This is a genomic window from Streptomyces dryopteridis (genome assembly GCF_049606955.1).
In the GTDB taxonomy this organism is placed as follows: Bacteria; Actinomycetota; Actinomycetes; order Streptomycetales; family Streptomycetaceae; genus Streptomyces.
Map to the genome: position 1 here is coordinate 1,325,172 of NZ_CP187114.1, position 115,343 is coordinate 1,440,514.

Genomic DNA, 115,343 nt, shown 5'->3' on the forward strand with positions numbered 1-115,343 from the left:
CGGTCCTGCCCTCCCGCAACGAGGCGTTCCCCCTGGTCCTGCTGGAGGTCTTCGCCGCCGGCGTGCCCGTCATCGCCTACGACATCGTCACCGGCCCCGCCGAGATCGTCCGCCACGGCGTCGACGGCCTGCTCGTGCCCGCCGCCGACCGCGAGTCCCTCGCCGCCGCCATGGCCAAGCTCATGGAGGACGACGACGCCCGGCACGCCTACGGCGAGGCCGCCCGCACCGGCGTCCGCGAGCGCTTCGGCGCCGCCGGCGTCACCGCGCGCTGGGAGGAGCTGTTCACGCGGCTGCTGGCCCGCCGCGACGACCCCGCCCGCCTCGCCGAGCGCGCCGACCGCGCCGCCCGCCGGATCGCCGCCGGCGGCACCCGCAGCTTCAACGTCAGCGCCCCCGTCACCACCCTCGCCGACTCCGTCGACGAGCAGAAGGCGCGCGAGGTCATCATCCAGGCCCAGGACCACACCCTGGTCCGCACCGCCGGCCGGCTCGCCGAGGAACGCGACGACGTGCTCGGCTCCCGCATGGGCGACTGGAACCTGGAGATCACCACCGAGGCCCTCGACGCCCGGGGCGTCCCCTACCTCCTGCTGCGCGACGACCACTTCGCCCACCGGATCGCCGTCGAGGTCGAACGCCGCGCCGACGCGCTGGCCGCCCTCGCCGAACACCTGCACGGCAAGCCCGTCTACGCCGAACTCATCTCCCCCAAGGGCGCCGCGCCCGGCGCCTGGCTCGCCGAGCGACTGCGCGAGGCCGGGGACGTGGCGGGAGTCCGCGTGTTCAAGCCCGTCACCAGCGTCAGCCGCACCCTGCGCTACGGCCCCGGCTACGGCTGCTCCGTCGAGTTCTGGGACGTGGCCGACGAGGAGGCCGAGTACCCCGGCTGGCGCACCGCCCCGCGCGGCAGCACCCTGATCGGCCCCCGCCTGCCCGACCTCGCCCCCACCGCCACGCTGCGCGTCGGCGACCGCGAACACCCCACCAAGCAGGAGTTCGTCGACCCGCTGATGTCGCGGATCGACTTCCCCGTGGACGTGGTCTACACCTGGGTCAACGACGACGACGAGGCATGGCGCGCCCGCCGCGACGCCGCCCGAGCCGAGGCCGGCATCGACACCGGCGAGGGCGCCGACAGCGGTGACGTGCGCTTCCGCAACCGCGACGAACTGCGCTACTCGCTGCGCTCCCTGGCCATGTTCGCGCCCTGGGTCCGCAACGTGTACATCGTGACCGACGGCCAGACCCCGGCCTGGCTCGACACCGCCCACCCCGGCGTCAAGATCGTCGACCACCGCGAGATCTTCACCGACCCGAGCGTGCTGCCCACGTTCAACTCGCACGCCATCGAGAGCCAGCTGCACCGCATCGAGGGACTCTCCGAGCAGTTCCTCTACTTCAACGACGACGTCTTCCTCGGCCGGCCGATCGCCGCCAACGCGTTCTTCCAGACCAACGGCGTCGCCCACCACTTCCGCTCGCCCACGGCCGTCCCGCCCGGCGAACGCACCCCCGACGACGAGGGTTACTTCGCCGCCGCCAAGAACAATCGCGAGCTGCTGCGCCGCGAGTTCGGCAAGGTCGTCACCCACGGCTTCCTGCACGCCCCGCACCCGCTGCGGCGCGACGTGCTCGCCGAGATCGCCGAACGCTTCCCCGAGGAGATCGCGGGCACGGCGGCGGCCCGGTTCCGCTCCCCCGAGGACTACTCCGTCACCTCCTCCCTGCACCACAACTACGCCTACCTGACGGGCCGTTCCGCCCCGGCGAGCATCTCCTGCACCTACGTCAACGTGGGCAATCCCGCCCACCACCAGACCCTCAGCAGCCTCCTGGCCACCCGCTCGCGCAGCGTGTTCTGCATCGGGGAGTCCGCCGAGTCGGTCATCGGCGTCGCGGAGCAGGACCGCACCCTGCGGGCCTTCCTCCAGGCGTACTTCCCGGTCCCCTCCCCCTACGAGAAGCCGGCCGGGAAGCCCTCCGCCTGATCCCGCCGCACCCCCCGAAGGGCCCGACCGCCGACGCGGTCGGGCCCTTCGGCGTGTCGGCCGGCGGGTGAGGGGTCGGAAACGGGACGTTCACGTGCGAGGCCGGCCGCGGGAAACACCGCGTTCCCACACTGGCCACGGCACGACGACACACCGCACCCCGCCCCCGGAGGACCGCCCATGAGCCGCAGCACCACGGACCCCCGACCACCGCTGCGCGAACCCGGACCCGAGCCCGAACCGGGAGCCGGGACCGCCGCCGCACCGGTCGAACAGGCCGTCCGGGAGACGCTGGAGGACTACACCCTCCGCTTCGCCCCCCGCTCCTACCGCCGCTGGAGCCCGATGGTGGTCGCGGGCACCGCGCTGGGCGGCATCGCGTACATGGCCGACTTCTCCATCGGCGCCGGCATCGGCCTCGCCCACGGCACCGGCAACGCCCTGGCCGCGATCGCCCTCGCCGCCGTCGTCATCTTCGTCACCGGCTTCCCCCTCGCCTACTACGCGGCCCGCTACAACATCGACCTCGACCTGATCACCCGCGGCTCCGGCTTCGGCTACCTCGGCTCCGTCCTGACCAGCGTCATCTTCGCCTCGTTCACCGTGATCTTCTTCGCCCTCGAAGGCTCGATCATGGCCCAGGGCCTGAGATTCGGCCTCGGACTGCCGCTCTGGCTGGGCTACCTGGTCTCCACCCTCCTCGTCATCCCGCTCGTGGTGTACGGGATGAAGGCCCTCAGCCGGCTCCAGGTGTGGACCACCCCGATCTGGCTGCTGCTCATGGTGGCCCCCCTCGTGCACCTGATCGCCGTGGACCCCGACAGCGTGGACCGCTTCCTCGCCCACCCGGGCTCCACCGGCGACGGCTCCGTCAACGCCGCCTCCGTGCTGCTCGGCGCCGGCGTCTGCCTCTCGCTCATCGCGCAGATCGGCGAACAGATCGACTACCTGCGCTTCATGCCGCCCAAGACCGAGGTCAATCGACGGAGTTGGTGGACGGCCGTGATCGCGGCCGGCCCCGGCTGGGTGGTGCTCGGCGCGCTCAAGCAGGCCATCGGCGTGTTCCTCGCCGTGCACGTGCTCTCCGCCGTCGGCCCGACCACGGCGGTGGAGCCGATCGAGCAGTTCCGGGCCGCGTTCGCCGAGATGATGCCCTCCTGGCTGGTGGTGCCGCTGGCGGTGGCCCTGGTCGTGATCAGCCAGATCAAGATCAACGTGACGAACGCGTACTCCGGCTCCCTCGCCTGGACCAACTCCTGGACCCGCGTCACCCGCCGCTACCCCGGCCGGATGGTCTTCGTCCTGGTCAACCTCGGTTTCGCGCTGGCCCTGATGGAGGCCGACATGTTCGCCTTCCTCAACGCGATCCTCGGCTTCTACTCCAACTGCGCCATCGCCTGGGTCGTGACCGTCGCCACCGACATCATGATCAACAAGTACGTGCTGAAACTCTCCCCGCACGCCCCCGAGTTCCGCCGGGGCATGCTGTACGCCGTCAACCCCGTGGGCGTGGTCGCGTTCACGGCCGCCTCCGGCCTGTCCATCGCCCTCTACTTCGGGGCCTTCGGCAACGACCTCCAGCCCTACTCCCCGGTGGCCGCCGCCCTCCTCGCCTTCGTCCTCACCCCGCTCACGGCCGTGGCCACCGGCGGCCGCTGGTACCTGCGGCGCACCGACGACGGCCTCGCCGAACCCCTCCTCGACGCCGAGGGCAACCCCAGCGGCGCCGTCTTCCCCTGCCACGTGTGCGGCCAGTCCTACGAACGCCCCGACCTCGCCGCCTGCCCCGCCCACGAGGCCCCCGTCTGCTCCCTGTGCCTGGCCACCGACCGCACCGCCGCCCACGTCCTGCCCGCCGCCCCCGCCGGCTGAGGCCCGGGACGACGCCCGGGCAGCGAGGGGAGGAGGGCCCGGGACAACCGGGCCCTTCTCCCCTGACCCACGCCACGGCTCCCAACGGATTCTTTACACGGACGGCCGGCCGCCCCCACGACCCCCGCCGCCTCCCCCCACCGCCCAGACCGTGACGAAGGAGTCACCGTGACCAAGGCGAAGGCCGCCCTCTGGGAATTCCTCCAGGGCCTCGGCAAGACCTTCATGCTGCCCGTCGCCCTGCTGGCCTTCTGCGGCATCATGCTCGGCGTCGGATCCTCGCTCTCCAGCGACGCCGTCACCGGCAACCTGCCCTTCCTCAAGGGCGAGGGCTTCCACCTGGTCTTCACGTGGATGGCCAACACCGGACTGGTCGCCTTCAAGTTCCTCCCCGTCCTCTTCGCCATGGCCATCCCCCTCGGCCTGGCCCGCGAGGACAAGGGCGTCGCCGCCTTCTCCGGGTTCGTCGGCTTCGCCTCCATGAACCTCGCCGTCAACTTCTTCCTCACCGCGCGCGGCGTCGACCTCGCGGACAAGGACGCCATCGCGCACTACGGCATCGCCGACGTGCTCGGCGTGAAGTCCATCGACACCGGCCTGCTCGGGGCCGTCGCCGTCGGCGTCGTCGTGGCCCTGCTGCACCGCCGCTACCGCACCAAGCGGATGCCCGACGCCCTCGCCTTCTTCGGCGGCCTGCGGTTCGTGCCCATCGTCTCCGCCCTCGTCATGAGCGCCTTCGGCCTCCTCGTCCCGCTGATCTGGCCCACCCTCGGCGCCGGCATCGCCTCCCTCGGCTCCGGCATCGCCCACGCCGGGGTCCTCGGCCCGTTCTTCTTCGGCGCCGGCGAGGTCCTGCTCCGCCCGATCGGCCTGCACCACATCCTGGTGGCCCTGTTCCGCTTCACCGACGCCGGCGGCTCCGGCCTCGTCTGCGGCGAACACGTCAGCGGAGCCCTCAACCTCTTCTACGCCCAGCTCTCCTGCCCCACCCCCTCCGGCGCCGCCCACACCGCCACCCAGTTCCTCTCCCAGGGCAAGATGGCCGCCTACCTCGGCGGACTGCCCGGCGCGGCCCTGGCCATGTACCACTGCGCCAAGCGCGCCATGCGCCCCGAGATCAAGGCCCTGCTGATCTCCGGCGTCGTCGCCTGCGTCATCGGCGGGGTCACCGAACCGCTGGAATTCCTCTTCCTCTTCATCGCCCCCTGGCTGTACCTGATCCACGCCGTCCTCGTCGGCCTCGGCTTCCTCACCGCCGCCGTCCTCGGCGTGTACATCGGCAACACCGACGGCAACCTCATCGACCTGCTGGTCTTCGGCGTCCTCCAGGGCACCACCACCAAGTGGTACCTGGTCCCCGTCATCGCCGCCGTCTGGTTCGCCGTCTACTACTTCCTCTTCCGCTGGGCCATCACCCGCTTCGACCTCAAGACCCCCGGCCGCGAGGACACCCCGCCCGCCGCCCCCGCCGCCGAGCCGGCGCGCGAGGCCGCCGGAACGGGCGAGCCCGTGCGCCTGGTCGCCGGCAAGTACGACCCCGTCGCCATCCTCGAAGCCCTCGGCGGCCCCGCCAACATCACCAGCCTCGACAACTGCATCACCCGGCTGCGCCTCACCGTGGAGGACGCAGACCGGCTCGACGAACCCCGGCTCAAGGCCCTGGGCGCCCTCGCCGTCGTCCGCCTCGACGGCCACAACGTGCAGGTGATCATCGGCCCCCAGGTCCAGTCCGTGAAGGACGCCCTGGCCGCACTCACCCCGGCGGGCTGAACCATGACCCACGAGAACGACGGGTACGACTTCGACACCGTGATCGACCGGCGCGGCACCTGGTGCACCCAGTGGGACTACGTCGAGGACCGCTTCGGCACCCCCGACCTCCTCCCCTTCACCATCTCCGACAGCGACCTCGCCGTCGCCCCCGAGGTGATGACCGCCCTGCGCGCCCGCCTCGACCACGCCGTCCTCGGCTACTCCCGCTGGCGGCACGCCGACTTCCTCGACGCCGTCGCCCACTGGTACGCGACCCGGCACGACACCCCCGTGGACACCCGGCGGATCGCCTACGCCCCGGCCGTCCTCTACCAGGTGGCCCGGATCCTGGAACTCTGGTCCGAGCCCGGCGACGGGGTCCTCGTCCACACCCCCGCCTACGACGCCTTCCCGCGCCTGCTGGCCGCCAACGGCCGCGAGTTCCGGGGCGCGCCGCTGTTCGACCGCGAGGCCACCGAACGCGAACTGGCCCGCCCCGACACCACCGTGCTGCTGCTCTGCTCCCCGCACAACCCGACCGGACACGTCTGGACGGCGGAGGAACTGGACTGGCTCGCCGACCGGTGCGCGGCCCACGGCGTGGCCGTCGTCAGCGACGAGATCCACGCCGACCTCGCCCACGACCCGCACCGGCACCGCCCGTGGCCCCGGCACGCCCGTCCCGGCACCCGCTGGGCCGTGGTCACCTCCGCGTCGAAATCCTTCAACATCCCCGCGCTGACCGGCAGCTACGGGATCTTCGGGGACGAGGAGTCCTGCGAGGCGTACCTCACCCGGCTCAAGGACGCCGACGGCCTGTCCTCCCCGGCCGTGCTCTCCCTCGTCGGCCACATCGCGGCCTACCGTGAGGGCGGGCCCTGGCTCGACGCGCTCACCGCGTACGTCGGCGAGAACCTGCGGATGGTCGCCGACCGCCTGAACACCGCCTTCCCGGCCCTGGCCTGGACCCCGCCGGGGGCCGGCTACCTGGCCTGGATCGACCTGCGCCCGCTGGGCGTGGACGACGCGGCCCTGCAACGGGAGCTGATCGGGAACCAGGGGGTCGCGATCATGCCGGGCACGGTCTACGGGCCCGAGGGCGCCGGCTTCGTGCGCCTGAACGTGGGCTGCGCCCGCGCGAAGGCGGAGGCCGGGGCGGACGCGCTGGTCCGGGCCCTGCGGGCGCTCACCGGGGCCGGCTGACCGGGCCCGGGACGCGCGCGTGCCCCGGCCCCCGGTGAGGGGGTCGGGGCACGCGCGTGATGTGCTGGCTAGCGGGCCGAGTAGCCGAAGGCCACGCCGTTGGCCGGCAGGCCGCCGGCGCCGGGCTTGTACACGGTCACCGGGGCGGCGGTGCCGCCCTGGGTGACGTTGGACATCGGCAGCGCGTACAGCGCGCCGGCGGCGTTCGGGCCGAAGGGCATGCCCACGTACAGCTTCGTGGCGGTGAAGTGGATGTTCTTGCCGAGCTGCTGGTTGGCGCCGGGCGGGCCCGGGATGCCGCCGCCGTAGCCGGCCTCGATCCACTTGTCGTTGGGGCCGGCCGCCCCGGCCAGCGAGAAGGTCTGGATCGCGCCGGCCTTGACCGTGGTGCCCAGGGCCTCGCCGGGGACGCCGACCGCGAGCCGCATGGAGGCGACGGTGCTCACGGAGCCGGGGGCGGTGTTGACGGCGGTCAGGGTCTCGCCGAAGCGGTCGCCGGGCTCGGAGGTGCCGGAGACGTCGTCCTCGGCGGTGCCCTGCATGAGTTCGCGCAGGTAGCTCCAGGTGCCGTCGGCCTTGACGCGGAGCTGGACCACGCGGCCCGCGCCGGCCTGGTTCGCGCCGGCCACGCTCACGCCCTCGCCGGGGGAGCCGATGGCGATGATGGATTCGGTGGGGGCGGCGGCGCCGGTGGCGCGGAAGGGGGCGATGGCCAGGGAGTAGCCGAACTGGTCGCCGGGTTCGGCGTCGCCGGAGATCACGGTGCTGTCCTGGTCGATCCAGGAGAGCGGGGCGGGGCGGCCGTCGGCGTCGAAGCGGTTGGCGTCGAAGAGGACGACCCCGCCGGCCTGCGCGTCCGTGCCGATGGCCTCGTTGGGGGCGCCGACGGCGGCGTAGTTGGCGTCGGCGGTGACGGCCCGGCCGAAGTTGTCGCCCTTCTCGGGGTCGCCGGACACGCCGGGCGTGGCCTGGCTGATGGTGAGGCTCGTGTTCCCGGTGGCGTAGAAGACGCTGCCCGCGCCGACGACGCTGCCGACGGTGTCGCCGGGGGCGCCGATCAGCAGGTAGGGCCGGCCGGCGTCGTTGACGGCCGCCGCGAGGGAGTGGCCCATGCGGTCCCCGGCCTGGTGGACGGAGGAGGCTAGGGAGCCGGGGCCCATGCCCTGTTCGAAGTGGGTGACCTTCTGGGTGCCCGCGCCGAGGCCGCCGGCGGAGCCGTACAGGATGTCGACCATGCCCGCGTCGGCGGCGGTGCCGAGGTCCTCGGCGGGGGTGCCGGCGATCAGGTCGGTGAAGCCGTCCTTGTTCCAGTCGATGGTGGCGAGGGTCTCGCCGAAGTAGTCGTTGGCCTCGGAGCCGCCGGGGATCCAGTCCAGGTCCTGGCTCAGTTCGGCGGTGCCCTTGCCCCCGCCGTACAGGACGCGGATCAGTCCGGCGTTGGTCGCGGTGCCGACGGTGGCCTGGGTGTCGGAGATCGCGAGGTCCTCGACGCCGTCCCCGTTGAAGTCGGTCATGCCGGAGGGCCGGGGGGTGTTGCCGCCGCCGCCGAGGGCCGTGCCGAGGTCGACGCGGGGGGTGGTGGCGCCGGTGTAGACGATGCCGCGGCCGCTGTTCTTCAGCAGGGCGGTCAGCTCGGTGACGCTCTTGGTCGGGTATGCCTGCTTCAGTACGGCGAGGGCGCCCGTGACGTGCGGGGTGGCCATCGAGGTGCCGTTCTTGGAGGCGTACTGGCCGCCGGGCACGGAGGAGACGATGCCGGTGCCGGGGGCGAAGAGGTCGAGCAGCGGGCCCCGGTTGGTGAAGGCGGACAGTTCGTCGTCGTCGGTGGTGGAGCCGACCGTGACGGCGGTGGAGACGCAGCCGGGCACGCTGACCGCGTCGGTGTAGCCGTTGTTGCCGGCGGCGACGACGGTGGCCACGCCGGCGGCGAGGAGCTTGTCGACGGCGGCCTTGCGGACGTCGCCGTCACAGGCGGCGGTGTAGTGCCCGCCGCCGAGGCTGAGGTTGGCCGCGATGATCGGGGTGCCGGCCTGCTTGAGCTTGGCCACGTGCTCCAGCGCCGCGAGTTGGGCGCTGGGGAAGCTGGCCACGCACGGGGCCTCCCCGCCGCAGGCGTCGGTGGTGTCGAAGCGGGAGAAGACCTGGACGGCGACGATGTCGGCGCCGGGGGCCACGCCGTTCTTCGGGGAGCCGCCCGAGCCGGTGCCCTTGCCGGCGGCGATGCCGGCCACGTGGGTGCCGTGGTCGCAGGCGGGGAGTTGGGCGCAGGGGCCGGTGTCGGTGTCGGCGGAGCCGGGGCCCTGTTGGGCGGGGGTGCCGTCCGGGCAGAGGCTGCTCGCGCCGAGGTCGGCGTCGATCGGGGAGAAGCACGCCTCGGCCTTGACGCGGCCCTTGAGGAAGGGGTGTTGGGAGGCGACGCCGGTGTCGAGGACGGCGACGGCGGTGCCCGCGCCGGTCTTGCCCGCCGCGAACGCGGTGTCGCCGCCGATCAGGGGCACGCTCTCGTCGAGGGTGGCGCGTTCGGGCCGGTCCTCGGTGACGGAGACCACGCCGGGCTGGGCGGCGAGCCGGTCCAGGCCCGCCTTGTCCACGGAGAGGGTCACCACGGGCAGCGACGCGAAGTCCTGGCGGGTCTCGCCCGCGGCGGCGGCCTCGGGGAGGTCCTCGCGGCTCTTGGTGAGCACGTTGACGCGGACCTCGCCCGCGGCGGCGGCCCGTTCGTACAGCGGCGGGTCGACGGTCGCGGCCGGGGCCGCGGCGGCGGTGGTGTTCGGCAGCGCGAGGGCCTGGGCCGGTATCGCGCCGAGGGACGTGCTCATCGCGAGGGCGACGAGCGTGGCCCGGATCTTCTTCTTCATGGTGCCTCGGGGAGCAGGGGGCACGGCGTGGCCCGGGGAGGGGGTGGGGGTTGGGTTTGCGGGGCCGGGCGGCGTCGGTGGGCGCCGCCCGGCCCGGTGCGCGGGTGCTGCGGGACCGCCCGGGTCAGTGGGTGGCGTTCGCGCCGTTCTTGGCCCGCCCGAACACCGTGACCGCGCCGTAGTAGGTGTTGGCGAGGGAGCGGCAGGTGCTCTTCCAGAAGTAGGCGGGGCAGGTCTTGCTGTAGAGGGTGCTGTAGAAGACGGCGTCCACGGCCAGGCCCTTGTTGCGCGACAGGTAGTAGCGGTAGCCCTTGTAGGAGTTGCCGATCAGGCCGTAGCCGTAGTCGTGCATGTCGCAGGAGGGGATGAAGTTGTAGCCGAGCGGCTTGTCGGGCGCGGTGGTGCAGTGGTCGTGGTTGATGCCGCGGACCTTGTAGCCGGTCGGGGTGGTCTTCCAGCCGGGGGTGCGCCAGCCGTAGTGGGCCACCTTCGAGGTGCAGCCGGTCTTCCAGTAGTACATCCAGTCGCGGGCGCGGCTGCACTTGGACGGGTAGGAGGTCGGGTCGGTGATCTCACCGCCGGGGAAGTCGGAGGCCGGCGGGGCGGTGGTGGTGCCGTCGCCGCCCTCCGGGGTGTCGCCCTCGACCGGGGTGCCCGGGGTGGGGACGGCCTCGCCGTCGACGGTGGCGGTCGGGGCGGCGGAGGAGGCCGCGAAGCTCAGGTCCCAGCTGCCGTTGGTGGGGGAGGTGATGTCGGAGAGGCGCTTGGTCGCGTCGTAGGCGTAGGTGGCCTGCGGCTCGGCGGCCTCGCTGGGGTTGGTGACGGTGCGCAGCAGGCCGGTGGAGTCGTAGGCGTAGCGGGCGAGGGTCTGGGTGGTGGCGCCCTCGGTGACGCTGATCTGCTTGACCCGGCCGGTGTAGTCGCCGAGGGCGCCGCCGGCGGCGGTGGTCGAGGCGGCGTACGTGACCGAGGTGGACGTGGCGAGGCGGTCGCCGGCGGCGGGGTTGGAGATCTTGGAGACGCGGCCCTGGGCGTCGTACTGGACGGCGGTGGCGTAGACGTTGTTGCCGACGCTGGTGACCCGCCACTTGTCGGTGCCGGTCGCGGCCTGCTGCCACTTGTAGGTGGGCTTGAGGTCGGCGGCCGGGATCGGCTTGCCGGCGGCGTCGGTGAACGCGTCGTCGCCGGAGGCGATCGCGGACAGGTCGACGCCGAGCACCTCGACGACGGTGGTCACGAGGGTGCCGGTGGCGTCGTTCCACTTGGCGGTCGCGGTGACCTGGGAGCCGTCGGCGGTGGCGTACTTCTTGAGGCTGCCGCCGTCGGGGTAGTCGATGCTCGACTTCAGCGCGTAGGTGATCTTCTCGTTGACGCCGAGGTCGGTGACGACGATGCTGTCGCCCTTCTGCTCCAGCTTCCGGTTGAGCTGGCCGCCGACGAACTCGGCTTCCCAGTTGGGGCCGAAGACGCCCATCTCGGTGCGGCCGGCGGGCGCGGACTCGGGCTTGGCGAGGCTGCCGTCGGCCTGCGCGGCGACGGTGTGGCGGCGGCCGACGAGGGCGGCGTCCACGTCGTTCTCGGAGACCTGGAAGGTCTTGTCCGCGGTCGAGTACAGGCCGGGGCCGATCGTGGACAGGGTGCCCTGGGCGAGCGGCTGGTCGGGCGTCTCGGCGGCCGCGGCCCGCGGCTGCGGGGCGGGAGTGACCGCGCCGGACTGCTGCGGCAGGAGCAGCGTCAGTGACAGGGCGGCAATGGCAGGAAGCGCGATTTTTCGCACGAGTCCCCCCTCGTGTTCGTTCTCGGCCGGGTGAATGCAGCGGAGATTAGGCGGCCGTTGATCAGCTCCACAAGGAGCCTCCGGGGGCCGCCGGAGGGGGGTGTCCCGCTTGCGCGCGTGAAGGGGAGGCGCCGGCGGGAGGGGCCTGTGTACGTATGAGTACCCGTACTCATGTGGGGCCCCACGACCCCGTCACAGACTGTGCCCATGACAAGCGAGAGGGCCTTCGAAGGCCGGTCCGACCGGCCCTCCCTGAGTACCGGAGCGCAGTTCCCGAGAGCAAAGCAGCGGTGGTTGTATCGGGCCTGATGTGATCGAGGTCACTTATTCGAGCCTCACATCAGAGCTTCTCTTGAGGATGCCCGGGCTCGACCAAAACGGGCTCTACCAAGGAAAACCCGCTCTCGGGCGGAGAGTTCGGGAAGGTGCGCCCATCGCGGTCCTTTGTGTGAGCCTGCGTGCCCGCGCAGAGTTGCGTTCGCAACTCACGGTTCGATGAGGCCCACCCGGATCGCATAGCGCGTGAGCTCCAGCCGGTCCCGCAGCCCGAGCTTCTGGAGAATGTTCGCCCGGTGCCGCTCCACCGTCTTGGGGCTGATCGTCAACAGGTCGCCGATCTCCCGCGACGTGTACCCCTCCGCGACCAGCTTGAGGATCTCCTCCTCCCGCTCCGTCACCGCCCGCCGGGGCGGCGGGTCGCCCTGCCGGGCCCGCTCCAGCCAACTGCGGATCAGGGCCCGCTCGGCCCCCGGACAGATGAACGGCTCGTCGCGCAGGGCCGCCCGGCACGCCTCCACCAGGTCCCGGTCCGCCACCGACTTCAGCACGTACCCGCCCGCGCCCGCCCGCAGCGCCTCGAAGAAGTACTGCTCGTTGTCGTACATCGTCAGCAGCAGGATCCGCAGCCCCGGCCGCAACCGGGCCAGCTCACGGGCGGCCTGAAGACCCGTCGCGCGGGGCATCGCGATGTCGAGGATCGCCAGGTCCAGCGTCGGGTCCGCCCGGGCCGCCGCCACCGCCTCGGCCCCGTCCGCGGCCTCCGCCACCACCGTCAGGTCCTCCTCCGCGTCGAGGATCAACCGCACCCCCCGCCGCACCAGCGCGTGGTCGTCCGCCAGCAGCACCCGCGCCGGCCGCCCCGGACCGAAGACCCCCGGGCCCCCGCCCGCGCCCGTCACGAGGTCCGCCCCGCGTGCGCCGCCGCGCCGGCCGTGCCCAGCCGCACTTGCGTGCCCACCCCGCCCGGCCCCGCGCCCACGCTCAACTCCGCCCCGATCAACAGGGCCCGCTCGCGCATCCCGCTGATGCCCGCCCCCTCCGGCGCGTCCCCGACCCCCCGCCCGTCGTCGCGCACCACCAACACCACCCCGCGCTCCCCGTGCTCCCCGTGCGCCCGCAGGTGCACCTCCACCCGCCCGGCCCCCGCGTGCCGCGCCGCGTTCGTCAACGCCTCCTGCGCCACCCGGTACAACACCAGCTCCCGCGTCGGGTCCAACGCGGGCAGCCCCGGCGTCACGTGCGCCGACACCCGCAGCCGGGGCCCGGAGAACTCGGCCACCAACGACCGCAGCGCACTGTGCAGCCCCAACTCCTCCAAGACCCCCGGCCGCAACCGGCGCGCGATGTGCCGGATCTCGTCCAACCCGGCCCGCGTCGTCTCCTGCGCCTGCCGCAGGTCCTCCCGCACCGGCTCCGGCACCCGGTCCGCCACGTGCTTGAGCTGGAGCAGCACGGCGGTCAGGGTCTGCCCCACCTCGTCGTGCAACTCCCGCGCGATCCGCCCCCGTTCCGCCTCCAACGCCGTCAACACCCGGCCCGCGCCCGCCGCCCGCTCCGCCTCCAAGCGGTCCAACATCTCGTTGAAGGTCCCGGTCAGCTCCGCGATCTCCCCGTGGCCCACGACCGCCGGCCGCGCCCCCGGCCGCCGCAGGTCCGCCGCCGCCATCGCCCGCGACAGGCGCCCCAACGGCGCCAGACCCACCCGCAACAGCGCCGCGTTCACCACCAGCACCGCCACCAGACCGCCCACCACCACCAGCGCCTCGCCCGAGCGCACCGGCGTCGACACCGTCACCGGCCCCAACAGCAGACACACCGCGATCACCAGGACCGCCGCGTTGAGGAGGAAGATCCTCCGGTACAGCGTCATGAGTTCGCGCCCCTGTCCGTCCCGTGCCCACGCGAGCCCCCGACCATCGTCCCCGGCCCGGCGCGCGGCTGTCCATCCGTGTCGACACCCATGTTCCGCCGTCACGGAACGTGGCACCATGCGGCGGTGGCGCCCCCGGTGACCTGCCAAGACCCGGGCCGCCACCACGGAACGTGACCGCACGGGGGCCATCGCACCCCGACCACACTCACCCAAGGGGGGACCGGCCGTGTCCGTCGCGCGCATGAGCACGACACCGCTGCCCGGCATCGGGGTCCAGTACGACCTCACCACCCGCGAACACCGACACCTGTCGGTGATCGCGCACCGGGACGGCACCCGCACCATCAACCTCTACCGGGACGACGACCCCGACGCCTGCGCCCGCTCCCTGCGCCTGAGCGCCGGCGAGGCCCTCGCCATCGGCGACGCCCTCGCCCCCGCCCACCACAGCCCCAACCTGCTGCACACCACCGACCTCGGCCTCGTAGCCGAACGCGTGGAACTCTCCGCGCACGCCCACTTCAACGGCCGCCTCCTCGGCGACACCCGACTGCGCACCGAGACCGGCGTCTCCGTCGTGGCCGTGCTCCGCCGCTCGGCCGCCATCCCCTCCCCGACCCCCGACTTCCGGCTCGCCGGCGGGGACACCCTCATCCTCATCGGCACCCGCGAGGGCGTCGACGCCGCCGCCGCGATCCTCGGACGGGAGTGAGCGCGTGCACTCAGCCCTCTTCCTCGTCGAATTCGGCGCCATCATCCTCGGCCTCGGCCTCCTCGGCCGGCTCGCCGGCCGGCTGGGCTTCTCGCCGATACCCCTCTACCTGCTCGCCGGCCTGGCCTTCGGCGAGGGCGGCCTGCTGCCGCTGCCGGCCAGTGCCGAGTTCGTGGCCATCGGCGCCGAGATCGGCGTGATCCTGCTCCTGTTGATGCTCGGCCTGGAGTACACGGCCTCCGACCTGGTCTCCAACCTCAAGACCCAGTACCCGGCCGGACTCGTGGACTTCGCGCTCAACGCCCTGCCCGGGGCCGCCGCCGCCCTGCTCATGGGCTGGGGCTGGGTCGCGGCGATCGTGCTGGCCGGCGTCACCTGGGTGTCCTCCTCCGGGGTCATCGCCAAGGTCCTCGGCGACCTCGGCCGGGTCGGCAACCGGGAGACCCCGGTGGTCCTGAGCATCCTGGTCCTGGAGGACCTGGCGATGGCGGTCTACCTGCCGATCCTCACCGCCGTCCTCGCCGGCGTGAGCCTCGCCGCCGGCGCCCTCACCCTGGGCATCGCCCTCGGCGTGGCCGGCGCCGTGCTCTTCCTCGCCGTCCGCTACGGCCGGGTCATCTCCCGGTTCGTCTCCAGCGACGACCCGGAGAAACTGCTGCTCGTGGTCCTCGGCCTGACCCTGCTGGTCGCGGGCCTGGCACAGCAGTTGCAGGTCTCGGCGGCGGTCGGCGCGTTCCTCGTCGGCATCGCCCTGTCCGGGGAGGTCGCCGAGGGCACGCACACCCTGCTCAGCCCGCTGCGCGACCTGTTCGCCGCCGTGTTCTTCGTCTTCTTCGGCCTGCACACCGACCCCGCCGACATCCCCCCGGTCCTGCTCCCGGCCCTCGCCCTGGCCGTGGTCACCGCCGGCACGAAGATCGCGACCGGGTACTGGGCCGCCAAACGCGCCGGCATCGGCCCGCGCGGACGCCGCCGGGCCGGCGGCACCCTCGTGGCCCGGGGCGAGTTCTCCATCGTCATCGCCGGACTGGCCGTCACCGCCGGCGTCGCCCCCGAACTCGGCCCGCTCGCCACCGCGTACGTGCTGATCCTCGTGATCGTCGGCCCCCTGACGGCGCGTTACACCGAACCCGTCGCCGCCCGGATCGCCGCCCGCCGCGCCCCGCGCGACCCGGGCCCCGCCGGCCCGACCCCGACCGCCGTCGAGCCCCCCGCCGACCGGCCCGAACTCCCCGAGGCCCCCGAACTCCCCGAGAGCGCCCGCGAACGCACCTGAGCCACGGGCGAACCGCACGCGAGGCGCACGCGAGATCCGCACCCGAGACGCACGCCGAGGGGCCGACACCCGTACCGAACATGGGTGTCGGCCCCGATGCGCCCGCCGGCCCCGCCCCGTCATGCTGGGCCCGGGGAGGGACGGCGGCCCCGACCCGGTCGCCCCACGCCACGGACGATCGGAATCCGCGTCGATGCCGGCCTCCCCCCCCACCGGGCCCCGCCCGCCCCCGCACCGTCCCGCGCCCGGGGCCGGCCGTGACCACCGTCCACCGGCCGGGCGGCGCCGTGTTCGTCACCGCCCACGCGCCCATCGCGACCCAACGTGTCCCCGCGCCCCGGCCGCCCCCGGCGGCGCCGTCCCCGTGCCGCTGCCCTTCGGCTCCGCCGCGCCCTCGGACCTCGGACCTCGGCCCCCGTGGACGAGATCCCCTTCGCGGCCTCCGCCGACCGGGGGCGGCCCTGCCGCTTCGCCCCGGCCCGACCCGCCCGCCGCCGTTCCCGCCCGCACGTCCCAGGAGCGAACGTGACCGTGACCCACGCGCCCGCACCCGCGATCCCCGCCGCCGCGCCCGCCACCACCCCCGAGGCCGGCGTCCGGCTGCGCCGCGCCGGCACCGCCCTCGGCCTCGGCGCCTGCCTGTTCGGCGGCGCCCTGCCCCGCCCCCTCCTCCTCGCCGCCGGCCTGATCCTCCTCGGCCTGACCACGGGCGACCGCCCCGAGCAGCACGGCCCCCCGTGACCCCGTGACCCCGCACGTCCCGGTACGTGCCGCGCGCGGGACCGAACGGCGGAAATCCCGGCCCGCGCCCCGCGCGAGCGGCCCCGAGCACGCCCTCGACCGCGACAGTGGGGCGATGTGCTGGAGCATGACGGCCGACCTCGTGGCGGGCGGCGCGATCGGGACGGCGGGGCTGGTCTGCCTCGCCCGGGTCCGCGACGCCCGCGACCTCCCCCTCGCCGCCCTCCCACTGCTCCTGGGCGTCCACCAGCTCGTGGAGGCCGCGATCTGGCACGCCGGGGGCGGCGCCGGGCCCGTCGTCACCCTCTGGGCCGTGATCGCCCTGCCGCTGCTGCCCGCCTGGGTCCCGCTCGGCGTGCTCCTGGCCGCCGCCCCGCCCCGACCCCGGCGGCTGTACCCGCCGGTGCTGCTCGGCCTCCTCACCTCCGCCCTCCTGGCCGCCCACCTCGCCGGGGGCACCGTCACCGCCGAGATCCGGGGCCGCCGGATCGGCTACGGCGTGGACCTCCCGCACGGGCTCCCGCTGCTCGCCGGCTACCTCCTGGCCACCATCGGGGCCCTGCTGCTCGCCGAGGACCGGGCGCTGCGCCGGCTGGGCCTCGTGACCGGGGTGGGGGCGGCCGGGTGCGCGGCGCTGTGGCGGCTGGAGTTCGTCTCCACGTGGTGCGCCCTGGCGGCGGTGGCCTCCCTGCTGCTGCTCCCGTGGCCGCGCCGGAGGGAGCGGCGGGCGGCGGATCCGGCGGGGACGGCCGGAGGCGACGAACGGGCCGCTGCCGGCCCGGCCGGCCTCCCGGGCTGAGCCCGGGGCCGCGTCCGGGCCGGGTGGGCGGGTCGGGCGGGCGGGTCGGGCGGGCGGGCGGGTCAGGCGCCGAGCGCGCGGCCCGCCACGGCCAGGGCGAGGCGGCGGGGGGCCGCGGCGGAGGCGAGGACGGACAGGCGGGTGGCCCAGCCGACGACGACGCTGGGCGGGGTGCGGCGCCCCTCCAGGGCGCGGCGGGCGGTGGCGACCACCTGTTCGGCGGTGGCCATGCGGCCCACGGCGGCCTTGCGGGTGCCGACCACGTCGAAGAACTCGGTGCCGACGGGACCGGGGGAGACGGCCAGGACGCGCAGGTCGGCGTGGCGGTTCTCGTGGGCGAGGGCCTCGGTGAAGTGCAGGACGAAGGCTTTGGAGGCGCCGTAGACGGCCATGGCGGGGGTGGGCTGGTAGCCGGCCGCGGAGGCGACGTTGACGAGGGCCCCGCGCCCGTCGGCGAGGAGGTCGGGCAGGAAGGCGCGGCTGAGTTCGGCGACGGCGGTGACGTTGAGGCGGATCATCTCGCCGACCCGGTCGGCGTCCGAGCTCGCGAAGGGGCCGTGGGCGCCGAAGCCGGCGTTGTTGATCAGGGTCTGGACGGCGAGCCCGCGCTTGTCGAGTTCGGTGCGCAGGTCGGCGGCGGCGCCGGGCAGGCTCAGGTCGGCGGTCACGACGTGGGCGCGGACGCCGTGGGCGGCCGCGAGTTCGGCGGCGAGCTCCTCCAGGCGGTCGGCGCGGCGGGCGACGAGCACGAGGTCGGCGCCGCGGGCGGCCCACTGGCGGGCGAATTCGACGCCGAGTCCGGCGCTGGCCCCGGTGATGAGGGCCGTGGTTCCCCGGTAGGTCATGGGCATGAGGGAGACTTCCGTCCGGTGGGGGATGGTCGCTGCTCCTCCGAATGTAGGCGCTGACATCATTGTGGTCAACGACAACATCGGGGAGGGGTCGAGGCCGGTACTCCACTCCACTCCACCGCACCGCCGCCGTACCGACCAGCCAGAACAGGAGGGGACGCCGTGACCGAGGGGTCCTACCACCACGGCAACCTCAGGACCGCCCTGCTGGCCCGCGCCGAGGCCGTCCTCGCCGACACCGGCGTCGACGGGCTCTCCCTGCGCGGCCTGGCCCGGGACCTCGGCGTCAGCCACGCCGCCCCGTCCCGCCACTTCCGCGACCGGCAGGCCCTTCTCGACGCCCTCGCCGTCTCCGGGTTCACCCGCCTCAACGCCCGGCTGACCACCGCCGCCGAAGGCCCCGGCCCGGTCCCCGCCCGCCTGGCGGCCCTGGGCCGGGCCTACGTCGAGTTCGCCGTCGGCCACGCCCCGCTGCTGGCCCTCATGTTCACGGCCAAACGGGCCGAGGGCTCCCCGGAGGAGCTGCGCGCGCTCGGGCACCACTGCCTGGAGGTCGCCGCCGGCCTGATCGCCCGGGCCCAGGCCGAGGGAGGGGTCCGGGCCGGGGACCCCGAACGGCTCGCGCAGGTGGCCTTCTCCACCGTGCACGGCCTGGCCGCCCTCGCCGTCGGCTCCCTCCTCGACGACACCCCGCTGGACGAGGCCGTGGACCTGGCCCTGGACGTCCTCCTGGCCGGGCTGCGCCCGACCCCCTGACGGGAGCGGTCGCGTCGTGGCGGGGCGCGGCGGGTGGGGCGGGCGCGGGTTCACCGGTTCGGGTGAGGCGGGACGCGGGACGCCGTTGGCCGGGCCCGGTTGTGGTGGTCTGCCCCCGTGTCGTGCGACCGCGCGACCGGCCCGCGAACGAGAGAGACCCCCATGACCCCCCACCCCGTGACCGGCCCCGCCGCCGTCCTCGGACTCGCCCTGGCCGCGCTGTTCGCGGCCTCGCCCGTCGCGAGCGCCGGCGCTTCCGCCGACGCGAGGCTCTCGCCCGCCGGCGCACCGGTCGGGGCCGCGCCCGTCGCGGTCGCGCCGCGCGCGCTCGACCCGTTCGCCGCCCTGCTCGTGGGCTCCTGGCGCGAACCCGCGCCGCGCACGCGCACGCCGGCGGCCGTGGAGACCTACACCCTGCGGGCCGACGGGACCTTCTCGTTCGACCTCGCGAGCTCCTGCGCGGACGCCCCCGCCGACACCTGCCCGCAGGTGATGGACGCGGCCCAGTACGGCACGTGGAGTGTGCTGCCGCCGGCGGCCGGGGCGGCCGGGCCGGTGGTGCGGTTCGCGGCGCGCGGCGCGTTCGGGCCGTTCACCTACGAGCGGACGCTGACCCTCGTGGACGGATGCGCGATCCGGCTCGACACGACGAAACTGGTGCGTACCGACGTACCCGGGTGCGTGGACGCGGGCTGAGGCGGCCCGAGGCGGGTGGAGCCGGCCCGTCGCGGCGGTGTGTCGCGCGGCGGGCCGGCGGGGCGCTGGGGCGCTGGGGCGGGTCAGCCCGAGACGGGCATGTCGTACGTGATCCACATGGTGCGTCGGGCCACCTGGTCGTACTTCGAGCGGGCCCGGTGGTTGTCGTCGGCGGTGATCCAGCGGACCACCGTCCACCCGCGCTCCTCGGCGATCCCGCGCAGCGCCTCCAGCAGCAGGTCGGCGACGCCCGAGCCGCGGCTCTCGGGGTCGACGAACAGGTCGTCGAGGTACCCGCCGACGGACGCGGCCAGCGGGCGCGCGAACGGCCGGTAGTGCGCCAGCCCGAGGAGGCGGCCGTCGCCGGCGTCCGCGACCAGCGCGTTCACCTCGTGCGCCGGATCGTGGATCCACCCCCAGACCCGCTCCGCGGCCTCCTCGCTCTGCTCGGTCTCGTAGAACTCGGCGTAACCCCGGTACAGGGCGCGCCACTGCGCGAAGTCCTCCGCGCGCGGCGCGCGGATCTCGACATGGCCGGACGACATGGCTGGTGCACACTCCCGTGCTGCTCGCCCGGCGCCCGAGGGCCCCGGGACAGGACGCTGACCGGATCCACTGACCGGATCCCCACACGATCATCGGTCAGGGCGGCCGGCCGGTTCCCGGCGGGTCCCCCGGTCCGGCGGGTCCGCGCCGCTCAGGGGCCCAGACGGCGGTGCGCGGCCCGCGCGTTCAGGACCCGGCCGACGACCGTGCCGGTGGCCGCCGCCGCGAGCAGGCAGCCGATGCGGGCCGGATCGTAGGGTGCGGCCCAGGTCAGTTCGCCCATCGGCGGGGTGCCGAAGGCGTTGAGGATCAGCCAGCACAACAGGGCCGTGCCGGGGGCGGCGGCGAACCGGGCGCCGCTGCCCGCGAGGGCGGCGATGACGGCGAGCACGCCGAGGTCGAGGGCCGGGTCGCCCTGGGAGTCGACGAGGTTGAACGCGAACACGGACAGGAGCGCGGCGCCCGTCACCACGGCCCACACCGACGGCGTGGCGGCCGGATCCGGAACCGGGCGCATCCCGGTGTTGATCCGCTTCCATTCGAGCACGGCGAACGCCTCCCTCACAGCGCCGGTCCCCCCAGTGGAACCCCCCGATATGGTGCACCACCCCGGCGGCGGCCCCGCCCCCTTCCCGGAAGCCCGGGGAGGCCGGCCAGGGGGTGGGTGCGTGGCCGGTACACGGGGTTCCGTAGGATCGGCGCACCCTGCCGGGCACCGACCGCGACAGCGCCGTCCGACGTCGGCCCGGCCCCTGCCCGCGCCGCACCCCGAGCGGTCGCACCCGCCCCGAAACCGACACCGTGAACCTCGAACACCCCGCCCTGCCCGAAACGCCGACCGCGACCGCCGCACCCGCGGCCACCCCGACGCCCGCCGCGTCCGGCGTTCCCGTCGCGGCCTCCCCGAGCGCCGTGCCCTCGCGCCGGGCCGGCCGGCCGCGCGTCGGCGTCGGCGGCCGTCTCGCCGGCCGCGCCCCCGCCCCGCCGACCGTGCCCGCCGTGCTGCACAACGCGAGCGCCGTGACCGTCGCCCTCCTCGCCCTCGTGGGCATCGGCGCGCTCGTGCACGAACCCATGCTGATCCCGCCGATCGCCGCGTCCGCCGCGATCGTCCACAGCGTGCCGCACCTGCCGCTCGCGCAGCCCCGCAGCGTGGTCCTCGGCCACCTTCTCAGCGCCGCCCTGGGCTTCCTCGCGCTCGGCCTGCTCGGCCCGCACGCGTGGGTCGCGGCGCTCGCCGCGGGCCTCGCCCTCGCGGTGATGACGATCGCCCGCACCCCGCACTCCCCGGCCTGCGCCACCGCCGTGGTGATCGTGCTGCGCGGCCCCGACCCGCGGTCGTTCGTGCCGCTGCTCGCCCTCGCCTGCGTCCTCCTCGTGGCCGCCGGCTGGGCCGCCTCCCGCGCCCGCCCGACCGCCCCCCGCTACCCGCTGTACTGGTGGTGACCCGCGGCCCCGCACCCGATACGATCCGGCCCGAACGCGGACCCGCCCTCGGGCCGGCCCGCGTCCGGGCGCCGGTGGTCCAAGACGAGAACGCCCCACCGCTCGTGGGGAGACGCGGGTGCGAGTCCCGTCCGGCGCACGGAGTTCAGGCCGCGGGCGCGGGGCGTCCGGGTTCGCGCCACATGGACCACAGGGCGGGACCGCCGCCCGGCAGCGACAGTTCGTCGCGCACGGTGAAGCCGAAGTGCTCGTAGAAGGGCAGATTGGCCTCCTTGGACGACTCCAGGTAGGCGGGCAGCCCGGCGGCGTCGGCCTTGGCCAGTCCGGAACGCAGCAGCGCGGCCCCCTGGCCGGTGCCCTGCGCGGCCGGGTCGGCGCCGATCACGGCCAGGTACCAGTGCGGTTCGGCCGGGGTGTGGGAGGCGGCGGCCCCGACGGCGTCACGGAACGCCCCGGCCCGGTCGCCGAGCAGGTCGAGCAGGGCGGCGATGGTCTCGGCGTCCGGCACGGCCTCGTCGCGGGCCTCGGCCGGCACCCAGAACGCGGCGGCGTCGGCGGTGCGTTCGCACAGGGCGGTGCGCGCGTACTGGCGGGTGAAGATCGTGGTGAAGTACGCGGCGAGGGTCGCCTCGCGGGCGGTCTCGTCGGGGAAGAACCAGCCCATCATGGAGTCGTCGTGGAAGGCGCGGGACAGGACGCGCCCGATGGTCGCGGCGTCGTCGGGTCCGGCCGTCATCGGTGTGTTCGTCTGCGGCATACGGGTCATTCTGCACGCGGTGATCTTGAGGGGTGAGACGGGGTCCCCCCGGACCGGCTCGGCCAACCGCCGCACCCGCCAGGGCAGTCGGCCGGACCGGACGCCCCCGGTCCGACCCGACCCCTGCCCGGCCCCGGCCCGGCCCGGTGGGTCAGCCGACGCGGCCCAGCCAGATCCCGTCGGACTCCGAGAGGCTCTCGCGGAACATGGTGCGCACGTCCACCTGGATCTCGTCCCCCGCGTCGGCGGGCAACAGGAAGGCGTGCCGGCCGGTCGCGGTCCCACCGGGGGCCAGGGTCGGCGGCATCGGCTTGTGCCCGCTCGCCCCGTAGTACGCCTTGGTGTCCACGCCCAGCCCGTCGCGTACGGCGGGCAGCACGACGGGGTTGACGCTCTGCGTCGACCCGTTCGTCACGGTCACCTCGAACCGCAGGAGCCGCTCGCCCTCGGCGGCCCCGCTCTCGTACCGGCCGGGGGTGAAGGGCTCGGGGGCGCCGACGGTGACGGTGACCCCGTTCGGGTAGGTGTGCGTGCCGCCGAAGGCCAGCGGCTTCGGCGCCGTCGGCGGGGGCGTCGGCTCGGGCCCGGAGGTCCGGGAGCCGTCCGGGCCGGGGCTCTCGGAGGCGGCGGCGCCCGGTCCGGAACGCGACCCGCCGGCCTCCCGCCGGTCCTTGGCGTCGCCGACGGCGGGCACGATCACGAAGAGCATCACGCAGGCGATCACGACCGAGAGCGTGCCGAACGTGAGCGCGGCCCAGGCGGAGGAACGGTCGGAGCCCGACCGTCGGCGCAGCGTGCGCAGGGCGAGGGCGCCGAGCACGACGGCGGGCACGCCCAGACCGACCGCGATGAAGAACATCGGGGGGAAGAGGGCGAGGAACACGCCGAGGGCCCCGAGGACCGTGCCCACGCGCCCGAGGCTCACGGACGGCTTGTGGGGCGCGGGCGGGGGAGTGCCCGGGGCGGAGGCCCAGGCGGGCGGGAACGACCCGCCGTGCGAGGCCGAGGGGTACGCGGTGCCGCCGGGCGGCGCGACGAAGGGCCCGGGCGCCTGGCCGTACGGGGCGTACGGGGTGTGCGCAGTGTGTGGGGCTTGCGGAGGGTGCGGGACGTGCGGAGGGTGCGGGGTGTTCGGGACGTGGGGGGCGTCGTGGCTCCCGGAACCGAAGGCCCACGCCCGCGGCCCGGCCCCGGCCCCGGCCCCGGCCCCGGCCCCGGGCTCGGGCTCGCGCCGGGCGGACGGGTACGCGGGGTCGACGTACGGCGTCGACGCCGGCGGCGGGACCCGGTCGGAGGACGGGTGGGACTCCGGCGGGGGGAACGGGCCGGGCGGCGGCGGGGTGGTCATCGGGCAGTCCTCCAACAAGGCGAAACGATCACCCTAACAACGCCCCCGCCCCGTGCGATCCGTCCCGAAGCCCCTGGTCACCGGCCCCTTCGCCCCGATGCGCGCCGGCCGGACGGCCGAAGCGCGTTCCGGTGCGCGCCCGGTAGCGTGCGGATCATGCGCATTCGAATCGTCGACGCCTTCACCGATCGTCCGTTCACGGGCAATCCCGCCGGCGTGCTGCTGCTGGACGCCTTCCCCGAGGACTCCTGGCTCCAGGCGGTGGCCCGCGAGGTCAACCACGCCGAGACCGCGTTCGCCCACCCCCTCCCGTCCGGCGGCGAGGCCGACTGGGCCCTGCGCTGGTTCACCCCGGCCGCCGAGGTCGACCTGTGCGGGCACGCCACCCTCGCCACCGCGCACGTGCTGCGAGAGAGCGGGCAGGCGGACGGGGAGGTCGGCGGGGAGGTCCGCTTCGCGACCCGCAGCGGCGTGCTCACCGCGCGCGTGGACCCCGAGGGCGGCGCCGTCACCCTCGATTTCCCGACCTCCGCCCTGCACCCCCGCCCCGTCCCGGACGGCCTCTCCGAGGCCCTCGGCGGCGCCCCCGTCCGTTCCGCGCACGCCACCTCCCCGCACGTCGGCGACCTGCTCGTGGAACTCGCCGACGAACGCAGCGTCCGCGTCCTGACCCCCGACCTCGCCCTGCTCGGCCCGTTCGCCCCGCGCGGGGTCATCGTGACCGCGCCGGCCGCCGACCCGGCCGAGGGCCAGGACTACGTGTCGCGCTGCTTCTACCCCAACGTCGGGGTGCCGGAGGACCCGGTGACGGGCAGCGCCCACACGGCCCTCGCGCCGTTCTGGTCGGAGCGGCTCGGACGCGCCGACCTGATCGGCCTCCAGGCATCGCCCCGCCCGGGCCGCGTCCGCACCTCGTGGCGCGGAGCGCGCACCCGGCTCACGGGGCACGCGGTCACCGTCATCGACGGCACCCTGAACGCCGGAGCCTGAACAGCTACCGCAAAAGCGACCTGACATCCCCGGGCCACATCTTTTTTGCCAGGCAATATGGCGCATTCACCTCTTGGATGATTGACTGGTCCGACGCGTGTCACGCAGGTGCGGTTCCGTGTTCGGATCCAGGTGCCGGGCCGGGGGAACCCTGGTTCACTGGCATGCGTACGGGGTCGACGCCGGCCGAGTGGCTCTCGCCGCAGCGGCGCCCCCGACACCAGGGCCCTCGCGCGCCGATCGCGGTGTTCGACGCGCGGGGGCCCTGTCACGTCCCGGGGGCGGAGCCCGAGCCCGGATCCGAGCAGGAGTCGGGGTCGGCACGGGGGACCCAGCCGCGGTCGGCACCCGTGCGGATCAGTTCCCGCGCGTACGCCCACAGCTCGGCCGACGCGTCCCCGATCACCGCCTTCCGGGCGAGCACCTCCCGCTCCGTGACCCCGGGCGTCCGCCAGGTGCCACCACGAGCCGCGTAGTTGAGCAGCAACGGCTGGAGCCGGTCCATGGCCTTGGCGAACCGCGCCTCGGGCGTCACCCGCGCCTCGAACTCGTCCCACAGGGCCCGGAACCCGTCCCGCTGGTCGGCGGGGAGCAACGCGAACAGCCGGTCCGCCGCCCGCCGCTCCCGCTCCTCCTGATCGGCCGCGGCCTCGGCGTCGTACAGGAAGGTGTCACCCGCCAGGATCTCCACCAGGTCGTGCACGAGGACCAGCGCGAGCGTCCGGCCCGTGTCCACGGGTTCGTCGGCGTACTCCGCGAGCAGCAGGGTCATCAGGGCCAGGTGCCAGGAGTGCTCGGCGTCGTTCTCCCGACGGTCGGCGGCGATCAGCGGACTGCGCCGCAGGACCGTCTTCAGCCGGTCCACCTCCACGACGAAGTCGATCTGACGGCGCAACCGCTCGGGCGTCCCCTCGGGCTGCCGAACCGACGCCGACAACAACGGGGCGTCCTCGGACACGGCACCGGACGACGCCGGCGGAACGCCCCCGGGTACGGCGTCGGACGCCGGCGGGGGCGGGGCGCCCCCGGACACGGCGTCGGACGGCGGCGGGGCGTCCCCGGGTACGGCGTCGGACGGCGGCGGGGGCGGGGCGGGGGACATGGCGGACTTCCTCCTCGGGTTCGGGGCACGCGAACACGCCCCTGCCCCCGAGGCTCCACGCCACCCCCCACCCCCGCAACACCACCCCCACCGCCGCCCCACAACCACCCCCAACCACCGCACGCCCCACCCCAGCCATCACCCCACCCGTCGCCCGATCCACCCGACCACCGCCTCACCCGACCACCGCCTCACCCGACCACCGCCTCACCCGACCACCGCCTCACCCGGCCTCCGGCCCGCCCGGCCACCGCCTCATCCGGCCACCGGGACGCCTGGCCACCGACTCATCCGCCTTCGGTCCGCCCGCAGCCCGGCACCCGGCGCCCGGTCCATTCGCGGCTCGGCACGCCCGGAGTCGGGCACGTACGGTGTCCGACCCCGCCCTGCGCCCGGCAGCGCGGCGCCCGTGTACGGCTTCGCCCGAGTGCCGGTCCGCCCGCCCGGGCGGCTGCGGCGCCACCTGCCCCGTGCCCGCCGTCGATCGCCGCGAGACGCTCGGCCCGCGCCCGCCCGCGCCCGCCCGCGTCCGGCCGCGCCGGTCCGCGTCGGACGGGTCGCGTGGTGCGCTGGTAGCGTGCCGTCGTGGATCTGTTCGCTCACACCTGGGCGGCCCTGCGCGCGGCCGTCGCGGCGCTCTCCGACGCCGACTTCGCCCGTCCCTCCGGCTGCGCCGGGTGGCTCGTGCGCGACCTCGCGTGCCACCTCGTGATCGACGCCCAGGACGTGCTGATCACCCTCGCCACCCCCGTCGACGCCGCGCCCACGCACAACGCCGCCGACTACTGGCGCCCCGCCCCGCAGCCGCCCGGGACCGCGCCCGGCGAGGATCCGCTCGCCGCGCTCACCGTGCGCCTGGCCGCCGCCTACGGGCAGCCCGCGCTCCTGCTGCACCACCTCGACGACGTGGGTGCCGCCGCCGGCCGCGCCGCCGCCCTCGCCGACCCGGACGGCCGGGTGGGCACGCAGGGCTTCGTGCTCACCGTGCGCGACTACCTCGACGCGTACGTCCTGGAGTGGACCCTGCACCACCTGGACCTGATCGCCCACCTGCCGACCCTCCCGCCCCCGGACCCGGCCGGCCCGCGCCGCTCGCGCGCCCTGCTGGAGGAGGTCCTCGGCGCCCCGCTCCCGTCGTCCCTCCCCGACGTCGACGCCCTCCTCCTGGCCACCGGCCGCCGCGCCCCCACCCCACCCGAGACCGAGGCCCTGACCCCCCTGGCCGACCGCCTCCCCCTCCGCCTCGGCTGACCCCCGGGGTCCGGGCGGACTGGAGGGTCGGGCCGCCGGGTGGACGACCAGTCGGTTCCGCGGTGCGTCAAAGAGGGCGGCCGGTGTTCGGCCTTCCCGCAGACTTCCTCGGAGGGTCCTCTCGTGCTCACGTGCACGATCCGTCCGGGACCCGCGGGTGTTGATGGCGTCCGACCATGCGCCCAGGTTCCGGCCACACCGTTCCGGCAACCCGCACGGAACCTTCACGGCGTCCCGCGTGAGACGGAACGGTGACCGCCGTTTCCGCTGCCTCACAGGGCTCAACCACGGGCCCGGACCATGCGTCGGTCACATCAGGAGCAACGGCAGTTGCCCTGCCGACCCATGGGGGGGGGACGCGGTGTCAGAACACTTACGGGGTACCGGGGACGGGATCCCCGACAGGTCGACGGCGGGGAATCAGGGAGTGCCCTCGCCGACGAGGGACGGGGCCGTCGGGGACGGGGCGCCGGCCCGGACCCGTCAGGGGCGTGCGGTGGCCCGGGCGCAGCCGTGGGTGGAGCCGCCCGGCCACGTGCCGTGGAGCAAGACCCCGCAAGGTCGGGCGAAACCCGCCTTGCGCCCGGTGGACTGGGTGGTCGCGGTGATCATGGCGGTGTGGCCATGACCGTGAAAGGAATGTGGCGGCGAACGGTGGCGCGGCGTCCGATGGCGTGGACGCCGGTTCGACGAAACGGCGGCCGCAGAGGACGGCGTCCGGGTGGTTGTGGACGGTCGCGGCCATCAGCGGGGGGCGAACGGTTCCCGGTCGGACGCGCACGTTCGAGCAGGGGCTTGCGCAGCGCACGCACGAGCGAGGCGTCGGGCAGGCCGGTCGTTCGGCGCACTGGTGACGGCCTCGACGCCCGGCGGCCGAGCGTTCCGGATCGGTCGCGCGGGCGGGTACGGCATCGGTGGCGGCCGACCTTCGCGGGGACGGGCGCGTGATCGGCCTCTGTCCCGAGGTGGAACGATCATGGTGTGGCCGTTTCCGGACGGCCCCGTTCGCCCGACCGAGCCCGCGCATCCTCGGGAAGCGGGCGACGGATCTGCGGCGCCGAGGCGGGAACACGGTGCGCAAGGCCGCCTGGGGAGCGTCTGCCGGAGGATCGACCGGCGTGCGGGCCTGCCCGCGCCCCGGCTCGCCCCGCCGTTCGGGGTTTCGACGTACGACACCCGCTGCCGCCTCCCCCGGGGGCGTTGTCGCGGCCGCCCGACCCGATCGCCGGTGTCGGCGTCTGCCGGCCGGCCGGCTGATGAATCCTGCGCCCGGTCGGGCCTGAGACCCCCGACCTCCTGCCCGCCGGCACCCGCCTCCCCGCCCGCCGTGGCCCGCGCCGGCCGTGCCTTCGGGGTCCTGGGCGTGGGCCGGGCGGAGGGTGGAGGGGGTGCCGGGGCCCGGCGCGAGGGAGGTCTCCGGACGCCGGGCCGGCGGCGGTTGTACGGTTCGAGCATGAGTCTGAGCCCCGGCCAACACGAACTCCTGGCGCTGTACGTCACGGCGGCCGGGCCGGTGCCGACGACAGCGCACCGGACCGGAGAGCCGCCCGGCGGCGTCGGCGACCCCGTCTGGCAACGGTGGGCCGACCGGCAGGCCATGCTCTCGGGCGCGCTCCTCTCCCTCGTCGGGCGTGGCCTGATCCGCACTCTCGCGCCCCGCGTGCCCGGCGGACCCGAACGTGTCGTGGTCACCGACGCCGGTCGCGCCGCGCTCGCCGCCGCCGACCGGGGCGTCTGCCAGCCCACGACGCCGCCCGGAGCCCCGCCCCAGCCGGTCACGCCGCCGCCGGTGCCGGTCGGGGAACTGTTGGACGGGGTGGCCCGGGCCCGCGGTTGGTCGCGCCGGACGCCGTCCGAGGACCCGAACGCGGCCCGGCTGGTGGTGCCGGAGGAGGGCCGTTGGCTGGCGCTGGAGGTCCGACCCGACCCCGACCCCTCCCGTCCGGGCCCCCTGGCCGAACTCACCGCGGGCCCCGTCCGCCCCTCGGGCACGCCCGGCCCCACCGGCGTGACCCGCCCGAGCCCGGGGGCCCTGGCCGGGGACCTGCCCGAACTCCTCCACGAGGTCGACCAGCTCTGGCGCCTCCTCGACACCGCCGGCGACACCGGCCCGCCCCCCGTGCGGCCCGCCGGGCACGAGGGCCCGGCCTGTTCGGGGCGGGGCCCCACCCCGTACCCGGAGGCCGTGTCGGACCCCGGCCGGGGTCCCGTGGCGGGCACGCACCGGGGTGCCCGCCCGCACGATCCCCGGTCGGCGCGCGATCCGAGGACCACCCGCGACACGACCCCCGGCTGAGCCCCGAGCCGTTCCGTCCGCGCCGCCCTCATCGTGATCGGGGCCGCTCCTTCGTTCGGTCGTGCCCTCGCGGGCCGGCCGCCGCCCGCACCCCGGGCGGGGGCGCGTGGTCACGTGCCGCGGACGGCGGTGGTGACCCCGGCGACGGTGCTCGGCGGCGATGTTCGCGAGGTGTGCCGCGAGCGGGTGAGCCTCCACGCGGCCGTCGGGTCCGTCGGGTCCGTCGCCTCGGTCGCCTCCATCGCCTCGGTCGTGGCGGGGGATTCGGATCTCGCGGTGTGCGCCGTGGGGGTGGCGTGGGGGCTCGGCGGGCGCTCGGTCGATCCGTTCCGAGTCGTGACCTCGTCGTGGATCCGTCGCGGGGTGGGTGAGGCGACGGATTCTCGATCGTTCTTGGCTCACGACTTTTCCCATGGCGTGAACAAACTCCGAGGCCAGGCCACGTGCCAGGTCCGAGGGGGTGTCGGCGGGGTGTCGTGGCGTCAGGAGGGCTTCGTGCGCGACCCCTTGACGCCTCGCTCGCGGCGCAGTTCACTCACGCATCGATCCCCCGTTCAGTACGCACCGGCGGGGCGGCCGCACCGGTCGCCCCGTTTTTCCGGAACGTCCGAGAGAGCGCTCTCCCGGCTCTCTCGGGCCCCTCCCCCCGCACGGAAGGAGCCGCGACCGTGTCACTCCGCAGGTCACCCGACCCGTCCCCGAACACGTCACCCGACCCGTCCCCGGGCCCGTCCCCCCACCTCGCGTCCCGCGTGTCACGTCGGACCTCCCGCACCCGCCCGCTGTCCCTCGTGCCGATCCTCGCCGCCCTCGCCATGACGGCGGCGGCCGGGCTCGCCGGGCTCGGGCTGACCGCCCAGGCCGCCCCCGACACCGGCGCCGTCCCCCAGCACGCCCTCCACCAGGCCGCCGCCCCGCTCGCGACCGGCGACGACCCCGACGGCGACGGCTACATCCCGGCCGTCCCGCAGGTCACCGGCGTCACCCCCTCGTGGGAGGTGCCGCCCGACCGGTACTTCCACGAGTTCCAGGCCAACTGCTCGGTCACGCACACCGCCTCCGACGACCCGATCGTCTTCGCGGGCCGCCCCGGCGCTTCCCACAACCACACGTTCATGGGCAACACCACCACCAACGCGTTCAGCACCACCGCCTCCCTCGGCGCGGGCGGCACCACCTGCACCGCCGGCGGGGACCTCTCCGGCTACTGGATGCCGACCCTCTACGACGGCGACCGCGCCGTGCTGCCCACGGGCCCGCAGACGATCTACTACAAGTCCGGGGTCACCGACTACCGCAGCGTCCGCCCCTTCCCCAAGGGCCTGCGCTACCTCGTCGGCAGCCCCACCCAGACGGCCGCCGAGTTCCGCGCGCACCGCGGCTGGGTCGAGGGCTGGGAGTGCGGCGACAGCTACAAGAACGTGGAGTTCCCCGCGAACTGCCCGGCCGGCACCCAGCTCAACATCCGGATGCAGGCGCCCAGTTGCTGGGACGGCAAGTACCTCGACACCCCCGACCACAAGGCCCACATGTCCTACCCCGTGGTCAAGCCCGGCAGCAACGACAACGTGTGCCCCGCGAGCCACCCGGTGGCCGTGCCGATGGTCGAGTTCAAGATGGCCTTCCCGGTCAGCGGTGACATGAGGAACGTGCGCCTGGCCAGCGGCTCCGGCCACTCCTTCCACTACGACTTCTTCAACGCGTGGGACGACCGCACGCTGGCCGCGATGGTCGACCACTGCGTGCGCGGCGGCCTCCAGTGCAACGCGCGCGGCTACGACGAGACCCACCCCGAGGCGGGCGCCGTCCTCGGCGCCGACGGACGCCTTCCGTAGCCCCGTCCCCGTCCCCGCACCCGCACCCGCACTCGTCCCCCTCACCCCCGAACACAGGAGGTCCCCGCGTGCACTCCCGTACGCGCGCCCTGGTCTCGGCCGCCCTGCTGGCCGGCACCCTCACCGTGCTCCCCACCGCCCCCGCCCAGGCGGCCGGCAGCGTCGTCAAGGTCACCGGCAGCCAGGGCAACTGGCAGCTGACCGTGGACGGCGCCCCCTACCAGGTCAAGGGCGTCACCTGGGGCCCCTCCCCGGCCGACGCCGCCCGCCTGCTGCCCGACGTGAAGTCCCTCGGCGCCAACACCATCCGCACCTGGGGCACCGACGCGAGCAGCCGGCAGCTCTTCGACGCCGCCGCCGCCAACGGCATCAAGGTCGTCGCCGGGTTCTGGCTGCAACCCGGCGGCGGCCCCGGCAGCGGTGGCTGCGTGGACTACGTCACCGACACCACCTACAAGACCAACGCCAAGAACGAGTTCGTCAACTGGGTCCGCACCTACCGCGACCACCCGGGCGTCCTCATGTGGAACGTCGGCAACGAATCCGTCCTCGGCCTCCAGAACTGCTACTCCGGCACCGCCCTGGAGAACCAGCGCAACGCCTACACCACCTACGTCAACGACGTGGCCCGCGCCATCCACGCCGTCGACACCGACCACCCCGTCACCTCCACCGACGCCTGGGTCGGCGCCTGGACCTACTACAAGCGCAACAGCCCCGACCTCGACCTGTACGCCGTCAACGCCTACAAGGACGTGTGCGGGGTCAAGGCCGCCTGGGAACAGGGCGGTTACACCAAGCCCTACATCGTCACCGAGACCGGCCCGGCCGGCGAGTGGGAGGTCCCGAACGACGCCAACGGCGTGCCCCTGGAGCCCGGTGACCAGGCCAAGGCCGACGGCTACACCAACGCCTGGAACTGCGTCACCGGCCACCGGGGCGTCGCGCTCGGCGCCACCGTCTTCCACTACGGCACCGAATACGACTTCGGCGGGCACTGGTTCAACCTGACCCCGGCCGGCGAACGCCGCAAGTCCTACTACGCCCTCAAGCGGGCGTACGGCGGCAACACCGCCGGCGACAACCTGCCGCCCACCGTGTCCGTGCCCGCCGTCGACGACCCGACGGCCGTCCCGGCCGGCAAGGAGATCACCGTCCGCGCCCCCGCCACCGACCCCGAGGGCGACCCGCTCGCCTACGAGGTGCTGTGGGGCGACAAGTACGTCACGGGCGGCGGCGGCCTGGTCTCCGCCCCCTCCACCCACCTCGGCGGCGGCACCCTGAAGGTCACCGCCCCCTCCCGCACCGGCGTGTGGAAGCTGTACGTCAAGGCCAAGGACGGCCGGGGCAACGTGGGCGTCGAACAGCGCTCCGTGCGCGTGGTCCCGCCGCCCGTGGCCGGCACCGACGTGGCCAAGGGCCGCCCCACCACCGCCTCCACCTTCCAGAACGACGGCTACGGCGGCTGCCCCTGCGCCCCCGGCCTGGCCACCGACGGCCGCGCCGACACCCGCTGGGCCAGCACCTGGGCCGACCCGCAGTGGCTCCAGGTCGACCTCGGCGAGAACCGCGCCCTGCGGCACGTGCAGCTCGTCTGGGAGACCGCCTACGGAAAGGACTACACGATCAAGGTCTCCGACGACGGCCAGAACTGGCGCACCGCGAAGACCGTCACCGGCGGCGACGGCGGCATCGACGACTTCGACATCGCCGCGAACGGCCGCTACGTGCGGCTGGACCTGACGGCCCGGGGCACCGGCTACGGCTACAGCCTGTTCCAGTTCGGCGTCTACTCCTGACCCGTTTCGAGCGGGTCTGACCCGGCCCGACCTGACGCGGTCCGACCCGGCCGGCGGCAGGTGCCCCGCCCGAACTCCGCGCGCCGCCCGCACCACACCCCGCCGAACGGGCCGCGCGCGGACACCCCGACCCGGTCTCAGGCCGAGTCCCGCACCACCAGCACCGGATCGAACAGCGACGCGGTCGGCCCCCGGTCGGCCGCGTCGCCGCGTCCGCCCTCGCCCGCCCCGCCACCGCCCTCGATCCGCTCCAACAGCAGCCGCACCATCGCCACCGCCATGTCCTCCACCGGCTGCCGCACCGTCGTCAACCGCGGCCGGCTCGCCCCGGCCGCCGCCGAATCGTCGAACCCGACCACCGCCACGTCCCGGGGCACCCGCAGCCCCCGCTCCCGCGCCACCAGGCACGCCCCCTGGGCCATCAGGTCGTTCGCCGCGAACACCCCGTCCACGTCCGGCGACGCGTCCAACAACCGCCGCATCGCCTCCTCCCCGCCCGCGAGGGTGAAATCGGCGTGCACGACGGCCGGCACCCGCCCCGCGCCCGCGCCACCCCCGCCCTCCGCCGCGCCCGCCAGGAACCCGGCCACCCGCTCCGCGCTCGCCGGCACGTCCGCCGGCCCGGCGATCACGGCGAGTCGCGAGCGGCCCGTCGCCCGCAGCCGCCCCGCCGCCAGCGCACCGCCCTCGTGGTGCCGCAGGTCCACGTGGTCCAGCGCCACCCCCTCCGGCGGCCGCGCGAACAGCACCGCCGGCACCCCCGCCGCCGCCAACATCCCGGGCAGCGGATCCCGCGCGTGCGTGCTGACCAGCAGCGCCCCGTCCGCCCCGCCCCGCGTGAGGTGGGCCAGCACCCGCCCCCGGTCCTCGTCCGACTCCGCGAACATCAACACCGGGTGCAGGCCGCGGGGCCGCAACGCCCGCACCACCCCGCTGACCACCCGCCCGAAGAACGGGTCGCCCAACACCCGCCCCGCGAACTCCGCGTCCCGGTCCTCGGGACCCGCGCCCGAGACCACCAGCGCCAGGGTGTCGGTGCGCCGGGTGACCAGGGCGCGCGCGGCCCGGTTCGGCACGTAACCGGTGGCCGCGACGGCGTCGCGCACCGCCCGCGCGATCGCCGTGTCCACGTTCCGCACCCCGTTGACCACCCGCGAGACCGTGGCCCGCGAGACACCGGCCGCCCGCGCCACGTCCTCCAGCGTGGGGGCGCCCGACCGGGGCGCCGGCACGGTGCGCACACCGGCGCCGCCCGCGCCCGCGCCGCGAGCCCCGCCGTGTCCCGCGCCGTGTCCCGCGCCGGGCCCCTCGCCCGCGCCGTCGCCGCCCGTGTCCCGCCCGGTGTCCATGGCCGCACTGTAGCGGCCGGCCGGCCCCCGCGAGCCGGAACCCCGCGCGGCCGGACCGCCCACCGGCGCCCGCCCGGACCCCGGTTCGGTCCGTGCCGCACGCCCGCGCCGACCGGGTCCCCTTGACGTGCCCGCCCGGGGGTGGGTGATGATCACCCCATGAGCGATTCATCCTTCGATCCCCGCGCGTTACTCGCCAAGAGCCGGCTCGGCGTGCTGGCCACCATCAAGGCGAACGGGCGTCCGCAACTCTCCCCCGTCCAAACCCACTACGACGAGTCGACGGGCGTCATCCTGGTGTCGGCCGACGAGGGCGCGGCCAAACTCGCGAACCTGCGGCGGGACCCCCGCGCCTCGCTGGAGGTCACCAGCCCCGACGGCATCTCCTGGGCCACCGCCGAGGGCATCGCCACCCTCACCGGCCCGGGCACCGACCCGCACGGCCCCGAGGTCGACGCGCTCGTCGAGTACTACCGGACGGCCGCCGGCGAACACCCCGACTGGGAGGAGTTCCGCGCGGTGATGGTCGGTGAACGGCGCGTGCTCGTCACCATCCCCGTCGACCACGTCTACGGCGCCAGCCTGCGCTGACCCGCTCCCGCACCCCACGGGGCCCCGGGCACGACGAGCGTGGTGCGCAGGGGCAGGTCGTCCGCGTGCCGTCCGACCAGGACGGTGAACGCGCCCGGCTCCGTGCACCACGCCCGCGCCCGCTCCGACCAGTGCGCGAGGGCCCGGGCCGGGATCCGGATCCGGGCCGCGACCCGCTCGCCCGGCCCGGCCGTCACGGCCGCCCACCCGGCCAGCCACCGCACCGGCCGCTCCACCGCCGAGTCCGGCCGCGCCAGGTACACCTGCACGAGCTCCCGCCCGGCCCGCCGGCCCGTGTTGCGCACGAGGACCTCCACCTCCACGTCCCCGTCCGGCAGTCGCACCGGCCGGGCCGCCCGCTCGTGCTCCCAGGTCGTGTAGCCGAGGCCGTGCCCGAACCACCAGGCCGGGCGCGGCCCGTGGCGCAGCCGGCCCCGGTGCCCGAGGTGCAGGCCCTCGGTGTAGCGCAGCACGCCGGCCACGGGGATCGGCGAGGGCGGGGGAGGGGTGTCGGCGAGGGCGGCGGGCCAGGTCGTGGGCAGCCGGCCGCCCGGCTCGCGCCGCCCGAGCAGCACGTCGGCCAGCGCGTGCCCGTACTCCTGCCCGGGGAACCAGGTCAGCAGCACCGCCGCGACCTCGTCGCGCCACGGGAGTTCCACGGGCGCGCCCGCGTTGACGACGACCACCGTGCGCGGATTGGCGGCGACGACGGCCCGCACGAGGGCGTCCTGACCGGCCGGCAGGGCCAGGGTGGTGCGGTCGTGGCCCTCGGACTCGGCCCCCTCGGCGGTGCCCACGCACACCACGGCCACGTCGGCGGCGCGCGCGGCGGCCACGGCCTCGGCGACGGCCTCCTCTGCGGGCGGCGCGGGCGGGGCGAGGACGAGCGCGGTCGCGCGCCCGGTGCCGGGCGCCAGCGCGCGTCGGGCGTGCACGCGGACGACGCGTCCGGCGCGGAGCGGGACGGTGACGGTGTGGTGCGGGGGCCGGACGTGGATGACGGCCGGGTCCGCGGTGAGCGGCAGGTGCTCCTCGGCGAGCACGGGCCGGCCGTCGACGAAGAGTTCCAGCAGGCCGAAACCGGCGAGGCCCAGGGTCCAGGGCCCGTCGACGTCGGGCAGCAGGTCGGCGAGCAGCTCCACGGTGTGCGCGCCGGGCGGCAGTTCGGGCTCGGGGACGCGGCCGCCGGGCAGCGCCTCGGTGTGCAGCACCCGCCCGTCGGCGTCGAGGACCCGCAGCCGGACCCCGGGGGCGCCGTCGGCCGGGTCCCGGGCGAGCCGGCCGTCGAGGGGGACGACGGCCTCGGGCCCCGTGCGGCGCGGCCCCGGCGCGTGGCGCGGCGTGATCCCGGCGGCGGGGGCGGCGACGCGCAGGGCGTCGAGGGGGGTGACCACGTGGTGCGGGAACACCTCGGAACTGCCGCCGCCCTGCACCCGGGGGGCGCTCGCGTGCTCCCCGATCAGGGCGAGGGAGCGGATCCGGCCCGGGGCCAGGGGCAGCAGGCCGGTGCGGTTCTCCAGCAGCACGAAGGAGGCGGCGGCCGTCTCGCGCAGGAGTTCCCGGACGGCGGGGTCGTCGGGCGGCGGCGCGGCGGCGGTCAGCACGGGGGTGGTGGGGGTGGGGCCCGCTGCGTCGGGTGCGCCGTCGGGCCGGTCCGGCAGGTTCGGCCGGTCCGGCAGGTCGGGCAGGTTCGGCAGGTCGGGGGCGGCGGCGCCTACCCGGGTCGCCAGCCGCAGCAGCCGCGTCACCTTGTCGGCGACCGCCGCCCCCGGCACCCGCCCGTCCGCGAGGGTCCGGGCCAGCTCCGGCCCCCAGGGCCCGCGCGGTCCCGGCATCACGAGCCCCTGGGCGGAGCGGGCGGCGGGCACGGTGGAGCGCACCGCGCCCCAGTCCGAGACGATCACCCCGTCGAAACCCCACTCGGTGCACAAGGGATCGGTCAGGAGCGGGTGTTCGCTCATGGGGACGCCGTTGACGGCGTTGTACGCCGACATCACCGTCCACACCCCGGCCCGGACGGCCGCCTCGAACGGGGCCAGGTACACCTCGCGCAGCACGCGGGGCGCCAGGCGGGCGTCGAGGGTGAGCCGTTCGGTCTCGGAGTCGTTGGCCACGAAGTGCTTCGCGCAGGCCGCGACCCCCCGCGACTGGATGCCCCGGACGAGCGCGGCCCCGGTCCGCCCGGCGAGCAGCGGGTCCTCGGAGAGGCACTCGAAGTGGCGGCCGGCGAGGGGGGCGCGGTGCAGGTTCAGGTTCGGGGCGAGCAGCACGTGCACGCCCTTGCGGCGGGCCTCGTCGCCGAGCAGCGCGCCCACGGCGGCCACCCGGTCCTCGTCCCAGAGCGCGGCGAGCGCGCCGGCGGAGGGGATCAGGGCGGCGGTGGAGCGCGCGTCCCAGCCGGGCCCGCGCACCCCGGCGGGTCCGTCGGAGAACACGATCTCCCGCAGCCCGAGGCGCGGCTCGGGCCGGGTCCGCCAGGTGTCGGCGCCCGTCAACAGGGCCACGACGGCCTCGGGTTCGAGGCGCACGGGGGCGGTGGGGGACGACTGCGCGGGCGGGGTCGCGGGCGGGGGCTCCGTGCGGCCGGATCGGGTGGGTCGGGTGGGTCGATGGGGTTCTCGGACGGTCACGACGCGGGCCCTCCCCGGTTCGCCGACGCGCGACCCGGGTGGGAGAGCGCTCTCCCACCGATGATTCCCGCCCTCCGACCGCCCTGTCAACGCCCTTGTGCGACGCTCGTGTTCACGCCGTCCGTCCTGCCCGGCCGCGCACGGGTCGCGAAAACCCGCAGGACGCCCGTGACCTGCGTCGATAGCCTGGCCGCATGGAGGAACACGAGGTCATGGTCGGCGGAGTGAACCGGGTCGTCAGGGAGGGCGCCCGGGTCAGGCGCCCCGCGAGCCCGTGGAGCGGGACCGTCCAACGCCTGCTCGCGCACCTGCGGGAGGCGGGCTTCACCGGCGCCCCCCGCCCGTACGGACTCACTCCCGACGCCCGCGAGGAGATCGTCGAGTACCTGCCCGGCCGGGTCGGGCACGAGTTCGCCGCGCCCGAGGTCCGCGCGGACGCCTCCCTGTCCGCCGCCGGCCGGCTGCTGCGCGAACTCCACGACGCCTCGGCCGGGTTCGTCCGGGAGCCGGACGACGTGTGGATGCTCCCGGCCCGCGAACCGGCGGAGGTGATCTGCCACGGCGACGCCGCCACGTACAACACGGTGTTCCGGGACGGGCTGCCCGTCGCGTTCATCGACTTCGACACGGCCCACCCCGGCCCCCGCCTGTGGGACGCCGCCTACACGGCCTACCGTTTCGTTCCCCTGTACGCGCCGGACGAGGTCGAGCTCACCCTGCCGGTGCCGGAGGCCGCCCGCCGGCTCGCCCTGTTCGCCGACGCCTACGGGCTGTCCGGGGAGGAACGGGCCCGGCTGCCGGGGGTGACGGCGGAGCGGCTGCGTGCGCTGGTGGCCTGGATGCGCGGCCGGGCCGAGGCCGGCGACCCCGCGTTCGCCCGACACCTGGCGCAGGGCCACGACCGCCGCTACCTCACGGACGCGCACTGGATCGAGAGCACCTTCTGAGCCCGTGGTCGGATCCCGCTGGGCCAGACCGTGACGCGGTCGCGTGCCGCACGCACCGTGACCCACGATCCGTCGACGCCTTCCGGCAAGGACGGGTCGGCGACGTCGAAGAGGATCGACGTGCCACCCACGTCCAGGACGGCCCCGCCGTCCTCGCAGAGGCGCAGCAGCCCGCGAAAGGCTATGTGGTCGCCCTCTTCCCGCAGCTCGGGAACACCAGGGGCACTCGGCCGGGTGTTCACCGTCCACGCGATGTCCTCGTCCACGGTCCACTCGACGTGGTGTTCCCGCCCCACTGCCCCGGGGGCTCCCTCCCAGAGCGCCACGACGGTGCCCGCGGCCGAGCGCACCCGGACGGTCACGGGCCCGGACGGGGCGGGCCGTACCGCCTCCACGGTCACCGACACCCCGCCATCATCCCCGACCGACGTGCCGAACACCTCACCGGGCCGCGCGCGTCACCTGGCCAGGGCCACCGCTCCCGGCAGCCCGTCCGGGACCGGGTGCGCGATCAGCCCCCACGGGGACACCCGCGCCGCGAACCGGTCCAGCAGGGGTCCCTCGGGACCCAGCAGCCCGCCTCCCGTCACCAGGGGTTCGCCGGGCACGGGCCGCAGCGCCGCCGTGCTCTCGGCCAGGAGGTCCGCGGCCCCGTCGAGGATCCGGGCCGCCACGGCGTCACCCTCCGCGGCGGCCCGGACCACCACCGGGGAGAACGCGGCGAGCCGGATGGGGTGCGGCAGGGCGCGCACGCCGTCGACGAAGGCGAAGCGCAGCGACACCGCGTCCCGCTTCCGCGCTTCGAACGTCTCGGAGAACCGTCGGACGAGCAGTGTCGCGGGCCCGCGGCCGTCCAGGGCCCGCAGAGCGCGACGGATGCCCTCGCGGGCGATCCAGAAGCCGCTGCCGTCGTCGCCGACGAGCCAACCGCAGCCGTCCGCCACGGCGGCCAGGCGGCGCCCGCGCATCCGGGCCGCCGCCGCGCCGGTGCCGCACAGCACGACGATGCCGTCCGGCGGGTTGCCGGGGCAGCCGGCGAACGCGATCTCGCTGTCCGCCAAGACCCGTACGCGCGCCGGCCGCACCCCGTGCCGGATCAGCGCCTCGGACAGGGCCCGTTCGGCGCGCCGCCGCCCGTCGTCGTGCTCACGATCGGGCGCGCCCGCGCCGGCGAACCCGGCGACGACGGAGCTGACCTCGCCCGCACGGCCCGCCGGCAACACGCCCCCGATGACGTGGGCCAGGCGCTCCGTCAGCAGGGCCTCGGAGACCGAGCGGGCGTTGCCCGCGCCGGTGGTCGCCGTGGCCAGGAACGGCCCGCCCCCGGAGTCGGCGATCGCCGCCCGCAGGCTGCTGCCTCCGCCGTCGATGCCCAACACGAGCGCCATGCGCGTCCCCCTCGTCGCTCCGTCTTCGCCTCGGCCCCGCGGGTCCCGGCCGGGCCGGCACGGTCGATTCTCGCCCCGATGGGGCTGGACGGTCTGCCCCGCGGCCGCCATGACCTTGGTCGTGCGGGCGCGCACGTGTCGCTGCGGCACCGTGACGGGGAGCATGTCGAGGACGACATCGGCCCCCGGCCGGTCGCGCGCCCGCCGGTGGTGAGGACCGGTTCGGCGCCGGTCGGCGGGGACGAGGCGGGATGGTCGGCCACGGCGACGGCGGCGGCCTCCGCCGGCACCTCGCGGGGTTCGGGGGCGAGGCCGCTGTGCGACAGGACGACCGCCGCGTCGGCGCGGCCGAGGAGGGCCGCACTCGTGAGCGCGACGTGGGTGTCGCTCCAGGACCGGACGGGCGGGCCGATCCGGGGGAGCCGCTGTGACCTGCCGGGCCCGCGGTCGGGCCGGACCGCACGACGGGTCCGGCCCGGTCTCGCGTCTCGCGTCGCCGGCTCCTCGCGCGGGAGGGGCGGCTTTCGGCCGAAAGCGGGGGCGGCGCGGTGGTTTGTCCGGGCGGGCGGTCGGCGGGGGGCCCGGGAGCCCGGGGCGGTCGGGGCGCGCGGAATCCGATCGGGGCCCGGGCGTCGATGGGCGGCGCGGGGGCGTGCCGGGCGGAGGGCCCGGGGAACTCGCAGGTCACGGAAGGCGCGAGCGGGTGGGGTCGAGGTCCGCGGGCGGGGGTTCGGCGGGGCGCGCGGCCGGTTCCGGAAGGGGGTTCGGGCGGGGTCGTGCGTCGGACACGAGCGTTCTTCGAGGGGTTCGCGAGCGGGTTCCGAGGGTTCAAGATCGTGTCGTGGGCCGGGTGGGGCGACCCCGCGAGGGGGGCGAACTCGGTCGAATCGGTTCGGAAGGGGTTCCGGGCCGGGAGTTCGGGACAGGGGATCGACATGGACACACACCTGTTGCGCTCTTTCGTCACCGTCGTCGACCTGCGGTCCTTCGCCGCCGCCGCCCGCCACCTCGGCCGGCGGCGCTCCGACGTGCTGCGGCACGTCGCCGAACTGGAGGCCCTGGAGGGCAGCCGGTTGATACACCGCAAGCCGGTGCGCGTCACCGAGGCCGGGACCCTGTTGCGCGAGCGGGCTCGCCGTCTCCTCGACCGCGCGGCCGGCCCGGTGAACCCGGGCCCCGTCCTCGTGCCCGTCCCCGCCACCGTCCCCCGCGACCCCCTCGGCCACCGCTGACCCCCGCCGACGGCCCGGCCTCCCGCACCCATGGCGGAGGGTCGGGCCGTCGGCGTCCGGCGGCTCGCACGAAGGTTCGGGGCGAGGGGGGCCGCGGATCTGCGGAACCGATTCTGCGGCCCGTCGTTGAAGCTGTCGGGCGCACGCTCACCGGGTAGCCCCCCGACAGGGCCCGGTGATCGCCCCGAGGCCGCCGTCACCCCCCCCGACGGTCGGCCCCGGGTGTTCGGGGCCCGCCCCTTCGACCGGGCCCCGAACACCCCCTCCCCGCCGGGAAGCCCCGGTTCCGCTACGGTCTGTGCCGTGCGCACGGCTGACGACGACGAGACGGACAAGGACGCGGACGGCGAGGACGAGAGGCACACCGTCACCCACAGGGCTCGCGGGCGAGACCTCGCCGACGTGCTGTTGTGGCGGACGCGCCGCACGGGCACCGGCGCCGGCGAGGCCGTGACCCTGCTGCTCGTGGCCGCGATCACGGCCCCCGTCCTCGCGCTCCTGCTCCTGGGCCCCGCCCCGACCGTCCCCCGCTTCCTGCTCCTGATGGCCGTGCTCTGGCCCTCCTTGTGGCCCGCGCGGCAACTCTGGCTGTTGGCACGCCTGTACCGGGAGACCCGCGAGAACCCCGTGCACAGCACCTGCTTCCGGGACGCGGACGTCACGCACGACCACGCCGACGGCACCTACACCCGCCTCCCCTGGGACACCTGGACCGCGCACGGCGAGACCGCCCGCCTGCTCGTGCTGTGGGACGCGCGCACCGGGGACCTCGCCTGGCTGCCCAAACGCTCCGTCCCCGACCCCGACACCCTGGCCGCCCTCCGCGCGATGTTCGCCCGCAACCTCCCCCGCCTGTGATCCGTGCGCCCCGCGCGTGCCGCGCGGGCGCCGGTGTGAAGGGAGTGTTGCCGGGGTTCGACAATCTCCCGCACCACCGCACGGACGGCCGGCGGGGCGGGCCGCCGGTGTGCTTCGCTGGACCCATGACCGTCGCCCTCGTGACCCGTCGCCACGTCGACCACGGCCGTGTCACGACCACGGGCTGTCCCGCCGGCCACTGACGGGTCGTCACACGCCATGCAGGGCGCGCCCGTTCGGCTGGTCCGGCGCGTCGGGCCCCACTCGACGCGGTCGCCCGTGACGGTCGCGCGGGACCCACGAACGAGCCGCGCGCCCGCCGCGCCGCCCGGTCCCGCCGGCCCGGTCCGCCCGCCCCGGCTCCACCGCACGGCCGCGTGCGTCGCCCGGCGCTCCCCGCGTCCTGACGTCCCGTCACATCTCCGTGCCCCGCACGCCGTACCGCCCGCAGCCCGTACCGCCCGCCCGCCCGCATTCGAGGAGCGCAGCATGAGCAGCAGCACCGTCGACCCGACCGCCCAGGACCCCGCCGGGCCCGACACCTCCGCGTGGTCCTTCGAGACCAAGCAGCTCCACGCCGGCGCCGCCCCCGACCCCACCACCGGCGCCCGCGCCGTCCCCATCTACCAGACCACCTCCTTCGTCTTCCGCGACACCGCCCACGCCGCCGACCTGTTCTCCCTCGCCGAACCCGGCAACATCTACACCCGCATCCACAACCCCACCCAGGACGTCCTCGAACAGCGGATCGCCGCCCTCGAAGGCGGGGTCGCCGCCGTCGCCGTGGCCTCCGGGCAGGCCGCCGAGACCCTCGCCCTGCTCACCGTCGCCCGCGCCGGCGACCACATCGTCTCCGCCGCCTCCCTCTACGGCGGCACCTACAACCTGCTGCGCCACACCCTGCCGCGGTTCGGGGTGGAGGTGAGCTTCGTCGAGGACCCCGACGACCTCGACGCCTGGCGCGCCGCGATCCGCCCCACCACCAAGGCCCTGTTCGCCGAGACCCTCGGCAACCCGCGCGGCAACGTCCTCGACGTGCGCGGCGTCGCCGACGTGGCCCACGAGGCCGGGGTGCCCCTCATCGTCGACAACACCGTCCCCACCCCCTATCTCCTGCGCCCCATCGAGCACGGCGCGGACGTGGTCGTGCACTCCGCGACGAAGTTCCTCGGCGGGCACGGCACCACCATCGGCGGGGTGGTGGTGGACGCCGGCACCTTCGACTTCGGCCGCCATCCGGAGCGGTTCCCCGAGTTCACCGAACCCGACCCCAGCTACCACGGGCTGCGCTACTGGCCCGCCCTCGGTCCCGGCGCGTACGCGGTCAAGCTGCGCGTGCAGCTCCTGCGCGACCTCGGCCCCTCCCTCGCCCCGCACTCCGCGTTCCTGCTCCTCCAGGGGGTGGAGACGCTCAGCCTCCGGGTGGAGCGGCACTCCGCGAACGCGCAGGCCCTCGCCGAATGGCTCCAGGCCCGCGACGAGGTCGCCGCCGTCCACTACCCCGGTCTGCCGTCGAGCCGTTGGCACGAGGCCGGCCGCCGCTACCTGCCGCGCGGCGCGGGTGCCGTCCTGGCCTTCGAGCTGCGGGGCGGGGTGGAGGCCGGGAAGCGTTTCGTGGACGGTCTCGAACTCTTCAGCCACCTCGCGAACATCGGCGACGTGCGCAGCCTGGTCATTCACCCGGCGTCCACCACCCACAGCCAACTCGACGCCGCGCAGCTCGCCGCCACCGGCACCTCGCCCGGCCTGGTCCGGCTGTCCGTCGGCATCGAGAACCCCACCGACCTGATCGCGGACCTGGAAGCGGGCTTCCGGGCGGCGAAGGGCGCGTCCTGACCGGCCTCCCGCCCGCCCCGCCCCCGCCCCCGGCCTCGTCGCCGCCCCCTCCGTCCCCGCCGCCCGCGACCGGCGCGTGGCGGGACGGCGACCCGCCCGGCCGGCGGCTGTGGCACCACCGGACCACCCCCCTCCGGCTGGAGGCGGGCGGCCGGCTGCCCCGGCTCACCCTCGCCTACGAGACCCACGGCACCCTGGCGCCCGCCCGCGACAACGCCGTGCTCCTCCTGCACGCCCTCACCGGCGACAGCCACGCCGCGGGCCCCGCCGGCCCCGGGCATCCCACGCCCGGGTGGTGGGACGCGCTGATCGGGCCGGGCCGGGCCCTGGACACCGAGCGGTGGTTCGTCGTGGTCCCGAACGTGCTCGGCGGCTGCCAGGGCAGCACCGGCCCCGCCACGACCGGGCCCGACGGCCGGCGACCCTGGGGCGGGGCGTTCCCGCGCCTGGGCCAACGGGACCAGGTCGCCGCCGAGGCCGGGCTCGCCGACGCCCTGGGCATCGACCGGTGGGCGCTCGTGGCCGGCGGGTCCATGGGCGGGATGCGGGCGCTGGAGTGGGCGGTGTCGCGTCCGGAACGGGTCGCGGCGCTGTTGTTGCTGGCCTGCCCGGCGGCGGCGAGCGCGGACCAGATCGCGTGGGCCACGGCGCAGGCGCACGCGATCCGCGCCGACCCCGGATGGCGCGGCGGGCACTACCACGACGCGGGCCCGGGCCGGGGGCCGCACCTCGGTCTGGGCGTCGCCCGGCGCATCGCCCACATCACCTACCGGGCGGGCGCCGAGCTGGAGGAGCGGTTCGGGCGGCGCCCGCAGGAGGGGGAGGAACCGGCGCGGGGCGGCCGCTACCGGGTGGAGTCCTACCTCGACCACCACGCGCACAAGCTCGTGCGCCGTTTCGACGCCGCCGCGTACGTGGTGCTGTCGGAGGCGATGAACGGGCACGACGTGGGGCGGGGGAGGGGCGGGACGCGGGCGGCCCTGGCCCGGGTCACGGCGCGCACCCTCGTCGCGGGCGTCGACTCCGACCGGCTGTACCCGCTCGCGCAGCAGCACGAACTCGCGGCGGGCATTGCGACGGCGGACGCCACCCGGGTGCTGTCCTCCCCGTACGGGCACGACGGGTTCCTCGTCGAGACCGACCAGGTCGCCCCCCTGGTCCGGGAGCTGCTGCCGCAGGGAGAACAGGGGGGCGGGCAGGGGGGCGGGCAGGGGGGCGGATAAAAGGGGGCGGGCGTATCGCGGACCGGGGCATCGAATATAAGTTCGCGGTAAACGTGTCCCCCACGGTTCGCAGGGAGAACCATGTCCACAACCCCCGGCGCGGCCTCGGCGCCGGTACGGCTCCGCGCGCTCGACGGCATCCGCCTGCTCGCCGCGCTGTCCGTGCTCCTGTACCACTACGTCGCGCTCGGCACGGGGTGGGGCGTCACCGACACCTCCGACCTGTTCCCCCTCGCCCGACCCGTCGCCCTGTACGGCTGGCTCGGCGTGGAGGTGTTCTTCCTGGTCAGCGGCTTCGTCATCTGCATGAGCGCCTGGGGCCGGCCGCTGGGCGACTTCGTCGTCTCGCGGGTCTCGCGGCTCTTCCCCGCCTACTGGTGCGCGGTGCTGCTCACCGCCGCCGTGCTGTGGTTCCTGCCGGGCACGCAGGGCCGGCGCAAATGGGGTGACGTGCTGGTCAACCTGAGCATGCTCCAGGAGGGCGTCCGCATACCGCACGTGGACCACGCGTACTGGAGCCTGTACGTGGAGCTGACCTTCTACGCCCTCTTCGCCGTCGTCGTGCTGCGGGGCCTCACGTACCACCGGGTGCTGGCCTTCTGCACCGTGTGGACGGCCGTCGCGGTCCTGGCCCCGAACTCCGGGATCCCCCTCCTCTACAACCTGGCGCTGCCCCAGTACGCCCCGTACTTCATTGCGGGCGTCCTCTTCCACCTCATGCACCGCTTCCGCCCCACGGCCCTGCTGTGGGGGCTGGTCGCCGTGCAGTTCCTGATCGGGCAGGCGCACGTGCGGGCCCGGATGAACGTCAACCTGGGCCCGGCCGTCGCCGACGCCCTGCCCACCTGGCCCGCGCGACTCGCCCTGCTGCTGGGCTTCGCGCTGATGGCGGCGCTGGCCCTGGGCCGCCTGGACCGGATCCGCTGGCGTTGGCTCACGACGGCCGGCGCCCTGACCTACCCGCTGTACCTGATCCACATGGTCGCGGGCATGGCGATCCTGCAGAGCCTGCGCGGGGTGGTGCCGCCGGTGCCGCTGGTGTGCGGGCTGACCGTGCTCATGCTGGTGTGCGCCCACCTGATCCACCGGTTCGCCGAGCGCCCCTTGACCGGCCTGCTTCGCACGGGCCTGCGCAAGGGCCTCGCGGAACTGCGCGCGCAGACCCCGGCACGCTCGACGACGGCCGCGCCGGCAGGGGGCCGGACCGCCGTCCCGAGCCCGCGCACGGGCTCCGCCGAGCCCGGCGTCCCGGCACCCCGACACCCGTCGAACCACTAGCCGTCGGGCCGTCGCGCGCAACGCCCCCGCCATTCGTGCCGCCCTCCATGAGGGCGTCGACGACGCGGACTACGTCACCGCCCTGAAGGTCCTCGCCCGCCTCACCGCGAACGCGGGCGGCACCCTCCCCTGACCCCGGGCCGGGCGCACACTGGAGAGGGTCGGTCCAGGAGAGGGCGTGAGGGCGCGTGGCGGGAGAGCGGACGGGGCGCGGGGCGGGCGGGGCGGCGCGGGAGCCGGTGTGGCGGGTCGCGGTCGACGGCGGGAGGCCCGAGGGGCGGGGGTGCGCGCACCTCGGCGGACTGCCCGCCGGGCCGGCGCCGGGGTCCGTGCCCCGGCCCGCCCGCTGCCCGGACTGCCCGCCGTCCGCCCGGCCCCCCGTGCGCCTGTGGTGGTGCGCGGAGTGCGGGCACGTCGGCTGTTGTGACAGTTCGCCCGGCCGGCACGCCCACGCGCACCACCGGGCCACGGGGCACCCCGTGGTCCTGCGGGCCTTCCCGACGGGCGGGGTCGGTTGGTGTTGGGCGGACGAGGCGTTCCTGACGCGCGGGCGGGCCGCGGACTGACGCGCGGGTGGGCGTGGCCTGAAGGTGGTGGTTGTGGGGTGGGGGGTGTTGACGGGGGCGGGGCGGGGCGCGTAGACCGCCTTCGACCGCCACCCCCACGGGACAGGAGTGCACCACGATGACGTACGCACACGGTCGGGCCCTCGGCCGCAGGGGCGCCCTCGGCGTGCTCGGCGCGGCCCTGCTGGCCTTCGGGCCGGCCGCCCTCGCGCCCACCCCCGCCGCCGCCCGCCCCGCTCCCGCCCCCACGCCCGTCGTGGCTCCCGCCGTCGCCAAGCAGGGGCCGGTCTCGGTCGCGTACGTCGAGGTGAACAGCAACAGCATCCTCAACGTCGGCAAGTACACCCTGACCAACGGCGGCGGCAACGCCTTCGACATCGCCGTGATCTTCGCCGCGAACATCAACTACGACACCGCGAAGAAGTCCGCGTACCTGCACTTCAACGAGAACGTGCAGCGTGTCCTCGACAACGCCGCCACCCAGATCCGGCCGCTCCAGGCCAAGGGCATCAAGGTGGTGCTGTCCGTGCTCGGCAACCACGAGGGCGCCGGGTTCGCGAACTTCCCCGACCAGGCAGCCGCCGCCGGTTTCGCCCGGCAGCTCTCGGACACGGTCACGCGCTACGGGCTCGACGGCGTCGACTTCGACGACGAGTACGCCGAGTACGGCAAGAACGGCACCGGCGCCCCCAACGCGTCCTCCTTCGTGCACCTGGTGACCGCGCTGCGGGCGAACCTGCCGAACAAGCTGATCACCCTCTACAACATCGGCCCGGCCGCCGCGCGGCTCTCCTACGGCGGGGTGAACCTCGCCTCGACCTTCGACCACGCCTGGAACCCGTATTACGGGCAGTGGAACGTGCCCAATCTGGGGATGCCCAAGTCCAAGCTGTCCCCGGCCGCCGTCGAGATCGGTCGGACCTCCACCACCACGGCGGCGAGCTTCACCAAGCGGACCGTCTCCGAGGGCTACGGGGTGTACCTCACGTACAACCTGGACGGCGCCGACCGCAGCGCGTACGTGTCCTCCTTCACCCGCGAGCTGTACGGCAGCGCCACCCGCTACACCCCGTAGCTCACTTCGGGTACGGGTCGTAGCAGTCGGCGACGGGGTGGTAGAGGGCCTCCCAGGTGCGTGCCCCCACCACTCCGTCCTTCGGCAGCCCGTGGCAGCCCTGGATCCAGCGGATCTTGCGCGTGGTCGACGGCCCGTACACGCCGTTCGCCTCGACCTTGGGCACGCCGCCCCAGACGTTGCCCAGGCACTGGGCCTGTCTGACCGCCGCCCCGCGCGCGCCCTCCCGCAGGGTCGGGCGGTCGGTGGTCGCCGTGTGCGCACAGTTGCCGGGCACGGCGGCGGCGCCGTCCGTCCCGGTCCCGACCGGGCCCATCAGGGCGAGCCCCAGGGCCGTCACCACCACGCCCGTCGACAGATTCACTCAACCGTCCCCTGTTCGCTCGCACGTTCCCGTGCCCGTCCTCGTTCGAGGGAAGCACCCGGCGACCCCCCTGTCCACGTGACGTCTCCGCAGGTCAGGGCCGGACGGTGGACGGTGACACCCGCGCGGCCGATCGAAAAGGTCCGGTAAAGACGAGAACGGGGGCGCAACGCGCGCGGCGCGGAACCCATCCTTCCCGGTGCGCGTCGAACGTCGGCGCGCACCGGGCGCATCCGTTCGGTTGGCAGATCCTCTCGAAAGCCCCGGGATACCGATGAGCCTGACCGGTGGCGCGCTGCTCGCGTGCGTGCTCGCCCTGACCGCCCTCCTGTTCGCCGGCGCGATCCTCGCCTGGCCCCGGCTCGGCCGGCCCGGCCCGCTGCGGGTCCTGGGCCGGGTGGGCCTGATCGCCCTGATCCAGGTGTGCGTGCTGGCCTCCGCCGGGCTCGTCGCCAACCGCGCCTTCCTCCTGTACGACTCCTGGGCCGATCTGGCCGGCACCCGCCCGGCCCGGCAGGCCACCACCGGCGGCGCCGCCGTGCAGATCCTCGGCCGGATCCCCGCCCGCACCCCCGGCGGCGCGAAACCGCAGGCCGGCGGCGTGGTCGAACGGGTCACGGTGCACGGGGCCACGTCCGGGGCCGCCGCCGAGGCCCTGGTCTACCTGCCGCCGGAGTACTTCAAGGCCGGCGCCGAACACCGTCGCTTCCCCGCCGCCGTCGTCCTCACCGGCTACCCCGGCACCGCCGAGAACCTCGTCAAGGGCCTCGACTACCCCAAGACCGCCTGGAACCTGAGCCGGCAGCACCGCATGGAGCCCACCATCCTCGTGATGACCCGGCCCACCATCTCGGCCCGCAACACCCAGTGCGTCGACGTGCCCGGCGGGCCCCGCGCCGAGAGCTTCTTCGGCACCGACCTCGTACGGGCGATCTCCGGCACCTACCGCACCGCGACCGGCCCCGCCGGCTGGGGCATCATCGGCGACTCCACCGGCGGCTACTGCGCCCTGAAGGTGGGGCTGCAACACCCCGAGACCTACAGCGTCGGCATCGGCCTGTCCGCCGAGTACCGGCCGGAGATCGACCGGGACTCCGGCGACCTGTTCCACGGGAACAAGGCCGAGGAGAACCGCTCCGACCTGCTCTGGTACCTCGACCACACTCCCCGGAAGAAGGGCACCTCCCTGCTGGTGACCTCCTCCCTCCAGGGCGAGCCGAACCTGAGGGAGACCCGCGAGTTCGTCGCCAAGGTCGCCGCCCCGGCCCGGGTCTCCTCGATCCTCCTCGACAGCGGCGGGCACAACTTCAAGACCTGGCGCCGCGAGATCCCCCCGGCCCTGGAGTGGATGGGCAAGCGCCTCACCGCCGGCTCCTGAACCCGCGGCCTCAGCGGGACCAGACGCGCACGCGCTCCCGGTCCCGGTCGTACGTCCACCAGGTCCCGTCCCCGAGCGGCTCCGGGCGCGCGCCGGCCTCGTCGTCCGGGTACGCGAGCAGCCCCACCGGCCGCAGCGTCCCCGCGTCGAGCAGCCAGTGCCGGCCCGGGCCCCGCTCGTCGTCCCAGTCCTCGGTGCCCACCAGCAGCGTCCCCTCGTCCAGGAAGCCGCCCGTCCAGTCGAAACAGGCCGGGAACTCCTCCGGGTCGAAGTCCTCCCCGGAGTCGGGATGCGGCGGGAACAGGCCCTCGGCCGCCACCGCCGCGAGCACCTCCGTGCCGGCCGCCGCCTCCACCGGCAGGGTGCGCACGGCGAGTTCGGCCTGGTCGTGGTCGACCGTCATCAGCAACCGGCCCGACGGGGACACCGACAGGCCCACCAGATCGGCCTGCCCGAAGTCCTCCACCACCGCGCCCGGCTCCGCGCCCCGCACCCAGCGCATCGCGGCCCCGTCCTGCCCGTAGCCGATGCTCGTCACCCACTGCCCCGAGGTCGGGAGCCCGGTCGGGCTCGAACCCGCCGCCCCGCCCGAGTCCGCGTCCCAACGGGCCCGTATCCCGCCCTCCAACGCGTCCAGCAGCCACAACTCCTCCGCCTCGCCGACCGGTTCGGCGCCCGCCGGCGCGCCCGGCACGTGCGCCCACACCAGCCGGCCGTCCGCCGAGAACGCCACCGCGCCGTGCGCCGCGTACCGGTGCGCACGGTCGTCCGCGAACTCCACCGGCGAATCGTGGCCCGGGCACCCCTCCCAGCACCGGTGCCGCACCTCCCACACCGTCCGCCCCGTCGCCACGGCCACCGCCCGCAGCGCGTGCGGACCCGCGAAGACCACGGTCCGGCCGTCGGGGGCGAGCGCGGCCTGCCCGAACTCGTGCGACCACGGCGCGATCAGCCGCTCCGCCGAACCGTCCGGACGCAACACCCGACACTCCCGCCCCGAGCGCACCAACACCAGCGGCCGGCCGCCCGCGCCGGGCAGCACCACGAGGGTGCCCCCGCGCGCCCCCGGCACCTCCACCCTCGCGACCTCCCGCGCCGCCGTCGACGGCACCGAACCGGAATCCACACCCACCACGTCGAACCTCCCACCCGCGCGGGGGCCGACCGAACCGACCCCCTGACCACGCCGACCCTACCCACCCCGCCCCCACCCCCCGACCCCGCCCGCCCCCGGGAAACGGACGCGGCCCGGGCCCCGATCCGGGGGCCCGGGCCGCGTCGTCGGCGGGGCCGCGTCAGCTGAGGGCGGTCAGGGACTTCGCGTCGTACGGGGCCAGGTCCTCGTAGCGGCCGTCGAGGACCTTGCGGGCCCACAGCGGGTCCTGGAGCAGGGCGCGGCCCACGGCCACCATGTCGAACTCCTCGCGTTCCATGCGCTCCAGCAGGTCCTCGATGCCCCGGGTGCCGGAGTCGTGGCCCGCGAACGCGCCGATGAAGTCCCCGTCCAGGCCGACCGAGCCGACGGTGATCACGGGCCGGCCGGTCAGCTTCCGCGTCCAGCCGGCCAGGTTGAGGTCCGAGCCCTCGAACTCGGGGGTCCAGTAACGGCGGGTGGAGGCGTGGAACACGTCCACCCCGGCCTCCGCCAGCGGTTCGAGGATCGCCGCGAGCTCCTGCGGGGTCTCGGCCAGCCGGGCCTCGTACGCCTCCTGCTTCCACTGCGAGAAGCGGAAGATCACCGGGAACCCGGGGGAGACCGCGCCGCGGATCGCGGCGACGATCTCGGCGGCGAACCGGGTCCGGGCCACGGCGTCCCCGCCGTAGGAGTCCTCGCGACGGTTGGTGAACCCCCACAGGAACTGGTCCAGCAGGTAGCCGTGCGCCCCGTGCACCTCCACCCCGTCGAAACCGAGCCGCTCCGCGTCCTTCGCGGCCTGCGCGTACGCCCCGATCACCGCGTCCACGTCGCCCTGGGTCATCGCCTTGCCCGCGCCCTCCGCGCCGCCGACCGTGATCCCCGAGGGGCCCACCGGCGGGGCCTCGGCGAACGGCGGCCGGCCGGGCTCGCGGACCATGCCGATGTGCCACAGCTGCGGGACGATGGTGCCGCCCGCCGCGTGCACGTCCTCGGCCACCCGCGCCCACCCGGCCAACTGCTCCTCGCCGTGGAAGCGCGGCACACGGCTGCTGTTGCCGGCCGACTCGTGGCCGACGTAGGTGCCCTCGGTGATGATCAGGCCCACGCCCGCCGCCGCCCGCCGGGCGTAGTAGGAGCGGACGTCCTCGCCGGGTATGCCGTTCGGCGAGAACATGCGCGTCATCGGGGCCATCGCGATGCGGTTGGGCACGGTCAGGCCGTTCAACGCGAGGGGACGGGAGAGGATCTCGGCCGCGCGGGTCGCGGACGGGGCGCCATCGGTCACGAAACTGCTCCTTCTCGGGTGCCCACGCGGTGCGTGGACGGGGGTGCGGGCAACGATCGAACGCGGTGGAGGCAACCGTTCCGGCCGGCGGCCCATTCCGGGAACCCGGACTTTCGACCTGTGATCCGGACCACTCCCAGCGCGCCGGACGCTTTCTTACACGCCTTTGCCGCCGCTCTGCCGCCGCCCTGCGGCCCGTCCGTGATCGTCGTGTCCACACACGGAGCACGAGGAACGGAGCGGGCCGATGGGGTTCACGGGAACCAAGGGGTGGACGAGGGCGGGAGCCCTGCTGGGGGCCCTCGCGATCGCGACGACGCTGCTGCCGGTCGCGAGCGCGGCGGCGACCGGCCGACCGACCTCGGGACCGGCGCACGTACGGACCGTCCCCGACCCGACGCCGGCGGGCACCGCGCCGAAGAGCGTGCCCGCCGCCGACCCCGGGACCTGGTGCCCGACCGTGCCCGGACACCGCGTGGACTGCGGGCTTCAGACCCGCCCGCTCGTCGTCGACAGGCCCGGACTCGGCACGATCGACGTGGCCTTCGCCGTGGTCCGGCACTCCGGTCCCGGCCCCGCCAAGGGCACCGTCGCCGTCAACCCCGGCGGCCCCGGCGAATCCCTCGTCGACGGCGCCCCGTACGTGACCCCCCTTCTCTCCGGGCTGCTCCGCGAACACGACCTGCTGCTCGTGGACCCGCGCGGCACCGGCCGCTCCGAACGGCTGGAGTGCGGACTCACCGACGCCGACCTCCGCTTCGCCGACCGCGCCGCACAACGCGCCGCCGTCGCCCGCTGCGGCCGGGCCCTCGGCCCCCGCGTCGCCGCCTACACCAGCGCCGCCACCGCCGACGACATCGACGCGATCCGCGCCCGCCTCGGCGTCCCCCGCCTCACCCTCTACGGCCTCTCCTACGGCACCTACCTGATGCCGGTGTACGCGAGCCGACACCCCGAACGGGTCCGGAACATGGTCCTCTCCGGCGCCTACCCCCTCGACTTCGACCCGCTGTCCCGCCCCGGCGCCCAGGCCGTCTCCCTCGCCGTGCGCCGGATCTGCGACCGCGCCGCGCCCACCGCCGGCGGACGCCCGGCCTGCGACGGCCGGCAGGCCGTGCGCGACCTCGCCACGACGGCGGCCCGCCTCCGGGACCGGCCGCTGAGGACGACCGTGCCCCTGGCCGGCACCGACCGCACCCGCACCCTGCTCCTCACCGAGGGCAAACTCGCCAACCTCGCCTTCGAGTCCGCGAGTTCCGGAGTCGGCGCGGACCCCACCGCGCCCTCCCTCCTCGGCAACCTGCCGCAGGCCCTCAACCGCTTCGCGCACGGCGACACCAAGCCCCTCCTCGACCTCGTGCGCGCCGAGTACACCGGGGCCGACGACGCCGACCAGGCCCCGTACACGGCCGTGGTCTGCAACGACTACCGCACCGCCTGGTCGCCGGAGGCCGGCCCCGCCGAACGCCGCCGGCAGTACCGGGCCGCGCTCGCGGGCACCGCGCCCGGCGAGTTCGGCGCGTTCTCCCCGCGCGGCTACCTGGAGGGCCCCACCGACGGCGGCGACCTGTGCCTGGACTGGCCGCGCGAGCACGCCCCCGACCGACAGCCGATCCGACCGGCCCTGCCCCGGGTGCCCGTGCTGGTCCTCTCCGGGGACCTCGACGCCAACACCCCCGAGGCCAACGGACGCCGCGCCGCCGCGAAGTTCCCCGGCGCCGTCTTCGTGCCCGTGCGCAACACCGGGCACGTGCCGGAGCTCTCGGCCGACGGGTGCGCCGTCGAACTCTCCACCCGCTTCGTGACCACCGGCACGGTCGGCGACACCTCGTGCGCCCGCCGCACCCCGCCGATCGCCGTCACCCCCGTCCGCCGCTGACCCGGGGACACGCGGTGCACACGGCGACCGAAGCGACCGAAGCGACCCTGGTTCGGGATTGCCCGCACGAGCGCGAGCACGAGCACGAGCGTGCGGACCGGGCCGGTGGCGGACGGGCCGCCGCCGGCCCGCAAGATGATCACATGACAGAGACGATCGCGGCGGGCCGCACGGTGCTCGTCGCCGAGGACGACCCGGGCGTACGGGCCACGCTGGAACAGTTGTTGCGCTTCGAGGGCTACCGGGTGGTGGCCGCCCCCGACGGGGCCGTCGCCCTGGACCTGACGGAGTCCGAACGCCCGGACCTGGCGATCGTGGACGTGGTCATGCCCCGCCTCGACGGCCTCTCCCTGTGCCGCGCCCTGCGCCGGCGCGGCGAGCGCCTGCCGGTGCTCGTGCTGACCGCCCGCGACCAGATCGGCGACCGGGTGGCCGGCCTCGACGCCGGCGCCGACGACTACCTGGCCAAACCCTTCGCCGTCGAGGAACTCCTGGCCCGGATCCGGGCCCTGCTGCGACGCACCGACCCGCCCGCCGAGACCGGCGCGCTGCGCGTCGAGGACCTGCTGCTGGACCCGGCCGCCCGCCGCGCCGAGCGGGCCGGCCGCGAACTCGACCTGACGAAGACCGAGTTCGACGTGCTGGAACTGCTGATGGAGAACCGGGGCACGGTGCTCACCCGGGCCCGGATCTACGAGCTGATCTGGGGCTTCGGCTTCGACACCGCCAGCCGCTCCCTCGACGTGTACATCGGCTACCTGCGGCGCAAGACGGAGGAGCACGGCGCGCCCCGCCTGATCCACACGGTCCGCAACGTCGGCTTCACCGTCCGGGCGGGTGCGACGTGAGCCCCGGCGCCCGGACCCGTACCCTCCGCCGCGCCGTCCGGGCCCGGTCGCTGCGGGCCCGCGTGATGTGCGTGGTGGTCGCCGCGACCGTGCTGGCCATGTCGCTGGCCGCGTTCGTCGCCTACCGGGGCGTCGGCGGACTGCTCGGCGAGGAACTGGAACACGCCCTCGTGGACCGCGCCCGCACCGACCTCGTGGTGCTGGACGCCGGCCGGGTGCCGCCCTCGCGCCCCGGCACCGTCGAACAGGTCCTGGCGCCCGACGGCCGCGTGCGCCCCCTGACCGGGCCCGACGCGGTACGGCTGCCGGTGTCGGCCGGGGCCCGGGAGGTGGCCCGGAGCGGCGCCGGCGAGAGCCGCGAGGACCTCGTCGCCGCCGACGGGGTCGAATACGGCATCCTCACCCTGCCCATGCCGGGCCGCGCCGAGGGCGCGCTCATGGTCGGCCAGAGCTACGCGGGCGCCCAACGCCTGGACACCGCCTTCCAGTGGCGGATCGCCGGCACCACGGCCGCCGCCACCGGCGCGGCCGTGCTCCTCGGCTGGCTCGTGCTGGGCCGGGTCCTGCGCCCGGTGCGCCGACTGGCCCGGTCGGTGCGCCGGATCACCGACACCGGGGACCTGGCCGCGCCGCTTCCGCCGGCCGGGGACGACGAGATCGGGCAGCTGACGGCGGACGTGGCCGCGATGCTGGCGGCGCTGCGGCGCTCGCGGGCGGCCCAGCGGCAGCTCGTGCAGGACGCGGGGCACGAACTGCGCACCCCGCTCACCTCGATCCGGGGCAGCGCCGAGCTCCTGCAACGGGCCCGGGGCCGGTTGGCGGCGGCGGACGAGGCGCAGGTGCTGGACACGCTCGTCGCCGAGACCGCCGCGCTGGACGGGTTGGTGCGGGAGATCGTGGAACTGGCCGGGGACCGGCACGTGGGCGAACGGCCCGCGATCCTGTCCCTGGGCGTGGAGGCGCGCGAGGCGGCCGAGCGCTGGCGCCGCCGCACCGGACGCCCGATCACGGTGACCGGACCGGATCCGGAGCGGGCGGGGCCGTGGGTGCGGGCGCGGCCGGGGGCGCTGCGGCGCTGCCTGGACAACCTGCTGGGCAACGCCGTGAAGTTCGGGCCCGAGGGCTCCCCGGTGACGGTGCGGGTGACGGCGGACGGCGGAGTGGTCGTCGAGGACCGGGGCCCCGGCATCCCGGCGGCCGAACGCCGGGCCGTGTTCGACCGCTTCCACCGGGGTCCGGGGACCCAGGGCACCCCGGGCTCGGGCCTGGGGCTGGCGATCGTGCGGGATCTGGTGACCCTGGACGGCGGCACCGTCCTCGCGGACGCCGCGCCCGGCGGCGGGGCCGCCGTCGGCTTCCGGTTGCCCCGGGTGCCCGGGCCGGCCCCCGCCGCCGGCCCCGGCCCCGCCCCGGTCGACACGGGGCGGTGACGGGAGGGCGGGAGGTCAGACTCCGCTCGCGGCCGGGGCGGTGTCCGGGGTCGGGGTCTGTTCGAAGGCGCGCAGCAGGTCCGCCGCGATGCTGACGGCGATCACGGCGGGCTCCTTGCCCGTGATGCCGGGGATCCCGATCGGGGTCTTGATCCGGTCGATGGTCTCGGCGTCGTGCCCGCCCTCGGCGGCCAGTCGGCGCCGGAACCGGGTCCACTTGGCGGCCGAGCCGATCAGGCCGATGGAGCCGAGGCCGGGGGTGCGCAGGGCGGCGTCGCACAGGGCGGCGTCCTCGGCGTGGTCGTGCGTCATGATCAGCACGTGGGTGCCGGGCGGGAGTTCGGCGAGGACCTCCTCCGGCAACAGTGGGGTGTGCCGCACGTGCACGTGGGCCGCCGCGTCGGCGAGGACCCCGAGGCGTTCCTCGGCGAGCATCGGGGCCCGCGAGTCGACGAGGTACAGGTCGAGGTCGTGCCGGGCCAGGACCCGCGCGAGTTCCAGCCCCACGTGCCCGACGCCGAACACGGCGACGGCCTGCACCACCGGGAGCGGTTCGAGCAGGATGGTCACGGCGCCGCCGCAGCACTGCACCCCGTGCGGGCCCGTCACCTTGTCGTTGAGCGCGAAGTCCATCAACTCGGGCTCGCCGCCGGGCTGTTCGAGCAGTTCGCGGGCCCGGTCGATGGCGACGGCCTCGATGTTGCCGCCGCCGATGGACCCCCAGGTGTCGGCGCGGCCCACGACGAGTTTGGCGCCGGCCTTGCGGGGGGCGTGGCCGCGCACGGCCGCGACGGTCACGAGCACGCCGGGTTCCCGGCGTGTCCGCAACCGCGCGACCGCGGCGGTCCATGTCATGTCAGACATGGCTCAGGGTGCTCGTCTCCCGCGGGCGCCCTTCCCCGGCGCCGGGGGCCGGCGCCTCGGTCGGGCCGGCCTCGCGGGCCGATTCCAGGGCCCAGTACACGGCCTCCGGGGTGGCCGGGGAGGCCAGTTCCACGGAGGTGCCGGCGGGCCCGAAGGCGGCGGCGGCCTGGCGCAGGGCCTCGCGGACGGAGAACGCGAGCATCAGCGGGGGCTCGCCGACCGCCTTGGAGCCGTACACGGCCCCTTCCTCGGTGGCGTTCTCCAGCAGCCGCACGTGGAACTCCTCGGGCATCTCGGAGAAGCTCGGCAGCTTGTAGGTGCTCGCGGCCTGCGTGAGCAGCCGGCCGCGGGCGGGGCCGTCGCCGGCGTCCCAGCGCAGGTCCTCCAGGGTGAGCCAGCCGGCGCCCTGGACGAACCCGCCCTCCACCTGACCGATGTCGATCATGGGGGAGAGGCTGTCGCCCACGTCGTGCACGATGTCCACGCGCCGGATCCGGTAGGCGCCGGTGAACCCGTCGACCTCGACCTCGGCGGCGGCGGCCCCGTAGGAGAAGTACTTGAACGGGGAGCCGCGGAAGGTGCCCGCGTTCCAGTGCAGGCCCTCGGTGCGGTAGAAGCCGGCGGCAGAGAGCTGCACGCGCTGGAAGTACGCGGTGCGCACCAGGTCGTCCCAGGCCAGTTCCTTCTCCGAGCCCAGGGCGCGGGCGACGCCCTCGACGATCCGCACGTCGGGGGCGGGCGCGCCGAGCTGTCCGGCCGCCACCACGAGGAGGCGTTCGCGGAGCTGTTCGCAGGCGTTCTTGACGGCGGCGCCGTTGAGGTCCGCGCCGGCGCTGGCGGCGGTGGCGGAGGTGTTGGGCACCTTGTCGGTGCGGGTGGGGGCCAGGCGCACCTTGTGCAGGGGGATGCCCAGGGTGGTCGCGGCGACCTGCATCATCTTGGTGTGCAGGCCCTGGCCCATCTCGGTGCCGCCGTGGTTGATCAGGACGGAGCCGTCCTTGTAGATCAGCACGAGGGCGCCGCCCTGGTTGAAGGCGGTGAGGTTGAAGGAGATCCCGAACTTGATGCCGGTGACCGCCAGGGCCCGCTTGGTGTGCGGGTGGGCGGCGTTGAACTCCTCGATCTCGCGCCGGCGGGCGTCGGCGTCGGCGTCCTGAAGCACCTGCTCCCACACGGCGGAGATCCGCTCGGGGTGCAGCACGGGCTGGCCGTAGGGGGTGGCCTGGCCGGCGGCGTAGAAGTTGCGGGCGCGCAGTTCGGCCGGGTCGAGGCCGAGGAGGGGGGCGCAGCGGCCCAGGATGTCCTCGATGACGAGCATGCCCTGGGGGCCGCCGAAGCCGCGGAAGGCGGTGTTGGAGACCTTGTTGGTGCGGGCGATGCGGCCGGCGACGCGCGCGTTGGGGATCCAGTACGTGTTGTCGATGTGGCACAGGGCGCGGGCCACGACCGGTTCGGACAGGTCCAGGCTCCAGCCGCCGTCGGCGGTGAGGGTGGCGTCCAGGGCGCGGATCCGGCCGTCGGCGTCGAAGCCGATCTTCCAGGCGGCGTGGAAGCCGTGCCGCTTGCCGGACATGGTGAGGTCCTGGGTGCGGGTCAGGCGGACGCGGACGGGCCGGCCGGTGATCAGGGCGCCGAGGGCGGCGACGGCCGCGAAGCCGTGCGGCTGCATCTCCTTGCCGCCGAAGCCGCCGCCCATCCGCAGGCACTGCACGGTCACCTCGTGGCTGTGCAGGCCCAGGACGTGGGCCACGATCTCCTGGGTCTCGGAGGGGTGCTGGGTGCTGCTCTGCACGAACACCTGCCCGCCCTCGTCGATCAGGGCCAGCGCGGCGTGCGTCTCCAGGTAGAAGTGCTCCTGGTCGGAGAAGCGGAACTCGCCGGTGAACACGTGCGCGGAGTCGGCGAGGCCGGATTCCACGTCGCCGGTGGTCATCAGGGGGCGGGCGCCGTGGAAGCTCTCCGTCGCGATGGCCTCGTCGAGGGTGATGACGGAGGGCAGTTCCTCCAGGTCGACCTCGACGGCGGCGGCGCCGATCCGGGCGGCCTCCAGGGTCTCGCCGAGCACCCAGGCCACGGCGTGGCCGTGGAACATGACCTCGTCGGGGAAGAGGGGTTCGTCGTGCTTCATGCCGGCGTCGTTGACGCCGGGCACGTCCGCGCCGGTCAGGACGCGGACCACGCCGGGCACGGCGAGGGCGGTCTCGACGCGGATCGCGCGGATCCGGCCGTGGGCCTTCATCACCTGCACGGGGTGGGCGTGCAGCACGTCCTTGGTGCGGTGCACGAGGTCGTCGGTGTAGAGGGCGCCGCCGGTGACGTGCAGATGGGCGCTCTCGTGCGGCATGGACACGCCGACGACGGGCTTCTCGGGACGCTGGGACAACTGGCTCATGACGAGACCGCCTCGGTGGTTCGTGCGTACAGCTTCGACAGGCTCCGGCCGAGCATCGCGGAGCGGTAGAGGGCGCTCGCGCGGTGGTCGTCCATGGGCGTGCCCTCGGAGCGCAGGACCGCGGCGGCGGCGGTGACGGTCGCCTCCGACCACGGCAGGCCCTCCAGGGCGGCCTCGGTGCGCAGGGCGCGGATCGGGGTGGCGGCCACGCCGCCGAGGCCGATGCGGGCCTTGCGCACGACGCCGTCCTCGATGTCGAGGGCGAAGGCGACGGCGACGCTGGAGATGTCGTCGAACCGGCGCTTGGCGATCTTGTGGAAGGCGGTGACGGGGGACAGCGGCAGCGGGATCCGGACGGCCCGGATCAGCTCGTCGGGACGGCGCACGGACTGACGGTAGCCGGTGAAGTACTCGGCCAGCGGCACCTCGCGCTCGCCGTCGGCGTCGGCGAGGACCACCGACGCCTCCAGCGCCAGCAGCGCCGGCGGGCTGTCGCCGATGGGCGAGCCGGTGCCGAGGTTGCCGCCGAGGGTGGCGCCGTTGCGGATGAGGCGGGAGGCGAACAGCGGGAAGAGCTCGGCCAGCAGCGGGACCCGGCCGGCCAGCCGGCGTTCGATCTCGGTGAGGGTCAGGGCCGCGCCGATCTCGACGTGCGTGTCGGTGAGCTCCAGGCCGCGCAGTTCGGCGAGCCGGTCGACGGCGATCACGCAGGCCGCGCGCCGGGAGCGGATGTTGACCTCGACGCCCCAGTCGGTGCTGCCGGCGACCACGGTGGCCTCGGGGCGGGCCCGCAGCAGCTCCAGGGTCTCGGCGAGGGTGCCGGGACGCAGGAACTCGGCGCCGTCGGCGGCGTAGGCGGTCGCGGCCGGGGCGGGCGGGGCCTGCTCGCGGCGACGGGCCAGGGCGTCGTCCTCGGCGGGGGAGCCGACGGCGAACGCGGCGTCGCGGATGGGCCGGTAGCCCGTGCAGCGGCACAGGTTGCCGCTCAGGGAGTGCAGGTCGAAGCCGTTGGGGCCGTGCTCGTGGTCCGGGCAGGCGTCCTCGGCGGCCGGGGCGCGGTCGGACCGGTAGTACTCGGCGGCCATGCTGCACGCGAAACCGGGGGTGCAGTAGCCGCACTGCGAGCCGCCGCGCTCCGCCAGTTCCTTCTGCACGGGGTGGAGCACGGGCGGGGCGCCGGCCGCGTCGGCGGGCGTGGCCAGGCCCTCGGAGGTGATGACCTCCTGCCCGTCGAGCGCCGCCGCCGGGATCAGGCAGGCGTTGACGGCCACCCAGTCGGTGGGCTTGTCCACGCCGGGCCGCGCGACGAGGATCGAGCACGCGCCGCACTCGCCCTCCGCGCACCCTTCCTTGGTGCCGGTCAGACCGCGTTCGCGCAGGAAGTCCAGGGCCGTGGTGTGCGGCGCGGCCGGCGCGATGTCCTTTTCCTCACCGTTCACGGTGATGCGGGCGGAGGTCACGATCGGCCTCCGCTCGCACGCGGGATCGGTCGGGCATACGTCAACGCCATGGGCAGGAGCTTTCTGTGATCGGTGACGCGCCTCCCCGCGCGGGCGGACCACGACGCCTGCGGGGCGTGCCGGATCCGGGGCGGGGAGACGAAAAGGGGTGCGAACGGTGTGAAGTACGCGAAAAGGCGTCGGCGCGCGCGGGCGCGTCGAGGCGGGCGCGTCGGAGCGCGCCGGGGCACGGCGTCAGGAGCCGTGGGCGACACGACCCGGGGTCCAGGCGATCTGGCGGGACAGGCTGGGGAGTTCGCGGTGAACGGACATCCGACGACAGCCTCCTTCCAGACGCGCACGGGTCGGCTGGTCGAACGTACGCCGGTGTTCGTTCACCGGTCAAGCACTCTCTTGGTTGATTGTCCGAGCCCACCATCGGACCCTCCGACAGCCCTCGTAGGAGTCACCGAGAACCCCGCCCCGGCCCGGGTCCCGCCCCGTGCGATCCGGGCCGACCATTGCCCCTATTCCGGCGGGAAAGGGGTGGGGCGGCCCAGGTCGGGGCGGTCGCGCAGGGACAGTCCCGGGCCGGGGCGGTCCAGTTCGAGGACGAGGAGCTCGTCCGGCCCGGCCCCCGGGTCCGGCCCGCCGGAGCGCCACAGCGGCGCCGGCGCGTACAGGGTGCGCTGCGGGCCGCGCGGCGCGTCGTAGTGCCCCAGCAGGAACCCGTTCAGCCAGATCAGGCCCGTGCCCCAGCCCGCGGTGTCGACGAAACCGTCGGCCGGCGGGTGCTCGGCGAGATGGGTGAACCGGTGCAGGGAGAGCCGGCCGGGACGCGGCGGCTCGGCTCCCGCCGGATCCCGCACGGCGGCGTGCAGGCGCACGGTGTCCTCGGCGTCGAACGGCAGCCGGCGGACCTCCCACGTGAACAGGTGCTGCCGGCCCGGGCGCACCCCGCGCCCGATGCCCTTGCGGTCCGCGAGCAGCGGCCCGTAGTTGACCCGACCCCGGGCCAGGACCAGCAGGTCCAGGACCACACCGGCCGGGCCGACGGCCGGTTCGGGCCCCTCGTCGGGCCGTTCGCGGTCCAGGACGCCCAACGGGACCCCGTCGGCGAACGCGTACGCCCGGTCGCCGAGCCCGTCCACGCGCAACGGTTCGGCCGGGCGGGGCCCGCCGATCCGCGTCCGGTAGTGGATCATGCCCCGGTCCTGGCCCACCCGTTCCATGGACTCCGGGACCGCCCGCCGCAGCGGACCCCCGGCCGGCGAGGGCAGGGTGTCGAGCAGGCCCAACAGGTCGGCGGACCCGGCCGGGACCGCCGCCGCCGGCCGCATCCGGGCCGGCGGCCCCGGCAACGGACCCTCGGGCAGCGGCAGGTACCGGCCGATGACCTCGCGCAGGGCGTGGAACCTGGGGGTCAGCTCCCCGGCCTCGCCGATCGGCGCGTCGTAGTCGTAGCTGGTGACGGTGGGCTGGTGACCGGGGCCCTCGGGGCGGACCCCGGTGTGGTTGGCGCCCGCCCAGAACCCGAAGTTGGTGCCGCCGTGTGCCATCTCTGATCTTGCGTGGGTGTCCCCGGCTTCAGCCGGGGAGGGAGACGCACCTTTGGACTGCTCTGACCGGCACGTTGGAGCGGACGTTCTTGCTGCTCGATGTATTGACGGATCACTGTGAGGGGTGCGCCGCCGCACGAGCCTGCGAAGTAGGAACGGGACCAGAAGACGGAGCCGAGCCCGATGTGGTTGATGCGGCCGGTGTACTCGGCCCGCAGGTACCGGGAGCTGACACCCTTGAGCGAGTTGATCAGCTTCGACAGTGCGACCTTGGGCGGGTAGTGCACCAGCAGGTGCACGTGGTCGGCCTCGCCGGGTGCTGCCCGCGGCCCACGCCTACCGGCCGGCCCGCGCCGCCCCCGACCTCCCGATCCGCGATCCGCACGTCGGCAACCACCGGCGCACCGTCGGCCTCGTCGGCGCCTCCCGGGTCGGGCGCCGGGTCCTGGCCCTGCTCGCCCCCTTCGACCTGTGGGTGCTCGTGCACGACCCGTACGCCGACCCCGCCGAACTCCGGGCGGCCGGCGCCGAACCCGTCGACCTCGACACGCTGCCGGACGCCTGCGACGTGATCAGCCTGCACGCCCCCGCCCTGCCCGAGACCCGGCACCTGCTCGACGCCCGCCGGCTCGGCCTCGTGCGGGACGGCGCGACCCTGGTCAACACCGCGCGCGGCAGCCTCGTGGACACCGACGCGCTCACCGCCGAACCGGTCTCGGGCCGCCTGTACGCCGTCCTCGACCACACCGAACCCGAGACCCCGCCGGCCGATTCGCCGCTGTACGACCTGCCGAACGTGCTCCTGACCCCGCACCTCGCGGGCTCCCTCGGCGGCGAACTCGACCGGCTCGTCGACAGCGCCGTCGCCGAACTCGACCGGCACGCCCGCGGCCTGCCCTTCGCGCACCCCGTCACCCCCGCCGACACGGCGCGCTCGGCCTGACACGGGCTCTGACGCGGGCCCGGACCGGACCGGACCGGCCCGGGACGACGGCGGGGCCCGGACCGCGCGGTCGCGGTCCGGGCCCCACCGGATGTGGCCGCCGCCCCGGGGGCGGCGTCGGATCAACCCCGAGCGGTGTCCCCGCCGGTCTGCTCGGTCTGCTCGGCGGTCGTGGCCCGCTCGGCCGTCTCCGGCTGCTCGCCGGTCTCGGCCGCGCCGGTCTTCTCGCGCATCTTGCGCAGCAGCTCCGCCTTCTGGTCGGCGGCGCCCTGACGGTCGCGGTTGCGGTGCGGCCCGTTGTTCTGACGCTCGGCGCGGGACAGGCGCTTGCGCTGCCCGCCGCCCTGGCCGATGGGGTTGTTGATGTTCTTGCTCACGGTCACGGGTTCTCCCGGCGTTGGTGTGGAGTGATCTGGGGATGCGTCGGTGGGGGACGGGCCCGGGAAGGGGCCCGTCACGCTCTCACTCGTACGTCGGCGTCTGGCAGAACATGACAGGGACGTTACCCGTTCCCGCGACCCCCGCGCACCGACCTTTTCGCCGGACCGTCCCCGGGCGCGCCGGTCAGAGCACCGCGACGCCCAGCGGCCGGGCACCGGCGGGCAGCCGGCGGGTGGTGCCGTCGGTCAGGTCGACGGCCGTGAGCCCGTTCCAGTACCCGTCCCGGGTGAAGCCGCCCGTCACGTACGCGGTGCGCCCGTCGCGGGAGACCGCCACGTCCTCGTGCGGGCCCCGGAGCGGGTACACGCGTTCGGTCCCGTCGGGCGCCCGCACCGTCAGGGAGGGGCCCTCGCCCTCCTCCACGGCGCCCGTGCCCACGATCAGCAGCCGGCCGTCCGGGGTGAACGCGGCGCCGTGCTGGTGGGTGTCGGCGGTGGAGCGTTCCACCGTGACCCGCCCGTCGCGCGGGTCGAGGACCGCGAGGCGTTCGCCCTCGAACGGCAGCAGCAGCCGGCCGTCGGAGGGCCGGACCGCCGCGTAGTGCGGTTTCAGCCACGAGCCCAGCCCGCCCTCCGTCCCGTACGGGGCGACCTCGACGCGGCGCGGGCGCAGCGAGTCGGCGGCCACGATCGTCACGTCGAAGGAGTCGTGGCCGGTGGCGTAGACCTCGGAGCCGTCGCGCGCCACGTCCACGTCGAAGGGCCGGCGGCCCACCGGGGCCGTGCCGACCACCCGCCGCGAGGCCGTGTCGATCACCTCCAACACCCCGTTCCCGTCCGGCACGTTCACGCCGACGTACGCGCGGGAGCCGTCGGGGGACAGGGCGATGCCCATGCCGCCGGCCCGGTACTCGCCGGTGCCGACCGGGCCGGTCTCGGTGCGGTACGGCACGAGGGCCGTCCGGGTCCGGGCCCGGGTGTCCACGACGGCGACGCCCTCGGCGGTCGCCACCCACGCCGTGCCGCGCGCGTCCACCGCGAGCCCGTAGGGGGCCGTGCCCACGACCACGGAGCCGACCGGGCCGCGCGCCGGGTCCACGAAGGTGACGGTGTCGGAGCCGAAATCGGCCAGGAGCAGGGTCCCGGCCGGGGTGGGCGTGGCCGCGGGCAGCGGGGTGCCGGCGGGCGCGGGGGAGGGCGCGGACCGGGCGCCGGCGGCGGTGCCGGTCGGGCCGGTGCCCGGACCGGCGCAGCCGGCCAGGGCGCACAGGGCCGCGAGCGCGAGGCCGGCGCGGACGGCGGCGCCGGTCCGCCGACCCCGGGCCGCGCTCACCGGTCACCGCCGGTGCCGGCGTCGGTGTCGGTGTCCGTGTCGGGGGCGCCGCCCGCGTCGCGCAGGACGGCGGCCAGGGCCTCGAAACCGCGGGCCACCGCGTGCGCGTGCGCCGTCACCCCGTCCCGGTCGGGCAGCAGCGGATCGGCGCCGGCCGCCAGCAGCAGCCGCGTGACCTCCCGGTGCCGGGGGCCGCCGTCGCCGAGGATCGCCGCCTCCAGCAGGGCGGTCCACCCCAGGTCGTTGACGTGGTCGACGGCGATCGCGGTCTCCGCGAGCAGGAAGCGCGTGTACTCGACGTGGCCGCGTTCGGCCGCCGGGATCAGGCTGACGCCGCCGAAGCGGTTGCGGCGCCGCAGGTCGGGACCGGCCGCCAGCAGCACCCGGGCCATCGCCACACTGCCGGTCACGCCCGTGACCAGCCACGGGGTGTCCTGGCGGGAGTCCGGCGCGTCCGGATCGGCGCCCGCCGCGACCAGCGCCTCCGCCGCCGCCACGTGGTCGCCGAGGGAGGCGAGGAGCAACGGGGTGCGCAGGGCCTCGTCACGCACGTCGGGCGCGGCCCCGGCGCCGACCGCGGCCCGTACCGCGTCGGCGTCCCCGGAGCGGGCCGCGTCGAGGAGGAGTCGGTCGTGGGGGTTCATGGGCCCATCCTGCGCGGTCCGGCCCGCTCCGCGCGTCCCCCCGGCGGACCCGCTCCCGTCGCCGACCGTCGGACCCCGGGGTCGACCGATCGGAGGACCCCGCCCGGCCCGATCAGGGGGTACGGCGCATGGCCGCGATGTGCGACGGGAGGGCGATGCCGGCGGGCAGGTCGGGGGCGGGGACCGGCTCGCCGATCACCGTGCGGACCGGGAGGTTGCCGGCCCACAGGCCGAGCCGGGCGTCCGGCCCGTCGCCGTCCTCGGGCGGGCCCGCCGCGATCTTCACGGCGGCCTCGGTCAGGTCGAGGGCCAGGAGGGCGGTGGCGGCGAGCTCCTTGGCGCTGGGACGACGGGCGTAGTCCCACTGCCCGGGCGCGCACTGCTCGGTCAGCACCCGCAGCCCGGTCAGCTTCTCCTCGCCCTCGGTCAGGCGCGGCACCCCGTGGATCATCGCGGAGCGGTACTCGATGCCGTGCTCGAACACGGACCGGGCCAGGCTGATCCCGTCGACGTGGGTGACGGTCACGCACACCTCGGCCGTCGGGTCCGCCCGCAGACTGCGACTGGCGACGGAGCCGTGGAAGTAGAGGGTGTCCTCGGTGGCGCCGTAGCAGGTGGGCACCGCGAGGGGGGAGCCGTCGACGACGACGGCGAGGTGGCAGACGAAACCGGCCGCGAGCACGGCGTGCAGATCGGCCTTGCGGACACTGCCGTTCGCGCGCATCCGCCGGTGCCGGGTTCGTTCGGTGGTGATGATCTCGTCCATGGGGGCACCCCATCACAGTCGATCCCGTGTGCGCCAGGCGTGCAAGGATTCGGATTTCGTGGTCCGGGCGAGGGGCCGGGCGCCCGGCGGCGGCCGGATCCGGGCGAACCGGCACGCGCGGGGCCTTACGACACCGAAAGGTCGACCTCGGATAGACAGGGGCACATGCTCCCCCTCCGCGCCCGGCTCGGTGAACGCGGCCGGCTCACCGCCCTCTACGCCGGCCTCCTCGTCCTCACCGGCGCCGCCCTCATCACCGTGGTCTTCCTCGTCGTGCGCAGCGGGCTCGACGAGCGGATCGGCAACGCCGTCACCAAGACCATCGTGCTGCCGCCGTCCGCCGTCGAACCCGGGGGCACCATCGGCCCGAACTGGAAGCCGGCCGGCGGCCGACCCTCCGCCTCCGACGTCGACCCCTCCGCGTTCATCTCCGACGCCGCCGACGCCGCCCTGGGCCGGCTGCTGCGCGTCTCCCTGCTCACCCTGGGCGTCTTCGCCGTGCTCTCGCTGCCCCTGGCCTGGTGGATGGCCGGACGGGTGCTGCGGCCCGTCGCCGTCATCACCGCCACCGCCCGCCGGCTCTCCGGCGAGACCCTCCACGAACGCCTCCACCTGGACGCCCCGCCGGGCGAGCTCAAGGAACTCGCCGACACCTTCGACGCGATGCTCGACCGGATGGAACACCTCGTCGGCGCCCAACGCCGCTTCGCCGCCAACGCCGCCCACGAACTGCGCACCCCCCTCGCCGTGCAGCGCGCCGCCGCCGAGATCGGCCTGCGCGACGCCGACCCCGCCCGCGTGGCCCGGATCCGCGAGAAGCTCATCACGGTCGCCACCGACAGCCAACAGCTCATCGAAGGGCTGCTGTTGCTCGCCACCGCCGAGCAGGGGCTCGAACGTCGAACCCCCGTGGACCTCGTCGACACCGCCGCCCGCACCCTCGCCGACCTGCGCGAGGAGGCCGACCGCCGGCAGGTCGCGATCACCCTGACCGCGCCGCCCGAGCCCGTGCGCGTGGACGCCGACCCCGTGCTCGTCACCCACCTCGTGCGCAACCTCCTGCACAACGCCCTGCGCCACAACCGCCCGGGCGGCACCGTCACGGTCACCGTGACCCCCGAGGGGCTGCGCGTGACCAACACCGGGGACCCCGTGCCCCCCGACCTGGTCCCGCTGCTCTTCGAACCCTTCCGCCGGCTCCGCGAACGCGAGCACACCCCCGGCGCGGGCGCGGGCCTCGGCCTGTCCATCGTGGCCGCCATCACCCGTGCCCACGGGTGGCGCGTGACCGCCCGCGCGGAGCCCGAGGGCGGGCTCACCGTGGACGTCGCGGTCCGCTGAACGGGGCTGTTAGAGAAGCGAAATGCCGGGCTTGCGTACGTTCGTCTCATCAAGGAAGCACCACCCCGGAAGCCCGGAAAGGCACCCCCCCCCATGAAGCTCACCCGACGCGTCGCCATCACCTCCGCCACCGTCCTCATCGCCTCGGTGACCGCCATCGGCGCCGCGAGCGCCGCCCCCGCCCACCACGGCGGCGGCGACCACCGCCACACCGTCCCGGCCTCCGTCTCCACGGCCCACATCCCGGCGGGCAAGGCGTCCGACCACGACAAGAAGCACGAAGACAAGCACGACGGCCGGCGCGACGGACACCGGGATCAGGGTCAGGGCCGCGACTACGCGAAGACCGTCAAAATGCCCGCCGGCACCCCGCACGTGAACGGCAAGAAGGCCGCCGACCTCGACCGCAGCGGGCAGAACGCGCACGCCAAGACGATCCGGGTGCCCGCCGGCACCCCGCACGTCGACGGCAAGAAGGCGTAACACCCGGACCCGCGGGCGGGTGCGGAGACCAACCCCCGCACCCGCCCGCGCCCCCGCGCGCGTGCACCCGTGCTCGCCCGTGGACCCGCACCCCCGCACCCGCACCCCCGCGCCCGCGCCCGTGCCCTGCCCGTGCCCGTGCACCCGCACGCACGCAGCCGCACCCATGCACCCGCACCCGCGCCCCCGCGCCCGCCCGCACCCGCACCCCCGTGCCCGTGTTCGTGCACCCGCACCCACCCACCCGCACCCGTGCCCCGGCACCCGTGCCCGTGCATCCGCACCCGCACCCCCGCGCCCGCCCTCGTCGGCCCCTCCCGAGAAGGATCGAAGACCGTGACCCCCACACCCCACGGACCGGGAAGCCGGATGCTGGCCGACTACCTGGGCGTCCCCGACCCCGGCCCGACCCTCCTGGCCCGGTACCCGGCCGGGCGGCCGGACCACGCCCGGGCGACGGCCCTGCTCGACGGGGCGGGGGAGTTGGACTTCCGGCACCGCGAGGCGGGTCGGGCCGGGGCCGCGCTCGCGGCCGGTCGGCTCTCGGCCGCCGAACGGCACGTGCGGGGCGCGGCCCCGGCCCTCGCCGAACTCGCCGCGGCGGCCCGGGAGGCGGCCCGGCTGCGCGACGCGGCGGACGCGCGGCTGGCGGCGCTGCTGACGGCCTCCCCGGACCTGCTCGCGGCGCCGACCGCGGCGCCCCTCGCACCGGTTTCGGTCCCGGACGCGCGCCCGGCGGAGCGGTCGCGGGTGGGACGCCGCGCGCGGTCCCTCGCCCGCCCGCGCCCTGCCGCCGGCTGCGGGACGACGCCGCCCGTCGCGGCCTGAGACCCCGCCCTTCGTCCGACCCACCGCTCACCGCCCGGCCCCGGCCCCAACGCCCACCGCCCGGACACCGGCCCTGGCCTCGGCCCGGACACCGGCCCGACCCCGACCCTGGCCCCGGCCCCGGCCCTGGCTCCGACCCCGACCCCGGCCCCGACCCCGACCCCGGCCCCGACCCCGACCCCGGCCCCGACCCCGACCCCGACCCCGACCCCGACCCCGACCCCGACCCCGACCCCGACCCCGACCCCGACCCCGGCGCTCGAATGGGGCGTCTGGTCTGGATCTGGTATATCTGTGGCGGTGGGGGTCGCTCCGGCGGTCCCCGGTCGTCCGGTTCGGACCCGGCGTCCCCCGGTCGCGCCCGCGCCCGCAGGTCGGCCCGTCGGACGACGGTCAGCTCCGGGAACCCCGAGCGCGAAGGCGGTCGCAGCAGTGCCCCACGACATCCCCCGGTACGAGGAGATCGCCACGGACCTCCTGTTGCACATGGCGGAACGGTCCGGTCCGGCCCGGGGGACGGTGCCGCCCCCCGAGACCGTGGCCCGCCACTACCACGTCTCCGCCACCACCGCGCAGTTCGTGTGCCGGGCCGCCCGGACCCGGTTGCGGATCGGCAACGCCCCGGCCCGGCCCTCCGAGGCCGCCCCGTGCCCGGCGGCCGGACTGCCCACCCACGACTCCCTGGCCACCCTCGTCACCGACGACCTGCGGCGGCGCATGGTGGTGGGCGAGCTGCGCGGGTTCCTGCCCTCGCAGCTCACCCTGGCCACCGCCTACGCCGTCTCCCGGCCCACCGTCCGCAAGGCCGTCGCCCGTCTGACCGCCGAGGGCCGGCTCGCGCCGCACCGCCCCGAGGGCACCCGCATCCTGTGACCCCCGGGCCGGCCCGGCCCCGCACCCTCCTGCCGACTACCGCCGACTACCGCCGGTGCAGGGTGTGCAGGGCCTCGACCAGCACGCGCGGGTCGTGGCCGCCCTTGTACACCGGCGGCGGCCGGCGGTCGAGGCGCAGCAGCCCGGCCACCGCCTCCCACGCGGTCCGCACCGAGTACTCCACGGTGAACACCACGTCGTCGGGGACCTCCGCGTACTGCCCGATGAACGCCAGGTTCGTCGATCCCGCCGGCACCACCGCCGGCCGGTCCCCACCCTCGCGGACCAGGAACTGGCTGGTGATGTACGGCATGAGCGCCGGGATCACGATCGAGGCGTCCAGGATCCCGGGGCCCTCCTCGAACCGCAGGTGCCGCAGCACCTCGTCGAGGATCTCGCGGCCCGTGCACTCCCGCATGGGCTTGGGCACGAAGTCGCCCTCGCGGTCGGGGAACAGCGCGTACCCCCACCACACGTAGGTGTCCTCGGGCTGCTCGTGGAAGTGCGGCTGGTGGTTGAGCACGATCGTCAGCAGCCAGGAGGAGTCCTTGAACGTGATCAGCCCGCCCTTGCCGGCCTCGCTGCCGCTGAACTTCTCCATCAGCCGGAAGAACCTCGGGTCCTTCGTGGTGACGGTGAACGAGCCCCAGGTGGAGTCCTGAGGGCTGCCGGTGAACACCTCGGGCCGGCCCAGTTCGCCCGGCCGCGCCGCCGCGAGCCGCTCCCACAGCCGCCACGAGGCCCCGGCCTCGGCCGGGTCGAGGACGGGCGCGGCGTCGGTGGAGCCGAGGGCGGAACCCGCCGTCATCGACCCGTTGGTGATCATGACGAGGTCCTCGGGGCCGAGCTCGATCCGCTCGGTCCGCCCGTTCTCCTCGCAGGTCAGGGCGGTCACGGTGAGCGCGTCGCCGGGGGCGAGGGCCGCGTCGGTGACGGTGACCCCCTCCCGGATCACGACCCCCTGGTCGGTGAGCCAGGCCACCAGGGGGCGCACGAGGGAGTCGTACTGGTTGAACCGCGTGCGGTAGATCCCCGACATGGTGTCGAAGGTCTTGAAGAGGTGCACGAAGCGGTTCAGGTAGCGGCGGAACTCGATGGCGCTGTGCCAGGGCTCGAAGGCGAAGGTGGTGCACCACATCCACCAGAAGTTCGTGCGGAAGAAGCCCTCGGAGAAACAGTCGGTGATGCGCTTGCCGTCGAGGAACCGTTCGGGGGTGCCGACGCAGCGGATCAGCTCCAGCCGGTCGTGTTCGGAGAAGCCCATGGAGTGGGACTCGACGACCTTGCCGGCCGCGTCCACGAGCCGGGCGTGGTCGTTCCACGCGAAGTCCTCGTGGAAGGCGAAGGTGTCCTCGGTGACGGACTTCGACGGGTCGTCGAGGGAGGGGATCGAGTCGAAGAGGTCGTAGGTGCAGGCGAAGTGCACCTCGAACATCCGGCCCCCGCGCATGGTGTAGCCGGTCTCGGGGGATCCGGCGGCGTCGAGGCTGCCGCCGGGCCGCTCGCCCGCGTCGAGGACCACGATGTCGGCGGCCGGGAACCGGCCCTCGCGGATCAGGAACGCCGCCGCCGACAGCGACGCGATCCCCCCGCCCACCAGGTACGCCTTGGCCATCGCGAGCACTCCCGTTCCTCGTCGGACACACCGGTCCCGGCCAGCCTCACCGCGCCGCCGGCCCCCCGCACCCGGGGCGGTCCGAACGGGCGGACCGCCCGGGGCCGGTCGCACGACGCGGCCCGCACGACGCGGCCCGCACGACGCGCGCCGGGGCCGCCCGGGCGCGCGCGTCGTGCGCGGTCCTCGGGCGGCCCCGGCGGGGTCGGTGCGGCGGTGGTCGCCGCGGGTGGGGTCAGTGCGCGGCGTGCGCGGCGGCCGGCTCGGGCTCCGCCTCCTCGTCGGCCGCGCCCTTGCGGCCGAGGTGGTTGAAGGCCAGGTTGAGGGCGACGGCCGCGATGCAGCCGGTGCTGATGCCGGAGTCCAGCACGATCCGCAGGCCCTCGGGGAAGGCGTGGTAGAAGGTCGGCGCGGCCATCGGGATCAGGCCGATGCCCAGCGAGATCGCGACGATCAGCACGTTGTCGCCGCGGCCGAGGCCGGCCCCGGCCAGGGTCTGCACCCCGCTCGCCGCGACGGTGCCGAACAGGACGACGCCGACGCCGCCGAGCACCGGCTGCGGGATCAGGGCGACGACCTGGGCGAGGATCGGACACAGGCCGAGCGCGATCAGGATCACTCCGGCCGCCGCGACCACGAACCGGCTGCGCATCTTCGTGACGGCGACCAGGCCCACGTTCTGCGCGAACGCGCTCGCAGCGAACCCGTTGAACAGCGGGCTGACGACGGTGCCCAGGGCGTCGGCGCGCAGGGCCGCGGCCAGGGTCGGCTCGTCGGCCGGCTTGTCCACGATCTGGCCGAGCGCGAGCACGTCCGCGGTGGTCTCGGTCATGATCACGAGCATCACGATGCACATGGAGACGATCGCGGCGACGGCGAACTGCGGCGGGCCGAAGTGGAACGGCGTGGGCAGGCCGATCAGGTCCGCCTCGCCGACCGAGCTGAAGTCGGCCAGCCCCAGGACCAGCGCCAGCACGGTGCCGGCGGCCAGGCCGAACAGGATGGACAACTGCTTGAGGAAGCCGGTCAGCACCCGGCGCAGCAGCACGGTGAGCAGCAGGCTCGCCGCCGCCAGGCCGATGTTCGTCAGGCTGCCGTAGTCCTCGGCCTTCCGGTTGCCGCCCTGCGACCAGTTGAACGCCACCGGCAGCAGGGACACCCCGATCAGGGTGATCACGGTGCCGGTCACCACGGGCGGGAAGAACCGGATCAGCTTGCCGAAGAAGGGCGCGATCAGGAAGCCGAACACGCCCGCGACCAGCACCGCCCCGTAGATCACGGGGAGCGCGTCCTCCGGGTTCTGGGCCTTGGCGATGGCCAGCATCGGCGCCACGCCGGCGAAGGAGACGCCGTTGACGAACGGCAGCCGCGAGCCGATCTTCCAGAAGCCGAGGGTCTGGATCAGGGTGGCGATGCCGGACGTGAACAGGCTCGCGCTCATCAGGAACGCGATGTCGGCCGTGGACAGCCCGACGCCCACGCCCACCACGAGGGGCGGGGCGACGACGCCGGCGTACATCGACGCGACGTGCTGGAGGCCGGCGCCCATCAGCCGCAGCGGCGGCAGGCCCTGGTCGACGGGGTGCTTCTCGGGCTTGCCGGCGGGACCGGAAGCGGAAGCGGAATCCTCGGGGACTTCAGGGGCTTCGGGGGCCTCGGCGGGCCGGGGGTCGGGTACGGAGCCCGTGGCAGCGGACATGGCGGTGCGTCTCCTGAACGGCAGGTGGGGGACGAGCGGTGAACACGACGGTGCGGCGGGGCCCGAGGCGTCCGAGGACTGTGGGGGTCCGGGACGCGGCTGCCACGATGCGCGTCGGGTCTGCGTCACCGACGAGGGGTGGCGGCCGGGACCCGTGGGCCCGCATGGTGTGCGCGTCCGAGGGCGTGTCCCGACCGGGCAGTGCTGTCCCGGTAAAGCCGCCGGCAGTGGGGGCTCGGCGGGCCGAAAGGCGGTCCGAACAGCCCGGACCGTCCCGGCGCATTCAGTTGCTCACGCTTTCACAAGGCTGTCAAGAACCGGCCCCAGATGTCCCGTTGGCCGCGAAATGCCGGGCTCCGCTGGTGGATCACACAGGAACCCGGGGCCCTGATGCCCTGTCAATCGGTGGATCCCACGGCAGATAACCCGGGCCGAGGTCGGCACAATGGCGGGTGTCGGTCGAAAGGGGCCGAACCGGGGCCCGAAGCGCGTCGGGAGTTTCGGAACACGCGAAGGACCCGCCGGCCTGGGGCCGACGGGTCCGATGGTTTCGCGTGGTCGCGCGGATGTGCGGAGGGGTGCGGGAAATGCCGGGTCAGAGGGCGCCGGCCGTCGCGGAACGGTCCTCGCGGACCAGTTCGCGGGCCTCCTCGGCGGTGGCCACGGAGGGCGGGGAACCGGCCAGCGGTCGCCGCGCGGTCTCCTTCATCAACAGCACCGCGACCACGCCGATCAGACCGGCCAGCATCGTGTAGTAGGCCGGCATCAGGTCGTCACCGCTGGAGTCGATCAGGGCCTGCACGACGAGCGGGGTGGTCCCGCCGAACAGCGAGACCGAGATGTTGAACGCGATCGACAGCGCGCTGTAGCGCACGGCCGTCGGGAACAGGGCGGGCAGCGCCGAGGACATCGCGCCCAGGTAGCACAGCAGCACCAGCCCCAGGATCAGCAGACCGGCGAACACCCACACCGTCGACCCGGTCTTGATGAGCAGGAACGAGGGCACGGACAGCACCACGAAGCCCACCGAACCCGCCATCAGCACCGGCCGGCGCCCGATCCGGTCCGAGAGCCGGCCCACGGAGTTGATCAGGGCCATCAGCACGATCATCACGACGACGATGGACATCAGCCCGCCGGTCTCGCCGAAGCCCAGGGCGTGCAGGTACGTCGGCATGTAGGAGAGCAGCATGTAGTCGCTGATGTTGAACGCCGCGACCAGGGCCACGCACAGCAGCATCGCGCGCCACTGGGTCGTGAACAGCTCCTTGAAGGACTGCTTGGGCCGGTCCTCGCCGGCCGCCGCGGCCTCCTCCATCTTGCGGTAGGCGGGGGACTCGTCGAGCTTGGTGCGCAGGTACAGGCCGACCAGGCCCAGCGGGCCCGCGACGAGGAACGGCAGGCGCCAGCCCCAGTCGAGCATCTGCTCGGGGGTCAGCAGGGCCGTGAGCACGGTGATCAGGCCGGCGGCGGCCGTGTAGCCGATCAGCGTGCCGAACTCCAGGAAGCTGCCCCAGAACCCGCGCCGCTTGTCGGGCGCGTACTCGGCGATGAACGTGGCCGCGCCGCCGTACTCGCCGCCGGTGGAGAAGCCCTGCACCATGCGGCACAGCACGAGCAGGATCGGGGCCCACACGCCGATGGAGGCGTAGCCGGGGATCAGGCCGATGGACAGGGTCGCGCCCGCCATCATGATCATCGTGAGGGCCAGGATCCGCTTGCGGCCCAGCCGGTCGCCCAGCGGCCCGAAGACGAGCCCGCCCAGCGGGCGCACCAGGAACGCGGCGGCGAACGTGGCCAGCGCCGACAGGGTCTGCGCGGTGGGGTTCCCGGAGGGGAAGAACACCTTGCCGAGGGTCACGGCCAGGTAGGCGTACACGCCGAAGTCGAACCACTCCATGGCGTTGCCGAGCGCCGTCGCCTTCACGGCCCGCCGCACCTGGTCCTCGTCGGTCACGGTGATGTCGGACGCGGTCAGGCGCGGGTTGCGGCGGCGGTGCACGACCCGGAAGAGGGACCGGTGTCGGGCCACCGCCTCCGGATCGGGGTACTCGGCCGCGGACTCGGGCTCGGTGGTGTTCTGTTCTCGAACGGGCATGTGTAGGGGTTGCTTCCTTGCGATGTACAGGGTGTCTCGCAATCAGCCTGGCCGCCGAGATGCCCCTGAAACGCGGGACGAAGGTCGTTTGTGCCCCGGATTGTGTCATCCACGTCACAAGGACCAAGGTCCCGAAACGGGACGAAAGGTGAGGGCGTGGTGTGCCCGAGCGGGCCGCCGTGTCGTCCGGGGCCCGCGCCGGGTCCCCGCCGGCCGGGGCCATGCGACCCGCCCCCGTGCCGTTTCCCGCGTCGCCCGGTCCGGGCCCCCGCCTCCCCCCACGTGGCGGGGGCCCGGGACCGGGCGGGATCAGTGTGCGCGGCCCCCGGGAGGAACCGGAAGGGGGAACGTCGAGTTTTCCGGAAAAAATTCCGGAAAGACGCCCGGCGAGACCCCGCGAGGGCTCGCGTACCCTGACCACTTCGCCCGCCCGCACCCCGCCCCACCCCTTCGAGGACACCGCCCGATGAGCCCCAAGCAGCAACGCGGCGAGGCCACCGCCGAACGGGTCCTCGACGCGGCCCTGCGCCTGTACGCCGACGGCGGCGAGGCCGGGCTCACCGTCGCCGCCCTCACCCGCGAGGGCGCCGTCAGCCCCGGCAGCGTCTACCACCACTTCGGCAGCCTGCACGGGGTCCTCACCGCCCTCGCCCTGCGCTCCACCGGCCGGCTCCTCGACGCCCTCACCACCGCCCTGCGCGACACCGACGGCGCCCGCGCCGGCGTCGAGGCCGTCGTCCTCGCCTACCTCGACTTCGTCCGCGAACACCCCGACGCCGCCCGCCTCGTGCACTCCGCCGGCGCCGACCGCGAGGTCATGGCCCGCGCCCCGCAACTGCGCGCCTCCCAGGAGGCCCGCCTCGCGCCCGTCGCCGGCTGGATCCACGCCCACCGGGCCACGGGCGAACTCGCCGACCTGCCGGCGCCCCTGATCGAGGCCCTCGTGCTGGGCCCCGTCGTGGCCGCCGCCCGCCGCGCGCTGTCCGTCGGCGACGTGGACCTCGACGCCTGCGCCCGCACCCTGCCCGACCGGATCTGGCGCTCGGTCGCCGGCTGAACCGCGCCCCGGCCGGACCGCGCGCCGCGCGCCGGGCGACCCCCGACCGCGCGGGCCATGATGGAGGGGACCGGCAGGAGTCCGCATCGGGGGCCGTCCACCCGGGAGCACCCGTGAGCAGCACCGACCTCGACGCGGGGATGACCGATCCGCCCGTCGACGTGCTCGTCGTCGGCGCCGGCCCCGTCGGCCTGACCGCCGCCCTCGAACTGCGCCGACGCGGCGTGTCCTGCCGGCTGATCGACCGGCTGCCCGCCCGCCTGCCCTACGCGAAGGCCGTCGGCGTCCAACCCCGCACCCTGGAGATCTGGGACCGCGCCGGCCTGATCGGCGACGTGCTCGCGGCGGCCGTCCCGCTGCGCGGCAACCTCGTGCTCGTCGACGGCGTCGAACGGGCCCGCACCCGTCTCGCCCTGCCGCCCGAAATCCCCTACGGCTTCGCCGCCCTGCCCCAGTACGAGACCGAACGCATCCTCGAAGACCACCTCGCCCGCCACGGCACCCGCGTCGAACGCGAGACGGAACTGCTCTCCCTCGACCAGGACGCCGACGGGGTCACCGCCCTCCTCGCCGACCCCGCCGGCCGCCCCCGCGCCCTGCGCGCCCGTTGGCTCGTCGGCTGCGACGGCGCCCACAGCCTCGTCCGCAAATCCCTCGGCCTCGCCTTCGAGGGCGGCGCCTTCCCCGCCTCCTACATGCTCGCCGACGTGATCCTCACCGGGGACCTGCCCGCCGGCCACGCCGTCCGCAGCACCCGCCACGACCCCGCCGGCGGCCCCGACGACGTCCTCGTGTGCGTACCGCTGCCCGGCGGCCGGCACCGCGTGTCCATGAACGTCCCCGCCGACCTCGCCGCACACCCCACCGACGGCCCCGACCCCGACGCGCCCGACGCCTCCGACACGTTCGAGGCCGCCGACCGCCCCGCGCACGGCCTCACCCCGGGCCGCGGCCCCGAGCTCCACCACGTGCAGGCCGTCCTCGACCGGCTCTCCCCGACCCCCGTCACCGCCTCCGACCTGCGCTGGTCCTCCGTGTTCCGGATCAGCCACCGGATCGTGGACCGGTACGGCCGCGGCCGGGTGTTCGTCGCCGGCGACGCCGCCCACATCCACCCGCCCACCGGCGCCCAGGGCATGAACACCGGCATCCAGGACGCCCACAACCTGGCCTGGAAACTGGCCCTCGCCGCCGAGGGCGCCGCCGCCCCCGGCCTCCTCGACAGCTACGACGCCGAACGCCGACCGGTCGGCGAGGAGGTCGTCGGCCGCACCGTCCGGCACGCCGCCCACGGGGTCCCCACCACCCCCGGTGCCGACGGCGCGGACCCGATGCTCCGCGAGGCCCAACTCCTGGTGACCTACCGGGGCGGCCCCCTCGTCGAACCCGCCGACCCGCACGCGCCCCGCCCCGGCCCCGGCGACCTCGCCCCCGACTGCGGCGGCCTGATCGACCCCCTTGCCACGTACCCGCTCCGCCTGCTGGACCTGCTGCGCGACCGCGACCACGTCCTCCTGCTGCACGCCGCGCCCGCGACCCGGCCCGGCGCCGACCCCTTCGCCGCGTTCGCCCCGCTCGTGGCCCGGATCGCGGAGGGCTCGGGCGGCCGGGTCGAGGTCCTCGGCATCCTCCCCGCCGACACCCCGGAGCCCGCGCCCCCGGGCCCGGTGCGCGCGGTGCGCCCGGTGCGCGCGGTGCGCGACGGGCGCGGCGAATTCGCCCGGCTCTACCGCTCCCCGGGCGCCGCCGCCTTCCTCGTCCGCCCCGACGGCCACCTCGCCGCCCGCCTCACCCCCGAGGGCCCGCCCCCGACCCGCGGCCTCACGGCGGTCTTCGCACCCTGAGGCGCGAGGCTCACGGCGCGAGGCCGGCGGCGCGGCGGGCCGCCGACTCCAGGCGGTCGCGGTACGCCGCCCACCAGGCCGGGTCCTGCTCGGGGGTCCCGTCCACGCCCGGCCCCAGGCCCACCGAGCCGTCCAGGAGCTCGCGCAGCACGTCGGCGTGCCCGGCGTGCCGGTGGGTGTCGCCGATGACGCGCAGGGTCACCTGGTGCAGGGTGACCCCGCCCCGTTCGGCCGGCCACCACGGGACCCGTCCCACCGCGTCCAGGGGCAGGGCCTCGAACGTCGCGTCGGCGTGCGCCCAGGCCCGCCGGTACAGGTCGGTGAGCCACTCGCGGGACTCCTCGGGCGTGGCCCACATGTCCCCGTTGTCCTCGCCGCTCGTGGCGAACCAGGGCAGCGCGATTCCGGAGGGTCGGCCGAAGGTGTCGCCGAAATAGCCCAGTTCCGCGCCGGCCAGGTGCTTCACCAGGCCGAGCAGATTGGTGCCCGTCGGGGTCAGGGGCCGCCGCACCGCGTACTCGTCGAGCCCGTCCAGCTTCCACAGCAGCGCCTCGCGCGCGGCGCGCAACTGTGCGAGCAGATCGGCCTTGGGGTCCGAAAGCGTCATCCCCGCATCCTTCCGTCCACCCCCGCCCCTGTCCACCGTCCCGGCCGGGCCGGCACGGCGGGGAAATGACGTGGCGGCGGGGACGGGGCGGGCGTGAGGATGTGGGGATGAACGATTCTTCCGTGCGCGTGCGCCGGTGGACCGAGGCGACGCAGTACGCGGACATGTGGGTGGACCCCGCCGACGACCCCCGCGCCCTCGACGGACCGGCCCCTGCGGGGGAACTCGCCACGCTGCTGAGCTTCCTCGCCAACTACCGGTTGACGGTGCGGATGAAGTGCGAGGGGCTCACGCCCGAGCAGCTCGCGACCCGTTCGGTGCCCCCGTCCCCGATGTCCCTGCTCGGCCTCGTGCGCCACCTCGCCGAGGTGGAGCGCGACTGGCTGAACCGGATCACCGACACCGAACCCCCGCTGCCCCGCCTGTACGGCCCGAAGGACGCCGACTTCGACGGCGCCGTGCCCGATCCGGCGACGGTCGAGTCCGCGTTCGCCGACCTCGCGCGCGAGCAGGCCGCCGTCGACGCGGTGCTCGCCGAGCACGGCGGGGACCTCGGACGGCTCATCGGGCGGGAGCGGGTCGCGGTCCGCGAGCTGATGGTGCACCGCATCGACGAGTACGCGCGGCACAGCGGTCACGCCGACCTGCTGCGCGAACGCGTGGACGGCCGCGTCGGCCAGTGAGCCCGGGCGCGGTGGGCCGGGTCCGGTGACGCGGCCGTGTGGCGCGGGATCGGTGACGCGGGTCCGGTGACGCCCGCGCGGTGACGCGGGCTCAGGCCGGGTCGGGGGCGCGCTCGACGGCCCGTTCGACGGCGCCCACCAGCTCGGCCAGCGCGTCGGCGAGGCGCGCCAGGCCACCCGGGTCCGCCGGGCCGCCGGGCTCGCTCATGTAGCCGTCGCGGCGGATCTCCACCATCAGCGCCGAGACCCGGGGGTCGCGCCCGTAGTGGCGCAGCGGCACGTAGGTGCCCGCGAAGGGGCTGTCCAGGCCCGTGCCGCCGAAGTCGGCGAACGCGGCGCGCGCGGCCTCCGTGAGCCACGCCGGGGTGTGGAACGGGTCCGTGCCCAGGCAGATCGGCGGCCGGGGGCCGTCCCCGTGCAGTTCGTAGGGCAGGGCACGGGTCGGGTAGGAGTGCACGTCCACGATCACCGCCCGTCCCACCGCCGCGAGCCGGTCCTCCACGGCCCGTGTCACGGCCGCCGCGTAGGGCCGGAACCAGCGGGTGAGCAGCGGTTCGGGGTCGAAGTCGGCGGCGCGCAGGGGTTCGCGGTGGGTGGTGCGCGTGTACACGGCGCCCATGCCGACCGCGGCCATCTCCTCGCGCTCGTCGGGGAAGCGCTCGGGGTCGACGACCAGCCGGGACAGGCCGTTGACGAACCGCCACGGGGTGTTCGCGGCCCGTTCGGCGACCCGCTGGGCGGCCCGTTCGGCGATCTCCGCGGTGTGCGCGTCGGTGATGTGGTCGAGTTCGGCCTCCAGCGCGGGCCCGTCGAGGAGGATCCCGGCCCGGGCGGCCGGGGGCACGTGCCGGGCCGAGTGCGGCACGTGCAGGAGCACCGGCGAGCCGGGGTCCCCGGGCAGCAGGGTGAAGGGTGCGGGTTCGGCGGGGCCGGCCACGAGAACTCCCGGGGGACGAGGGGCCGCCCCGGGGCCGGGGCGCGCGGACCTGTGTCATTGTCCCCGGCTGCGCAGACCGTCGACCACGAGGGTGAGCACGCGCTCCACCTGCTCCTCGGCGCCAGGCCGGCCGGGATCGATCCGCCACAACACGCCGAGCTGCAACAGCACGTCCTCGGGGGCGAGTCCGGGCTTGAGGGAGCCGTCGGCGGCCCCGGCCCGCAGCAGGGCCTCGATCGCGCCGAGGAAGGGGTCGAGGAAGGGGTCCGGGCCCTCGTGCGCGGCGGACGCGGCGTGGATCACCTCGGCGACGCCGAACTTCAGCCGCCCGTACCGCGCGACCTCCTCGCACCACGACCGCAGCGCGACGAGCGGCGGGTGTTCGGCGAGGAGCGCGGGGGCCAGCTCGACGAGGGCGGTCAGGTCCCGCCGGTACAGCGCCATGATCAGCTCCTCCCGGGTCGGGAAGTGCCGGTACAGGGTCCCGATGCCGACACCGGCGCGGCGCGCGACGGCCGACAGCGACACCTCGGGGCTCTCGGAGAACGCGGCGCGGGCGGCGGCCAGCACGCGCTCGCGGTTGGCGGCGGCGTCGGCGCGCCCGGGCGCGCGCGGGGGAGCGCTCATGCCGTCGGGCGGGGTGTCGGCGGGGGTGTCGGGCACGGCGGATGGCTCCTCGGGCGGGCGGCGTCGGGCGCGGCGGATTGCGAACCGGAGGGGGTCTCCGTTACGGTCGAAACAGAACCGGAGGCCCCCTCCGCTCTCATTCTGTCACCCCGGAGCCCGCCATGCCCCAGCCCACCCCCACCCCGACCGCCACCCCCGACCCCGACCCCGCCGCCCCCGTGCTCGTCACCGGCGGCACCGGCTACATCGGCGGCCACACCGTCGCCGAGCTGCTGCGCCGGGGCCGCCGAGTGCGCACCACCGTCCGCTCCGCCGAACGCGGCCGCGCCCTCACCGCGACCCTGGCCCGCGCCCTCGGCCCCGACGCCGTCACCCCCGACCGCCTGGAACACGCCGTCGCCGACCTCACCTCCGACGCCGGCTGGGAGACCGCCCTCACCGGCGTCCACGAGGTCCTGCACGTGGCCTCCCCGCTCGGCCTCAGCGCCCCCGCCGACCCCGGGGAACTCGTCGCCGCCGCCCGTGACGGCGCCCTGCGCGTGCTGCGCGCCGCCCACGCCGCCGGCGCCGCCCGCGTCGTCCTCACCTCCGCCGCGAACGCCGCGAGCCCCTCCTCCTACGCCACCGACGGCGTCACCGACGAAACCCTGTGGACCGACCCCGAGGACCCCACCCTCATCCCCTACCGGCGCTCCAAGACCGTCGCCGAACGCGCGGCCTGGGAGTTCGCCGCCGCCCACCCCGACGGACCCGCGCTGACCACCGTCCTGCCCGGCGCCGTCTTCGGCCCCCTCCTCGACGACCGCACCGCCGGGTCCGTCGGCATCATCGCCCGCATGCTCGACGGCCGGATGCCCGGCGTCCCCCGCATCGGCCTGGAGATCGTCGACGTCCGCGACCTCGTCGACCTCCACCTGCGCGCCCTCGCCGCCCCCGAGGCCGCCGGCGAGCGCTTCCTCGGCACCGGCGAGTTCCTCTGGATGTCCGAGATGGCCCACACCCTGCGCGACGGGCTCGGCGAGGCCGGCCGCGCCGTGAACACCACCGAACTCGACGACGACCTCGTACGCGACGCCGCCCGCGTCGACCCCGCCATGGCCGAGATCGCCCCCGCCCTCGGCCGCCGCAACCGCCACAGCACCGCCAAGGCCCAACGCCTCCTCGGCTGGCACCCCCGCCCGGCCCGCGAAACCGTCCTGGCGTGCGCCCACTCCCTCCTCACCCCCTGACCGCGCCCGAAAACCACGCGCGCCGCCCCCGCCCCCGGGCCTACCGTGCACGACATGCGGCAACTCCCACGCGCCGGCCGTCGGTCACCCCGCCGTGCCCGGGTCACCCCCGCGCCCGTGCCGGTCCCGCTCGTCGGGACGCGCATCGTGCTCACGGGCTGCCTTTCCGCCCGCCCCGAAGAGCTCGAACGGCTCACGATCGAGGCCGCCGACGCCCTGACCGCACGCGGCGCCCTGGTCGTCGGCCGGCTCTTCCAACGGCGCGGGATCTCCGACGGCGGGGCAGCCCGCCTCCACCTGCCGCTCTCCCCCCCCGCACCGTCCTCGGCCGCGGCAAGGCCGAGGAACTCGCCGCCCTGTGCCTCCGCACCGACGCGGACGCCGCCGTCCTCCTCCGCCCCACCGACCTCGCGCCCCGGCAGCGGCGGGCCCTGGTGGACCTGTTGCCCTGCCCGGCGCTCACCTTCGCCGAGGCGTTCACGGGGGCGCCCGGGCGCCCCTGAGCTCGCGGACCCCGAGCGGCACGCGTGTATCGGTCGTGTATCCGTCGCCGCTTGATCGTGCGTCGACCCGCGGGCCCGGCGGGTCCCCGCGTGCGGGGACGGAGTGGGGGCGCGGCGCAGTGGCTCGCGCGTGACCTGCGGGAACGTCGGTACGGGCGGGGGCGGGGACGTGGCCGTGGCGTCGTGGGGGCGGGGCGGGATCTGTCGTATCGTTCCCACCGGGACGCCGCTCCGGCCCGGGCCGGCCTCGGGAGGTGCCCTCAGTCGCCCCCGAAGGAGTCCCGCCCGTGTCATCGACCCCCCAGGCCGCCGCCGAGGCCACCGATCCCGTGCGGGTGCTGCTGGTCGAGGACGACGAGCTGATGCGCCGCGCCTTCGCCGTCGCCCTCGAACGCTACGGCTACGAGGTGCGGGCCGTCGCCGACGGCCTCACCGGCCTCGAAGCCTTCCGCGAGAACGCTTTCGACCTGCTGATCCTCGACGTGATGCTGCCGGGACTCGACGGCATCGGGCTGTGCCGCCGGGTCCGCGAGAGCAGTCTCGTGCCCGTGCTGATGATGTCCGCGCGGGGCGACGGCCTGGACGTGGTCGCGGGCCTGGAGGCCGGCGCCGACGACTACGTGGTCAAACCCGTCGACACCTACGTGCTCCTCGCCCGGATCCGGTCCCTGCTGCGCCGTGCCTCCTGGGTGCCCGGCGGCGGCGCCGAACCGGGCCCGGCAGGCGTCGCCGACACCCCCGACACGGCGGGTGTGCTCACCTTCGGGGACCTGGTCGTCGACACCGCCGGCATGGAGATCACCATCGCGGGGGAGCCCGTCGCCCTCACCCCCACCGAACTGAAACTGCTGCTGGAGTTCGTGGCCGCCCCCGGCATCGTGCTGGAGCGGCACACCCTGCTGCGCCGGGTGTGGGAGTACGGCTGGGACGGCGACAGCCGCGTCGTGGACCTCGCCGTGCAGCGGCTGCGGCGCAAGCTGGGTCCGGAGCGGGAGCGGATCGAGACGGTGCGCGGCTTCGGCTACAAGTTCCGGCGCTGACCCGTGGCCGCCGCCCGTCAGCCCCGCTCGCCCCGTCGGCCCCGCTCGCCTCGTCCGCCCCGTGCGCCCCGGCGGATCCCGTTGCGCCGCAAGATCGCCGCGCTCGCCGCCGCCACCGCCTGCTGCGTGGCGTTCGCCGTCGGCCTCATCGTGCACGTCTGGACCGACGCGAACATCCGCTGGCAGTCCGAGGCCCAGGTCTTCAACCGGCTGCACACCTCGATGGACGTGTACAAACGCACCGGCACCCTCTCGGACGACGGCACGCTCGACCCCCCGGACCTCCCCGGGAAACTGGCCGACCCGCGCGACGACGAGCGGCACACGGCCTTCGTGGAGGGTTCGGTCGGGCCCGAGGTCTGGGCGGCCCAGCGGGTCGACGGCCCCGGCAGCCCGATCCTCGCCGTCAGCCTCAACATGGGCCCGCGCTACCACGACCTGCGTCGCCTCGACATCACCGTCGCCGTGGCCTCCCTCCTCTCCCTCGCCGTCCTGCTGCCCCTGGCCGGGTACGGCGCCGGCCTCCTCGGGCGCCGGCTGGGCCGGGTCTCCGAGACCGCCCACCGCATCGCCGACGGCGACCTCGACGCCCGCACCGGCACCGTCCCGGGCGGCGACGAGGTCAGCGACATCGCCGCCGTCGTCGACATGATGGCCGACACCCTGGCCCGCCGGCTGCGCGACGAACGCCGCTTCACCGCCGACGTGGCCCACGAACTGCGCACCCCCGTCGGCGGGCTCCTGGCCGCGATGGACCTGCTGCCGCCCGGCGAGACCGAGGACCTGCTGCGGGCCCGCGTCCGCGACCTGCGGTCCCTCGTGGAGGACCTGCTGGAGGTCTCCCGACTCGACGCGGGCGCCGAGCACGCGGTGCGCGACCGGGTGCCGCTCCTCGACGTCGTCGCCGAGGCCGTGGCCCGCACCGGCCTCGACGCCGAGGTCACCGCCGCGCCCGGGACCGCGGCCGACGCGAGCGTGGAGACCGACCCGCGCCGGCTCGAACGCGTCGTGTCCAACCTCGTCGTCAACGCCCACCGGCACGGGGCCGGCCCGGTCGAGATCACCGTCGCCGTCGACCCGGGCCCCGGCGGCGACCCCGGCGCGGGGGCGCGGATCACCGTGCGCGACCACGGCCCCGGCTTCCCCGGCGTGATCCTGCGCGACGGCCCCCGCCGGTTCCACACCGGCGCCGCCGAACGCGGCACCGGGCACGGCCTGGGCCTCACCATCGCCCTCGCGCAGGCCCGGGTGCTGGCCGCCGAACTCACCCTGGCCAACGCCCCCGACGGCGGCGCCGTCGCCACCCTCCACCTGCCCGCCTGAGCGGAAATCGGGTGGACCGGGCGCGCCCGCGTCCCCGAGAGTGAGCACGTCGCACGCGCCGCCGGGCGGAGCCGCACGGGCGACCCCCGTGCCCGGCCCCGCCCGGCCCGGCCGTGCACCGGGAGCACCCCTCCCCCCTCTTCCCCGTTCGCACTCCGGCCGAAGGAGCCGCCCGTGTCCACCCTGCGCGTCACCGCCGAGCGGTTGACCATCCACCCCCACCCCGATGCCGACGCCCTGGAACTCGCACAGGTCGGCCTCTACCGGGCCGTCGTCGCCAAGGGCGCCTACCGCACCGGGGACTTCGCGCTCTACATACCCGAACAGGCCGTGCTCCCGGCCGAGTTGATCGCCGAGCTGAACCTGACCGGCCGGCTCGCCGGATCCCGCGCCGACCGGGTCAAGGCGGTACGCCTGCGCGGCGAGTTGTCCCAGGGGCTGGTCTGCCGGCCGCGCGCCCTGGCCGGCGAGGACCTGGCCCGCGCCGCCGAGGCCGGCACGGACTTCGCGGACCGCCTCGGGATCACCAAGTGGGCGCCGCCGGTGCCGACCCGGATGAGCGGCGACGTCGAGTCCGCGCCCGACCTGCTGCCCTGGGGCGACGTGGAGAACCTGCGCCGGCACCCCGACGTGTTCGCCCCCGGCGAGCCCGTCGTCGTCACCGAGAAACTGCACGGCACGGCCTGCCTGCTGACCCTCCTCGTGGCCGAGAAGCGGGTGCTGGTCTCCTCCAAGGGCTTCGGCGCGAAGTCCCTGGCGTTGAAGGAGGACGAGCGGAACGTGTACTGGCGGGCCGTGCGCGGGCACCGGCTCGCCGAGATCGCGACCGGGCTCGCCGAGCGGTTCGGCGCGAGCCGGGTCGGGATCTTCGGCGAGGTCCACGGGGCCGGCGTGCAGGACCTGACGTACGGGGCGGACGCGCGCTCCGCCGACGCGGCCCCGGGCTTCGCCGCGTTCGACGTGGCCGTGGAGAGCGACGGACAGGTGCGCCGGCTCGCCCCGGCGGAGCTGGAGGCCCTCGCGAGCGAGTACGGACTGCCGCTGGTGCCCCGCCTGTACGCGGGCCCCTACGACGAGGCGCTGGTGCTGACCCTGGCCGAGGGCGAGGAGACGGTCTCGGGCCGGGCCGCGCACCTGCGCGAGGGCGTCGTGATCCGGCCGGCGACCGAGCGCCACAGCCCCGTGCTGGGCGCCCGCGCGATGGCGAAGGCGATCAACCCGGCGTACCTGACCCGCAAGGGCGGCACCGAGTACGAGTGACCGGCGCGCCCGGTTCCGCTCAGCCCGCGTCCGGGGTGCCCGCGGTGCGCAGCGTGCGGAACCGGGTCGGGTCGGCGGGGTCGCGGTCCACGACCTCGATCGGCGCCCACGCCCACTGCCACACGTCGATGCCCGGCGGGCGGGAGAAGCGGATCGTGCCCCGGGTGCCGTCCACGGCCAGCCGGGGCCAGGCGCCCGTGAGCCCCGCCCGCCCGGTGCCGTGCGCCCGCAGCGCCTCGACCAGCACGGTCACCGTGTCCCAGCCCTCGTACGCGACGAACGAGGGCTCCTCGCCGAGCCGTTCGCGCAGCGCCGCCCCGACCCGCAGCGCGAGCGGACCCGGCTCCGCGGGCAGGTAGCGCAGGAAGGGCACACCGGCCCCGCCCGCCCCCGCCTGCCCGGCCCACGAGGGCAGTTCCGGCTGCCCGGCCGGCGCGCCGACCAACAGCCCCGCGAGCCGCGGATCACGGCGCACCGCCCGCAGGATCGGCACGGCCGGGTCCGGGAACCCGGTCAGCAGCAACAGGGCCGTGGCCCCGTCGGCCGCGAGCGCGTCGCACAGGGCCTCGGGGGACAGGGCGCGCGCGTCGAGTTCCGTGATCCCGCCGCCGTGCTCCGCGAGCCGCGCCGCCAGGATCCCGGCCCCCGCCGCCCAGTACGCGCTCGGCTCGGTCGCGACCGCGACCCGCCGGTGCCCTTCGGCCGCCAGGTGGTCCGCGTACAGCCGCCACCCCCGCGACTGGGCGGGCGCGATGCGCGCGACCGCGTCCGTCGGCTCCTCGACGAGCGCGTCGAGCACGGCGGAGGAGCACAGGAACGGCAGACCCAGCGCGGCGGCCCGACCGGCGGCCGCGCGGGCCACGACACTGTGGTACTCGCCCACCACGGCCACCGCCCCCGACCGCGCGAACCCCTCCACGGCCTCCGCGGCCCGCTCCGGCGAGGCCGCGGTGTCCCGCACCAGCAACTCCAGCGGCCGGCCCCCGATCCCGCCCGCCGCGTTCGCCTCGGCGGCGGCCAGCTCCAGACCGGCCAGCAGATGCCGCCCGGCGTCGACCCAACCGGGCGGGCCGAGCGGCGCGAGCGCGCCGATCCGAACGGTGGACTCGGTGGACGTGTGCATGTACGGACTCCCCCTGTGACACGGACGGGACGACCGCCCGCCATGCGGTGCAGGCTAGTCGGCCGGTCCGGAGGGCCCGCGCGGCGGGGGGATTTGGGAACGGGGCCGCCCACCGACCAGACTGGGCGCGTGACCTCTCCCGAAACCCGTGGCCTCGGGCGCGGTGTCGCCCGGTTGATCCCGCAGGGCCCGCCGACCGGCCCCGCCGCGCGGGAGGACGCACGGCCGCCCGCCCTCGTGCCCGGCACCCCCACCGACCGCGCCGCCGCCGCACTCGCCGGCCTGCGCACCGTGCCCGTGCCGGTGGCCGTCGTGCACGCGGCGGCCCTGCTACTGGGCGAGTTGGCCGAGGGCGCCCCGGAACCGGAGACCCGAGCCGTAGCCGCGGAAGTCCACACCCTCCTCCTGGCAACCCTGCCCCGCCCCCAGCACTAGGTCGTCTCTTCCGGATCTTGCCTGACCCGCGCCGCCTGGCACCGCACTCCCCCAGGCTCCGCCCGGGGGTACCCCCACGCCGCGTTGTCGGGAACACCCACGTACCCAGTACGAGGGCGCCCCTCCGCCTTGCGATGCACGGCACCAGACGACGCGGGCTTAACCGGCAAGATCCAAAAGAGACGACCTAGCCGAGCTTCGGGGCCGGGGGGTGTCGGTCAGGGGTGTTGTCAGGCGCCGATGCGGATCGGGGCCGCCTGCTTGGTCGTGCCCGTCACGTGCGCGGCGAGGGTGCCGTCCGCCGACAGGACGACGTACACGCGGCCGGCGCGCAGCGCGCCCGAGCGCTCGTCCACGGTGAGCTTCGCGCTCGTGGTGCCTCCGGAGGCGAGGCGGGCCGAGTACGTGCCGGCGGCGTCGCGGGTCAGGGTGACGATCGAGCCGTCGACGAGCTTGTAGCGGCCGGGCGCGGGCCGCGCCGCCGTGTGCGCGCCGGTCCAGGTCACGGAGCTGCCGTCGGCGTTCAGGACCCAGACCCGCTCGTCGAGCACGAACGCGCCCGGCTTGCCCTTGGCGCCGACGAAGCCGATCAGGTGCTTGCCGAAGAGGATCCGGCCGGTGTGGGCCTGCGCGGAGGTGCGGTACACCTGCGCGGTGTACTGGCCGCCGAGCCGGTCCGTGCGCACGACGGGGCCGTTGACGCGGCAGTCGGCCGGCAGCGCCGGGAAGGGCGTGGCACGCCAGGCGGCACCCGCCTGGGCCCGCTGCTCGAAGACGGGGGAGGCGCCGAGCGGGGCGAGGACCCGGATGCCGTTCTTCGCGTCCTCGGGCCGCTCCTGGTCCACACCGGAGACGGCCGGGCCGCCGGTGGGCGCGTACAGCCGCGCGGTGGCGCCAGAGTGGGCGCTGTTGACGAGCTCCACCTTAAGCCCGGAGCGCACGGAGCTCACGACGGTGACGGCCGTGCAGCCGGCCGGGTCGACGGTGACGGCGGGGGTCGCGGCACGCGGGGTGCTCGCACCGGCCGGGGCGCCGCCGACGGTCAGGGCGAGGGCGCCCCCGAGGGCGAGGGCGGTGAGAGTGGTGCGGAGGGCGATGCGCACGACGGCTCCAGGAAAGGTCGGCAGGGAGGGCGAGGAGGAGGGTGGGAAGCGACGCACGTCGCCGCCGGGTTCGGGCCGGGTGCCGGGCGGGCGGACCGGGCCGCGTCGTCACCCAAAATAGATGATCTTGTGTGCTGAAACGATTCCCAGCGTACCCCGCGAGTGTGACAGCCCTCACACCGCCCCCGCCACCCCCTCGGACCTCTCGATTCCCTTCCGTGACACGGGCTGCGGGAGGGTGGCGCGCGGGTGAAGTCCGGGGTGGGGCGCGGTCGTCGGGACGGATCGGCCGGCCTGATGATCACCTTCCGCTTTCGGCCGCCGGGACCCGTGCGGGCCGGCCGAAACCCGTCGGACGGGTCGCGCGGCGAGGCGAAAACCGCCGGCGGACGGGCGGCGGGCCGGCGCAGCATGAGGCGTCGGCGCGCCGCCCACGACCCCGGTCGGCGCGCCGACCCCGCACGCCCCCGCCCGCACGCCCGCACCCCGGCGCACACCTCCCGCCGGAGGACTCCCGAAAGGCCGCCCCATGAGCGCGGACACGACCCCGCCCCCGGCCACGAGCCCGGCCGCGCACGCGAGCCAGGACCCGTCCACGACCTCGGCCCCGCACGCAAGCCAAGCCCCGACCGTGAGCCCTGCCGAGCACGTGCGCCAGGCTCCGACCGTGGACCAGGACCCGATTGCGCCCTCGGCCCCGGCTGCGACCGCGGCCCCGCACGTGAGCCAGGCCCCGACCCCGAGCCTGGCCCCGAGTGCGGCGCCGAGCGCGGACGCCGTCGTCGCCCAGCTCGCCGAACCGAACCGGCTGCGCGTCCACGCCGCGCTCGTGCTCGGCGCCGACTCGCCGACCGCCGTCGCCGAGGCCACGGGCCTCGCGCCCAAGGAGGTCGCCGCCGCGCTCCGCCGGCTCCGCGCCGCCGGACTCGTGACCGAGGACGCCGGCCGAATCACGCCCGTCCCCGACCTCTTCCGCGACCTCGTCAAGGCCGAACGGGCCCGCCGCGCCGAGGAGGCCCCAGCGGAGGACCACGGACACGCACAGGACGACCCGCGCACGGAGTCCCTGCTGCGCACCTTCGTCCGTGATGGCCGCCTGCTCTCCCTCCCCGGCCAGTGGAGCCGCCGCGAAGTGGTGCTCCGCCACCTCGCCCACCGCACCTTCGAGGCCGGCGCCGAATACGACGAGGCGAGCGTCAACGCCCACCTCGCGCGCTGGTGCGAGGGCTCCGACACGGACCACGTCACCGTCCGCCGCTACCTCGTCGACCTCCGCCTGCTCGGCCGCGATGCCGGCCGCTACCGCCTGCGCACGGACGCACACCCGCCACTCGCCGCCTGACCGACAGCCGGCCTACGGCCGGATCCCGGGCGGTGGCCGCCCGCAGGACCACGCCGGCACCGGAGCGCTGCCGGCCGGAGGCCGGTGGACCGGGGAAGCCCGAACTGGCCGGGGGCCCGGGCGCGCCCTATGCCCGGTGGGCCAGGGGAGCTCGCTGCGGACGTGGGGCCGGTGGGGCCGGTAACGGGCGTGGGCCCCGGGGCCCGGGGCCGGGAGAGCCGCGTGTGGTCGGGAGGCCATGCAGCCCGTCCAGCCCGTTGTGACTGGGGGAGTCGGCCGGACCGGGGAAGCCCGGACTGGCCGGGAGTCGAGCGCGCCCTGTGACCGGTGGGCCAGGGGAGCCCGCTGTGGCCGTGGCGCCAGTGGGGCCGGGCCGGTCGGTGGGGCCGGTAACGGCCGCCCGGCCCCGGGGTCTGGGGCCGGGAGCGCGGTGTGTGGTCGGGGGGCTGTGCAGCCCGTTGTGGTCGGGGGAGTCCGCCGGACCGGGCCGGCTCGGACGGGCCGGGGGGCGGGTGTGCCCTGTGGCCGTCGGACCGGGGAAGCCTGGAATGGCCGGGGTCAGGGGGCCCTGTGGCTGGTGGGGTGGGGGAGAGCGGTGTGGTCGGGGGGATCGGATCGGCCGCATGGGGGGCGTGGGGACCGGGCATACGCGGGAGCGACGGCGCGTCCCGACCGGCGCGCCCGCCCGTGACACCTCTCCCAGGGGAGCGCCCCATGCCCCGACCGTCCCACCCGCGCCCCGCACCACGCTCCGGTGCCGGCCCCGAAGAGCCCCACGACCAGGACCCCTGGGCGGAGCTCCGGCGGATCAACCACCGCATGCGCCGCATGCTCGCCCGCACCCTCGCGGGCCCGCCCCCGCAGCGCCGGCCGGCGACCCCTGGCAACGGCCGCGCGGGCTGAGCGCCTGGGCCGTCCCTGCCGAATCCGCCCCGCCCGCCCCCGCCCAACCCCCTCCCCAGCCCCAGAGGGCTGGGGATCCCCCCCCATTCGCCCGGCTCCGCACTCCCGCGGGCTCCGCCCGGGAGCTCCCCACGACGCGTGGTCGGAGCACCTGCGTACCCCGGTCACCCCGGTCCCCCCGGTTCTCCAGTCCCCCCTGTACCCCGGTCCCCCTGGTTCCCCCCAGTACCCCGGTGCGAGGGTGCGCTCTCCTTCAGTCCTGAGTGTTGGGAGGTGTTCCCATCCCCAAGGGCCTTGGGGAGACGTGGGGTTGACCGGGCAGATTCGAGGGAGGCGGCCCGGCACCGGCCCGGTTCAGGGTGCCGGCGGCGTCCCGGTCGCCCCCGGGCGCGACAGCCGGTGCACGTGCCCGGCGAGTGGGAACTCGGGTGGGGCGGGCGGCAGCATGTCGACGTGCGCGAAGCCCGTCTTCCCCGCGACCCGGCAGGACGCCGGATTGTCCACTTGGTGGAGCAGGTCGATCCGGTCCAGGCCGCTCGGCGCCCACAGCCCGAATGCCCACTCCGTGACCGCCCGGACGGCACGCGGTGCGATCCCCCGACCGCGCGCGGCCCCCACCGTCCAATAACCCACCTCGGCCCCGAAACCGCCGTCGGCACCCGGTCCGGCGCCGTCCCGGGCATCACCCTCGCCCCGGCCCTCGTCCTCCGCGGCCTCGTCCTCGGCCTCGGCCTCATGGGGGCGAGGCCCCTTCAGCACCACGTGTCCCACCACCTCCCCCTCCGCGAGCACCGCGAACGCGTACCGGACGCCCTGTTCCCACTGCCGCGCCACCGTCCGCGTCCACTCCCGGGCCGCGTCGGCGTCGTCCAACGCGAGGGCCGTGCTCGCACGGATCCGAGGGTCCCGGAACGCCGCCACCAGCGCCCGCGCGTCCTCCACCGCCCAGCGACGCAAGTCCAACGCCGGGCCGCCCGCCGGGTCCGGCGCGCTCAGGACGAGGCCCGGCGCCGGACGGGCAAGGGGCCGGGCACGGTGACGGGGCCGGAGGGGCCGGGGAGGTACGGCGTCTGAGGTCATGGACGGGCCTTCCGGGACGGCGTGCACGGACCCCCGTACGCTACGACCCCCGCCCCCGCCCCGCGTCCGTTCGGGGCGCGGCACCGCCCGTTCCGGGGGCGTCGCCGCCCCCGCGGCCCGGGCGACGCGGGAGGCTGGACGGCGGAGGTGGGGCCCGTGCGCGGCGTGGACCTGGTGGTGGTCGGTGACGGGCCGGCCGCGGTGGCCTTCCTCGACGCGCTCGCCCGTCTCCCGGGGCCGCCGCCGGCCCGGCTGTGGGTGTGCCGGGCCCGGCCCGAGCCGTGGCGGGGCGCCGCGTTCGGCCCCGATCCCGGCCCGGCCGCGCGCGTGAACCTCCCGGCCCGGCTGATGTCCGTGCGGCACGAGGACCCCGGGCACCTGCTGCGCCGGCTCCTCGAACGGCCCGACCCCGACGCCGACCGCCCCGGCGGCTCCCCGACCTACCCGACCCGCGCCCACTACGGCCGCTACCTGGCCGGGACCGCCGAGGCCGCGGTCGCGGAGCTGCGCGCGCGGGGCGCGTCCGTGCGCACCGACCTCGGACCGGTCACCGACACCGAACGCACCGGCGACGGCACCCGGTTGCGGATCCGACCCGGACCCGCCGCGCCCGCCGGGGCGCCCTCGTTCACCGTGACGGCCTCGTTCACCGTGACGGCCGCGCGGGTCGTGTGGTGCGTGGGCGGCCTGCGCGCGATCGACCCCCTCGGCCTCGGCCCGGCCCCGTGGCACCTGCCGACGCCGTACCCCCTGGGCACCCTGGCCGAACGGGTCCCCGCCACCGCCCCGGTCACCGTGATCGGCACCGGCCTCACCGCCGTCGAGACCGCCGTCACCCTGCTGCGGGCCGGCCGGCGGGCCCCGATCCGGCTGCTCTCGCGCCACGGACTCCTGCCGGCCGTACGGCCCGAGGAACCGCCCGCCGACCCGGCCCGCCCGCCCGACGCGAGTGCCCCGCAGGTCCGGGCGGCCCTGCGCGCGTCGCGCCGCGAGGGCTGGACGGCCCACGCCCTGCGGGCCGCCATGACGGCGGAACTCGCGGCGGCCGGCGCCCACTGGTCCGACCTCGCGCCGGAACTCGCCGACACCGAACCCGCCCCCGCCCGCCTCGACCGACACCTCGCGGGCGAACCGGGCGCCGAGCGGGCCCGCACCGTGCTGCGGCGCATCCTCCTCGACACCGGGCCCGAGGCCCTGGAACTCCTCCCGGAGGCCACCCGGGCCAGCTGGTGGGGCCGGTACGGGCGGCTCGTGAACAACGTCCTGCTGCCGATGCCGCCCGACCACGCCCGGACCCTGCGCGAGGCGATGCGCGCGGGCCTGGTCACGGTGGGCCGCCTGGATGCGGTCCCGGTCCCGGTCCCGGTCCCGCCGGCCGGGGGTCTGGTGATCTCGGCGGTGCACGCCATCGCCCCCGAGCCCCTGCCCGGGATCCGCCGACACGGACCGCGCCCGACGCCCCACCCCTCGGGCGGCTTCACGGTCGAACCGGGCACCGGCCGCGTCCTCTTCGACGGGGCGCCGGACCCGGGCACGTACGCGCTGGGCGCCCCGGCCCGCGCCACCCGCCCCCTCACGGACAGCGTCGCGTCCCTCACCCGCCAAGCCGCCCGCGCGGCCACGGCCGTGGCCACGGTCACGGCCAACGCCTCGGGAATGACCACGGCAACGCGCCGCCCGCTGTAACGGATGAGGCCCCCCGCCGGGAGAGCACTGCTGGGGCGGCGAGCGGGGTGCGGGGTGCGGGTGGCGGCGGGGAGGTGTCCGGGAGTGGGGTGCGTCGCCGTCTGCGGGTGGGTTGGTGGCTGGTGTGGCCGCCTGCCGGCGGCGGGTAGGTCAACAGCGTTTCCTGGTGGCGGCGGGGTCTGGGGTTGGGGTGCGTTGCCGTCTGCGGCCCGGTTTGGGGTTGGTGTGGCCGCCTCCCGGCGGCGGGCAAGTCAAAAGCCTTTCCCAGGGGGGCGGAGGGGGCCCGGGGGCAGGGGGCGTGGCCGTGCTCCGGTCCGCACGGGGCGGAGGTGGGTCCACGGCGTGCGACACGCCCGGAAACACCTCGGGTGATCGGCATCGTGCACTGCGACCGTGCGCGCCCCGCCCCCTGCCCACCCACAGGGGCAGCTCGGCGACGGAGGGCCTTCGCGCCCCCAAACCCCCACCACAGGCCACCCCATGCGAGCAACAACCCCGGCCCAGACCCACCGTGGCCCCACACACCACAGCCGCACCCGGGAACGCGCCGAGAGTCCGCCCCCTCCCGGCCGCCGCCGGGAAACGCTTTTGACTTGCCCGCCGCCGGCAGGCGGCCACACCGGCCACGAGCCGGCCCGCAGGCGGCAACGCGCCCCCGCCCTGGGCCCCCTCCCGGCCGCCGCCGGGAAAGGCTTTTGACTTGCCCGCCGCCGGCAGGCGGCCACACTGGCCACGAGCCGGCCCGCAGACGGCAACGCGCCCCCGCCCTGGGCCCCTCCCCGCCGCCACCGGGAAATGCCTTTGACCTACCCGCCGCCGGCAGGCGGCCACACCGGCCACCATCCCACCCGCAGACGGCAACGCGCCCCAGCCCCAGGCCCCTCCCCGCCCCTGCCGGGAAGGCTTTTGACGTATCCGCCTCCCGCCTCCCCCCCAGCGGCCGGCTCGGACGTTCCACCACCGCCCCCCCCACGCGCGCAGCTCGTGCGCTGGGTTCGAACCGCCGGGGCCGGTGGCTCGGGGGGTGTTTCGATCATCGGGGGGTTCGTCCGGGGCTCGGGTGAGGCATGCTCGGACGGAGCGCCCCCGCGCGGGCGCTCCCGCACCCCGTGATGAGGAGGAACTCCCGGTGAACGACGCCGACGAGCAACCGCGTGCGCTGGACGAGGCCGACGTCACCAACGCCGAGCAGACCCTGCGTCGGCTGCTGGGTCGGATGGGCATCGGACCCGACGACGCGAGTGAGCTGATCGCCCTCGTCGAGGCCGGGGTCCTGGCGGTGGCCCGCCGCGAGGTGGACCGCGTCGATCCCGCGCCCGATCCCGCGCCCGATCCGGCGGACCCGGATCCGGCCGCGCCCTACGCGCGTGGCCGCCGTGACGGGTTGCGGGCCGCCGCCGAGCGGCTGGACGAGCTGACCCGGCAGGCCCTGGGGCCGGCCCTGCCCGGCCGCGTCGCCGACCCGGAGGGCGCCGAACGCCCGCCGGTGACGCGGATGTCGGTGGAGCGGGCGAAGGTCGCCGTCACCCCCCTGCACCTGTCGTTCACCGAGCCCTCCGACCTCGACCCGGAGGTCTCCGACCAGGTGTTGCGGGTGGTGTTGGGCACGATGGGCACCGGTCGTCGGGCCGGCTACGCGGGGCACCTGTCGGCGTTCGCGGAGGACAACCGGACCCGCCTGGAACGGCTGTACGCGCAGTACGGGCCGGGCAGCGCCGTCGCCGTGCACGGCCGGCACCTGCTGCTGCACTCGCCCGCCGGCATCGCCGTCCTGGAGCGCCTGGTCACCGCCCCCGACACGCTGCGGGAGGAGTGGGACGCGGCCGAGCTGCCGCCGGCCTGGCTGGAGGGCTTGGCCACGGCCTGGGGCTGAGCCGGTCGATCGCGCCGGGCACCGATCGCCAGGACCCGGCCCGTGCCGGTCGGTGGCACGGGCCGGGCCGAGGGGCGGGTCTTCGTCAGCCTCGTTCGGCCGGCAGGTCGCGCTCCGCCGGACGGGCCATCGCCCCACCCGGCCACTGCGTCCCGTTCGTCGCACCAGTCGCACCAGTCGCACCCGTCGCACCCGTCGCACCCGTCGACGGCGCCGCCGAACGGGCCGCGGACTTGGCGGCCGGCGCGGGCTTCTTGCCGCAGAACGCCGCCTCCAGCGTGCCGCCGAGCGCCGTGTTCGCCGAGCCCCGGTTCGAGGTGCTCGCCATCGCCGACAGGCTCCGCTTGCCGTCGCGGGTCGAGAACGCGTACGTGTAGTAGCCCTGCACGGTGCCCGTGTGCCCGAACACCCGCACCCCGCACGACAGGTCGTAACGCCGCAGGCCCAGCCCGTAGAAGCGGGTGTTCGTGGCGTCGGTCGGGGTGACCGTCGTCATCTCCTCCAGCATCTTCGGCTTCAGCAGCCGGCCCTTCATCAGGGCGCTGGTGAACGTGTTCAGGTCGGCGGGGGAGGAGATCACGGCGCCGGCCCCCTGCGCCCACGACACGGTCTGTTCGGTGGAGTCCACCAGCGGCGCGCCCGCCTCGTCCGGGTGCAGCCGGCCGCGCACGTGCTGCCCGCGGATCTCCGTCCTCGGGTGCACGTACGAGGTGTCGCGCAGCTTCAGCGGGCCGAACACGCGCTTCTGGTACGCCTCGGCGAGCGGACGGCCGGTCAGCTTCTCGATCAGCATCCCGACCACCACGAAGTTGGTGTTCGAGTACGAGTAGGCCGCGCCGGGCGCGCCCGTGCGGGGTTCGGCCAGGGACAGGGCCACCAGCTCGCGCGGGTCGAAGACGCGGTTGCGGACCGCCTCGAAGCCGGGCACCGTCTTGTCGAACATCGCGTTGGTGTAGTCCGACAGGCCGCTGCGGTGGGTGAGCAGGTGACGGACCGTGATGCGGGCGTCGGGCAGCAGCTTCGGCAGGTACGTGTTCACCGGACGGTCGAGTTCCAGCCGGCCCTCCTGCGCCAACTGGAGCAGCACCACGGTGCTGAACGTCTTGCTGACGCTGCCGATCCGGAACCGGGCGTCGATGTCCATGGGGGCGCCCGTGGCCGGGTCGAGGGTGCCCTCGGTGCGGCCGCGCACGCCCTCGGGGCCGGACCACCGGGCCATCGCGCCGGGCGCGCCTTGGGCCATGGCGGCCTTCAGCGCGGCCGTCACCCCGTCGAGGTCGGGCGCGGGGGCGGCGGGCGCGTCGACCTGCGCGGCAGTGGTCGTGGCGGTGGTCGCGGGGGCGGCGGCCGAGGCGGCGGTGGGGGTGAGTGCGCCGGCGAGCGCGGCGAGCACGGTGATGCTCAGGGTGAGGTGTCGGTGCGGCGGCTTGGGCACGAGGTTTCCTCGACTTCTGTCTCGACTCGAAAGGCAGGGGCGCGCGGCGACGATCGGCCACCGCCCGCCATGGATCATGAGTGCGGTGGATGCCGATCGGTTCCGGACACGGACGGCAACATGCGGAAGGATAGGGTCCGTTTGTCGGGAGTCGAGGAGGAGCGGGGACGGTACGCCGTCGGACAGGTGAGCGCGTCCACCGGGACGGCCGATGCCGGGGGCCTCGTGCGCGCGGGGCGCGTCGGGTCCGCGCCCGTGCGGGGGGCGGACGCCGAACGCGGTGCCGGCCGGCTCAGAGGCTCAGCGCACGGGCGTGGTTCAGCTGGGCCATGACCCAGGGGAAGGATCGTTCGTCGACCGCGGGGATCATCGTCTGGTGGTGCCGGCCGCCGCCCGCGACGGTGACCTGGATATAGCCCGTGGTGGTCTTCTCCTTCATCAGCAGGAACAGCAGCCCCAGCAGGCAGAAGACGAAGAAGACGACGGCCAGGACGACCGCGTGCGTGGGCATCCTGGTCTCGGTGCGGGAGAAGTCGACCGCGTTCCACGTGGCGCCGCGCAGCGGCATCGTGCCCGACGGGGTGATGATCTGATCGCCCACCACCGAGATGTCGCCGATCGCGAACGACGCGCCGCCGCCGCCCGCCGGGTACGACGGCGGTGGGGGCGGGGTCGGGGCGCCGTAGGGGCTCGTCTGCGCGGGCACGAGGGGGTGGCCGGCGCCGATGGTCGGCGGCTGGGCCGGGTACTCGGGGTACGGGCCGGGGTATCCATAGTGGGGCGAACCGCCCTCGGGCCGGCCGTCGTTGGCGTACGGGTTGGGATGTTGCTCGCTCATGTGGGCGATCCTGTCGGCACGGCGCCCCGTTGTCCACCGACCGGCCCCGCCACCGACCTGCCCTGCCACCGACCGGCCCCCGCGTGCGCGGTCCGGGGGCGCGCGGTGGGGCGACGCGCGGGAATGCCCGCGTGGTGTCCGGTCGGTGTGGCACGGTGGGCGTGGCCGGATCTCGCCCCCGTGAGGAGCCCTTCGTGAACTGGACCCTGGAAGTCGTGCCCCTGCCCGTCGCCGACGTCGACCGGGCCAAGGAGTTCTACGCCGAGAAGCTCGGCTTCACCGTCGACATCGACACCGAGGTCGGCCCCGGCATGAGGGTGGTCCAGCTGACCCCGCCGGGCTCGCGCTGTTCGGTCACCCTGCTCTCCGGGATGCCCCCGGCGCCCGGGCAGCGGGACATGGAGCCGGGGCAACTCCAGGGGCTTCAGCTGTGCGTGACGGACATCGAGGCGGCCCGGGCGGAGCTCGTGAAGGGCGGGGTGGAGGTGTCGCCGGTCCTGCGCGTGGGCGCGAACGGGTGGGAGGAGGGCAAGGGCGACACGTGGAACTCGTGGCTGTTCTTCGCCGATCCCGACGGCAACGGCTGGGTGGTGCAGGAGGCCCCGTCGGAACTCTCGCAGCGCTGACCGACCCTCCCGGACCCGCCGGACCCCCCGGACCCTCCCCGACCCGTCCCGTCCCTCTCCGGCCCCGACCGGTTCGATCACCCCTCGCCGTTCGCCGTTCGCCGTACCCGGCCCCGGTCGGTCCGTGCCGCGTGGAGCCCGGCTCAGCGGGTGAGGTGGGCGAGGGGGGCCGGTGGGGCGGGCGCGGTCGGGGAGGGGCGCGGGCCCGCGCCCGGGGCGAAGGGCCATACCGGGGCCGGGTCCGGGGCCCACGGGTCCGCGATCCGGCGCGGCCCGTCCGCCGTCCGGGCCGTCACGGGGAACGCGGCCCGCGCGAACTCGTCCGCCGACACCCCGCCCGCCGGCGTCTGCAACTGCGCGTTCACCCGCACCGGCAGGGCCTCCCGCAGTCGGGCCGACCACAGGCCGACCTCCGCCGGCGGTACCGGCCGGGGCACGTGCAGCACGAGGTCCAGGGCGCTGAGCGGTCCGGCGGCGGGCACCCGCGAGGCCAGTTCGAATCCGGCGTCGCCGCCCGGCCCCCACGAGGCCACCCACCGGGGGCGGTGCAGGGAGGCGAGCACGCGCACGGCCGCGAACACGGGCAGTTCGCGCGGCGCGGTCACCCGCACGAGGTCGCACGGGGTCCGCACGTCCGTCACGTCCTCCGCGAACACCGTGCCCGCGCACCGTTGGCCGGGGCCCGCGCCGCGCGCGGTGACGGCCAGGTGGCCGTGCGGGGCCCGGCCCCGGGAGACCACCACCCAGTCCACGCGCGCGGGGCGTTCCCGTCCGGGCGCGGGGTGGAAGGCGTCGGGGGCGCACAGGCGCACCAGGTCGTGGGGGCGGGGTCGGCCGCTGTTCACCGTCGCGCACCGCCCGTCGACCGGAGCGCGAGGGGCGCGAGGGCCGTGAGAGGCGCGAGGGGTGTCGGGGAGGGCGGCCGGCGGGTGGGGGAGGGGGCGGGTCCTCCGTCGTGATCGCCGATCGGAGCGGTGCCCATCCCAGGCCCTCCTTGCCGTGCCCTGCCGTGCGTGTGGTGCGTGTCGTGCGCGGGCGGCGCGGTCCTCGGGGGACGGGCGCGCGGCCCGTGGTCGGGGTGGTCGTGGACGGCGTGCGGCGGCGGCGCGCGCGGGGCGCGTCGTCGAAGGGGCCGTCCGGGCCGCCTCGGCCCTCCCCACCCTAGGCCCGTCCCGCCGGCCTTCCCGCCGCCGTTGGGCCCCTCCCGACGGGTCTTCGGCCCGGTCCCTCCGCCCTGCGGGGCGGGGGCCCCGGATTACCTTCGGGTTTCGGTGTCGTTGCCTTCGTTTTACGGGGCTTGGACGAAGTTTTGCCCGCTGTCCGAAAGTCGGGTGGTGTCGGCGGGGCCGTGTGTCCGGGGGCTGGGGAGGGGCGGGTCCGGTCGGGGGGCGGGGTGGGCAATGGGGACGTCAAACGCGGCCGAAACGCGCCGCCGGGGGGCTTCCCGGGGCTCTTGGGAGCGGTTTTCGCCCTCCGGGAAAGGTTGACCGAGGCGACCGGTCGGCGCAGGCTGCAGATGTAGGTGTCGTATACAACTACGTCCCCTCCGGCACACCCCACCCCACCTCTCCCCGCCCTCTCCACCACACCTCGCGGAGGCTCCCCATGTGCGGCATATCCGGCTGGATCTCCTTCTCCCGGGACCTCGGGGCCCCGGACGCGGTCGAGCAGCTCCGGGCCATGAACGAGACGATGGCCTGTCGCGGCCCCGACGACCACGGCGTCTGGGCCCAGGGCCCGGCCGCGCTCGGGCACCGCCGGCTCGCCATCATCGACCTCCCCGGCGGCCGGCAGCCCATGACCGCCGAGACCCCCGACGGGCCCGTCACCCTCGTCTACTCCGGCGAGGTCTACAACCACGTCGAACTGCGTGCCGAACTCGCCGCCCGGGGCCACCGGTTCACGACCTCCTCCGACACCGAGGTGGTCCTCAGGGGCTGGCTGGAATGGGGCGCCGAGCTCCCCGCCCGCCTCAACGGCATGTACGCCTTCGCCGTCTGGGACGCCCGCGTCGGCAGCCTCACCCTCGTCCGCGACCGGATGGGCGTCAAACCCCTCTACCGGTACGACACCCCCGACGGGGTCCTCTTCGGCTCCGAACCCAAGGCCGTCCTCGCGCATCCCCTCGCCCGCCGCAGGGTCACCGCGGACGGCCTGCGCGAGCTGTTCACCATGGTCAAGACCCCCGGTCACGCCGTCTGGGACGGCATGCGCGAGGTGGAACCCGGCACCCTCGTCACCGTCGACCGCACCGGCAGCCGCGTCCGCCGCTACTGGGCGCTGGAGAGCCGCCCGCACGAGGACGACCGGGACGCCACGATCGCGCACGTCCGCGAGCTGCTCGACGACATCGTCACCCGCCAGCTGATCTCCGACGTGCCCCTGTGCACCCTGCTCTCCGGGGGCCTGGACTCCTCCGCGATGACCGCGCTCGCCGCCCGGCGCCAGGCCGCGCACGGGGAACGGGTCCGCAGCTTCGCCGTCGACTTCGTCGGCCAGGCCGAGAACTTCGTGGCCGACGAGCTGCGCGGCACCCCCGACGCCCCCTTCGTGCACGACGTGGCCCGCTTCGCCGACACCGAGCACCAGGACATCGTCCTGGACTCCGCCGCCCTCGCCGATCCCGACCTGCGGGCCCGGGTGCTGCGCGCCCGTGACCTGCCCACCGGCTTCGGCGACATGGACGCCTCCCTGCACCTGCTGTTCGGCGCGATCCGCCGGCACTCCACCGTGGCCCTGTCCGGGGAGTCCGCCGACGAGGTCTTCGGCGGCTACCTCCAGTTCTTCGACGAGGAGGCCCGCGCCGGCGCGACCTTCCCGTGGCTGGTGCACATGGACGCCCGCTTCGGCAGCGACGGCGAGGTCCTCGCCCCCGACCTCACCGCCCGCCTCGACCTGGACGGATACACCCGCGACGCCCACGCGACGGCCGTCCGCGAGATCGTCCGGCCGGCCGGGGAGAGCGAGTTCGAGTACCGGATGCGGGTCATGTCCCACCTGCACCTGACCCGCTTCGTGCGGATCCTCCTCGACCGCAAGGACCGCGCGAGCATGGCCGTCGGCCTGGAGGTGCGCGTGCCGTTCTGCGACCACCGGCTCGTCGAGTACGTGCACAACACCCCGTGGGCGCTCAAGTCCTTCGACGGGCGCGAGAAGAGCCTGCTGCGCGAGGCCACCGCCGACGTGCTGCCGCGCTCCGTCTACGACCGGGTCAAGAGCCCCTACCCGTCCACGCAGGACCCGGGCTACGGTGCCGCGCTGCGGGCCCAGGCCGAGGACCTGCTGGCCAAGCCCGCGCACGACGTGTTCGGCCTCGTGGACCGGGCCGCCCTCACCCGCCTGGCCCGCTCGCCCCGCCCACTGACCACCCAGGCGGCCCGGCGCGGACTGGAACGGGCCCTGGACCTGGCGATGTGGCTGGACCTCTACCGCCCGGAGATCGTCACGGCCTGACCGGCACCGGCCGGGCTCGACGGCCTCGCCCGCCCGGCCCGCCCCGGGACCTCGTCAGTGTCCGGCGAGGTCCCGCAGGGCGGTGTTGAGTTCGAGCACGTTGACGGTGGGTTCCCCGAGGAAGCCGAGGGTGCGGCCGGTGGTGTGGTCGGCGACGAGCTTCTCCACGTGCGCGAGGTCGAGTTTGTTGCGTTCGGCGACGCGGCGGGTCTGGAGTTCGGCGTAGGCGGGGGAGATGTGGGGGTCGAGGCCGGAGCCGGAGGAGGTGACGGCGTCGGCCGGTACGTCCTGGGGGCGGATCTCGTGGCCGGGGGTGGAGTTGTCGGCGATGACGGCGGCCTTGGCGGCGTTCACCGACTCGACCAGCTTCGGGTTGTCGCCCGCGAGGTTCGTCGCGCCGGAGACGAGCAGCGAGTGCCCGGTGTTGATCGTGTTCGTCGTCAGGCCCGCGGACGGGCGGGGCTGGAAGAAGCGCAGGTCGGGGCGGGGGGCCTCGTTCGGGTCGCCCGGGTCGCGCTTCGGGAGGTCGTAGCGCTGCCCGACGAGGGCGGAGCCGACCACCTTCCCGTGCGCGTCGGTGACCTCCGAGCCGTTGGCCCTGCCGGGGAAGAGGCCCTGGGCGATGCCCGTGACGGCGAGCGGGTACAGCACCCCGCAGACGAGGGTCAGGACCAGCAGGGCGCGCAGGGCGGCGGTCAGCAGTCGGGTGGTGGAGAGCAGGGTCGTGTTCATGGCGTCAGCGCGTCCTGGTCCTAGGAGAGCCCGGGGATGAGGGAGAGGAGCATGTCGATCAGCTTGATGCCGACGAAGGGGGCGATCAGGCCGCCGAGCCCGTACAGGCCGAGGTTGCGGCGGAGCATGGCGTCCGCGCCGCCGGGCGTGTAGCGCACGCCCTTCAGGGCCAGGGGCACGAGGGCGATGATGATCAGCGCGTTGAAGATGACGGCGGAGAGGATCGCGGACTCGGGCGAGGACAGCCGCATGATGTTGAGGGTGTCCAGGCCGGGGTAGGCGACGGCGAACATGGCCGGGATGATCGCGAAGTACTTCGCCACGTCGTTGGCGATGGAGAACGTGGTCAACGCGCCCCGCGTGATCAGCAACTGCTTGCCGATCGCGACGATCTCGATGAGTTTCGTCGGGTCGGAGTCGAGGTCGACCATGTTGCCGGCCTCTTTGGCGGCGGAGGTGCCGGTGTTCATGGCGACGCCCACGTCGGCCTGGGCGAGGGCGGGGGCGTCGTTGGTGCCGTCGCCGGTCATCGCGACGAGTTTCCCGCCGGCCTGCTCCCGCTTGATCAGGGCCATCTTGTCCTCGGGGGTGGCCTCGGCGAGGAAGTCGTCGACACCGGCCTCCTCCGCGATGGCCTTCGCGGTCAACGGGTTGTCGCCGGTGATCATCACGGTCTTGATGCCCATGCGCCGCAGCTCCTCGAAACGCTCGCGCATGCCCTCCTTGACCACGTCCTTGAGGTGGATCACGCCGAGCACCCGGGCCCCGTCCGCGTCCTCCACGGCCACCAGCAGCGGGGTGCCGCCGGCCTCGGAGATCCGGTCGGCGAGGTCGGCGGCGTCCTCGGCCACGTGCCCGCCCCGTTCGGCCACCCACGTCATGACCGACCCGCTCGCGCCCTTGCGGACCTTGCGGCCGTCCACGTCCACGCCCGACATGCGGGTCTGCGCCGTGAACTCGACCCACTCCGCGCCCACCAGGTCCGCGCGGTCCCGGGCGGGAAGGCCCAGGGACTCGACGGCCAAGGTGACCACGGAACGGCCCTCGGGAGTCTCGTCCGCGAGGGAGGAGAGCTGCGCGGCCCGCGCCAGTTCGGCCTCGTTCACCCCCGAGACGGGCACGAACTCGCTCGCGCGCCGGTTTCCGTAGGTGATGGTGCCGGTCTTGTCGAGCAGCAGCGTGGACACGTCCCCGGCCGCCTCCACGGCGCGCCCCGACATCGCGAGCACGTTGCGCTGCACGAGCCGGTCCATGCCCGCGATCCCGATCGCGGACAGCAACGCCCCGATCGTGGTCGGGATCAGGCAGACCAGCAGCGCCGTCAACACGATCATCGAGGTCTGGGCATCGGCCCCCGCGTACACCGCGAACGGCTTCAGGGTCACCACGGCCAGCAGGAACACCACCGTCAGCGAGGCCAGCAGGATGTTCAGCGCGATCTCGTTCGGCGTCTTCTGCCGCGCGGCCCCCTCGACCAGGCCGATCATCCGGTCGATGAAGGTCTCACCGGGCTTGGTGGTGATCCGCACGACGATCCGGTCCGAGAGCACCCGGGTGCCGCCCGTCACCGCGCACCGGTCGCCGCCGGACTCGCGGATCACGGGCGCGGACTCGCCGGTGATCGCGGACTCGTCCACCGAGGCCACGCCCTCGACCACGTCCCCGTCGCCCGGGATCACGTCCCCGGCCTCACAGACCACCAGGTCCCCGACCCGCAGCAGCGCGCCCGACACCGACTCCTCGGCCTCGCCCTCCCCGGTCAGCCGGCGGGCGACGGAGTCGGTCTTGGCCTTGCGCAGGGTGTCGGCCTGGGCCTTGCCCCGGCCCTCGGCCACCGCCTCCGCGAGGTTCGCGAAGATCGTCGTCAACCACAGCCAGCCCGTGATGGCCCAACCGAACCCGTCGCCGGGGTGGCGTATCGCCAGGCCGGTGGTGACCACCGAACCGATCAACACCACGAACATCACCGGCGACTTGACCATCACCCGGGGGTCGAGCTTGCGCAGCGCGTCCGGGATGGAGGTGAGCAGCTGCCACGCGTCGAACAGCCCGGCGCCGGCCCGGCCCGCGGTGGGCTCCGCGGGGCTCGCGGCGTGCTCCCCGTGCGCGGCGGGCGTGGGGGTGGGGGTGGGGGTGATGGTGCTCATTTCGCGAGCCCTTCGGCGAGCGGTCCCAGCGCGAGGGCCGGGAAGTAGGTGAGTCCGGTGACGATGAGGATCGAGCCGACGAGCAGGCCGCCGAACAGCGGCTTGTCGGTGCGCAGGGTGCCGGCCGTCACGGGCACCGGCGTCTGCTCGGCCAGGGAACCGGCCAGTGCCAGCACGAGCACCATGGGCAGGAAGCGGCCCAGGAGGATGGCGAGGCCGGTGGTGACGTTGTACCAGTCGGTGTTGGCGTTGAGACCGGCGAAGGCGGAGCCGTTGTTGTTGCCGGCGGAGGTGTACGCGTACAGGACCTCCGAGAAACCGTGCGCGCCGCCGTTGAGCATCGAGGCCCGGGCCGAGGGCAGGGCCATGGCCAGGGCGGTGAAGCCCAGCACCACGGCTGGGGTGACCAGGATGTACAGGGCCGCGAACTTGATCTCGCGGGTGCCGATCTTCTTGCCCAGGTACTCGGGGGTCCGGCCGACCATCAGGCCCGCGATGAACACCGCGATGATCGCCATGATCAGCATCCCGTACAGGCCCGAGCCCACGCCGCCGGGCGCGATCTCGCCGAGCTGCATGCCCAGCAGTTGGAGGCCGCCGCCGAGCCCGGTGTAGGAGGAGTGGAAGGAGTTGACGGCGCCGGTGGAGGTGAGGGTGGAGGCCACGGAGAAGAGCGCGGAGCCCGCGATCCCGAACCGGGTCTCCTTGCCCTCCATCGCCCCGCCGGCCGCCTGGAACGCCGCCCCGTGGTGCGCGTACTCCGTCCACGTCATCAGGCCGGTGAACGCGAGCCAGATCACGCCCATCACGCCCAGGATCGCCCAGCCCTGGCGCAGGTCGCCGACCATCCGGCCGAAGGTCCGCGTCAACGAGAACGGGATCACCAGGATCAGGAAGATCTCGAACAGGTTGGAGAAGGCGCTCGGATTCTCCAAGGGGTGGGCGGAGTTGGCGTTGAAGTACCCGCCGCCGTTGGTGCCCAGTTCCTTGATGACCTCCTGCGAGGCCACCGCCCCGCCGTTCCACTGCCGCGCGCCGCCCGCGAACTGCCCGACCTCGTGGATCCCGGCGAAGTTCTGGATCACGCCGCAGGCCACCAGGACCACGGCCCCGACCACTGCCAGCGGAAGCAGGATCCGGACGGTGCCGCGCACCAGGTCGGCCCAGAAATTGCCCAGCTCACCCGTCCGGGAACGGGCGAAACCGCGCACCAGGGCCACCGCCACGGCCATGCCGACGGCCGCCGACACGAAGTTCTGCACCGCCAGGCCGCCCGTCTGCACGAGGTGCCCCATGGTCTGCTCGCCGGCGTACGACTGCCAGTTCGTGTTCGCGACGAAGGACGCGGCCGTGTTGAACGCCTGCGCCGGCGAGACGGCCGCGAAGCCGAGGGAACCGGGCAGCACCCCCTGCAGCCGTTGCAGCCCGTACAGGAAGAGCACGCCCGCGGTGGAGAAGGCCAGCACCCCGCGCAGATAGGCGGGCCAGCGCATCTCCGCGTCCGGGTTCGCGCCGATCGCGCGGTAGATCCACCGCTCCGGCCGGTGGTGCCGCTCCGAGGAGTACACCTTGGCCATGTGGTCGCCCAGCGGGCGGTAGGACAGGGCGAGGGCGCCGATCAGGGCGACCCCTTGCAGCAGGCCCGCGATCCGGTCGTCCATGACCTCAGAACCTCTCCGGCTTGACGAGCGCCAGGACCAGGTATCCGAGCAGGGCGACGGCCACGAGAAGGCCGATCAGGTTCTCGACGCTCACAGCTTCGCCACCCCCCGGGCGACGAAGGCCACGAGCGCGAAGAACGCGAGCGTGGTGACGACGAAGGCCACGTCGACCATCGTGAATCTCCTGAAATCGAATGAGACGAGCGGTACGCACCCCGAAGGGGCCGCCACTCATCAGACGACCCCCGCGCCCCTCCACCCCGCCGTCCTGACGCCTCCCATACGCCGCCACCGACCGCCTTGTCGCGTTCTTGACGCCCCCCGACGGGGCCCGGGCCACCCGACCCCCCGCCGATCCGGAAACGGTACGTATCCGCAGGTCAAAGGGCCCGGCAGGTCAGGTCCTATGGCAGCGAAACGATCGATCAAACGGGCGTGCAATGGGAGGAGACAGGGGCGGTCCCCGAGCACCGTCCCGGCGCGTACGGAGGTCGAGGACGTGACGACGGCGGTGGAAAAGCACGGGTACTGCACGCTGTGCAAGTCCCGGTGCGGGGCGATCTACACCATCACGGACGGCAGGATCACGGGCGTCCGCCCCGATCCCGAGCACCCCACCGGCGCCGCGATGTGCCCCAAGGGCCGGGCCGTCGCCGAGATCGCGCACGGCACCGGCCGGCTCACCTCACCCCTGCGCCGCACCACCCCCAAGACCGACCCGGACCCCGGCTGGGAGGAGATCTCCTGGGACGAGGCCATGGCCGAGATCGCCGACCGGATCACCACGATCGCCGACGAGACCGGCCCCGAATCCGTCGCCTTCGCCGTCGCCACCCCCTCCGGCACGATGGTCTCCGACGCCACCGAGTGGATCGAACGCCTCATCCGCCTCTTCGGCAGCCCGAACACCGTCTACAGCGCCGAACTGTGCAACTGGCACAAGGACTTCGCGCACGCCTTCACCTTCGGCGCGCCCCTGCCGCCCCCCGACTACGCCCACACCTCCCTCGCCCTGCTGTGGGGCTTCAACCCCGCCAAGACCTGGCTCTCCCAGTCCGCGGCCCTCTCCGAGGCCCAGAGCCGGGGCGCCAAACTCGCCGTCGTCGACCCGCGCCGCTCCACCAGCGCCCTGCGCGCCGACCACTGGCTGCGGGTGCGCCCCGGCACCGACGCCGCGCTCGCCCTCGGCCTGGCCAACCTGCTCATCGAGACCGGCGGCCACGACGAGGAGTTCGTCCGCTCCTGGACCAACGGCCCGCTGCTCGTGCGCACCGACAACGGCCACTTCCTGCGCGCCGCCGAACTCCCCGTGCGCACCGCCCTGACCGGCGGGCCCGGCGACGGGGCCGAGGTCGAGGACGCGTTCGTGGTCTGGGACGAACGGATCTGCGGGGCCGCCCCCTACGACACCGCCCGCGCCGCCCACGACCCCGAGCGCTTCGCCCTGCGCGGCCGCTACCGGGTCCGGCTGCGCGACGGCGGCTCCGTGCACTGCGTCCCCGCCTTCGCCGAGTACGCCCGCGCCTGCGCCGCCTGGACCCCCGAACGCACCGCCGCCACCACCTGGATCCCCGAAGAGGAGATCCGGGCCCTGGCCGCCGAGATCGCCGCCTCCCCCGCCGTCACCTACTACGGCTGGACCGGCGTCGGCCAGAACGCCAACGCCTCCCAGACCGAACGCGCCCTGGCCACCCTCTACGCCCTCACCGGCTCCTGGGACGCCCCCGGCGGCAACCACCTCGCCCCCGCCCCCGCCTACCGGCCCGCCACCCACCCCGGCCAGTTCGCCCCCGAACAGCGCGCCAAGGCCCTCGGCCTCGACAAGCACCCCCTCGGCCCGCCCGCCACCGGCTACGTCAACGCCGGCGACCTGTGCACCGCCGTCGAGACCGGCCGCCCCTACCCCGTGCGCGCCCTCGTCGGCTTCGGCTCCAACCTCGTCGTCGCCCAACCCGACTCCGACCGCGTCGCCGCCGCCCTGCGCACCCTCGAATTCCAGGTCCACCTCGACCTCTTCCACAACCCCACCAGCACCACCGCCGACATCGTGCTGCCCGTCAACAGCGCCTGGGAACACGAGGCCCTCCGCTTCGGCTTCGAGATCGGCCCGCGCGCCCAGGAACAGGTGCAACTGCGGCCCCGCATGGTCGACCCGGTACCCGGCACCCGCTCCGACACCGAGGTCGTCTTCGACCTCGCCCGCCGGATCGGCCTCGGCGCCGAATTCTTCGACGGGGACATCGACGCGGCCTGGAACTGGCAGCTCGAACCCCTCGGCCTCACCACCGACGCCCTGCGCGCCACCCCCGGCGGGGTCCGCGTCCCGCGCCCCGAACAGCACCGCCGCCACGCCGCGCCCACCGGCGACGGCACCGTGGCCGGGTTCAACACCCCCACCCGCCGCGTCGAGCTCTACTCCGAACGCCTCGCCGACCACGGCTACCCGCCCGTCCCCGAACACCGGGACCCGGCCCCCGTCGACGCCGACCACCCCCTCGTGCTGACCTGCGCCAAACACGGGTACTTCGTGCACAGCCAGCACCGCGGCGTCAACGCCCTGCGGCGCCGCGCCGGCGACCCGAGCGTGGACCTGCACCCCGACACCGCCGCCGCGCACGGCGTCACCGAGGGCCAATGGGTGGAACTCACCACCCGCACCGGCACCATCCGCCTGCGCGCCCGCTTCGACGACTCCCTCCACCCCGGCGTCGTCATCGGCGAGTACGGCTGGTGGCAACAGGCCCCCGACCTCGCCCTGCCCGGAGCCGACCCCGCCTCCGCCGGCGGCAGCAACTACAACCGGCTCGTCGACCACAGCGACACCGACCCCCTCAGCGGCGCCGTCCCCCTGCGCGCCGCCGCCTGCCGGCTGAGCCCGGCACCCGCCGACGGCACCTGGACCGGCACCCGGCCCTTCACCGTCACCGCCCTCGACACCGTCACCCCCGGGGTCCGCGCCCTCACCCTCACCCCCCGCGACGGCCTCCCCCTCCCCGACTTCCGCCCCGGCCAACACCTCACCGTCCGCGCCGAACTCCCCGACGGCACCCCGGCCGACCCCGCCGACGCCCGCAGCTACTCCCTCACCGGCCCCGCCGTCGACCCCGACCGCACCGCCTACACCCTCGCCGTCCGACACGTGCCCGGCGGCGTCTTCTCCACCCACGTCCACCGGGACGCCCGCGTCGGCGACACCCTCCACGTCACCAACCCCGCCGGCACCTTCGCCGTCCCCACCGACACCGACCACCCCGTCGTCCTCATCGCCGGCGGCATCGGCATCACCCCCTTCCTCTCCCACCTCGAAACCCTCGCGGCCGGCGGCGGCACCGTCCCCGAGGTCGTCCTCCACTTCGGCAACCCCGACTCCACCGAACACCCCTTCCGCGACCGGCTCCGCGAACTGGCCGCCCGGATCCCCACGTTGCGGATCGTCGACCACTACGCGACCCCCACCCCCGCCGACACCGCCGCCGGCCTCCACGACCGCACCGGCTTCATCGGCGCCGCGGACATCGACGCGGACCTCATCGCCCGCCGCGCCCGCTTCTACCTGTGCGGCCCGCAGCCCATGCTCGACGCCGTCACCGAAGGGCTGCGGGCCCGGGGGGTGCCCCGGTTCGAGATCTTCAGCGAGGTCTTCCGCCCCGCCCGCCGGGAACTCGACATCCCCGACGACGCGGCCCACACCGTCACCTTCGCCCGCAGCGGACGCACCGCGATCTGGCGCAAGGGCGACGGCCCCCTCCTCGACCTCGGCGAACGCGCCGGCGTGCGGATGCCCAGCGGCTGCCGGGTCGGGCAGTGCGAGTCCTGCGCGTGCACGGTGCTGGCCGGCGAGGCCGCGCACCTGGTCACCCCGTCCGAGGACCTCCCGCCCGCCGACGTCCTCACGTGCAGCTCCGTCCCCACCACGGACCTCACCCTGGACGCCTGACCCCGGACGCCCGACCCCGCCCCGCGCGAGGGGGAGCGCGGGGACCGGAATTGCCGCCGCCTCCCCCGTTCGACGGACCCCACCCGGCGCGCCCTTCCCCCACCACGATCACCCGGATCCCGGACGGCGCCGACGCCCGACCCGTGCGGGCTACTTGATGACCTCCACCTTCTTGTCGCCCGCCGCCTTAGCGAAGGCCGGGGCGGACGCGCCCATGGCGGTGAGGGCGGCGGTGAGGAGGACGGCGAGGGCCGCGGCGGCGGCGCGGCGGCGGGTGGCGGTGATCGTGTGCACGGTTTCCCCCGGTGAGGTGTCGGTACCGGTGTCGGTGCCGGTGTCCGCAGCCTCTCACCGCCGGTCCGGGCCGGCAACGGGCCGTCACCGGTCGGCGAAGCGGACCTCGTCACCGGCCGCGTCGGAGAGGAACGCGGCGAGCGCCGAGCCCTCCGCCGCCACCGCCGCCCGCTCCGCGCGGCCCAGTGCCCCCAGCGGGCACACGGTCACCGCGCCGCCGTCCGCCGGCGCCGTCCACGTGGCCGCGACCCGGCCGTCGACGAGCACCACCCGTTCCCCGGCCACCGACAGGCCCCGGTGCTCGTCGTCGATGATCCGGCTCCGGTCCTGATAGCCCAGGATCGCGTTGTCGAACGCGGGCAGGAACCGCACCGGGGCCGGGGTGTCCGGATCCGGGCGGGGCGCGTCGGGCAGGTCCAGGAGCTCCCGGCCCCGGCCGTCGCGGAAGGACACCAGTTCCGGCCGGACCGCCTTGACCGCGCCCGGCAGCCCCGACAGCCCGCACCAGGCCCGCAGGTCCGCCGACGCGGCCGGTCCGTAGGCCGTCAGGTAGCGCAGGACCAGGCTCCGCCCGACGGCGTCCTCCGCGTCGGCCGCCCCCGCGTCGGCCGGCGGGTCCACCTCGCGGCCCAGCCACTGGGCCACCGGCAGGTTGCGGACCCCCGCCTTGTGCCGCCACAGCCCGCGCGGCGGGAGCTGCGCCATCGGGATCAGCGCGGCCACCAGCAGCTCCCCGAGCGGCCGGGTGGGCGGGGCGGGCATCCGCGCGCCGACCTCCCGGGCCAGCTCGGACATGGACCGCGCGGTCCCGTCGGCCAGCACGTCGAGGGCCCCGGCGCGCAGCGCGTCGAGGTCGGCGCCCGCGAGCTCCTCCCGGTAGGTGGCGAGGACCCGCTGCCGCAGCATCGCGTCGTGGCGGGAACGCCAGGCCAGGACGTCCTCGGCGGTCACGAGGTGGACGGTGCGGCGCATCAGGTGGGTGCGGACCACCCGCCGGTCGGTCAGCAGCCCGGACAGTTCGGCCGGGTCGAACCCCCGCAGCCGCGACCAGAGGCCGACGAACGGTTCCTGCGGTTCCTGGGCCTGGAGCCCGCACAGGTGCGAGACGGCCTCGCGCGCGGGGAGGGCGGCCCGTTCGAGGAGGAACTGACGGGCCAGACTCGCCCGGTTCAGGGCCCGCGCGGAGAGCAGGGCGCTCATCGGCCCGCCTCCCCGCGTCGGACCGTCACGGGGGTCATGGGGGGTGCGGGGGTCACGGGGCGGCTCCTCGTCCTCGTCTCGGCCGAATCCCCCCATCCTGCCGTCGATCGCGGACGGATCCGGTCCGCGATCGACGTGGGCGGGTCGCCGGCGCCGCGGCCGGGAAGGGTCCCGGGGAGGGGTCGGGCACGAGGGGACGGGTGGGGGAGCGCCATGGGATTCGTGGGTCAGGTGTGGCGACTGGAGCGGTCCGGGGAACCGCTCGGCGAGATCCTCGTCGACGAGGCCGAGTTCCCCTGGCTGCGCGGCCGGTTCCGGCCCGGCCCCGCCTTCGCCGAGGTGGCGCCCTGGTTCGCGCGCTCCCTCGCGGTCCTCGACGCCGGGGAGTACGGGCGCTTCGACGAGGAGTACGCCCCGATCGCCGCCACCCTCACCCTGCGGTCGCCGACCGGCCCGGCCGCCGAGTTCCTGCTCCACATCGAGGACGACCGCGCCTGGTTCCGCTGGAGCACCCACCCCCCGACCCCCCGCGCCTGAGGGCCCGCCGGTCCCGGAGCCCTCAGCGGGCTCCGGTGCTCGTGGGGGTGGGGAGGCCGTGGGAGAGGTCTTCCGCCATGAGGCGTTTGGCGATCGCGTCGGCCGCCGAGCGGAGTTCCGCGCTGCGCGGCCGGCCCCGGTCCCTCTCCAGCTCCGCGTTCAGCCAGTCCGACCAGGCGGTCCCGATCAGCTCCGCCTCCCGCGTCCCCGCCGGGGTCTGCTGGAGGAAGCGGTCGGTGCGGGTCAGGTAGCCCTCGCCGACGAGCCGGTCGAAGACCGGGGCGAGGACCTCCGGCGGCATCCGGCGGCGGCCCGCGATCAGGTTCAGGTTGGCGTGCCCCACCGCGCGGGTGCTCAGCTCCACCTGCATCAGCGCCCACGCCCCCGCCACGTCCAGCCGGGTGCCGGACGCGGTCACGATGGAGCGTCCGGTGTCGAGGTCCGCGCCGCGCACGATCCGCGCGATCGACGCCTCCAGCAGCCGCTGCGAGTCCGCGCCGGTCGGCTGCGCGAAGCCCTCGCCCAGGTCGGTGGAGGAGGAGCGGGCGGTGTCGCGGAGCTGCACTTGCTTGAGGAAGAGCGCGACCACGAACGCGATCGCCGCCACCGGCACCGTCCACAGGAACACCGTGTGCAGGCTGTCCGCGTACGCCCGCACGATCGGCCCCGCCGCCTCCGGCGCCAGCGCGTGCACCCCGGACGGGGACTTCGCGGCCGTCGCCAGTTCGGCCGGCGCCGTGCCCGTGGCCCGCGCGGCCTCCGTGATCCCCGAGGTCAGGTTCGGGCCGAGGGAGTTCGCGTACAGGGTCCCGAACACGGCCGTGCCGAAGGCGCTGCCCAGGGTGCGGAAGAAGGTCACGCCCGAGGTGGCCGTGCCCAGGTCCACGTAGTCCACCGTGTTCTGCACCGCGATCGTCAGCACCTGCATCGACAGGCCGATGCCGCAGCCCAGCACGAACATGTACAGCGACTCCAGCCAGATCGACACCTCCGGCCCCATCAGCGACAACAGCCACAGGCCCAGGCCCATCACGACCGAGCCCACGATCGGGAAGATCCGGTACGTGCCGGTCCGGCTCACCACGTTGCCGCTCAGGATCGAGCACAGCAGCAGCCCCGCCACCATCGGCAGGGTCCGCAGCCCCGACACCGTCGCCGAGTCCCCGTCCACGTACTGGAGGTAGGTGGGCAGGAAGGTCATCGCGCCCAGCATCGCGAAACCCACGATGAAACTGAGCACCGAGCACACCGCGAACACCGGATTCCCGAACAGCCGCATCGGCAGCATGGGCTCCTTCGCCCGGGTCTCCACCAGGCAGAACGCCGCCAGGGCCAGCACCCCGCCCGCGAACAGCCCAATGATCACCGGCGAGGACCACGCGTACTCGTTGCCGCCCCAACTCGTCGCCAGGATCAGGGCGCTCGCCCCGACCGACACCAACGCGATGCCCAGGTAGTCGATCACCGGCCGGACCGCCGAGCGCACCGACGGAATGGTCCGCGCCGCCGCCGCGACCACCACGATCGCGATCGGCACGTTCACGTAGAACGCCCACCGCCAGCTCAGGTGGTCGGTGAACAGCCCGCCCAGCAGCGGCCCGATCACCGTCGACACCCCGAACACGGCCCCGATCGCGCCCTGGTACTTGCCGCGTTCCCGCAGCGGGATCACGTCGGCGATCAGCGCCATCGAGGTCACCATCAGCCCGCCCGCGCCGATGCCCTGCACCCCGCGCCACGCGATCAACAGCCCCATGTTCGAGGACAGGCCGCACAGGAACGAGCCCACGATGAACACGATCGTCGAGACCTGGAAGATCAACTTGCGGCCGAACAGGTCACCGAACTTGCCCACCAGCACCGTGGCCACCGTCTCGGCCAACAGGTACGCGGTCACCACCCACGACATGTGCTCGGCGCCGCCGAGGTCCGAGACGATCGTCGGCAGCGCCGACCCGACGATCGTCTGGTCCAGCGCCGCCAACAACATGCCGAGCACGATGGTCCCGAAGACCACGTTGCGCCGGCGCACGTCGAGCACGGGCGGTGCGGACGGCCGGGAGGGCCCCGACGCGGGACGGGAGGCGGAGGTCTGGGTCGTCACCCTCGCAGCCTCACACCCCCGCCCGCGCCCCGCACCGCCGATTGCGCCGAACGAGCGCCCCCGCGACCGCCCCCGCGACCGCCCCTCACCAGCGGTCGGCGCGGTCCCGCTCCCCCCGGTCCCGCTCCCCGTGATGCCGCGACGTGCCCTCGCCGAACACCTCGGCCTCCGCCTTGCGCCGCGCCCGCCGCCCGTACGCCACGCCGTCCCAACGCTCCTCGCCGTCGCCCGCCGGCGCGCCGTCGTCGGCGTCGCGCTTGGGCCGCTTGGGCCAGATCGTGTACGTCAGGGCGATCACCGCGTGGATGCCCGCCACCCGCCACACCCCGTACTGCCACGACCGCAGCGCCGTCGTGTCACCCGCGT

Annotated in this window: 94 protein-coding genes, 1 tRNA gene and 2 pseudogenes (2 of these 97 cut by a window edge); 51 read left to right on the plus strand and 46 right to left on the minus strand. The window is 75.2% G+C overall.

The genetic code is table 11. From position 1 onward, the window contains the following. The 4 genes from ACN20G_RS32415 to ACN20G_RS32430 form a co-directional block, all read left to right on the plus strand. Positions 1 to 1,991 carry the 3' portion of a stealth conserved region 3 domain-containing protein gene (locus ACN20G_RS32415; protein ID WP_424216813.1) on the plus strand. Its footprint begins 859 nt before the window's first position, so only the last 1,991 of its 2,850 coding nucleotides appear in the window; its start codon lies off the left edge, out of view; its stop codon occupies positions 1,989 to 1,991. Between the two features lie 180 nt (positions 1,992 to 2,171). Next, positions 2,172 to 3,863: a purine-cytosine permease family protein gene (locus ACN20G_RS32420; RefSeq protein ID WP_424216814.1), complete on the plus strand. Its 1,692-nt coding sequence runs from the start codon at positions 2,172 to 2,174 to the stop codon at positions 3,861 to 3,863. 168 nt (positions 3,864 to 4,031) lie between these two features. Further along, complete coding sequence (gene malX, locus ACN20G_RS32425; protein WP_424216815.1) at positions 4,032 to 5,633, plus strand: maltose/glucose-specific PTS transporter subunit IIBC; 1,602 nt, start codon at positions 4,032 to 4,034, stop codon at positions 5,631 to 5,633. 3 nt (positions 5,634 to 5,636) lie between these two features. Beyond that, positions 5,637 to 6,818 (plus strand): MalY/PatB family protein, encoded by a 1,182-nt coding sequence (locus ACN20G_RS32430; RefSeq protein WP_424216816.1) that lies wholly within the window; start codon positions 5,637 to 5,639, stop codon positions 6,816 to 6,818. 68 nt (positions 6,819 to 6,886) lie between these two features. Here ACN20G_RS32430 and ACN20G_RS32435 read toward each other — a convergent pair whose 3' ends face one another. The 4 genes from ACN20G_RS32435 to ACN20G_RS32450 form a co-directional block, all read right to left on the minus strand. Next, positions 6,887 to 9,676, minus strand: coding sequence for a S8 family peptidase (locus ACN20G_RS32435; protein ID WP_424216817.1), 2,790 nt, complete (start codon positions 9,674 to 9,676; stop codon positions 6,887 to 6,889). Between the two features lie 124 nt (positions 9,677 to 9,800). Beyond that, on the minus strand, positions 9,801 to 11,453 hold the full coding sequence (locus ACN20G_RS32440) for a phospholipase A2 (protein ID WP_424216818.1): 1,653 nt from the start codon (positions 11,451 to 11,453) through the stop codon (positions 9,801 to 9,803). 485 nt (positions 11,454 to 11,938) lie between these two features. Then, positions 11,939 to 12,631 (minus strand): response regulator, encoded by a 693-nt coding sequence (locus tag ACN20G_RS32445; protein WP_424216819.1) that lies wholly within the window; start codon positions 12,629 to 12,631, stop codon positions 11,939 to 11,941. Further along, a complete protein-coding gene (locus tag ACN20G_RS32450; RefSeq protein WP_424216820.1) occupies positions 12,628 to 13,602 on the minus strand; it encodes a HAMP domain-containing sensor histidine kinase in 975 nt (324 codons plus the stop codon). Before ACN20G_RS32450 ends, ACN20G_RS32445 begins: the two co-directional genes overlap by 4 nt. Positions 13,603 to 13,846: 244 nt before the next feature. Here ACN20G_RS32450 and ACN20G_RS32455 point away from each other — a divergent pair, with 244 nt between their 5' ends. From ACN20G_RS32455 to ACN20G_RS32470, 4 genes are all read left to right on the plus strand, one after another. Then, positions 13,847 to 14,317 (plus strand): cation:proton antiporter regulatory subunit, encoded by a 471-nt coding sequence (locus ACN20G_RS32455; RefSeq protein WP_424216821.1) that lies wholly within the window; start codon positions 13,847 to 13,849, stop codon positions 14,315 to 14,317. A 4-nt stretch (positions 14,318 to 14,321) separates the two neighbouring features. After that, positions 14,322 to 15,593, plus strand: coding sequence for a cation:proton antiporter (locus ACN20G_RS32460; protein WP_424216822.1), 1,272 nt, complete (start codon positions 14,322 to 14,324; stop codon positions 15,591 to 15,593). A gap of 525 nt (positions 15,594 to 16,118) precedes the next feature. Beyond that, a complete protein-coding gene (locus ACN20G_RS32465; protein ID WP_424216823.1) occupies positions 16,119 to 16,334 on the plus strand; it encodes a hypothetical protein in 216 nt (71 codons plus the stop codon). Between the two features lie 115 nt (positions 16,335 to 16,449). Next, a complete protein-coding gene (locus tag ACN20G_RS32470; RefSeq protein WP_424216824.1) occupies positions 16,450 to 17,133 on the plus strand; it encodes a DUF6629 family protein in 684 nt (227 codons plus the stop codon). A 62-nt stretch (positions 17,134 to 17,195) separates the two neighbouring features. Here the strand turns inward: ACN20G_RS32470 and ACN20G_RS32475 are convergent, their stop codons facing one another. Beyond that, entirely contained in the window at positions 17,196 to 17,984 is a 789-nt protein-coding gene (locus ACN20G_RS32475) for an SDR family NAD(P)-dependent oxidoreductase (protein WP_424216825.1), read from the minus strand. 162 nt (positions 17,985 to 18,146) lie between these two features. Between ACN20G_RS32475 and ACN20G_RS32480 the strand changes: the two genes are divergently transcribed. Continuing rightward, a complete protein-coding gene (locus ACN20G_RS32480) occupies positions 18,147 to 18,740 on the plus strand; it encodes a TetR/AcrR family transcriptional regulator (RefSeq protein ID WP_424216826.1) in 594 nt (197 codons plus the stop codon). A gap of 162 nt (positions 18,741 to 18,902) precedes the next feature. Then, complete coding sequence (locus ACN20G_RS32485) at positions 18,903 to 19,436, plus strand: hypothetical protein (protein WP_424216827.1); 534 nt, start codon at positions 18,903 to 18,905, stop codon at positions 19,434 to 19,436. An 83-nt stretch (positions 19,437 to 19,519) separates the two neighbouring features. On the opposite strand, the gene ACN20G_RS32490 is transcribed toward ACN20G_RS32485, so the two are convergent. Both ACN20G_RS32490 and ACN20G_RS32495 read right to left on the minus strand, forming a co-directional pair. After that, a complete protein-coding gene (locus tag ACN20G_RS32490; RefSeq protein WP_424216828.1) occupies positions 19,520 to 19,981 on the minus strand; it encodes an N-acetyltransferase family protein in 462 nt (153 codons plus the stop codon). Between the two features lie 152 nt (positions 19,982 to 20,133). Continuing rightward, entirely contained in the window at positions 20,134 to 20,529 is a 396-nt protein-coding gene (locus ACN20G_RS32495; RefSeq protein WP_424216829.1) for a hypothetical protein, read from the minus strand. Between the two features lie 254 nt (positions 20,530 to 20,783). Here ACN20G_RS32495 and ACN20G_RS32500 point away from each other — a divergent pair, with 254 nt between their 5' ends. Both ACN20G_RS32500 and ACN20G_RS32505 read left to right on the plus strand, forming a co-directional pair. Continuing rightward, on the plus strand, positions 20,784 to 21,428 hold the full coding sequence (locus ACN20G_RS32500; RefSeq protein WP_424216830.1) for an HPP family protein: 645 nt from the start codon (positions 20,784 to 20,786) through the stop codon (positions 21,426 to 21,428). A 68-nt stretch (positions 21,429 to 21,496) separates the two neighbouring features. Continuing rightward, positions 21,497 to 21,567 (plus strand) — tRNA-Ser (locus ACN20G_RS32505). 6 nt (positions 21,568 to 21,573) lie between these two features. Here the strand turns inward: ACN20G_RS32505 and ACN20G_RS32510 are convergent. Beyond that, positions 21,574 to 22,194, minus strand: coding sequence for a GNAT family N-acetyltransferase (locus tag ACN20G_RS32510; RefSeq protein ID WP_424216831.1), 621 nt, complete (start codon positions 22,192 to 22,194; stop codon positions 21,574 to 21,576). A 142-nt stretch (positions 22,195 to 22,336) separates the two neighbouring features. Continuing rightward, complete coding sequence (locus ACN20G_RS32515; RefSeq protein ID WP_424216832.1) at positions 22,337 to 23,110, minus strand: hypothetical protein; 774 nt, start codon at positions 23,108 to 23,110, stop codon at positions 22,337 to 22,339. A 579-nt stretch (positions 23,111 to 23,689) separates the two neighbouring features. Here ACN20G_RS32515 and ACN20G_RS32520 point away from each other — a divergent pair. Then, a complete protein-coding gene (locus tag ACN20G_RS32520) occupies positions 23,690 to 24,523 on the plus strand; it encodes a PhzF family phenazine biosynthesis protein (RefSeq protein WP_424216833.1) in 834 nt (277 codons plus the stop codon). Between the two features lie 268 nt (positions 24,524 to 24,791). Here the strand turns inward: ACN20G_RS32520 and ACN20G_RS32525 are convergent, their stop codons facing one another. Then, complete coding sequence (locus ACN20G_RS32525; protein ID WP_424216834.1) at positions 24,792 to 25,481, minus strand: HD domain-containing protein; 690 nt, start codon at positions 25,479 to 25,481, stop codon at positions 24,792 to 24,794. Between the two features lie 729 nt (positions 25,482 to 26,210). On the opposite strand from ACN20G_RS32525, the gene ACN20G_RS32530 reads away from it, so the two are divergent. From ACN20G_RS32530 to ACN20G_RS32545, 4 genes are all read left to right on the plus strand, one after another. Further along, positions 26,211 to 26,876: a maleylpyruvate isomerase N-terminal domain-containing protein gene (locus tag ACN20G_RS32530; RefSeq protein WP_424216835.1), complete on the plus strand. Its 666-nt coding sequence runs from the start codon at positions 26,211 to 26,213 to the stop codon at positions 26,874 to 26,876. Positions 26,877 to 28,329: 1,453 nt separating this feature from the next. Beyond that, entirely contained in the window at positions 28,330 to 29,172 is an 843-nt protein-coding gene (locus ACN20G_RS32535; RefSeq protein ID WP_424216836.1) for a hypothetical protein, read from the plus strand. 752 nt (positions 29,173 to 29,924) lie between these two features. After that, positions 29,925 to 31,007 carry a DUF1996 domain-containing protein gene (locus tag ACN20G_RS32540; protein WP_424216837.1) on the plus strand — a complete coding sequence of 361 codons (1,083 nt, stop codon included), beginning with the start codon at positions 29,925 to 29,927 and terminating at the stop codon, positions 31,005 to 31,007. 68 nt (positions 31,008 to 31,075) lie between these two features. Next, positions 31,076 to 32,806: a discoidin domain-containing protein gene (locus ACN20G_RS32545; RefSeq protein WP_424216838.1), complete on the plus strand. Its 1,731-nt coding sequence runs from the start codon at positions 31,076 to 31,078 to the stop codon at positions 32,804 to 32,806. A gap of 137 nt (positions 32,807 to 32,943) precedes the next feature. Here ACN20G_RS32545 and ACN20G_RS32550 read toward each other — a convergent pair whose 3' ends face one another. Then, positions 32,944 to 34,047: a LacI family DNA-binding transcriptional regulator gene (locus ACN20G_RS32550; RefSeq protein WP_424217423.1), complete on the minus strand. Its 1,104-nt coding sequence runs from the start codon at positions 34,045 to 34,047 to the stop codon at positions 32,944 to 32,946. 267 nt (positions 34,048 to 34,314) lie between these two features. Here ACN20G_RS32550 and ACN20G_RS32555 point away from each other — a divergent pair, with 267 nt between their 5' ends. Further along, positions 34,315 to 34,746 (plus strand): PPOX class F420-dependent oxidoreductase, encoded by a 432-nt coding sequence (locus ACN20G_RS32555; RefSeq protein ID WP_424216839.1) that lies wholly within the window; start codon positions 34,315 to 34,317, stop codon positions 34,744 to 34,746. Here the strand turns inward: ACN20G_RS32555 and ACN20G_RS32560 are convergent. Then, positions 34,725 to 37,274, minus strand: a complete 2,550-nt coding sequence (locus ACN20G_RS32560) for a glycoside hydrolase family 3 C-terminal domain-containing protein (protein ID WP_424217424.1) — start codon at positions 37,272 to 37,274, stop codon at positions 34,725 to 34,727. The genes ACN20G_RS32555 and ACN20G_RS32560 overlap by 22 nt on opposite strands. Before the next feature lie 296 nt (positions 37,275 to 37,570). Between ACN20G_RS32560 and ACN20G_RS32565 the strand changes: the two genes are divergently transcribed. After that, positions 37,571 to 38,323 carry a phosphotransferase enzyme family protein gene (locus ACN20G_RS32565; protein ID WP_424216840.1) on the plus strand — a complete coding sequence of 251 codons (753 nt, stop codon included), beginning with the start codon at positions 37,571 to 37,573 and terminating at the stop codon, positions 38,321 to 38,323. Here the strand turns inward: ACN20G_RS32565 and ACN20G_RS32570 are convergent. Together ACN20G_RS32570 and ACN20G_RS32575 are read right to left on the minus strand one after the other, a co-directional pair. After that, on the minus strand, positions 38,284 to 38,730 hold the full coding sequence (locus tag ACN20G_RS32570; RefSeq protein ID WP_424216841.1) for a hypothetical protein: 447 nt from the start codon (positions 38,728 to 38,730) through the stop codon (positions 38,284 to 38,286). The two genes, ACN20G_RS32565 and ACN20G_RS32570, sit on opposite strands and share 40 nt — an antisense overlap. A gap of 51 nt (positions 38,731 to 38,781) precedes the next feature. Continuing rightward, positions 38,782 to 39,711: an N-acetylglucosamine kinase gene (locus ACN20G_RS32575; protein WP_424216842.1), complete on the minus strand. Its 930-nt coding sequence runs from the start codon at positions 39,709 to 39,711 to the stop codon at positions 38,782 to 38,784. A gap of 935 nt (positions 39,712 to 40,646) precedes the next feature. Between ACN20G_RS32575 and ACN20G_RS32580 the strand changes: the two genes are divergently transcribed. From ACN20G_RS32580 to ACN20G_RS32610, 7 genes are all read left to right on the plus strand, one after another. Continuing rightward, entirely contained in the window at positions 40,647 to 40,943 is a 297-nt protein-coding gene (locus tag ACN20G_RS32580) for a helix-turn-helix domain-containing protein (protein WP_424216843.1), read from the plus strand. A gap of 303 nt (positions 40,944 to 41,246) precedes the next feature. Then, the gene (locus ACN20G_RS32585) at positions 41,247 to 41,801 is read left to right on the plus strand and encodes a hypothetical protein (protein ID WP_424216844.1); all 555 of its coding nucleotides are present in this window, start codon (positions 41,247 to 41,249) and stop codon (positions 41,799 to 41,801) included. A gap of 489 nt (positions 41,802 to 42,290) precedes the next feature. Continuing rightward, positions 42,291 to 43,637, plus strand: a complete 1,347-nt coding sequence (locus ACN20G_RS32590) for a bifunctional o-acetylhomoserine/o-acetylserine sulfhydrylase (RefSeq protein WP_424216845.1) — start codon at positions 42,291 to 42,293, stop codon at positions 43,635 to 43,637. A gap of 107 nt (positions 43,638 to 43,744) precedes the next feature. After that, positions 43,745 to 44,860, plus strand: a complete 1,116-nt coding sequence (gene metX / locus ACN20G_RS32595) for a homoserine O-acetyltransferase MetX (protein ID WP_424217425.1) — start codon at positions 43,745 to 43,747, stop codon at positions 44,858 to 44,860. Positions 44,861 to 44,941: 81 nt separating this feature from the next. After that, positions 44,942 to 46,138: an acyltransferase family protein gene (locus ACN20G_RS32600; protein WP_424216846.1), complete on the plus strand. Its 1,197-nt coding sequence runs from the start codon at positions 44,942 to 44,944 to the stop codon at positions 46,136 to 46,138. Between the two features lie 188 nt (positions 46,139 to 46,326). Next, positions 46,327 to 46,704: a UBP-type zinc finger domain-containing protein gene (locus tag ACN20G_RS32605; protein WP_424216847.1), complete on the plus strand. Its 378-nt coding sequence runs from the start codon at positions 46,327 to 46,329 to the stop codon at positions 46,702 to 46,704. A 118-nt stretch (positions 46,705 to 46,822) separates the two neighbouring features. Next, entirely contained in the window at positions 46,823 to 47,779 is a 957-nt protein-coding gene (locus tag ACN20G_RS32610; protein WP_424216848.1) for an endo-beta-N-acetylglucosaminidase H, read from the plus strand. A 1-nt stretch (position 47,780) separates the two neighbouring features. Here the strand turns inward: ACN20G_RS32610 and ACN20G_RS32615 are convergent, their stop codons facing one another. Next, complete coding sequence (locus ACN20G_RS32615) at positions 47,781 to 48,143, minus strand: peptidoglycan-binding domain-containing protein (protein WP_424216849.1); 363 nt, start codon at positions 48,141 to 48,143, stop codon at positions 47,781 to 47,783. A 274-nt stretch (positions 48,144 to 48,417) separates the two neighbouring features. Here ACN20G_RS32615 and ACN20G_RS32620 point away from each other — a divergent pair, with 274 nt between their 5' ends. Beyond that, positions 48,418 to 49,521: an alpha/beta hydrolase gene (locus tag ACN20G_RS32620; protein ID WP_424216850.1), complete on the plus strand. Its 1,104-nt coding sequence runs from the start codon at positions 48,418 to 48,420 to the stop codon at positions 49,519 to 49,521. Between the two features lie 10 nt (positions 49,522 to 49,531). Here the strand turns inward: ACN20G_RS32620 and ACN20G_RS32625 are convergent, their stop codons facing one another. Beyond that, positions 49,532 to 50,653, minus strand: a complete 1,122-nt coding sequence (locus ACN20G_RS32625) for a hypothetical protein (RefSeq protein ID WP_424216851.1) — start codon at positions 50,651 to 50,653, stop codon at positions 49,532 to 49,534. Positions 50,654 to 50,816: 163 nt separating this feature from the next. After that, positions 50,817 to 51,944, minus strand: coding sequence for an NADH:flavin oxidoreductase (locus ACN20G_RS32630; protein ID WP_424216852.1), 1,128 nt, complete (start codon positions 51,942 to 51,944; stop codon positions 50,817 to 50,819). Positions 51,945 to 52,191: 247 nt separating this feature from the next. On the opposite strand from ACN20G_RS32630, the gene ACN20G_RS32635 reads away from it, so the two are divergent. From ACN20G_RS32635 to ACN20G_RS32645, 3 genes are all read left to right on the plus strand, one after another. Beyond that, a complete protein-coding gene (locus ACN20G_RS32635) occupies positions 52,192 to 53,823 on the plus strand; it encodes an alpha/beta fold hydrolase (RefSeq protein WP_424216853.1) in 1,632 nt (543 codons plus the stop codon). A 143-nt stretch (positions 53,824 to 53,966) separates the two neighbouring features. Further along, complete coding sequence (locus ACN20G_RS32640) at positions 53,967 to 54,671, plus strand: response regulator transcription factor (protein ID WP_424216854.1); 705 nt, start codon at positions 53,967 to 53,969, stop codon at positions 54,669 to 54,671. Then, the gene (locus tag ACN20G_RS32645) at positions 54,668 to 56,101 is read left to right on the plus strand and encodes an ATP-binding protein (protein ID WP_424216855.1); all 1,434 of its coding nucleotides are present in this window, start codon (positions 54,668 to 54,670) and stop codon (positions 56,099 to 56,101) included. Before ACN20G_RS32640 ends, ACN20G_RS32645 begins: the two co-directional genes overlap by 4 nt. A 15-nt stretch (positions 56,102 to 56,116) precedes the next feature. Here the strand turns inward: ACN20G_RS32645 and xdhC are convergent, their stop codons facing one another. The 5 genes and pseudogenes from xdhC to tnpA form a co-directional block, all read right to left on the minus strand. After that, complete coding sequence (gene xdhC, locus ACN20G_RS32650) at positions 56,117 to 56,956, minus strand: xanthine dehydrogenase accessory protein XdhC (protein WP_424217426.1); 840 nt, start codon at positions 56,954 to 56,956, stop codon at positions 56,117 to 56,119. A 1-nt stretch (position 56,957) separates the two neighbouring features. Further along, positions 56,958 to 59,357 carry a xanthine dehydrogenase molybdopterin binding subunit gene (gene xdhB / locus ACN20G_RS32655; protein ID WP_424216856.1) on the minus strand — a complete coding sequence of 800 codons (2,400 nt, stop codon included), beginning with the start codon at positions 59,355 to 59,357 and terminating at the stop codon, positions 56,958 to 56,960. After that, positions 59,354 to 60,817: a xanthine dehydrogenase small subunit gene (locus tag ACN20G_RS32660; protein ID WP_424216857.1), complete on the minus strand. Its 1,464-nt coding sequence runs from the start codon at positions 60,815 to 60,817 to the stop codon at positions 59,354 to 59,356. Before ACN20G_RS32660 ends, xdhB begins: the two co-directional genes overlap by 4 nt. A gap of 506 nt (positions 60,818 to 61,323) precedes the next feature. Continuing rightward, entirely contained in the window at positions 61,324 to 62,355 is a 1,032-nt protein-coding gene (locus tag ACN20G_RS32665) for a beta-galactosidase (protein ID WP_424216858.1), read from the minus strand. 80 nt (positions 62,356 to 62,435) lie between these two features. Further along, positions 62,436 to 62,669 (minus strand): annotated as a pseudogene (gene tnpA, locus ACN20G_RS32670) (IS200/IS605 family transposase); the annotation flags it as partial. Between tnpA and ACN20G_RS32675 the strand changes: the two are divergent. After that, positions 62,666 to 63,298 (plus strand): annotated as a pseudogene (locus ACN20G_RS32675) (NAD(P)-dependent oxidoreductase); the annotation flags it as partial. The pseudogenes tnpA and ACN20G_RS32675 sit on opposite strands and share 4 nt — an antisense overlap. Before the next feature lie 122 nt (positions 63,299 to 63,420). Here ACN20G_RS32675 and ACN20G_RS32680 read toward each other — a convergent pair. The 4 genes from ACN20G_RS32680 to ACN20G_RS32695 form a co-directional block, all read right to left on the minus strand. After that, positions 63,421 to 63,681 (minus strand): DUF6243 family protein, encoded by a 261-nt coding sequence (locus ACN20G_RS32680; RefSeq protein WP_424216859.1) that lies wholly within the window; start codon positions 63,679 to 63,681, stop codon positions 63,421 to 63,423. A gap of 181 nt (positions 63,682 to 63,862) precedes the next feature. Continuing rightward, positions 63,863 to 64,948 carry a YncE family protein gene (locus ACN20G_RS32685; protein ID WP_424217427.1) on the minus strand — a complete coding sequence of 362 codons (1,086 nt, stop codon included), beginning with the start codon at positions 64,946 to 64,948 and terminating at the stop codon, positions 63,863 to 63,865. A gap of 59 nt (positions 64,949 to 65,007) precedes the next feature. Next, positions 65,008 to 65,655 carry an ankyrin repeat domain-containing protein gene (locus tag ACN20G_RS32690; protein ID WP_424216860.1) on the minus strand — a complete coding sequence of 216 codons (648 nt, stop codon included), beginning with the start codon at positions 65,653 to 65,655 and terminating at the stop codon, positions 65,008 to 65,010. A 112-nt stretch (positions 65,656 to 65,767) separates the two neighbouring features. After that, a complete protein-coding gene (locus tag ACN20G_RS32695) occupies positions 65,768 to 66,421 on the minus strand; it encodes a pyridoxamine 5'-phosphate oxidase family protein (RefSeq protein WP_424216861.1) in 654 nt (217 codons plus the stop codon). A 165-nt stretch (positions 66,422 to 66,586) separates the two neighbouring features. Between ACN20G_RS32695 and ACN20G_RS32700 the strand changes: the two genes are divergently transcribed. From ACN20G_RS32700 to ACN20G_RS32715, 4 genes are all read left to right on the plus strand, one after another. After that, a complete protein-coding gene (locus ACN20G_RS32700) occupies positions 66,587 to 67,762 on the plus strand; it encodes a sensor histidine kinase (RefSeq protein WP_424216862.1) in 1,176 nt (391 codons plus the stop codon). 93 nt (positions 67,763 to 67,855) lie between these two features. After that, a complete protein-coding gene (locus ACN20G_RS32705; RefSeq protein WP_424216863.1) occupies positions 67,856 to 68,245 on the plus strand; it encodes a hypothetical protein in 390 nt (129 codons plus the stop codon). A gap of 336 nt (positions 68,246 to 68,581) precedes the next feature. Next, the gene (locus tag ACN20G_RS32710; RefSeq protein WP_424216864.1) at positions 68,582 to 69,073 is read left to right on the plus strand and encodes a hypothetical protein; all 492 of its coding nucleotides are present in this window, start codon (positions 68,582 to 68,584) and stop codon (positions 69,071 to 69,073) included. A 432-nt stretch (positions 69,074 to 69,505) separates the two neighbouring features. Beyond that, on the plus strand, positions 69,506 to 69,946 hold the full coding sequence (locus tag ACN20G_RS32715; RefSeq protein ID WP_424216865.1) for a GntR family transcriptional regulator: 441 nt from the start codon (positions 69,506 to 69,508) through the stop codon (positions 69,944 to 69,946). Between the two features lie 46 nt (positions 69,947 to 69,992). Here the strand turns inward: ACN20G_RS32715 and ACN20G_RS32720 are convergent, their stop codons facing one another. The 3 genes from ACN20G_RS32720 to proP all read right to left on the minus strand — a co-directional run bounded on the left by ACN20G_RS32720 (position 69,993) and on the right by proP (position 75,358). Continuing rightward, positions 69,993 to 71,561: an oleate hydratase gene (locus ACN20G_RS32720; RefSeq protein ID WP_424217428.1), complete on the minus strand. Its 1,569-nt coding sequence runs from the start codon at positions 71,559 to 71,561 to the stop codon at positions 69,993 to 69,995. Between the two features lie 235 nt (positions 71,562 to 71,796). Then, positions 71,797 to 73,260: a nucleobase:cation symporter-2 family protein gene (locus tag ACN20G_RS32725; protein WP_424216866.1), complete on the minus strand. Its 1,464-nt coding sequence runs from the start codon at positions 73,258 to 73,260 to the stop codon at positions 71,797 to 71,799. Between the two features lie 595 nt (positions 73,261 to 73,855). Continuing rightward, entirely contained in the window at positions 73,856 to 75,358 is a 1,503-nt protein-coding gene (proP, locus tag ACN20G_RS32730; protein ID WP_424216867.1) for a glycine betaine/L-proline transporter ProP, read from the minus strand. A 466-nt stretch (positions 75,359 to 75,824) separates the two neighbouring features. Here proP and ACN20G_RS32735 point away from each other — a divergent pair, with 466 nt between their 5' ends. Continuing rightward, complete coding sequence (locus ACN20G_RS32735) at positions 75,825 to 76,415, plus strand: TetR/AcrR family transcriptional regulator (RefSeq protein ID WP_424216868.1); 591 nt, start codon at positions 75,825 to 75,827, stop codon at positions 76,413 to 76,415. A gap of 140 nt (positions 76,416 to 76,555) precedes the next feature. Next, complete coding sequence (locus ACN20G_RS32740; protein WP_424217429.1) at positions 76,556 to 78,259, plus strand: FAD-dependent monooxygenase; 1,704 nt, start codon at positions 76,556 to 76,558, stop codon at positions 78,257 to 78,259. Between the two features lie 10 nt (positions 78,260 to 78,269). Here ACN20G_RS32740 and ACN20G_RS32745 read toward each other — a convergent pair whose 3' ends face one another. Next, a complete protein-coding gene (locus ACN20G_RS32745; protein WP_424216869.1) occupies positions 78,270 to 78,866 on the minus strand; it encodes a DinB family protein in 597 nt (198 codons plus the stop codon). Positions 78,867 to 78,973: 107 nt separating this feature from the next. Between ACN20G_RS32745 and ACN20G_RS32750 the strand changes: the two genes are divergently transcribed. Then, complete coding sequence (locus ACN20G_RS32750) at positions 78,974 to 79,549, plus strand: DinB family protein (RefSeq protein WP_424216870.1); 576 nt, start codon at positions 78,974 to 78,976, stop codon at positions 79,547 to 79,549. A gap of 91 nt (positions 79,550 to 79,640) precedes the next feature. Here ACN20G_RS32750 and ACN20G_RS32755 read toward each other — a convergent pair whose 3' ends face one another. Then, positions 79,641 to 80,486, minus strand: coding sequence for an N-formylglutamate amidohydrolase (locus ACN20G_RS32755; protein WP_424216871.1), 846 nt, complete (start codon positions 80,484 to 80,486; stop codon positions 79,641 to 79,643). Positions 80,487 to 80,540: 54 nt separating this feature from the next. Beyond that, on the minus strand, positions 80,541 to 81,149 hold the full coding sequence (locus ACN20G_RS32760; protein WP_424216872.1) for a TetR/AcrR family transcriptional regulator: 609 nt from the start codon (positions 81,147 to 81,149) through the stop codon (positions 80,541 to 80,543). Between the two features lie 125 nt (positions 81,150 to 81,274). Here ACN20G_RS32760 and ACN20G_RS32765 point away from each other — a divergent pair, with 125 nt between their 5' ends. The 4 genes from ACN20G_RS32765 to ACN20G_RS32780 all read left to right on the plus strand — a co-directional run bounded on the left by ACN20G_RS32765 (position 81,275) and on the right by ACN20G_RS32780 (position 86,468). Continuing rightward, a complete protein-coding gene (locus tag ACN20G_RS32765; RefSeq protein ID WP_424216873.1) occupies positions 81,275 to 82,342 on the plus strand; it encodes an NAD-dependent epimerase/dehydratase family protein in 1,068 nt (355 codons plus the stop codon). A 790-nt stretch (positions 82,343 to 83,132) separates the two neighbouring features. Further along, a complete protein-coding gene (cseB, locus tag ACN20G_RS32770; protein ID WP_424216874.1) occupies positions 83,133 to 83,885 on the plus strand; it encodes a two-component system response regulator CseB in 753 nt (250 codons plus the stop codon). Positions 83,886 to 83,966: 81 nt separating this feature from the next. Continuing rightward, a complete protein-coding gene (locus ACN20G_RS32775) occupies positions 83,967 to 85,208 on the plus strand; it encodes an ATP-binding protein (RefSeq protein ID WP_424216875.1) in 1,242 nt (413 codons plus the stop codon). A 174-nt stretch (positions 85,209 to 85,382) separates the two neighbouring features. Next, positions 85,383 to 86,468: an RNA ligase (ATP) gene (locus ACN20G_RS32780; RefSeq protein WP_424216876.1), complete on the plus strand. Its 1,086-nt coding sequence runs from the start codon at positions 85,383 to 85,385 to the stop codon at positions 86,466 to 86,468. 19 nt (positions 86,469 to 86,487) lie between these two features. Here ACN20G_RS32780 and ACN20G_RS32785 read toward each other — a convergent pair whose 3' ends face one another. Then, positions 86,488 to 87,591, minus strand: a complete 1,104-nt coding sequence (locus tag ACN20G_RS32785; RefSeq protein ID WP_424216877.1) for an ABC transporter substrate-binding protein — start codon at positions 87,589 to 87,591, stop codon at positions 86,488 to 86,490. 129 nt (positions 87,592 to 87,720) lie between these two features. Between ACN20G_RS32785 and ACN20G_RS32790 the strand changes: the two genes are divergently transcribed. Then, the gene (locus ACN20G_RS32790; RefSeq protein WP_424216878.1) at positions 87,721 to 88,026 is read left to right on the plus strand and encodes a hypothetical protein; all 306 of its coding nucleotides are present in this window, start codon (positions 87,721 to 87,723) and stop codon (positions 88,024 to 88,026) included. Between the two features lie 230 nt (positions 88,027 to 88,256). Here ACN20G_RS32790 and ACN20G_RS32795 read toward each other — a convergent pair whose 3' ends face one another. Further along, positions 88,257 to 89,129, minus strand: coding sequence for a hypothetical protein (locus ACN20G_RS32795; protein WP_424216879.1), 873 nt, complete (start codon positions 89,127 to 89,129; stop codon positions 88,257 to 88,259). Between the two features lie 529 nt (positions 89,130 to 89,658). Here ACN20G_RS32795 and ACN20G_RS32800 point away from each other — a divergent pair. Both ACN20G_RS32800 and ACN20G_RS32805 read left to right on the plus strand, forming a co-directional pair. Beyond that, entirely contained in the window at positions 89,659 to 90,471 is an 813-nt protein-coding gene (locus tag ACN20G_RS32800; RefSeq protein WP_424216880.1) for a DUF2087 domain-containing protein, read from the plus strand. Between the two features lie 714 nt (positions 90,472 to 91,185). Further along, complete coding sequence (locus ACN20G_RS32805; RefSeq protein ID WP_424216881.1) at positions 91,186 to 91,374, plus strand: hypothetical protein; 189 nt, start codon at positions 91,186 to 91,188, stop codon at positions 91,372 to 91,374. A 354-nt stretch (positions 91,375 to 91,728) separates the two neighbouring features. On the opposite strand, the gene ACN20G_RS32810 is transcribed toward ACN20G_RS32805, so the two are convergent. Continuing rightward, positions 91,729 to 92,337, minus strand: a complete 609-nt coding sequence (locus ACN20G_RS32810) for a GNAT family N-acetyltransferase (protein WP_424216882.1) — start codon at positions 92,335 to 92,337, stop codon at positions 91,729 to 91,731. Positions 92,338 to 92,610: 273 nt separating this feature from the next. On the opposite strand from ACN20G_RS32810, the gene ACN20G_RS32815 reads away from it, so the two are divergent. Next, the gene (locus tag ACN20G_RS32815; RefSeq protein WP_424216883.1) at positions 92,611 to 94,140 is read left to right on the plus strand and encodes an FAD/NAD(P)-binding protein; all 1,530 of its coding nucleotides are present in this window, start codon (positions 92,611 to 92,613) and stop codon (positions 94,138 to 94,140) included. Between the two features lie 1,129 nt (positions 94,141 to 95,269). Next, on the plus strand, positions 95,270 to 96,013 hold the full coding sequence (locus tag ACN20G_RS32820) for a hypothetical protein (protein WP_424216884.1): 744 nt from the start codon (positions 95,270 to 95,272) through the stop codon (positions 96,011 to 96,013). A gap of 85 nt (positions 96,014 to 96,098) precedes the next feature. Here ACN20G_RS32820 and ACN20G_RS32825 read toward each other — a convergent pair whose 3' ends face one another. Next, positions 96,099 to 97,448: a serine hydrolase domain-containing protein gene (locus ACN20G_RS32825; protein ID WP_424216885.1), complete on the minus strand. Its 1,350-nt coding sequence runs from the start codon at positions 97,446 to 97,448 to the stop codon at positions 96,099 to 96,101. A 292-nt stretch (positions 97,449 to 97,740) separates the two neighbouring features. After that, positions 97,741 to 98,286 carry a hypothetical protein gene (locus ACN20G_RS32830; protein WP_424216886.1) on the minus strand — a complete coding sequence of 182 codons (546 nt, stop codon included), beginning with the start codon at positions 98,284 to 98,286 and terminating at the stop codon, positions 97,741 to 97,743. A gap of 194 nt (positions 98,287 to 98,480) precedes the next feature. On the opposite strand from ACN20G_RS32830, the gene ACN20G_RS32835 reads away from it, so the two are divergent. Further along, a complete protein-coding gene (locus ACN20G_RS32835; RefSeq protein ID WP_424216887.1) occupies positions 98,481 to 98,912 on the plus strand; it encodes a VOC family protein in 432 nt (143 codons plus the stop codon). 143 nt (positions 98,913 to 99,055) lie between these two features. Here ACN20G_RS32835 and ACN20G_RS32840 read toward each other — a convergent pair whose 3' ends face one another. Continuing rightward, positions 99,056 to 99,757, minus strand: a complete 702-nt coding sequence (locus ACN20G_RS32840; RefSeq protein WP_424216888.1) for a malonate decarboxylase holo-ACP synthase — start codon at positions 99,755 to 99,757, stop codon at positions 99,056 to 99,058. Positions 99,758 to 100,517: 760 nt separating this feature from the next. Between ACN20G_RS32840 and asnB the strand changes: the two genes are divergently transcribed. Beyond that, on the plus strand, positions 100,518 to 102,365 hold the full coding sequence (gene asnB, locus ACN20G_RS32845; protein WP_424216889.1) for an asparagine synthase (glutamine-hydrolyzing): 1,848 nt from the start codon (positions 100,518 to 100,520) through the stop codon (positions 102,363 to 102,365). 54 nt (positions 102,366 to 102,419) lie between these two features. On the opposite strand, the gene kdpC is transcribed toward asnB, so the two are convergent. The 4 genes from kdpC to kdpF are packed head-to-tail and all read right to left on the minus strand — an operon-like array spanning position 102,420 to position 106,999. Further along, complete coding sequence (gene kdpC / locus ACN20G_RS32850) at positions 102,420 to 103,097, minus strand: K(+)-transporting ATPase subunit C (protein ID WP_424216890.1); 678 nt, start codon at positions 103,095 to 103,097, stop codon at positions 102,420 to 102,422. Between the two features lie 20 nt (positions 103,098 to 103,117). Next, complete coding sequence (gene kdpB / locus ACN20G_RS32855; RefSeq protein ID WP_424216891.1) at positions 103,118 to 105,244, minus strand: potassium-transporting ATPase subunit KdpB; 2,127 nt, start codon at positions 105,242 to 105,244, stop codon at positions 103,118 to 103,120. Then, on the minus strand, positions 105,241 to 106,905 hold the full coding sequence (kdpA, locus tag ACN20G_RS32860; RefSeq protein WP_424216892.1) for a potassium-transporting ATPase subunit KdpA: 1,665 nt from the start codon (positions 106,903 to 106,905) through the stop codon (positions 105,241 to 105,243). The genes kdpB and kdpA overlap by 4 nt, the downstream gene beginning before the upstream one ends. 4 nt (positions 106,906 to 106,909) lie before the next feature. Further along, the gene (gene kdpF / locus ACN20G_RS32865) at positions 106,910 to 106,999 is read right to left on the minus strand and encodes a K(+)-transporting ATPase subunit F (protein WP_424216893.1); all 90 of its coding nucleotides are present in this window, start codon (positions 106,997 to 106,999) and stop codon (positions 106,910 to 106,912) included. A 405-nt stretch (positions 107,000 to 107,404) separates the two neighbouring features. Here kdpF and ACN20G_RS32870 point away from each other — a divergent pair, with 405 nt between their 5' ends. Continuing rightward, on the plus strand, positions 107,405 to 110,842 hold the full coding sequence (locus tag ACN20G_RS32870; protein WP_424216894.1) for a molybdopterin-dependent oxidoreductase: 3,438 nt from the start codon (positions 107,405 to 107,407) through the stop codon (positions 110,840 to 110,842). A gap of 150 nt (positions 110,843 to 110,992) precedes the next feature. Here ACN20G_RS32870 and ACN20G_RS32875 read toward each other — a convergent pair whose 3' ends face one another. Beyond that, positions 110,993 to 111,136, minus strand: coding sequence for a hypothetical protein (locus ACN20G_RS32875; RefSeq protein WP_424216895.1), 144 nt, complete (start codon positions 111,134 to 111,136; stop codon positions 110,993 to 110,995). An 84-nt stretch (positions 111,137 to 111,220) separates the two neighbouring features. Further along, positions 111,221 to 112,336: a winged helix DNA-binding domain-containing protein gene (locus ACN20G_RS32880; RefSeq protein ID WP_424216896.1), complete on the minus strand. Its 1,116-nt coding sequence runs from the start codon at positions 112,334 to 112,336 to the stop codon at positions 111,221 to 111,223. 213 nt (positions 112,337 to 112,549) lie between these two features. On the opposite strand from ACN20G_RS32880, the gene ACN20G_RS32885 reads away from it, so the two are divergent. Then, positions 112,550 to 112,873: a hypothetical protein gene (locus ACN20G_RS32885; RefSeq protein ID WP_424216897.1), complete on the plus strand. Its 324-nt coding sequence runs from the start codon at positions 112,550 to 112,552 to the stop codon at positions 112,871 to 112,873. 22 nt (positions 112,874 to 112,895) lie between these two features. On the opposite strand, the gene ACN20G_RS32890 is transcribed toward ACN20G_RS32885, so the two are convergent. Further along, a complete protein-coding gene (locus ACN20G_RS32890) occupies positions 112,896 to 114,863 on the minus strand; it encodes an MDR family MFS transporter (protein ID WP_424217430.1) in 1,968 nt (655 codons plus the stop codon). Between the two features lie 199 nt (positions 114,864 to 115,062). Then, positions 115,063 to 115,343: the 3' end of a hypothetical protein gene (locus ACN20G_RS32895; RefSeq protein WP_424216898.1), read on the minus strand. It continues 418 nt past the right edge of the window; only the last 281 of its 699 coding nucleotides appear in the window; the start codon falls outside the window, past its right edge; the stop codon is at positions 115,063 to 115,065.

Bases quoted from the DNA above. Each gene is read 5' to 3' on its own strand.
- ACN20G_RS32420 (WP_424216814.1), top strand. From the start codon at position 2,172: ATGAGCCGCAGCACCACGGACCCCCGACCACCGCTGCGCGAACCCGGA.
- ACN20G_RS32430 (WP_424216816.1), top strand. From the start codon at position 5,637: ATGACCCACGAGAACGACGGGTACGACTTCGACACCGTGATCGACCGG.
- ACN20G_RS32435 (WP_424216817.1), bottom strand. From the start codon at position 9,676: ATGAAGAAGAAGATCCGGGCCACGCTCGTCGCCCTCGCGATGAGCACG.
- ACN20G_RS32450 (WP_424216820.1), bottom strand. From the start codon at position 13,602: ATGACGCTGTACCGGAGGATCTTCCTCCTCAACGCGGCGGTCCTGGTG.
- ACN20G_RS32455 (WP_424216821.1), top strand. From the start codon at position 13,847: ATGAGCACGACACCGCTGCCCGGCATCGGGGTCCAGTACGACCTCACC.
- ACN20G_RS32470 (WP_424216824.1), top strand. From the start codon at position 16,450: ATGTGCTGGAGCATGACGGCCGACCTCGTGGCGGGCGGCGCGATCGGG.
- ACN20G_RS32475 (WP_424216825.1), bottom strand. From the start codon at position 17,984: ATGCCCATGACCTACCGGGGAACCACGGCCCTCATCACCGGGGCCAGC.
- ACN20G_RS32485 (WP_424216827.1), top strand. From the start codon at position 18,903: ATGACCCCCCACCCCGTGACCGGCCCCGCCGCCGTCCTCGGACTCGCC.
- ACN20G_RS32490 (WP_424216828.1), bottom strand. From the start codon at position 19,981: ATGTCGTCCGGCCATGTCGAGATCCGCGCGCCGCGCGCGGAGGACTTC.
- ACN20G_RS32510 (WP_424216831.1), bottom strand. From the start codon at position 22,194: ATGACCCGTATGCCGCAGACGAACACACCGATGACGGCCGGACCCGAC.
- ACN20G_RS32520 (WP_424216833.1), top strand. From the start codon at position 23,690: ATGCGCATTCGAATCGTCGACGCCTTCACCGATCGTCCGTTCACGGGC.
- ACN20G_RS32535 (WP_424216836.1), top strand. From the start codon at position 28,330: ATGAGTCTGAGCCCCGGCCAACACGAACTCCTGGCGCTGTACGTCACG.
- ACN20G_RS32555 (WP_424216839.1), top strand. From the start codon at position 34,315: ATGAGCGATTCATCCTTCGATCCCCGCGCGTTACTCGCCAAGAGCCGG.
- ACN20G_RS32565 (WP_424216840.1), top strand. From the start codon at position 37,571: ATGGAGGAACACGAGGTCATGGTCGGCGGAGTGAACCGGGTCGTCAGG.
- ACN20G_RS32575 (WP_424216842.1), bottom strand. From the start codon at position 39,711: ATGGCGCTCGTGTTGGGCATCGACGGCGGAGGCAGCAGCCTGCGGGCG.
- ACN20G_RS32580 (WP_424216843.1), top strand. From the start codon at position 40,647: ATGGACACACACCTGTTGCGCTCTTTCGTCACCGTCGTCGACCTGCGG.
- ACN20G_RS32590 (WP_424216845.1), top strand. From the start codon at position 42,291: ATGAGCAGCAGCACCGTCGACCCGACCGCCCAGGACCCCGCCGGGCCC.
- ACN20G_RS32600 (WP_424216846.1), top strand. From the start codon at position 44,942: ATGTCCACAACCCCCGGCGCGGCCTCGGCGCCGGTACGGCTCCGCGCG.
- ACN20G_RS32610 (WP_424216848.1), top strand. From the start codon at position 46,823: ATGACGTACGCACACGGTCGGGCCCTCGGCCGCAGGGGCGCCCTCGGC.
- ACN20G_RS32620 (WP_424216850.1), top strand. From the start codon at position 48,418: ATGAGCCTGACCGGTGGCGCGCTGCTCGCGTGCGTGCTCGCCCTGACC.
- ACN20G_RS32635 (WP_424216853.1), top strand. From the start codon at position 52,192: ATGGGGTTCACGGGAACCAAGGGGTGGACGAGGGCGGGAGCCCTGCTG.
- ACN20G_RS32640 (WP_424216854.1), top strand. From the start codon at position 53,967: ATGACAGAGACGATCGCGGCGGGCCGCACGGTGCTCGTCGCCGAGGAC.
- xdhC (WP_424217426.1), bottom strand. From the start codon at position 56,956: ATGACATGGACCGCCGCGGTCGCGCGGTTGCGGACACGCCGGGAACCC.
- xdhB (WP_424216856.1), bottom strand. From the start codon at position 59,357: ATGAGCCAGTTGTCCCAGCGTCCCGAGAAGCCCGTCGTCGGCGTGTCC.
- ACN20G_RS32665 (WP_424216858.1), bottom strand. From the start codon at position 62,355: ATGGCACACGGCGGCACCAACTTCGGGTTCTGGGCGGGCGCCAACCAC.
- ACN20G_RS32690 (WP_424216860.1), bottom strand. From the start codon at position 65,655: ATGAACCCCCACGACCGACTCCTCCTCGACGCGGCCCGCTCCGGGGAC.
- ACN20G_RS32695 (WP_424216861.1), bottom strand. From the start codon at position 66,421: ATGGACGAGATCATCACCACCGAACGAACCCGGCACCGGCGGATGCGC.
- ACN20G_RS32700 (WP_424216862.1), top strand. From the start codon at position 66,587: ATGCTCCCCCTCCGCGCCCGGCTCGGTGAACGCGGCCGGCTCACCGCC.
- ACN20G_RS32705 (WP_424216863.1), top strand. From the start codon at position 67,856: ATGAAGCTCACCCGACGCGTCGCCATCACCTCCGCCACCGTCCTCATC.
- ACN20G_RS32720 (WP_424217428.1), bottom strand. From the start codon at position 71,561: ATGGCCAAGGCGTACCTGGTGGGCGGGGGGATCGCGTCGCTGTCGGCG.
- ACN20G_RS32725 (WP_424216866.1), bottom strand. From the start codon at position 73,260: ATGTCCGCTGCCACGGGCTCCGTACCCGACCCCCGGCCCGCCGAGGCC.
- proP (WP_424216867.1), bottom strand. From the start codon at position 75,358: ATGCCCGTTCGAGAACAGAACACCACCGAGCCCGAGTCCGCGGCCGAG.
- ACN20G_RS32735 (WP_424216868.1), top strand. From the start codon at position 75,825: ATGAGCCCCAAGCAGCAACGCGGCGAGGCCACCGCCGAACGGGTCCTC.
- ACN20G_RS32740 (WP_424217429.1), top strand. From the start codon at position 76,556: ATGACCGATCCGCCCGTCGACGTGCTCGTCGTCGGCGCCGGCCCCGTC.
- ACN20G_RS32745 (WP_424216869.1), bottom strand. From the start codon at position 78,866: ATGACGCTTTCGGACCCCAAGGCCGATCTGCTCGCACAGTTGCGCGCC.
- ACN20G_RS32750 (WP_424216870.1), top strand. From the start codon at position 78,974: ATGAACGATTCTTCCGTGCGCGTGCGCCGGTGGACCGAGGCGACGCAG.
- ACN20G_RS32765 (WP_424216873.1), top strand. From the start codon at position 81,275: ATGCCCCAGCCCACCCCCACCCCGACCGCCACCCCCGACCCCGACCCC.
- ACN20G_RS32785 (WP_424216877.1), bottom strand. From the start codon at position 87,591: ATGCACACGTCCACCGAGTCCACCGTTCGGATCGGCGCGCTCGCGCCG.
- ACN20G_RS32800 (WP_424216880.1), top strand. From the start codon at position 89,659: ATGAGCGCGGACACGACCCCGCCCCCGGCCACGAGCCCGGCCGCGCAC.
- ACN20G_RS32805 (WP_424216881.1), top strand. From the start codon at position 91,186: ATGCCCCGACCGTCCCACCCGCGCCCCGCACCACGCTCCGGTGCCGGC.
- ACN20G_RS32830 (WP_424216886.1), bottom strand. From the start codon at position 98,286: ATGAGCGAGCAACATCCCAACCCGTACGCCAACGACGGCCGGCCCGAG.
- asnB (WP_424216889.1), top strand. From the start codon at position 100,518: ATGTGCGGCATATCCGGCTGGATCTCCTTCTCCCGGGACCTCGGGGCC.
- kdpC (WP_424216890.1), bottom strand. From the start codon at position 103,097: ATGAACACGACCCTGCTCTCCACCACCCGACTGCTGACCGCCGCCCTG.
- kdpB (WP_424216891.1), bottom strand. From the start codon at position 105,244: ATGAGCACCATCACCCCCACCCCCACCCCCACGCCCGCCGCGCACGGG.
- kdpA (WP_424216892.1), bottom strand. From the start codon at position 106,905: ATGGACGACCGGATCGCGGGCCTGCTGCAAGGGGTCGCCCTGATCGGC.
- ACN20G_RS32880 (WP_424216896.1), bottom strand. From the start codon at position 112,336: ATGAGCGCCCTGCTCTCCGCGCGGGCCCTGAACCGGGCGAGTCTGGCC.
- ACN20G_RS32885 (WP_424216897.1), top strand. From the start codon at position 112,550: ATGGGATTCGTGGGTCAGGTGTGGCGACTGGAGCGGTCCGGGGAACCG.
- ACN20G_RS32890 (WP_424217430.1), bottom strand. From the start codon at position 114,863: ATGTTGTTGGCGGCGCTGGACCAGACGATCGTCGGGTCGGCGCTGCCG.